This is a genomic window from Agrobacterium sp. B1(2019) (assembly GCF_008274755.1).
GTDB classification, from domain to species: domain Bacteria; phylum Pseudomonadota; class Alphaproteobacteria; order Rhizobiales; family Rhizobiaceae; genus Agrobacterium; species Agrobacterium salinitolerans.
The window spans coordinates 1,522,204-1,636,168 of sequence record NZ_VTPB01000001.1; the positions used below are offsets into that span (position 1 = coordinate 1,522,204).

107 protein-coding genes, 1 tRNA gene, 1 pseudogene and 1 other annotated feature (2 of these 110 running past the window's edge) are annotated in these 113,965 nt (G+C 59.4%); of the genes and pseudogenes, 41 read left to right on the top strand and 68 right to left on the bottom strand.

The genetic code is table 11. The features are described from left to right. From AGR1_RS07580 to ilvA, 3 genes are all read right to left on the bottom strand, one after another. Window positions 1–654, bottom strand: the 5' portion of a protein-coding gene (locus AGR1_RS07580; protein ID WP_149146606.1) for a GGDEF domain-containing protein. It extends 612 nt beyond the left edge of the window; 654 of the gene's 1,266 nt are visible here — the first part of the coding sequence; its start codon is at window positions 652–654; its stop codon lies beyond the left edge, outside the window. Window positions 655–771: 117 nt separating this feature from the next. Then, complete coding sequence (locus AGR1_RS07585) at window positions 772–1,083, bottom strand: HlyU family transcriptional regulator (protein ID WP_149146607.1); 312 nt, start codon at window positions 1,081–1,083, stop codon at window positions 772–774. 71 nt (window positions 1,084–1,154) lie between these two features. Further along, entirely contained in the window at window positions 1,155–2,429 is a 1,275-nt protein-coding gene (gene ilvA / locus AGR1_RS07590) for a threonine ammonia-lyase (protein ID WP_149146608.1), read from the bottom strand. A gap of 80 nt (window positions 2,430–2,509) precedes the next feature. Between ilvA and AGR1_RS07595 the strand changes: the two genes are divergently transcribed. Together AGR1_RS07595 and AGR1_RS07600 are read left to right on the top strand one after the other, a co-directional pair. Beyond that, window positions 2,510–3,967 (top strand): TrkH family potassium uptake protein, encoded by a 1,458-nt coding sequence (locus tag AGR1_RS07595; protein WP_162927378.1) that lies wholly within the window; start codon window positions 2,510–2,512, stop codon window positions 3,965–3,967. Between the two features lie 106 nt (window positions 3,968–4,073). Then, a complete protein-coding gene (locus AGR1_RS07600; RefSeq protein WP_003521591.1) occupies window positions 4,074–4,328 on the top strand; it encodes a heavy-metal-associated domain-containing protein in 255 nt (84 codons plus the stop codon). 245 nt (window positions 4,329–4,573) lie between these two features. Here AGR1_RS07600 and AGR1_RS07605 read toward each other — a convergent pair whose 3' ends face one another. The 16 genes from AGR1_RS07605 to AGR1_RS07680 form a co-directional block, all read right to left on the bottom strand. Next, window positions 4,574–6,067, bottom strand: a complete 1,494-nt coding sequence (locus AGR1_RS07605; RefSeq protein WP_149146609.1) for an ABC transporter substrate-binding protein — start codon at window positions 6,065–6,067, stop codon at window positions 4,574–4,576. Between the two features lie 230 nt (window positions 6,068–6,297). Beyond that, window positions 6,298–7,308, bottom strand: a complete 1,011-nt coding sequence (locus tag AGR1_RS07610; RefSeq protein WP_149146610.1) for an ABC transporter ATP-binding protein — start codon at window positions 7,306–7,308, stop codon at window positions 6,298–6,300. Between the two features lie 12 nt (window positions 7,309–7,320). Beyond that, a complete protein-coding gene (locus tag AGR1_RS07615) occupies window positions 7,321–8,388 on the bottom strand; it encodes an ABC transporter ATP-binding protein (RefSeq protein ID WP_080790933.1) in 1,068 nt (355 codons plus the stop codon). Between the two features lie 139 nt (window positions 8,389–8,527). Further along, window positions 8,528–9,433: an ABC transporter permease gene (locus tag AGR1_RS07620; protein ID WP_080790934.1), complete on the bottom strand. Its 906-nt coding sequence runs from the start codon at window positions 9,431–9,433 to the stop codon at window positions 8,528–8,530. Further along, a complete protein-coding gene (locus AGR1_RS07625; RefSeq protein ID WP_080790935.1) occupies window positions 9,423–10,367 on the bottom strand; it encodes an ABC transporter permease in 945 nt (314 codons plus the stop codon). The genes AGR1_RS07620 and AGR1_RS07625 overlap by 11 nt, the downstream gene beginning before the upstream one ends. 72 nt (window positions 10,368–10,439) lie before the next feature. Beyond that, window positions 10,440–10,928, bottom strand: a complete 489-nt coding sequence (gene cueR / locus AGR1_RS07630) for a Cu(I)-responsive transcriptional regulator (RefSeq protein WP_080790936.1) — start codon at window positions 10,926–10,928, stop codon at window positions 10,440–10,442. A gap of 11 nt (window positions 10,929–10,939) precedes the next feature. Then, on the bottom strand, window positions 10,940–11,950 hold the full coding sequence (locus AGR1_RS07635; RefSeq protein WP_149146611.1) for a 2Fe-2S iron-sulfur cluster-binding protein: 1,011 nt from the start codon (window positions 11,948–11,950) through the stop codon (window positions 10,940–10,942). A 12-nt stretch (window positions 11,951–11,962) separates the two neighbouring features. Beyond that, window positions 11,963–14,467, bottom strand: a complete 2,505-nt coding sequence (locus AGR1_RS07640) for a heavy metal translocating P-type ATPase (RefSeq protein ID WP_187772075.1) — start codon at window positions 14,465–14,467, stop codon at window positions 11,963–11,965. A gap of 225 nt (window positions 14,468–14,692) precedes the next feature. Continuing rightward, window positions 14,693–14,778, bottom strand: a tRNA-Leu gene (locus tag AGR1_RS07645). A 125-nt stretch (window positions 14,779–14,903) separates the two neighbouring features. Beyond that, on the bottom strand, window positions 14,904–15,632 hold the full coding sequence (locus AGR1_RS07650) for a nuclease (RefSeq protein ID WP_149146613.1): 729 nt from the start codon (window positions 15,630–15,632) through the stop codon (window positions 14,904–14,906). 163 nt (window positions 15,633–15,795) lie between these two features. Next, window positions 15,796–16,326, bottom strand: a complete 531-nt coding sequence (locus tag AGR1_RS07655) for a MerR family transcriptional regulator (protein ID WP_077982504.1) — start codon at window positions 16,324–16,326, stop codon at window positions 15,796–15,798. Window positions 16,327–16,600: 274 nt separating this feature from the next. Next, on the bottom strand, window positions 16,601–16,939 hold the full coding sequence (locus AGR1_RS07660; RefSeq protein WP_003502236.1) for an integration host factor subunit alpha: 339 nt from the start codon (window positions 16,937–16,939) through the stop codon (window positions 16,601–16,603). A gap of 244 nt (window positions 16,940–17,183) precedes the next feature. Continuing rightward, on the bottom strand, window positions 17,184–18,155 hold the full coding sequence (locus tag AGR1_RS07665) for a beta-ketoacyl-ACP synthase III (RefSeq protein WP_080790940.1): 972 nt from the start codon (window positions 18,153–18,155) through the stop codon (window positions 17,184–17,186). A gap of 4 nt (window positions 18,156–18,159) precedes the next feature. Continuing rightward, window positions 18,160–19,221 carry a phosphate acyltransferase PlsX gene (gene plsX / locus AGR1_RS07670; RefSeq protein ID WP_080790941.1) on the bottom strand — a complete coding sequence of 354 codons (1,062 nt, stop codon included), beginning with the start codon at window positions 19,219–19,221 and terminating at the stop codon, window positions 18,160–18,162. 101 nt (window positions 19,222–19,322) lie between these two features. After that, a complete protein-coding gene (locus AGR1_RS07675; protein ID WP_080793026.1) occupies window positions 19,323–19,886 on the bottom strand; it encodes a DUF177 domain-containing protein in 564 nt (187 codons plus the stop codon). An 8-nt stretch (window positions 19,887–19,894) separates the two neighbouring features. After that, window positions 19,895–20,434: a ubiquinol-cytochrome C chaperone family protein gene (locus AGR1_RS07680; protein WP_080790942.1), complete on the bottom strand. Its 540-nt coding sequence runs from the start codon at window positions 20,432–20,434 to the stop codon at window positions 19,895–19,897. 269 nt (window positions 20,435–20,703) lie between these two features. On the opposite strand from AGR1_RS07680, the gene AGR1_RS07685 reads away from it, so the two are divergent. Next, window positions 20,704–21,234, top strand: a complete 531-nt coding sequence (locus AGR1_RS07685) for an outer membrane protein assembly factor BamE (protein ID WP_080790943.1) — start codon at window positions 20,704–20,706, stop codon at window positions 21,232–21,234. A gap of 179 nt (window positions 21,235–21,413) precedes the next feature. Here the strand turns inward: AGR1_RS07685 and AGR1_RS07690 are convergent, their stop codons facing one another. The 12 genes and pseudogenes from AGR1_RS07690 to AGR1_RS07745 form a co-directional block, all read right to left on the bottom strand. Continuing rightward, window positions 21,414–23,552, bottom strand: coding sequence for a sodium-translocating pyrophosphatase (locus AGR1_RS07690; protein ID WP_149146614.1), 2,139 nt, complete (start codon window positions 23,550–23,552; stop codon window positions 21,414–21,416). A 217-nt stretch (window positions 23,553–23,769) separates the two neighbouring features. Continuing rightward, window positions 23,770–24,993 (bottom strand): MFS transporter, encoded by a 1,224-nt coding sequence (locus AGR1_RS07695; protein ID WP_149146615.1) that lies wholly within the window; start codon window positions 24,991–24,993, stop codon window positions 23,770–23,772. A 79-nt stretch (window positions 24,994–25,072) separates the two neighbouring features. Further along, entirely contained in the window at window positions 25,073–25,570 is a 498-nt protein-coding gene (gene nusB, locus AGR1_RS07700; RefSeq protein ID WP_010971444.1) for a transcription antitermination factor NusB, read from the bottom strand. Between the two features lie 4 nt (window positions 25,571–25,574). Next, window positions 25,575–26,021 carry a 6,7-dimethyl-8-ribityllumazine synthase gene (gene ribH / locus AGR1_RS07705; RefSeq protein WP_077982966.1) on the bottom strand — a complete coding sequence of 149 codons (447 nt, stop codon included), beginning with the start codon at window positions 26,019–26,021 and terminating at the stop codon, window positions 25,575–25,577. A gap of 164 nt (window positions 26,022–26,185) precedes the next feature. Beyond that, window positions 26,186–26,275: pseudogene (locus AGR1_RS07710) on the bottom strand (LysE family translocator); the annotation flags it as partial. Between the two features lie 136 nt (window positions 26,276–26,411). Continuing rightward, window positions 26,412–27,023: a riboflavin synthase gene (locus tag AGR1_RS07715; RefSeq protein WP_149146616.1), complete on the bottom strand. Its 612-nt coding sequence runs from the start codon at window positions 27,021–27,023 to the stop codon at window positions 26,412–26,414. Then, the gene (gene ribD / locus AGR1_RS07720; RefSeq protein ID WP_149146617.1) at window positions 27,023–28,267 is read right to left on the bottom strand and encodes a bifunctional diaminohydroxyphosphoribosylaminopyrimidine deaminase/5-amino-6-(5-phosphoribosylamino)uracil reductase RibD; all 1,245 of its coding nucleotides are present in this window, start codon (window positions 28,265–28,267) and stop codon (window positions 27,023–27,025) included. The genes AGR1_RS07715 and ribD overlap by 1 nt, the downstream gene beginning before the upstream one ends. A gap of 2 nt (window positions 28,268–28,269) precedes the next feature. Further along, complete coding sequence (gene nrdR / locus AGR1_RS07725) at window positions 28,270–28,749, bottom strand: transcriptional regulator NrdR (RefSeq protein WP_006312828.1); 480 nt, start codon at window positions 28,747–28,749, stop codon at window positions 28,270–28,272. A 12-nt stretch (window positions 28,750–28,761) separates the two neighbouring features. Further along, entirely contained in the window at window positions 28,762–30,051 is a 1,290-nt protein-coding gene (glyA, locus tag AGR1_RS07730) for a serine hydroxymethyltransferase (RefSeq protein WP_149146618.1), read from the bottom strand. Between the two features lie 353 nt (window positions 30,052–30,404). Then, window positions 30,405–31,736 (bottom strand): murein L,D-transpeptidase, encoded by a 1,332-nt coding sequence (locus tag AGR1_RS07735; RefSeq protein ID WP_080790949.1) that lies wholly within the window; start codon window positions 31,734–31,736, stop codon window positions 30,405–30,407. Between the two features lie 366 nt (window positions 31,737–32,102). Next, on the bottom strand, window positions 32,103–32,612 hold the full coding sequence (locus tag AGR1_RS07740; protein ID WP_026363448.1) for a MarR family winged helix-turn-helix transcriptional regulator: 510 nt from the start codon (window positions 32,610–32,612) through the stop codon (window positions 32,103–32,105). Between the two features lie 234 nt (window positions 32,613–32,846). Further along, complete coding sequence (locus AGR1_RS07745; protein ID WP_003502204.1) at window positions 32,847–33,284, bottom strand: DUF6163 family protein; 438 nt, start codon at window positions 33,282–33,284, stop codon at window positions 32,847–32,849. Window positions 33,285–33,458: 174 nt separating this feature from the next. On the opposite strand from AGR1_RS07745, the gene hemB reads away from it, so the two are divergent. The 3 genes from hemB to AGR1_RS07760 all read left to right on the top strand — a co-directional run bounded on the left by hemB (window position 33,459) and on the right by AGR1_RS07760 (window position 35,964). Next, a complete protein-coding gene (gene hemB, locus AGR1_RS07750) occupies window positions 33,459–34,472 on the top strand; it encodes a porphobilinogen synthase (protein ID WP_080793027.1) in 1,014 nt (337 codons plus the stop codon). Window positions 34,473–34,569: 97 nt separating this feature from the next. Beyond that, on the top strand, window positions 34,570–35,028 hold the full coding sequence (locus AGR1_RS07755; protein ID WP_077982519.1) for an RDD family protein: 459 nt from the start codon (window positions 34,570–34,572) through the stop codon (window positions 35,026–35,028). 177 nt (window positions 35,029–35,205) lie between these two features. Continuing rightward, a complete protein-coding gene (locus AGR1_RS07760) occupies window positions 35,206–35,964 on the top strand; it encodes an arginyltransferase (RefSeq protein WP_149146619.1) in 759 nt (252 codons plus the stop codon). Window positions 35,965–36,061: 97 nt separating this feature from the next. Here the strand turns inward: AGR1_RS07760 and parC are convergent, their stop codons facing one another. Next, on the bottom strand, window positions 36,062–38,314 hold the full coding sequence (gene parC, locus AGR1_RS07765; RefSeq protein WP_149146620.1) for a DNA topoisomerase IV subunit A: 2,253 nt from the start codon (window positions 38,312–38,314) through the stop codon (window positions 36,062–36,064). 229 nt (window positions 38,315–38,543) lie between these two features. Here parC and AGR1_RS07770 point away from each other — a divergent pair, with 229 nt between their 5' ends. Next, on the top strand, window positions 38,544–39,734 hold the full coding sequence (locus tag AGR1_RS07770) for a hypothetical protein (protein WP_149146621.1): 1,191 nt from the start codon (window positions 38,544–38,546) through the stop codon (window positions 39,732–39,734). A 43-nt stretch (window positions 39,735–39,777) separates the two neighbouring features. Here the strand turns inward: AGR1_RS07770 and AGR1_RS07775 are convergent, their stop codons facing one another. From AGR1_RS07775 to aspS, 4 genes are all read right to left on the bottom strand, one after another. Beyond that, window positions 39,778–41,259, bottom strand: coding sequence for a SulP family inorganic anion transporter (locus AGR1_RS07775; protein ID WP_080790955.1), 1,482 nt, complete (start codon window positions 41,257–41,259; stop codon window positions 39,778–39,780). A gap of 73 nt (window positions 41,260–41,332) precedes the next feature. After that, window positions 41,333–41,388: a sequence feature (sul1 is cis-regulatory element that is thought to sense ions involved in sulfur or methionine metabolism; They are found in Alphaproteobacteria), on the bottom strand. Window positions 41,389–41,465: 77 nt separating this feature from the next. Continuing rightward, complete coding sequence (gene creD, locus AGR1_RS07780; protein WP_187772076.1) at window positions 41,466–42,917, bottom strand: cell envelope integrity protein CreD; 1,452 nt, start codon at window positions 42,915–42,917, stop codon at window positions 41,466–41,468. 255 nt (window positions 42,918–43,172) lie between these two features. Next, window positions 43,173–43,649 carry an FUSC family protein gene (locus AGR1_RS07785; protein WP_149146622.1) on the bottom strand — a complete coding sequence of 159 codons (477 nt, stop codon included), beginning with the start codon at window positions 43,647–43,649 and terminating at the stop codon, window positions 43,173–43,175. A 2-nt stretch (window positions 43,650–43,651) separates the two neighbouring features. Beyond that, entirely contained in the window at window positions 43,652–45,439 is a 1,788-nt protein-coding gene (gene aspS, locus AGR1_RS07790) for an aspartate--tRNA ligase (RefSeq protein ID WP_149146623.1), read from the bottom strand. 191 nt (window positions 45,440–45,630) lie between these two features. On the opposite strand from aspS, the gene AGR1_RS07795 reads away from it, so the two are divergent. Next, window positions 45,631–46,902 (top strand): MFS transporter, encoded by a 1,272-nt coding sequence (locus tag AGR1_RS07795; protein ID WP_149146624.1) that lies wholly within the window; start codon window positions 45,631–45,633, stop codon window positions 46,900–46,902. 82 nt (window positions 46,903–46,984) lie between these two features. Then, window positions 46,985–48,145 carry a ribonuclease D gene (gene rnd, locus AGR1_RS07800; protein ID WP_149146625.1) on the top strand — a complete coding sequence of 387 codons (1,161 nt, stop codon included), beginning with the start codon at window positions 46,985–46,987 and terminating at the stop codon, window positions 48,143–48,145. Between the two features lie 68 nt (window positions 48,146–48,213). Here the strand turns inward: rnd and AGR1_RS29530 are convergent, their stop codons facing one another. Next, entirely contained in the window at window positions 48,214–48,420 is a 207-nt protein-coding gene (locus AGR1_RS29530; RefSeq protein WP_187772077.1) for a hypothetical protein, read from the bottom strand. 222 nt (window positions 48,421–48,642) lie between these two features. Between AGR1_RS29530 and AGR1_RS07810 the strand changes: the two genes are divergently transcribed. The 3 genes from AGR1_RS07810 to AGR1_RS07820 all read left to right on the top strand — a co-directional run bounded on the left by AGR1_RS07810 (window position 48,643) and on the right by AGR1_RS07820 (window position 51,770). Beyond that, window positions 48,643–49,671 carry an adenylate/guanylate cyclase domain-containing protein gene (locus tag AGR1_RS07810; protein ID WP_149147299.1) on the top strand — a complete coding sequence of 343 codons (1,029 nt, stop codon included), beginning with the start codon at window positions 48,643–48,645 and terminating at the stop codon, window positions 49,669–49,671. 153 nt (window positions 49,672–49,824) lie between these two features. After that, entirely contained in the window at window positions 49,825–51,183 is a 1,359-nt protein-coding gene (locus tag AGR1_RS07815) for an esterase-like activity of phytase family protein (RefSeq protein ID WP_149146626.1), read from the top strand. 239 nt (window positions 51,184–51,422) lie between these two features. Beyond that, complete coding sequence (locus AGR1_RS07820; RefSeq protein ID WP_149146627.1) at window positions 51,423–51,770, top strand: hypothetical protein; 348 nt, start codon at window positions 51,423–51,425, stop codon at window positions 51,768–51,770. Window positions 51,771–51,826: 56 nt separating this feature from the next. On the opposite strand, the gene AGR1_RS07825 is transcribed toward AGR1_RS07820, so the two are convergent. The 5 genes from AGR1_RS07825 to AGR1_RS07845 all read right to left on the bottom strand — a co-directional run bounded on the left by AGR1_RS07825 (window position 51,827) and on the right by AGR1_RS07845 (window position 58,193). After that, a complete protein-coding gene (locus AGR1_RS07825; protein WP_149146628.1) occupies window positions 51,827–52,399 on the bottom strand; it encodes a histidine phosphatase family protein in 573 nt (190 codons plus the stop codon). An 85-nt stretch (window positions 52,400–52,484) separates the two neighbouring features. Continuing rightward, window positions 52,485–54,008: an exopolyphosphatase gene (ppx, locus tag AGR1_RS07830; protein ID WP_149146629.1), complete on the bottom strand. Its 1,524-nt coding sequence runs from the start codon at window positions 54,006–54,008 to the stop codon at window positions 52,485–52,487. Next, window positions 54,005–56,308: an RNA degradosome polyphosphate kinase gene (locus AGR1_RS07835; protein WP_348640584.1), complete on the bottom strand. Its 2,304-nt coding sequence runs from the start codon at window positions 56,306–56,308 to the stop codon at window positions 54,005–54,007. Before AGR1_RS07835 ends, ppx begins: the two co-directional genes overlap by 4 nt. Next, window positions 56,305–57,033, bottom strand: coding sequence for a DnaA regulatory inactivator HdaA (hdaA, locus tag AGR1_RS07840; RefSeq protein WP_149146630.1), 729 nt, complete (start codon window positions 57,031–57,033; stop codon window positions 56,305–56,307). Before hdaA ends, AGR1_RS07835 begins: the two co-directional genes overlap by 4 nt. 2 nt (window positions 57,034–57,035) lie before the next feature. Continuing rightward, window positions 57,036–58,193, bottom strand: a complete 1,158-nt coding sequence (locus AGR1_RS07845) for an AI-2E family transporter (RefSeq protein ID WP_080793034.1) — start codon at window positions 58,191–58,193, stop codon at window positions 57,036–57,038. 243 nt (window positions 58,194–58,436) lie between these two features. Here AGR1_RS07845 and AGR1_RS07850 point away from each other — a divergent pair, with 243 nt between their 5' ends. From AGR1_RS07850 to AGR1_RS07865, 4 genes are all read left to right on the top strand, one after another. Further along, a complete protein-coding gene (locus tag AGR1_RS07850) occupies window positions 58,437–59,231 on the top strand; it encodes a class I SAM-dependent methyltransferase (RefSeq protein WP_149146631.1) in 795 nt (264 codons plus the stop codon). 123 nt (window positions 59,232–59,354) lie between these two features. Continuing rightward, entirely contained in the window at window positions 59,355–60,428 is a 1,074-nt protein-coding gene (gene purM, locus AGR1_RS07855; RefSeq protein WP_080790967.1) for a phosphoribosylformylglycinamidine cyclo-ligase, read from the top strand. Next, on the top strand, window positions 60,425–61,102 hold the full coding sequence (purN, locus tag AGR1_RS07860) for a phosphoribosylglycinamide formyltransferase (RefSeq protein WP_149146632.1): 678 nt from the start codon (window positions 60,425–60,427) through the stop codon (window positions 61,100–61,102). Before purM ends, purN begins: the two co-directional genes overlap by 4 nt. 133 nt (window positions 61,103–61,235) lie before the next feature. Next, window positions 61,236–62,171: an omptin family outer membrane protease gene (locus AGR1_RS07865; RefSeq protein ID WP_149146633.1), complete on the top strand. Its 936-nt coding sequence runs from the start codon at window positions 61,236–61,238 to the stop codon at window positions 62,169–62,171. A 57-nt stretch (window positions 62,172–62,228) separates the two neighbouring features. On the opposite strand, the gene AGR1_RS07870 is transcribed toward AGR1_RS07865, so the two are convergent. Together AGR1_RS07870 and AGR1_RS07875 are read right to left on the bottom strand one after the other, a co-directional pair. Then, window positions 62,229–62,846 (bottom strand): NUDIX domain-containing protein, encoded by a 618-nt coding sequence (locus AGR1_RS07870; RefSeq protein ID WP_149146634.1) that lies wholly within the window; start codon window positions 62,844–62,846, stop codon window positions 62,229–62,231. 55 nt (window positions 62,847–62,901) lie between these two features. After that, window positions 62,902–65,124 carry a molybdopterin oxidoreductase family protein gene (locus tag AGR1_RS07875; RefSeq protein ID WP_187772078.1) on the bottom strand — a complete coding sequence of 741 codons (2,223 nt, stop codon included), beginning with the start codon at window positions 65,122–65,124 and terminating at the stop codon, window positions 62,902–62,904. Between the two features lie 41 nt (window positions 65,125–65,165). On the opposite strand from AGR1_RS07875, the gene AGR1_RS07880 reads away from it, so the two are divergent. Next, the gene (locus AGR1_RS07880; RefSeq protein WP_149146635.1) at window positions 65,166–66,029 is read left to right on the top strand and encodes a 23S rRNA (adenine(2030)-N(6))-methyltransferase RlmJ; all 864 of its coding nucleotides are present in this window, start codon (window positions 65,166–65,168) and stop codon (window positions 66,027–66,029) included. Window positions 66,030–66,033: 4 nt separating this feature from the next. Here AGR1_RS07880 and AGR1_RS07885 read toward each other — a convergent pair whose 3' ends face one another. After that, window positions 66,034–66,981 (bottom strand): lysylphosphatidylglycerol synthase domain-containing protein, encoded by a 948-nt coding sequence (locus tag AGR1_RS07885; protein ID WP_080790972.1) that lies wholly within the window; start codon window positions 66,979–66,981, stop codon window positions 66,034–66,036. 206 nt (window positions 66,982–67,187) lie between these two features. Here AGR1_RS07885 and AGR1_RS07890 point away from each other — a divergent pair, with 206 nt between their 5' ends. Both AGR1_RS07890 and AGR1_RS07895 read left to right on the top strand, forming a co-directional pair. Continuing rightward, a complete protein-coding gene (locus tag AGR1_RS07890) occupies window positions 67,188–67,961 on the top strand; it encodes a ribonuclease (RefSeq protein WP_149146636.1) in 774 nt (257 codons plus the stop codon). Window positions 67,962–68,073: 112 nt separating this feature from the next. After that, on the top strand, window positions 68,074–68,670 hold the full coding sequence (locus AGR1_RS07895) for a glutathione S-transferase (protein ID WP_149146637.1): 597 nt from the start codon (window positions 68,074–68,076) through the stop codon (window positions 68,668–68,670). Between the two features lie 116 nt (window positions 68,671–68,786). Here the strand turns inward: AGR1_RS07895 and AGR1_RS07900 are convergent, their stop codons facing one another. Continuing rightward, window positions 68,787–69,443 carry an outer membrane protein gene (locus AGR1_RS07900; RefSeq protein WP_077982547.1) on the bottom strand — a complete coding sequence of 219 codons (657 nt, stop codon included), beginning with the start codon at window positions 69,441–69,443 and terminating at the stop codon, window positions 68,787–68,789. A 349-nt stretch (window positions 69,444–69,792) separates the two neighbouring features. On the opposite strand from AGR1_RS07900, the gene AGR1_RS07905 reads away from it, so the two are divergent. From AGR1_RS07905 to AGR1_RS07925, 5 genes are all read left to right on the top strand, one after another. Beyond that, on the top strand, window positions 69,793–70,581 hold the full coding sequence (locus AGR1_RS07905) for an SDR family oxidoreductase (RefSeq protein WP_149146638.1): 789 nt from the start codon (window positions 69,793–69,795) through the stop codon (window positions 70,579–70,581). Continuing rightward, window positions 70,578–72,623, top strand: a complete 2,046-nt coding sequence (gene uvrC / locus AGR1_RS07910; protein ID WP_187772079.1) for an excinuclease ABC subunit UvrC — start codon at window positions 70,578–70,580, stop codon at window positions 72,621–72,623. Before AGR1_RS07905 ends, uvrC begins: the two co-directional genes overlap by 4 nt. 103 nt (window positions 72,624–72,726) lie before the next feature. Beyond that, entirely contained in the window at window positions 72,727–73,314 is a 588-nt protein-coding gene (gene pgsA / locus AGR1_RS07915) for a CDP-diacylglycerol--glycerol-3-phosphate 3-phosphatidyltransferase (protein ID WP_077982549.1), read from the top strand. Beyond that, window positions 73,314–73,568, top strand: coding sequence for a molybdopterin converting factor subunit 1 (gene moaD, locus AGR1_RS07920; protein WP_080790977.1), 255 nt, complete (start codon window positions 73,314–73,316; stop codon window positions 73,566–73,568). Before pgsA ends, moaD begins: the two co-directional genes overlap by 1 nt. 4 nt (window positions 73,569–73,572) lie before the next feature. Further along, the gene (locus AGR1_RS07925; protein WP_080790978.1) at window positions 73,573–74,028 is read left to right on the top strand and encodes a molybdenum cofactor biosynthesis protein MoaE; all 456 of its coding nucleotides are present in this window, start codon (window positions 73,573–73,575) and stop codon (window positions 74,026–74,028) included. 9 nt (window positions 74,029–74,037) lie between these two features. Here AGR1_RS07925 and AGR1_RS07930 read toward each other — a convergent pair whose 3' ends face one another. After that, window positions 74,038–74,934, bottom strand: coding sequence for a branched-chain amino acid ABC transporter permease (locus AGR1_RS07930; protein ID WP_149146639.1), 897 nt, complete (start codon window positions 74,932–74,934; stop codon window positions 74,038–74,040). A gap of 52 nt (window positions 74,935–74,986) precedes the next feature. Here AGR1_RS07930 and AGR1_RS07935 point away from each other — a divergent pair, with 52 nt between their 5' ends. Next, complete coding sequence (locus tag AGR1_RS07935) at window positions 74,987–75,547, top strand: CGNR zinc finger domain-containing protein (protein WP_169538618.1); 561 nt, start codon at window positions 74,987–74,989, stop codon at window positions 75,545–75,547. After that, on the top strand, window positions 75,544–76,056 hold the full coding sequence (locus AGR1_RS07940; RefSeq protein WP_149146640.1) for a hypothetical protein: 513 nt from the start codon (window positions 75,544–75,546) through the stop codon (window positions 76,054–76,056). Before AGR1_RS07935 ends, AGR1_RS07940 begins: the two co-directional genes overlap by 4 nt. 97 nt (window positions 76,057–76,153) lie before the next feature. On the opposite strand, the gene ndk is transcribed toward AGR1_RS07940, so the two are convergent. Further along, window positions 76,154–76,576 carry a nucleoside-diphosphate kinase gene (ndk, locus tag AGR1_RS07945; RefSeq protein WP_003496769.1) on the bottom strand — a complete coding sequence of 141 codons (423 nt, stop codon included), beginning with the start codon at window positions 76,574–76,576 and terminating at the stop codon, window positions 76,154–76,156. A gap of 103 nt (window positions 76,577–76,679) precedes the next feature. Then, on the bottom strand, window positions 76,680–77,375 hold the full coding sequence (locus tag AGR1_RS07950) for a glutathione S-transferase family protein (RefSeq protein WP_149146641.1): 696 nt from the start codon (window positions 77,373–77,375) through the stop codon (window positions 76,680–76,682). Window positions 77,376–77,631: 256 nt separating this feature from the next. Here AGR1_RS07950 and AGR1_RS07955 point away from each other — a divergent pair, with 256 nt between their 5' ends. Next, window positions 77,632–78,678 carry a GGDEF domain-containing protein gene (locus AGR1_RS07955; RefSeq protein WP_187772080.1) on the top strand — a complete coding sequence of 349 codons (1,047 nt, stop codon included), beginning with the start codon at window positions 77,632–77,634 and terminating at the stop codon, window positions 78,676–78,678. 69 nt (window positions 78,679–78,747) lie between these two features. Continuing rightward, window positions 78,748–80,631, top strand: a complete 1,884-nt coding sequence (locus AGR1_RS07960) for an ABC-F family ATP-binding cassette domain-containing protein (protein WP_149146642.1) — start codon at window positions 78,748–78,750, stop codon at window positions 80,629–80,631. Window positions 80,632–80,704: 73 nt separating this feature from the next. Here the strand turns inward: AGR1_RS07960 and AGR1_RS07965 are convergent, their stop codons facing one another. The 5 genes from AGR1_RS07965 to AGR1_RS07985 all read right to left on the bottom strand — a co-directional run bounded on the left by AGR1_RS07965 (window position 80,705) and on the right by AGR1_RS07985 (window position 86,923). Then, window positions 80,705–81,187, bottom strand: a complete 483-nt coding sequence (locus AGR1_RS07965) for a heme-binding protein (protein WP_080790983.1) — start codon at window positions 81,185–81,187, stop codon at window positions 80,705–80,707. A gap of 89 nt (window positions 81,188–81,276) precedes the next feature. After that, on the bottom strand, window positions 81,277–81,885 hold the full coding sequence (locus AGR1_RS07970) for a response regulator transcription factor (RefSeq protein ID WP_149146643.1): 609 nt from the start codon (window positions 81,883–81,885) through the stop codon (window positions 81,277–81,279). Then, the gene (locus tag AGR1_RS07975) at window positions 81,882–83,585 is read right to left on the bottom strand and encodes an ATP-binding protein (protein WP_149146644.1); all 1,704 of its coding nucleotides are present in this window, start codon (window positions 83,583–83,585) and stop codon (window positions 81,882–81,884) included. The genes AGR1_RS07970 and AGR1_RS07975 overlap by 4 nt, the downstream gene beginning before the upstream one ends. 96 nt (window positions 83,586–83,681) lie before the next feature. Further along, window positions 83,682–85,622, bottom strand: coding sequence for a bifunctional diguanylate cyclase/phosphodiesterase (locus AGR1_RS07980; RefSeq protein WP_080790986.1), 1,941 nt, complete (start codon window positions 85,620–85,622; stop codon window positions 83,682–83,684). 113 nt (window positions 85,623–85,735) lie between these two features. Next, window positions 85,736–86,923: a GGDEF domain-containing protein gene (locus AGR1_RS07985; protein WP_149146645.1), complete on the bottom strand. Its 1,188-nt coding sequence runs from the start codon at window positions 86,921–86,923 to the stop codon at window positions 85,736–85,738. 334 nt (window positions 86,924–87,257) lie between these two features. Here AGR1_RS07985 and AGR1_RS07990 point away from each other — a divergent pair, with 334 nt between their 5' ends. Next, the gene (locus AGR1_RS07990) at window positions 87,258–88,184 is read left to right on the top strand and encodes a Gfo/Idh/MocA family oxidoreductase (RefSeq protein ID WP_080790988.1); all 927 of its coding nucleotides are present in this window, start codon (window positions 87,258–87,260) and stop codon (window positions 88,182–88,184) included. Between the two features lie 202 nt (window positions 88,185–88,386). On the opposite strand, the gene AGR1_RS07995 is transcribed toward AGR1_RS07990, so the two are convergent. Then, on the bottom strand, window positions 88,387–88,836 hold the full coding sequence (locus AGR1_RS07995; RefSeq protein WP_149146646.1) for a DNA polymerase III subunit chi: 450 nt from the start codon (window positions 88,834–88,836) through the stop codon (window positions 88,387–88,389). A gap of 25 nt (window positions 88,837–88,861) precedes the next feature. Beyond that, window positions 88,862–90,355 carry a leucyl aminopeptidase gene (locus AGR1_RS08000; RefSeq protein ID WP_080793044.1) on the bottom strand — a complete coding sequence of 498 codons (1,494 nt, stop codon included), beginning with the start codon at window positions 90,353–90,355 and terminating at the stop codon, window positions 88,862–88,864. Window positions 90,356–90,653: 298 nt separating this feature from the next. On the opposite strand from AGR1_RS08000, the gene AGR1_RS08005 reads away from it, so the two are divergent. The 6 genes from AGR1_RS08005 (at window position 90,654) to rsmA (ending at window position 98,414) form a co-directional block, all read left to right on the top strand. Next, window positions 90,654–91,823 (top strand): LptF/LptG family permease, encoded by a 1,170-nt coding sequence (locus tag AGR1_RS08005; RefSeq protein ID WP_080790990.1) that lies wholly within the window; start codon window positions 90,654–90,656, stop codon window positions 91,821–91,823. After that, on the top strand, window positions 91,820–92,908 hold the full coding sequence (gene lptG / locus AGR1_RS08010; RefSeq protein ID WP_149146647.1) for an LPS export ABC transporter permease LptG: 1,089 nt from the start codon (window positions 91,820–91,822) through the stop codon (window positions 92,906–92,908). The genes AGR1_RS08005 and lptG overlap by 4 nt, the downstream gene beginning before the upstream one ends. Next, entirely contained in the window at window positions 92,908–95,289 is a 2,382-nt protein-coding gene (locus AGR1_RS08015) for an LPS-assembly protein LptD (RefSeq protein ID WP_080790992.1), read from the top strand. Before lptG ends, AGR1_RS08015 begins: the two co-directional genes overlap by 1 nt. A 296-nt stretch (window positions 95,290–95,585) precedes the next feature. Beyond that, window positions 95,586–96,533: a peptidylprolyl isomerase gene (locus AGR1_RS08020; protein WP_080790993.1), complete on the top strand. Its 948-nt coding sequence runs from the start codon at window positions 95,586–95,588 to the stop codon at window positions 96,531–96,533. 25 nt (window positions 96,534–96,558) lie between these two features. Beyond that, window positions 96,559–97,581: a 4-hydroxythreonine-4-phosphate dehydrogenase PdxA gene (pdxA, locus tag AGR1_RS08025; protein WP_149146648.1), complete on the top strand. Its 1,023-nt coding sequence runs from the start codon at window positions 96,559–96,561 to the stop codon at window positions 97,579–97,581. Beyond that, window positions 97,581–98,414: a 16S rRNA (adenine(1518)-N(6)/adenine(1519)-N(6))-dimethyltransferase RsmA gene (gene rsmA / locus AGR1_RS08030; protein WP_080790995.1), complete on the top strand. Its 834-nt coding sequence runs from the start codon at window positions 97,581–97,583 to the stop codon at window positions 98,412–98,414. The genes pdxA and rsmA overlap by 1 nt, the downstream gene beginning before the upstream one ends. Before the next feature lie 16 nt (window positions 98,415–98,430). Here the strand turns inward: rsmA and AGR1_RS08035 are convergent, their stop codons facing one another. The 9 genes from AGR1_RS08035 to fabD form a co-directional block, all read right to left on the bottom strand. After that, window positions 98,431–98,829: a type II toxin-antitoxin system VapC family toxin gene (locus tag AGR1_RS08035; RefSeq protein WP_149146649.1), complete on the bottom strand. Its 399-nt coding sequence runs from the start codon at window positions 98,827–98,829 to the stop codon at window positions 98,431–98,433. After that, the gene (vapB, locus tag AGR1_RS08040; protein WP_031233980.1) at window positions 98,829–99,062 is read right to left on the bottom strand and encodes a type II toxin-antitoxin system VapB family antitoxin; all 234 of its coding nucleotides are present in this window, start codon (window positions 99,060–99,062) and stop codon (window positions 98,829–98,831) included. The genes AGR1_RS08035 and vapB overlap by 1 nt, the downstream gene beginning before the upstream one ends. A 93-nt stretch (window positions 99,063–99,155) precedes the next feature. Next, entirely contained in the window at window positions 99,156–99,818 is a 663-nt protein-coding gene (gene gmk, locus AGR1_RS08045) for a guanylate kinase (RefSeq protein WP_080790997.1), read from the bottom strand. A 4-nt stretch (window positions 99,819–99,822) separates the two neighbouring features. Continuing rightward, on the bottom strand, window positions 99,823–100,710 hold the full coding sequence (locus AGR1_RS08050; protein WP_149146650.1) for a YicC/YloC family endoribonuclease: 888 nt from the start codon (window positions 100,708–100,710) through the stop codon (window positions 99,823–99,825). A 67-nt stretch (window positions 100,711–100,777) separates the two neighbouring features. Further along, the gene (mltG, locus tag AGR1_RS08055) at window positions 100,778–101,998 is read right to left on the bottom strand and encodes an endolytic transglycosylase MltG (protein ID WP_080790999.1); all 1,221 of its coding nucleotides are present in this window, start codon (window positions 101,996–101,998) and stop codon (window positions 100,778–100,780) included. A gap of 308 nt (window positions 101,999–102,306) precedes the next feature. Next, window positions 102,307–103,569: a beta-ketoacyl-ACP synthase II gene (fabF, locus tag AGR1_RS08060; RefSeq protein WP_080791000.1), complete on the bottom strand. Its 1,263-nt coding sequence runs from the start codon at window positions 103,567–103,569 to the stop codon at window positions 102,307–102,309. Between the two features lie 250 nt (window positions 103,570–103,819). Further along, the gene (locus AGR1_RS08065; protein WP_003502080.1) at window positions 103,820–104,056 is read right to left on the bottom strand and encodes an acyl carrier protein; all 237 of its coding nucleotides are present in this window, start codon (window positions 104,054–104,056) and stop codon (window positions 103,820–103,822) included. Between the two features lie 350 nt (window positions 104,057–104,406). Next, window positions 104,407–105,144 (bottom strand): 3-oxoacyl-[acyl-carrier-protein] reductase, encoded by a 738-nt coding sequence (gene fabG / locus AGR1_RS08070; RefSeq protein ID WP_080791001.1) that lies wholly within the window; start codon window positions 105,142–105,144, stop codon window positions 104,407–104,409. An 83-nt stretch (window positions 105,145–105,227) separates the two neighbouring features. Further along, on the bottom strand, window positions 105,228–106,172 hold the full coding sequence (gene fabD / locus AGR1_RS08075) for an ACP S-malonyltransferase (RefSeq protein WP_121459723.1): 945 nt from the start codon (window positions 106,170–106,172) through the stop codon (window positions 105,228–105,230). A 224-nt stretch (window positions 106,173–106,396) separates the two neighbouring features. On the opposite strand from fabD, the gene AGR1_RS08080 reads away from it, so the two are divergent. The 5 genes from AGR1_RS08080 (at window position 106,397) to rplI (ending at window position 110,164) form a co-directional block, all read left to right on the top strand. Next, on the top strand, window positions 106,397–107,440 hold the full coding sequence (locus AGR1_RS08080; RefSeq protein WP_149146651.1) for an aldo/keto reductase: 1,044 nt from the start codon (window positions 106,397–106,399) through the stop codon (window positions 107,438–107,440). A 288-nt stretch (window positions 107,441–107,728) separates the two neighbouring features. Continuing rightward, on the top strand, window positions 107,729–108,190 hold the full coding sequence (gene rpsF / locus AGR1_RS08090) for a 30S ribosomal protein S6 (RefSeq protein ID WP_003502065.1): 462 nt from the start codon (window positions 107,729–107,731) through the stop codon (window positions 108,188–108,190). A 13-nt stretch (window positions 108,191–108,203) separates the two neighbouring features. After that, the gene (gene rpsR / locus AGR1_RS08095) at window positions 108,204–108,452 is read left to right on the top strand and encodes a 30S ribosomal protein S18 (protein ID WP_003496832.1); all 249 of its coding nucleotides are present in this window, start codon (window positions 108,204–108,206) and stop codon (window positions 108,450–108,452) included. A 147-nt stretch (window positions 108,453–108,599) separates the two neighbouring features. Next, entirely contained in the window at window positions 108,600–109,574 is a 975-nt protein-coding gene (locus tag AGR1_RS08100) for a DUF2232 domain-containing protein (RefSeq protein WP_080791004.1), read from the top strand. A 14-nt stretch (window positions 109,575–109,588) separates the two neighbouring features. Then, window positions 109,589–110,164 (top strand): 50S ribosomal protein L9, encoded by a 576-nt coding sequence (gene rplI / locus AGR1_RS08105; RefSeq protein ID WP_077982571.1) that lies wholly within the window; start codon window positions 109,589–109,591, stop codon window positions 110,162–110,164. A 102-nt stretch (window positions 110,165–110,266) separates the two neighbouring features. Here the strand turns inward: rplI and AGR1_RS08110 are convergent, their stop codons facing one another. From AGR1_RS08110 to AGR1_RS08120, 3 genes are read right to left on the bottom strand one after another with little or no spacing between them, the layout of a single operon-like run. Beyond that, window positions 110,267–111,334, bottom strand: coding sequence for an HlyD family secretion protein (locus AGR1_RS08110; RefSeq protein WP_077982572.1), 1,068 nt, complete (start codon window positions 111,332–111,334; stop codon window positions 110,267–110,269). Window positions 111,335–111,352: 18 nt separating this feature from the next. Then, window positions 111,353–113,080 (bottom strand): MFS transporter, encoded by a 1,728-nt coding sequence (locus tag AGR1_RS08115; protein WP_187772081.1) that lies wholly within the window; start codon window positions 113,078–113,080, stop codon window positions 111,353–111,355. Continuing rightward, window positions 113,077–113,532, bottom strand: a complete 456-nt coding sequence (locus tag AGR1_RS08120) for a MarR family transcriptional regulator (protein ID WP_080791005.1) — start codon at window positions 113,530–113,532, stop codon at window positions 113,077–113,079. Before AGR1_RS08120 ends, AGR1_RS08115 begins: the two co-directional genes overlap by 4 nt. Window positions 113,533–113,859: 327 nt before the next feature. On the opposite strand from AGR1_RS08120, the gene AGR1_RS08125 reads away from it, so the two are divergent. After that, window positions 113,860–113,965: the start of a replicative DNA helicase gene (locus AGR1_RS08125; protein WP_080791006.1), read on the top strand. It continues 1,391 nt past the right edge of the window; the window shows 106 of its 1,497 coding nt (coding positions 1–106); the start codon lies at window positions 113,860–113,862; its stop codon lies beyond the right edge, outside the window.

A 113,965-nucleotide genomic window follows, 5' to 3' on the forward strand; every position in this document is an offset into this window, starting at 1 on the left:
CGCGAAGAGCAACGAATAAACGGCAACGGCCGACATCTTCGCTTTCCAGCCATCGTAAAAGACATCGAGAGGTGCGTTGAACAATAATCGCAGCGCTCCATAAAAACCTGCCTGATCGAGGCTCAGGATAACGACGCCGCAAATCGCGAAGCGCAGCACGATATGGCGTTGCAGGTAACGACCCAGCTTTTCGTAAAACAGGATGATGGCGATGGCGTCGATATAAAGCAGGCTGGTTCCCCAAACCATCAGCACGCCCATCTCATCCAGAAATGCAGCGCTGACCGACTGCCCGGGAACAATCGCCACCGTTAGATGAAAACGGATGATCTGCGCTATGATGACGGTCAATATATTGCCGAGAAACAGGCCGTAGATCGGTTGCCGAACAACCGCCGCGTCCTCGCGCATATAGAGCATGAGGATCATCATCAGCTTGCCGGCGAAAAGGATCGAGGAGCCGGGCGACGCCACGCCAAAGGGCAGCTGCACATAAAAAACGGCGGCCAGATAGGTTTCCAGGAAGTGCATGACGCCCAGCGCGGTGAGAAAAACACCGATGCCGAGAATATGCCGGTAATGAAGGAATGCCGTCATTACCGAAAAATAGACGATGGCCTCCATCAGGAAGAGGGCCAGATTTGCCCATTGCATCGGCACACGCCCTATCGATCCACATCACGCCGGTCTATCGGCGCGACTCCATGCCCTTCACAGACGATAGGCCCAAGCAACCAACGGAATCTTAATTTAGAGAATAAGAAAACGTCATCATTTTCCTGGAAAAAGCGACGCGCCGTTCTGCTCAATGATGAGCTTCGCCTTGCGGATCGTGAACTCCACGGCATCGTCCATGCTCGTGAAGACGTCGGCGCGCACAAATTCATGCACCAGCACTTCGTCGCCGGCCTTTTTCTCGATACGGCCCGCCAGGCGGAACTGGCCGCCTTCCTTGATTGGCGTTGCATAGATCAGATAGTCGCCATGCGCATGCGGCTCGGCCTGCGCCACCTTCTGCGGCGCATCGGTGGACGGCTGGCCGGAGCCGAAGGCCGAGAGGATTTTGGAAAAAAACGATGCCATGGCTTTCACTCCCTCAATCAATCATGCGTGGAAAGGCGGCGGTAACCGCCCTTCCCTGTGCCTTGCCCGGATCAGATGATCAGGTTCGACAGGATGTCGTTTTCGGTGATGTCTTCATAACCGAGACCGGCGGCCTCGAAGCGCTCCAGCAAGCCGGCAAAGTTTTCCTGCGCATTGGTTTCGATGCCGATCAGGATCGAGCCGAAATTGCGGGCCGATTTCTTCAGATATTCGAAACGGGCGATATCATCGTCCGGGCCGAGCAGGTTGAGGAAATCGCGCAGCGCACCGGGGCGCTGCGGCAGGCGCAGGATGAAATACTTTTTCACGCCGGTGTAACGCATGGCGCGTTCCTTCACGTCCGGAAGGCGCTCGAAATCGAAATTGCCCCCGGAAACCACGGCAATCACCGTCTTGCCTTCCAGCCTTTCGCGGCCAAGCTTTTCCAGCGCGGCAATCGAAAGGGCACCAGCGGGCTCCAGCACCACGCCTTCGAGGTTCAACATCTCGATGATTGTCACGCAGATGGCGTTTTCGGGGATGAGCTGGACCTGATCGGCCGGAAAATCCTTCAGCGCCTTGAAATTCAGGTCGCCAATGCGGGCGACGGCGGCGCCGTCGACGAAATTGTCGATCTTGTTCAGCGTCACAGGCTCGCCGCGCTCCAGGCTCTTCTTCAGGCTCGGCGCGCCCTCGGGCTCGCAGAACACGAAGTTCTCCTTCGCGACGGTGCCGGCCAGAAAACCGGTGAGGCCAGCCGAAAGCCCACCGCCGCCAACGGGCATGACGACGATGTCAGGTTTCGTGCCTTCCGGAAGCTGATCCATGATCTCGGCGGCCACCGTTGCCTGTCCCTCGATGATATCCTCATGGTCGAAGGGCGGCACCATGTAGCCGTCATTATCCTGCACGTGCTGGCGTGCGGCGGCATAACACTGGTCAAATATATCGCCCACCAGACGGATCGAGATAAATTCGCCGCCGAAGATGCGGGTTTTTTCGATCTTCTGCTGCGGTGTGGTCACCGGCATGAAAACGACGCCGTGAACACCGAAATGGCGGCAGGCGAAGGCGAAGCCCTGCGCATGGTTGCCTGCCGAAGCGCAAACGAAGACCTTGCCCTTGCCGGCCTTGGCCACCGCCTTGCGCAGAAAGTTGAATGCGCCTCTAATCTTGTAGGAACGAACCGGGGACAGATCCTCACGCTTCAGCCAAATCGACGCGCCATACCGACGGCTGAGATGTTCATTCAACTGCAGCGGTGTTTCGGGGAATATTTCCCGCACTTCCCGCCGTGCTGCTTCCACAAGCTGCTTGTCCACGATAGTCAATCCATTGAAATTCATAATGGTACCCGCTATGCCATAGGAAGGCGTCCGAGACAAAGACTCATTTCAGCGCGGCAACAAACTCCGGGTTTCATTTCTTGAACAGCAACCTTCTGCGCTCGGTCATATATGTGGCTTCCATTTTCGGGCTTTACATGGCGACAGCCATGTTTCTGCCGGCACTCACCGATCTCTATTACGGCAATGACGACTGGATGGTGTTTGCGCTGTCGGGTTTCATGTGCGGGGGCTTTGCGCTTGCCTGCGCGCTGGCGACGCGCGGGCCGATTGCCGCCTTCAACAAACGTTTCGGCTTTCTGCTCGTCAACCTGCTCTGGCTGGTCTTTTCAGTTGTCGGCGCGGTTCCGCTTTACCTGTCCGAACTCGGCCTGACGCTCGGCCAGGCGTTTTTCGAATCCGTTTCCGCCATTACGACAACGGGATCCACCGTTGTTTCCGGGCTTGACCACGCCCCGCAGGGCATCCTTCTCTGGCGCTCGCTGCTGTGCTGGCTTGGCGGTATCGGTATCGTGGCGCTCGGCCTCTTCATCCTGCCGCTGCTGCGCGTCGGCGGCATGACCTTCTTTCGCATGGAATCCTCCGATACCGGCAATGACCGGCCTTTCGCGCGGCTCGCAAGCTTCACCCGGGCTTTCGTGGCCATTTACATCATCATGACGCTTGCCTGTACGATCGCTTACGATTTTGCCGGCATGTCGCACTTCGATGCGCTGAACCATGCCATGTCGACGGTCGCGACCGGTGGTTTCTCCACCCATGACGCCTCTTTCGCCTATTTCAACAATACGGCGCTGCTGTGGATCGCCACCATCTTCCTGATCTTCGGCAGTCTGCCCTTCTCGGTGATGATCCTGCTGGCCGTGCGCCGCCGGCTGGAAACGCTGCGCGACCCCCAGATCGTCGTCTTCCTGGGATATCTCTGCGCGATTTCCATCGCCGTCGGCGTTTATCATCATCTCAGGAACGGCGTGCCGCTGAACGACGCGCTCAGCCATTCCTTCTTCAACATGACCTCGATCCTTTCCACCGGCGGCTTTGCCAGCGACGACTACACGCTCTGGGGGCCTTTCGTCGTCGTTGTCGCCTTTTTTGCCACCTTCATGGGTGGTTGCTCCGGGTCCACGGCGGGCGGCATCAAGGCCTATCGTTTTCTCATCATGTTCAACGTGGCGCGGGCGGGCCTGAAGAAGCTGATCTATCCGAACGCCGTTTATTCGGTTCGTTATGGGCAGCAGGTGGTCGATCCCGATACGATCCGGACGATTTTCCTGTTCGTCAGCTGTTACGTCGCGCTTTGGATCGCCGGCAGCCTCGCCATGAGTCTGATGGGTTATGATTTTCTCACTTCCATATCTTCGGTGGCAACGGCGCTCGGCAATGTCGGACCGGGTATCGGCCCCGTCATCGGCCCCTCGGGCAACTTCGCCACCATCAGTGATCCGGCGCTTTACGTCCTGTCGATGATGATGCTGCTAGGGCGTCTGGAAATACTGACGGTCCTGGTGCTGCTGATGCCGATTTTCTGGCGCAGCTGATGTCATGGAACACTTGTTGAGCGCCGGCGAATAAAGCGCTTGACCTTCCCACGTTGGAATAGTCCAGGCTCCTCCCGTTAGAATTCCAAACCATGGAGAATCGCCTATGTGCACCGCTCACCAGCATCATGCCGAAACCACGACGGCGCCGGTTGATGCAGACCTTTCTTTTCACGTTGAGGACATGACCTGCGGTCATTGCGCCGGAGTGATCAAGGGCGCGATCGAAAAGACCGTTCCCGGCGCTGCCGTGCATGCCGATCCGGCAAGCCGCACGGTCGTGGTTGGCGGCGTCTCCGATGCGGCGCGTATTGCCGAAATCATCACCGCTGCAGGCTATACGCCCGAAGCACGCGCCTGATCCGAACAGATGCCGGCGGCGCTCCATTCCTGCAGCCGCCGGATCGCCCGCCTACCCGTTTCGCGCTGAACCCGCGTGACACCCTTTGGACGACATCGAATTTCGTCCTTTCAGATATTCCCTAAAAGATATTCCTGCAGAAGCATGTAGCGACAGCTTCACACCGAGGCACGACGGCACCCTATCAGCACTAAGGCCCGGCTCCTGCGAGCCGGGCCTTATCTTGTGAGCCAATCTAGATCAGCTTATTTCACGGCCAAATCTTTGGTCATGATAAAGTAATTGATCGGATGCGGCCTGAAGTTCTCAACCTTGTCCGAATAGGCATCAAAGGCGGTCTCATGGATGAGGTAGACGGTGACGGCCTCATCGTAAACCCTTTTTGCTGCTTCGGCGTAGATGGCGTAACGCTTGGCAGGCTCGGCCACCGCATAGGCCGATTTGATCAGCTTGTCCGTCTCCTCACTGCAATAATGCGAGATGTTGTAACCGCCTGTGCAGGTGTAATCGGCATTGAGGAAGCCGATCGGTTCTGCAACGTCGGTGGCATAACCGCGTGACAGGAGAACCATGTCGAAGTTGCCGGAGAGAAGATCGGGCTCGATCGCGGTGTAATCGGCAACGCGAACATCGACCTTGATACCGATTTCCTGCAATTGGGCCTGGATAACGGCGGCAACATCCTTGAGTTCGGTTCTTTCCGTGTAGGCGAGAAGCGTCAGCTTCAGGCTGCCGGGAGCAATTCCGGCCTCTTTCAGTAGAGCCTTTGCCTTCTCCACGTCATAAGCGGGTGTGACGTCTTTAGGCGCCCATGGCTCGCCCGGCGCGAAGGGCATCGTTGCGGGTTTTACCACGCCTTCATAGATGCTGTCGGCAATACCGGCGGTATCGATGGCGGCCCGGATCGCCTGCCGAACTTTGATATCCTTGAACGGCGCTTTTGAATTATTGAGCAGCATTTCGGTAATCCGGGGCACGGTAATCGGTGCAACCTTGACACCCTTGGCCGCTTCAACGGTCTTTACCGTCCAGGGTGGGATCACGCGCGAAATCTGCACTTCACCGCTTCTTATCTGGGTGGCGCGCGTATCGGCATCCGGAATAAAGTTCACGCGGCCGCCCGAAAGCTTCGGCATACCGGCCCAATAGTCATGGTTCGCGGTCAGCTCCATATACTGGTTGGCATCGACCTTGGTGATCTTGAAGGGTCCGGTGCAGGTTCCGATCGGATCGACTTTGCCATCCTTATAGGCTGACGGCGCGAGGATCGAAGTCGCAGGGCTTCCCATTTGCGCAGGCAGCAGCACCGATGGCTCGATGGTGGTGATCTTCACGATATCGTCGCCGCTTGCGTCAACGGCAGCGATCAGCTTCGGTGAAAAGGCCCGGGCCGGAACGGGCGCTTTCAGAAGATTGGTGAGTGCATTGACTGCGGCAGCGGCATTAAGCGGCTCGCCGTTCTGGAATTTCACGCCCTTGCGCAGCTTGAATTCCCAAACCTTCGGTGAGGTCTGCGTCCAGGATTCAGCCAGCCCCGGCTCCAGTTTCGTGTCATAACCGACGCGGACCAGGCTTTCGAAACAGCCGGCGCGCGAACCCAGATAGGCATCGTCGGAAGCCATCTGCCAGCCGGTTTTGACGCCGGTATAATCGTCATAGGTAATCGTGGCGACCTCTGCCGCAGGCGCTCCAAACGAAACCACAATGGCGCATGACGCCAGAAGTGCGTGCTTCATCATAGAATATTCCCCTTTTATTTTTGACTACAACGCTCACAATTCGTATATATTCACGAAACTTCACTCGATCATTACTAAATCAATAAGAATACCATATGGATATCTCTCGATAATCCATTTGAATATTATATATTTTACGTTTTGTACTCGGAATTTTATTCCGATATTAATCCGCAAACGCACAATTCATCTGTTTTTACGGCAACAGAAAACTGTAATTGCGCTGTCCGTCAGCCCCATTCCCGCCAGCGATGGCAGCGCGCGAAATGCTCGCCGGAAACGCCTTCCAGAACGGGTTCCACCTCGCCGCATATCTCGGTCGCATATTTGCAGCGGGTGTGGAATTTGCAGCCGTTCGGAGGATTGAGAGGGCTCGGCAGATCGCCGTCCAGAAGCATTTCCGGTGCATATAACCCCGTCTCGTCCAGCATCGACGATGCGATGAGAGCCTTGGTATAGGGGTGCTTCGGCGCCCGGAAAAGCTCCTCCCGGTCAGCGATTTCAACGACGCGTCCGAGATACATCACCGCGATGCGATCGCAGAGATAACGCACCACACGCAGGTCATGAGAAATCATCAGAACCGTCAGGCCGTGACGGCGCTTCATGTCCATCAGAAGGTTCAGGATCTGCGTCCGCATCGAGGCGTCGAGCGCCGATGTCGGCTCGTCGCAGACAAGGAAGCTCGGATTGAGAAGCAGCGCGCGGCCGATGACGACGCGCTGCAGCTGGCCGCCAGAACATTGGCTCGGATAACGGTCATAAAACGAACCGTCCAGACCGACCTCCTCCAGCATGTGGAAAACGCGCGACGCACGTTCCTCGCGGGTGCCGATGCCGTGCTGGGCAAGCGGCGCTTCCATGCTCTGGCCAATGCGCATGCGCGGATCGAGTGCGGAATAAGGGTCCTGAAACACCAGCTGCACGACCCGGCGCATACGCCGGAGCGCCTCGCCCTGCATGTGCAGCATATCGTTCTGTCCGATGCTGACCTCGCCTTTCGTTGCGTGGGTCAGCCGCGTGATCAGCCCGGCAACCGTGCTTTTGCCGCATCCGGATTCACCAACAAGGCCAAGCACTTCCCCCTCGCCGATCGTCAGGGAAACATCATCGACCGATTTCACCACACGGTGACCGAAGCCCGATATGGGATAATATTTGCAGAGGTTCTTCGCGACCACAAAGGGCCGCTTGCCGTTTTCCGCCGATGGCGGGGTCTGTGTCGTCGCTGTCGATAACATTGTCACCCTCCCTCAGCAGACTGTGTGGCCGGCATGGTCATGAGCGGCATGATCGTGACCGACAGCCCAGCACCGCGCCTTGCGCCCTTCGGGCAAGGCATTCAGATCCGGCTCCGAGGCCATGCAGCGGCCGCTCATGCCTGCCGAATTTGCAAGCGCGCAGCGCGGATGAAACCGGCAGCCGCAGGACATGTCATGGGCCTGCGCACTGGAGCCGGGGATCGTCAGCAACTGCCCCTCGCTGTCAGTGGTCAAAAGCGAACAGCTGATGAGCGCCTTGGTATAGGGGTGCTGCGGCGCCTTGAGGATCGCCTGGGTCGGCCCCTCCTCAACGATACGGCCGGCATACATGACTGCGATCCGGTCTGCGAAGGCGGCAACGACCGAGAGATCATGGGTGATCAGCAGCGTGGCAAGCCGGCGTTTGCGGCGTTCGTCATCGAGCAGGCGGAGTATCTGTGCCTGAACGGTGACATCAAGCGCCGTCGTCGGTTCGTCGGCGATCAGAAGCTGCGGATTGCCTGATAGTGCGGCAGCAATCATGACACGTTGCGCCATACCGCCGGAAAGTTCGTGCGCGAAACATTGTGCCCGCGCCGAGGGATCGGGAATGCCGACATCGGACAGGAGACCGACGACCCGGTTCAGCGCCGCATTCCGGCTCATCTTGCGATGGATCCAGAGCGGCTCGGCAACCTGCGTCCTCACCCTGCTTGTCGGGTCGAGCATGGCCTGCGGCTGCTGGAACAGCATGCTAATATCGGCGCCGCGCAGCGCATCGAGTTCGGAAGATGAAAGAGCGAGAATGTCGCGCCCGGCAAAGGAAATGCGGCCGGAATTGATTTCCGCACCCTGCGGCAGAAGCCGCATCAGCGACAGCGCCGTCATGCTCTTGCCTGACCCGGATTCGCCGACGAGAGCGACGACTTCGCCGGCGTTGACGGAAAGCGTCAGGCCCGAAATAACAAACTTGCGACCGTTTTGCGCCGGCACAGAAACGTGCAGGTCCTCGATCTCCAGAAGCGGTGCGCATTCGGGAGACATGGCCGTATTGGCAAGCGTTTGTCCTTCGATATTCATAAGAGTTCCCCTTATTTTTATTGAATCGGAGGCATTGCGTATTCTTCATGCGGCTTCAGACGATATTACTCTCCTTCCGGTTCCGTCGCGTCATCTATGTTTGGCAACCGTCAAATCTGTCGTCGCCAGTTTGCCGGCGTCAATGACCGTTGGTTTTCTTTGTTTCCAGATTGAGGCCATGGCCGATCCACGTTACGCTCAGCGCCGACAGGAATATCGCCAGACCCGGTGCGATGACGAGAACGGGCATCCGTTCCGCGTAAGCCTGCGCATCGGCCAGCATCAGCGCCCAGTCGGCGGCCGGTGGCTGTACGCCAAGGCCCAGAAACGACAACCCGCCAACCGTGATCAGCTTGTGGCCGAAGCGCAGGAACGCCACTGCCGCAATGGGCCAGATCGTGTTGGGAATGATATGCCGGAAGATAATGAAGCGCCGTGTGCAGCCGAGCACCTCGGCGGCGCGGATATATTCGCGCGAATTGATCGAGAGCGTCAGTCCCCGCGCCAGCCGCGCAAAAGGTGTCCAGCCGACGATCGTCAGCGACGCGATCAGCGTTCCATATCCCGGGCCGAAGATGGCGACGAGAAAAATCGCAATCACGACATCAGGTATGGCGATGAGCAGGTCCACGATGCGCATCAGCACCTCGTCGAGGATGCCGCGGCTGCGGCCGCTGATGATGCCGATGAAGGTCCCGATCACGACAGAGAGAATGACGGTGATGGCGGCAATGGTGACCGTGAAGCGGCCGCCGATCAGCAGCCGGCTGAGCACATCGCGGCCCAGGTGGTCCGTTCCCAGCCAGTAGAGGGCGCTCGGCGCGTTCAACCGCAGGCGAAGGTTCTGCTTTGCCGGATCATAGGGTGAGATCCACGGCGCGATGACCAGCAGCAGGATGATGACGAGAAAAATCGCTGCTCCCGCATAGAAGGTCCAGTGACGGCAGCAAATGAAATCCGTGAACCGGGCGAGGTTCGAGGGGCGCTTGGGCGCAGTCATCGGCATGGCGGCGGCAGGCGCGCTCGGGAAGTGACTAATGGTCATGGTGACCTCGCATTGCTGGATTGATCAGGACATAAAAGCTGTCGGCCAAGGTATTGATCAGGATGGAGAGCGCTACGATGCAGATGAAACCGCCCTGCAGCATCGGGATATCGCGATTGACCACGGCGTCGTAGAGAAGCCGGCCCATGCCGGGAATGGCGAAGATCACCTCCACGACCACCGATCCGCCAAGCAGGCCGGCAAGCCACAGGGCGAAGAAGGTGACAACCGGCAGCGAGCCGTTGCGGATGCCGTGGCGCATGACCGTGCCGTGCATGCCGAGACCGCGGCTGCGGGCCGCCGTGATATAGGGCGCGCGCAGTACCTCGGCCATTGCGGCGCGCGTCACCTGGGTGAAATAGGCGAGCGGTCGTAGCGTCAGGGTCAGCGCGGGAAGCACCAGCGAACGCCAGCTATCCCATCCGGCTGACGGCAACCAGCCGAGATAGAGCGCGAATACCAGCGCCGACATGGGCGCAAACCAATATTCGGGCGTCGCAACGAAGCTCTGGATCATCAGCGTCGCGAAATTGTCCAGCCGCCCGCCGGGACGCATCGCCGCCAGGGTGCCGAGCGGCAAGGCGACGGCGACCGCGACCGCCAGCGCCGTCAGCGCCAGTGTCACCGACACCCAGAGCGACCGCAAAAGCTCGGCGGCTACCGGCTGGCTGCTGGTGAAGGAAAATCCGAGATCGCCTCGCAGCGCGCCCGACAACCATGCGAAATATTGCACATAGAGCGGGCGGTCCAGTCCGAGACTGACCCTGAGCGCCTCGACCGCATGCGGATCGAGCGCCGTATCGCGCATGCGCGACATGAGAATGGTGCGGGCCGGATCGCCGCCCGCCATATAGGGCAAAAGAAACGCGATGACGGACACGATCGCCAGCATCAGGCACAGAATAAGGAAGCGCTGTATTATCTGTATCCACATGACTTGGTCTCCTTCACCACAATTGGCGTCTGCACTGCAATCCACGCCCGTTTCCCAAAGGAAAACAGCCGCTTATTTCACCGGGCGCTGTAGATCCATCACTGGACCTGAGGTGCCCTTCAGCATTCCGGTGCGCTTGGGAACGATGGCCGCGGTCGTAAACTCGATATCCTCGGCATGGGCCAGATCGTGAATGATCGGGCAATCCGGCTCACCGTTGTCAGGGCAATAGGTTGCGAGGTTTCGCAGCGTATCGGCCATCTCGCGGAGCGTATGCATCTTCGCTTCCAGATCGACGACATGTTCCATGACGATGCGTTTGACGTCGCAGGAGGCGCCGCCCGGATCGCGCCAGAGCGTCATGAGCTGCCTGATCTTTTCGATGGAAAAACCGAGATCGCGTCCGCGCCGGATGAAACGCAGCGTTTCCAGATCATTGGCCGTATAGACCCTGTATCCCGACTCCGTGCGGTTTGCCGATTTGATCAAACCGATTGTCTCGTAATGCCTGATCATCTTCGCAGAAACACCGGAGGCGGTGGCGGCTGTGCCAATATTCATCGATCCTGCTCCTATCTTTCCGGGGTGAAAAACACGTCTGCATGAATGTCGGCGGTGCGCATGCCGCGCGCCAGAAGCTGCGGAACAGTCGCCTCGATCATGGCCGGGGGGCCTGCAATATAGGCTTTCCAGCCATCGAGATCGTCGAAATCATCCGCCACGGCCGCACCGACATAACCGCACCGGATATCGGCATGGTCCTCATGCGAGAGAACCAGCACGAAGCTCAGATTGCCATGCCGTGCGGCAAGATCTCCGAAGCGGTCGAGCATATAGAGATCACGCTCGGCGCGAGCGCCGAAATAGACATGAACCGGGCGTTCGCGGCCTGTTGCGAGCGCCGCCTCGACAACCGCCTTGACCGGGGCAAGCCCCGAACCGCCGGCAATGCCGAGGATCGGCCCGCAATGTTTTTCCCGCAGGAACGAAGAGCCGAAAGGCCCGACAATGGTGACGGCGTCGCCCGCTTTGGCCTGAGTGACGATATGGCTGCTGGTAAGACCGCCGGGAACATGCCGGATGTGGAATTCGACAAGCTCCTCATCCACCCTGCTGGCAATGGAATAATCGCGCGGCGAACAATCAGGATAAAGCAGGCGCACATATTGTCCGGGTTTGAAGGTAAACCGCTCGCGATCGTCGAGCCGGATGCGGATGAGCTTGATATCGTGCGTGGCGTCCAGCGCTTCCGCAACCACGCCCTCAAAGCGGCCGGTCGGAATATCGGCGATCTCATCCGCCCCGTCGAGCCAGCTGATCGTCATGTCGCTTAACGGCACGGCCCGGCAGGCAAGTGTCAGGCCATCGGCCTTTTCCTCTTCGGTCAAGGAGAAGGGCGTGTGCTTGAGAAGATCGATCTCGCCGGAAATGAGATGCGATTTGCAGGCCCCGCAGCGGCCCATGCGACAGCCATGCGGATAAGTAACACCTGCGGCCAATGCGGCCTGAAGTACGGTCTCACCCTGCGCCGCCATGATGCTGCGTCCGATCTGCGGCAGATAGATTGTGTTGCCGGGCGTCATTATGTCCGCCTCCTATTCGGCCGCTGCGAGCTGCATGCCGGACGATCTGTCCACAAGCGGCGCGCGAAAGCTTTTCAGGCGCAGCGCGTTCGTCAAGACGAAGACGCTGGAAAGCGCCATGGCTCCGGCGGCAAGGACAGGCGACAGCAGAACGCCGTTGACAGGATACAATATTCCGGCCGCCACGGGAACGAGAGCAGCGTTGTAAGCGAAGGCCCAGAACAGATTCTGGCCGATATTGCGGATGGTCGCCTTGGAGAGCGCAATGGCGTTGGCGACGCCGCGAAGATCGCCCGACATCAGCACCACGTCGGCGCTTTCAATGGCGACATCCGTGCCCGTGCCGATGGCAAGACCGACATCGGCGGCGGCCAGCGCCGGCGCATCGTTGATGCCATCGCCGACGAAAGCGACACGTCGGCCACCGGCGGCAAGCCTTTTGACGGCCTCGACCTTGCCGTCGGGCAGCACTTCCGCCACCACCTCGTCAATGCCAAGCCGACGGGCGATGGCTTCAGCTGTGCGGCGATTGTCACCGGTGATCATCGTGACCTTGAGGCCCAGCGCGTGCAGCGCCGCAATCGCCTCCGGGGTCGTCTGCTTGATCGGATCGGCAACGGCGATGATCGCGGCCAGCCTGCCATCGACGGCGGCATAAAGCGGCGACTGCCCTTCCCTGCCCAGCCTTTCGGCTTCATCGGCAAACATCGCGACGTCATAACCGAGCTTCGTCATGAACCGGTCTGCGCCCGCTTCGACCCTGCGGCCGCCAACCATGGCTGCAACACCAAAACCGGGGGTCGCTTCGAAACCTTCCGCATTGGCAAGCGTCAGGCCGCCATGTTTCGCAGCCTCGACGATCGCTTCGGCAATCGGATGTTCGGAATGGTTCTCCAGCGAGGCGACGAGGCGCAGCACCTCATCCGCATCGAAGCCCTCTGTCGTGGTAAAATGCACCAGCTTCGGCTTGCCGAGCGTCAGCGTGCCTGTCTTGTCAACGGCGATCACGTCGGCATCGCGCAGCGTTTGAAGCGCATCGCCACGGCGGAACAGCACGCCCATTTCGGCGGCGCGGCCGGTGCCGACCATGATCGAGGTCGGCGTGGCAAGGCCCATGGCGCAGGGGCAGGCGATGATGAGAACCGCAACCGCGTTGACCAGCGCGAAGGTCAAGGCCGGATCAGGCCCAAAGACGAACCAGACGGCGAAGGTGAGAACTGCGGCCAGCATGACGGCCGGCACGAACCAGTTGGTCACCTTGTCCACCAGCGCCTGAATGGGCAGCTTGTCGGCCTGCGCCTCCTCCACCATGCGGATGATCTGGGCGATCAGCGTATCGGCGCCAACCTTGGTGGCGCGGAAGGTGAAGGAGCCATTACGGTTCACCGTGCCGCCAACCACCTCGGAACCCTCGGTTTTGGTAACCGGGACCGGCTCACCCGTGATCATCGATTCATCGACATAAGAAGAGCCGCTCAGAACCAGACCATCGACCGGCACTTTCTCACCGGGGCGAACGACGATCACATCACCCGTTCGCACATCCTGCAACGGCACATCGATGGTTTCGCCATCGCGCAGCACGCGGGCCGACTTGGCCTGCAGGCCGACGAGCCGCTTTATCGCCTCGCTGGTGCGGCCTTTTGCGCGCGCTTCGAGGAACCGTCCGAGAAGGATGAGCGTGACGATGACCGCCGCCGCTTCGTAATAGACATTGGCCGTGCCGCTCGGCAGGATTTTGGGCATGAAGGTTGCGACGACCGAAAATCCCCAGGCGGCGGCGGTGCCAAGTACGACGAGCGAATTCATGTCCGGCGCAAACCGCAGAAGCGCGGGGATGCCTTTTTTGAAGAAGCGCAGGCCGGGACCGAACAGAACCAGTGTCGTCAACACGAATTGCAGATACCAGCTTTCCTGCATGCCAACCGTTTCCATCACGAACTCGTGGATGGCGGGCACCAGATGCGAACCCATTTCCAAAACGAAGACCGGCAACGTCAGCGCAGCGGCGACGGCAAGGCTGATTTTCAGGCCGCGCAACTCCGTGGCGCGTCTATCCTCCTCCACATCACCGGCTTTATCGGCGATGATTTCCTTCGCCGTATAACCCGCCCGCTTGATCGCCTCCGCCAAGGTGGCGGCAGAGGCGGCATTGCCCGCCACACGAATCGTGGCGCGCTCGGTCGCGAGATTGACGCTCGCATCGGAAACACCGGAAACAGCCTTCAGCGCCTTTTCAACGCGTCCGACGCAGGAGGCGCAGGTCATGCCCTCAATATCGAGTTCGATGGTTTTTTCTTCGACGCTGTAACCGGCCTGCCGCACCGCCGAGATAACGGCCGGCACATCCGGCGGCCCGGAAAAGGAAATGTCGGCACGTTCCGTTGCCAGATTGACCGAGGCCTTCAAAACGCCCGGCACCTTGGCGATCGCCTTTTCCACGCGGCCGACGCAGGAGGCGCATGTCATGCCATCGATCGCAATCTGATGACTCGCCCGGATCTCCATTTGTGACATGCGTATGACCCCTCTTTTCTTGTGTTAAAAAAAAGATAGGGCTTCCCATCGTGGCAAGGTCAATAGGTTCTTTTTGATGATTTTCGGGGAAAAATGCCGCCCGCGTGATCAAGCTCATTTTTTAGGCGTGCGTGCGGGCATTCGCACGATTTACACCAAAAAGCCGGGAAGTTCCTTTAAATGCCCCGAAATCGCAGGAAAACGAAAAAATTAGTCAGAAGGATATGGTGCGGACGGCGGGACTTGAACCCGCAAGACCAATGGTCGGCAGATTTTAAGTCTGCTGCGTCTACCGATTTCGCCACGTCCGCATTGCCGCGCCTTGCGACCAAGGCATTGCAAAAGCCGTCATCGCGAGGGCGCCTAGTCAAATGGCCGATCCCGAACGCGACGGAGCCCCATCTACACAGGCTGCGCGGTTTCGGTCAACGGGGCGTTAGCCACACCAGGACTGATTTTTTGCCGATGCCGGATGCGCGAGCCCTTCCCGCACGAGTTGATCGGCGAAGGATACGCCCGAACGCGAAAGCCGTTTGCGTTCCGTGGCTTGCCCGCCCGCAGCACCGCCGGACGCCACATCGAAGGCCCCGGCATTCAACATGTCACGAAGCCTGACCTTCGCAACGAAACCGCGCTGGCGCTCTTCCATGCAGCGCGCCCGGTCGATCTGCGGCACTTCTATGCCGGCAAGCTGCATCTTCACGCCCTTCATCCAGAAGGTGTTGCCATCGGCCACGCAATTGTTGAGGCCGGAACGACCGCAGAAGGCAAAAGTACCGCTTTTTTCACCGAGCGAAATTTTTTCGACCGAAGGACGGGTTTCCGGCAAGATAGCGGCGACCTGACTCGGCTGCGAGGCGGACGGCATGGCGATCGGACGCGGTGGCACCGGGCCGTTGCCGGGCAGAGCCGGCGATGCGGGGCGAATGGATGCCACTTTTTCCCGCGTGACGGAATCGCGTTTGGCCGCCGTCGCGACTTTCGAAGAACTCGTGACTGACGATGTCGCCTTTGCAACATGCCGCTGCGGCAAAAGACTATCACGATGTTCGTAAGCCTGAATGCCGCCGGCGACGACGCCCAGCATCAGCACCCAGGGCCAAACACTACCGCCACCCGATTTCTTCGCCGCGCGGCGTCGTGCTGTCGATTTTCGATTGCTCACGATCGGACTCCTTTCAACGGAGCCGCATTATCGGCCAAAGGAGTTTCCGAAAGGTTGGCATTGCCGGGCGTTTTCGCTTTTCAGAGAATCGGGGAAACGCCCTAACCTCTTGTTTTCTCGAATTGCCGAATGGAAAGTACGCAAATGAGCTGTGGATAAACCGTCAGCGAACCTGATCGAGAAGGCGCTTGCATTCGAGGAGGTCGAACAGGGCTTCCTGCAAAAGCGCCTGATCGTCCTTGCCGATGCTCGACTTGCCCACCGATATTTCCGCATCGCCGCCACCGCCGAAGCCAAAAAAACGGCCGCTTGGTTTGGCCTTCGGACGGCCGACGACCTCGTCCCCATCGGTATCGACGACACGCGGTTCGGCAACTTCCTTTTCACCGCTCGCCGCCATGATGGCTTCCATGGTTGCGAGATCACCGGAGGCGATGGCCGCCACGAAGCGGTTGCCATTGGCTTTCAGCAGCTTCTGTACGCCCTTGATGGTGTAACCATGGTCATAAAGAAGGTGACGAATGCCCTTCAGGAGATCGATATCGTCAGGGCGGTAATAACGACGGCCCCCGCCCCGTTTCATCGGTTTGATCTGCGGAAAGCGTGTTTCCCAGAAACGCAGCACATGCTGCGGCAGATTCAGCTCATCCGCCACTTCACTGATCGTCCGAAACGCGTCGGGGCTTTTATCCAAATTTCCACTCCCATCCGAACCGGAGCGCCATGCATCCGGCCGGACACTGAACGAGAACGCTTTTCACACGCCGGTCAAACATCGCGCGACATCCGTTCTGAACCCGTGCAGACGCCATTGCGGCGAGATACAAATCACTAAAATTGATTATGATGTGAGTCGACCGGATTTCAACGGCTTGCACGTTGAAATTCAAGTATGTTCACAAGAAGAATGGGAAAAAAGGCTTACGATACGACAAAAAAGGCATGTCGCTTATAACTTTAGAGAAGGATTATGCTCCGGCCTTCTGGCCCTTCTGCTTGGCCTTGCGGGCCGTATGGGCCTTCAGAATGCGCTGTTTCAGCACATTCGAGGCCTTGAAGGTCATGACACGACGCGGAGAAATCGGAACTTCCTCGCCCGTCTTGGGGTTGCGGCCTATACGTTCGTTCTTTTCCCGGATCTGAAACGTCGCGAAGGAAGAAAGCTTGACGACTTCGCCGCGGGTGATCGCGTTGCAAATTTCGTCAATGATCGTCTCGACCAGTTCAGCGGATTCGGTGCGGGACAGCCCGACTTTACGAAACACAGATTCTGCAAGATCTGCGCGTGTCACTGTCTTCCCGGCCATTTTTCCCCGCAAACCGTGTCTGAACTCTTCTCTAGGAGCCGCCGAGATTATTTCCCTTGTGGCGACCGGTCAAGGGATTGTTCCAGATTCATTTGAGGCTTTCGGCAATCAGTGCAAGGGCTTAGAGCGAGTGATACGCTTTTGACACAGGCTCGGGCCGCTCCGGCGCATCCAATCGGGGCGTGAGCGCGAAAATCACAACCGATTTCGCGCCATCGCCCCGGCAAACGCGGAAATCAGGCCTTTACCAGCGCAGCAGCACCGCACCCCACGTGAAGCCGCCGCCCATGGCCTCCAGCATCACCAGATCGCCCTTCTTGATGCGTCCGTCACTGGCAGCAACGGCGAGCGCCAGCGGAATGGAGGCGGCCGAGGTATTGCCGTGCTGATCGACGGTGATCACGACTTTTTCCGGGTCGATGTTAAGCTTCTTTGCCGAACCGTCGATGATGCGCTTGTTGGCCTGGTGCGGAACCAGCCAGTCGAGATCGTCGGCCGTGGTGCCCGTCGCCTCGAAGGCCTGTTCGATGACGTCGGTGATCATGCCGACAGCGTGCTTGAACACTTCCCGGCCTTCCATACGCAGATGGCCGACCGTGCCAGTGGTGGAAGGCCCACCATCGACATAGAGCTTTTCCTTGTGCGAGCCATCGGAGCGCAGCTGTGCGGTCAGGATGCCGCGATCGGCGGAGGTGCCTTCACCTTCACCGGCCTCCAGAACCAGCGCGCCGGCGCCGTCGCCAAAGAGGACGCAGGTGGTGCGGTCCTTCCAGTCGAGGATGCGCGAGAAGGTCTCGGAACCGATCACCAGAACGCGCTTGGCCATGCCGCCGCGAATATAGAGATCGGCGGTCGATACGGCATAAACGAAGCCTGAGCAGACGGCCTGCATGTCGAAGGCGAAACCATGGGTCATGCCCAGACGGTTCTGGATGTTCACCGCGGTTGCCGGAAAGGTGTTATCCGGGGTCGAGGTGGCCAGAATGATAAGGTCGATATCATCGGGTGTGAGACCGGCATTGTCGAGCGCCGCACGCGCCGCAGCTTCGCCGAGAGACGCGGTGGTTTCACCCTCGCCGGCGATATAACGCTGTCTGATGCCCGTGCGCTGCACGATCCATTCGTCTGACGTCTCGACGACACCTTCGATTTCGCTGTTGGTCATGACACGCTTCGGAAGCGCTGCCCCGAAACCACGAACTATAGAGCGGATCATTCCCTTATTCCTCGTCAGCCACGAGAGCTTCGGGCGCCGGGGGCGGAAGCCGTCTTGCGTGGTAAATTTTCAGATCATTCTCAATCTTGGCCGTCAGGCCGTTGTGGACCATGTCGTAGCCGACATCAACGGCGGAGGCAAAACCGACGGCGTCGGTGCCGCCATGGCTCTTGATGACGATGCCGTTGAGGCCCAGAAACACGCCGCCATTGACCTTGCGCGGGTCCATCTTTTCCCTCAGCACATCAAAGGCGCTTTTTGCGAGGACGTAACCGATCTTGGCAAAAAAGCTGCGGGAGATCGCCTCGCGCAAAAGCGTGGTGATCTGGCGCGCGGTGCCTTCGGCGGCCTTGAGTGCGATATTGCCGGTGAAACCTTCGGTCACCACCACATCCACCGTTCCCTTGCCGATATCGTCACCTTCGACGAAACCGCGATAATCGATGGTGGCGAGATCGGCTTCACGGATCAGACGTCCGGCCTCACGCACCTCTTCCTGACCCTTGACCTCCTCGACGCCGACATTGAGCAGGCCGACGGTCGGACGGTCGATATCGAACAGCGCACGCGCCATGGCACCGCCCATCAGGGCGAAATCCAGCAATTGCTGGGAATCAGCGCCGATAGTCGCGCCGACATCGAGCACGATGCTTTCGCCTTTCAACGTCGGCCAGATGCCGGCGATCGCCGGGCGTTCCACCCGCGCCATGGTGCGCAAACAGAACTTGGCCATGGCCATCAGCGCGCCGGTATTGCCGGCGGAAACGGCGACATCGGCTTCACCGAGCTTCACGGCTTCAATGGCGCGCCACATGCTGGAGACGTAGCGGCCGCGGCGCAGCGCCTGGCTCGGTTTCTCGTCCATGCTGACCGAGACTTCACAATCGTGAAAGACCGACTTTTCCCGGAGAGCGGGATATTGTGCCAGAATGGGGTCGCATTTGCTCTTCTGCCCGTAGAGCAGAAAAGTTACATCGTTGTGCCGTTCAAGCGCCTTGGCGGCACCGGGTATGGCAACATCTGGGCCGAAATCGCCACCCATGACGTCAATTGCAATTCTGATCACTCGTCCCTTATCCTTACTTGCCGCCAATCAAGCGGATTTTGCGCGAAAATACCTTTTCCGGCTCTTGTTACAATAAAATTATTTCAGCCCGGCTGGGCCATTCAGTCTTTTTTCCAATCTTTCAGCACGGCAAAGGGCGATGGGCGCTTTTCTTCCCCGGGCTCTTTTTCGGCCGTTTCGGGAAATTCCGCATCCGGTTTGCGCGGATAGGGATCGATCGCAAGGGCGGCAAATTCGGCAACCACGGCACCGACATCGATGCTGTCTCCGGTGAACTGGTCGGGGATATCGGGGCCATCAGGATCAAGCACGATCTCGCCTTCCTCGTTGGTCACCATCCGCGCCAGCTTCGATCCTTCGGGAACGAAAATCTGCTCGATGGTCTCGTCGATCTTGCTCGAGACCGGCTCCAGCGTGACGATGCAGGATTGGGTCACAGCCGCATGCACCTCACCCTTGATCTTCACGCCATCCTTCTTCCAGCGGGAAACCTGCAACTCCGCCTTCAGATATTCGACGGAAACCACATCCCAGAATTTCGCCAGCGCCTTCAGTTCCTCGGCACTGGCTTCGAGACCAATCCTGACGGGATTGGCGGAAATATGGCCTACCTTTACGGGATAGGAAAAAGGCAGGTCGTCATTTGCGGCGTGTCGCGCATTCATCGTGAACCTCATCGTACAGGCAAGGGCAGCGTCAGGCTTCCGGTTGCTATTGTCTCTTCGGACTGGGCGGCGAGGGCTGCGGATGCTTCCATCATCCAGCCCGCCAGCCCCTCCATATCGGGGGCCTTGTCGTCTGCCTGCGGATATATATTGCGCCGGAGTGCTGCGGCAAGAGCTGTGCGGTCGGAAGCATCCAGCGCCGCCGCGTAGGATTCGAGCCGTCCATAGAACATGCCGGCGAATTTCTTCATGCGTTTCGGCACGCCCTGATCGCCGATTCCCAGTTCCCGAATGGAATGATCGAGGTCCTGAAAAAAGGCGTCGACGATCTCCTGGGCGATTTCCTGCCCGCTGACACCTGACGATTTGGTGCGGCGGAAATAGAGAATCATGATGGCCGAGAGCATCTCGAAGCGGCCCATGACTGTATCGGGAACACCGAGATCGAGATAAAACCCGGGCGTGCGGGCGGCAGCCGTCAAAGTCGCATATTGCCGATCGACAATGGCGCGATTGTTATTTTTCTGTCTGAACAGCCCGAATATCATCTTTTTTTCCGAACCGGACGGGTGAATTCGCTTACCGCCCATCGCACTTGTTGCATGATTGTCAAAGCTGGTTTACCGAAGCATCCACGAATTGCAATGCTGTCACGGTCACGTTCGTCTTTGGGCTGAAACAGTCGAAGAGAACCGGAGGAGTTCCAAAAGGTCGTGAAAGCATTGAATTTGGGGGGTGATCGGGATTTTCCGTCCCCGGATTGACACAATCATGTGCACAGACACTGTGCACCACGCAATGCCGGAAGGTGCCATTCATGATCGCAGTCGGGGAAAAGCAGTTGAGCAAGCAGAAATCCGCAAGTCACGGCAAAATTCTGAGCAAGACCGCCATCGCAATCGTGCTCGCATCCGGCCTGCTTTCCGCCTGCACCAGCACGACAGACGTATTTCACAACGGCTACGTCATGGACGAGCAGGCCCTCCAGCTGATCCCCGAAGGTTCCAGCCGCGAGCAGGTTCTGCTGACCATGGGTACACCTTCCACCACGGCGACCTTCGGCAACGAGGTGTTCTATTACATCTCGCAGAAGCGCGTACGCCGCGCGGCCTTCATGAAGCCGTCGCTGGTTGAGCAGAACATTCTCGCCATCTACTTCAACAAGGACGGCGTGATCGAGCGCAAGGCCAATTACACGCTGCAGGACGGCAAGGTCTTCGACACGATTTCGCGCACCACGCCGACGGGCGGCAAGGACCTCACCTTCCTGCAGCAGCTGCTTTCCGGCGGCACCTCGGGCGCCAATATCGCCAAAAGCATTCTCGGTCAGGGCAACAACACCCCCTGATCGGAAGAAAGACAATAAATTCAAAGGCCCGGGGAGCGCTCCCCGGGCCTCTTTCATTGCCCGGCGCATTTAGGGCATTTCCGCTTTTCTCCGAAACGCGAAAACGCTCTACCTGTTTGTTTTTACGCATTTTCCGAACGTAAAACCGCTAAGCACTTTTACTGGAAATGCTCTAGCCTTCAGTGGGCGAGAACCGCGAGCAGCAGCAGCGCCACAATATTAGTGATCTTGATCGCGGGGTTGACGGCGGGACCGGCGGTATCCTTGTAGGGATCGCCGACCGTATCGCCCGTCACCGACGCCTTGTGGGCATCCGACCCCTTGACGTGGCGCACGCCGTCTTTGTCGATGAAACCGTCTTCGAAGCTCTTCTTGGCATTGTCCCATGCGCCACCACCGGAGGTCATGGAAATCGCCACGAACAGGCCATTGATGATGACACCGAGCAGCGATGCGCCAAGCGCCGCGAAGGCCGACGCCTTGGAGCCGGAAATAGCCAGCACGCCGAAATAAACGACGAGCGGCGCCAGAACCGGCAGGAGCGACGGGATGACCATTTCCTTGATTGCCGCCCTGGTCAGCAGGTCCACGGCTTTGCCGTAATCAGGCTTTTCCGTTCCGGCCATGATGCCGGGCTTTTCGCGGAACTGGCGGCGTACTTCCTCAACGATCGAGCTTGCCGCCTTGCCCACCGCCGTCATGGCGATACCGCCAAAGAGATAGGGAATGAGGCCGCCGAACAGCAGGCCCGCAACCACGTAAGGATTGGCGAGGCTGAAGGAAATCTCGCCTATATCCTTGAAATAGGGATAGGTCTCGCCATTGGCGGCGAAATAGGAGAGGTCATTGGCATAAGCGGCGAACAGCACCAGCGCGCCGAGACCGGCGGAGCCGATGGCATACCCTTTGGTGACGGCCTTGGTAGTGTTGCCAACGGCGTCCAGCGCATCGGTCGCCTTGCGCACGTCAGGATCGAGACCGGCCATTTCAGCGATACCGCCGGCATTGTCCGTGACCGGGCCGAAGGCGTCGAGCGCCACGATCATGCCGGCGAGGCCGAGCATGGCGGTGACCGCGATGCCGGTGCCGAACAGGCCGCCAAGCTGATAGGTGCCGATGATGCCGCCGACGATGACGATGGCTGGCAGCGCCGTCGATTCCAGCGAGACCGCAAGGCCCTGGATGACGTTGGTGCCGTGGCCGGTGACCGAGGCCTGGGCGATTGAGTTGACCGGCCGCTTGTTGGTGCCGGTATAATATTCGGTGATAACGACGATCAGCGCCGTCACGACGAGGCCGACCAATCCGCAGAAGAAGAGGTTGGTGCCTGTGATTTCCATGCCGGCTACCGTGCCGACCGTTCCCCAGCCGACCGTCGCATGAGTGGCGACCGCAAGACCGGCGACTGAGAAGACACCGGTAGCGATGAGGCCCTTGTAGAGCGCCCCCATGATGGAATTGTTGGTACCAAGCTTGACGAAGAAGGTGCCGGCAATCGAGGTCAGGATGCAGGCGCCGCAGATCGCCAGCGGATAGACCATGGCGCTTTCCAAAATCGGCGTTCCGGCAAAAAAGATTGCGGCGAGAACCATGGTCGCGACCACCGAGACGGCATAGGTCTCGAAGAGGTCGGCCGCCATGCCGGCGCAATCGCCGACATTGTCGCCGACATTGTCTGCAATGGTTGCCGGGTTGCGCGGATCGTCCTCCGGAATGCCGGCTTCGACCTTGCCGACGAGATCGCCGCCGACATCCGCACCCTTGGTGAAGATGCCGCCGCCGAGACGGGCGAAGATGGAGATCAGCGATGCGCCAAAGCCGAGCGACACCAGCGCGTCGATCACCTCACGCGATCCTGCAGGGTGGCCCATCACCGAGGTCAGGACGAAATAATAGATCGAGACGCCGAGCAGCGCGAGGCCCGCCACCAGCATGCCGGTGATAGCGCCCGATTTGAAGGCGATGTCGAGGCCGGCGCCAAGGCTGTGCGAGGCGGCCTGCGCGGTGCGCAGATTGGCGCGCACGGAGACATGCATGCCGACAAAACCGGCGACACCAGACAGAACCGCGCCGATGATGAAACCGATGGCAGCCATGGATGACAGAAGATACCAGGCCAGAACGGCGACGATCAGCCCGACGATGGCGATGGTGAGATATTGACGGGTGAGATAAGCCTGCGCACCTTCACGGATAAAACCTGCTATTTCACGCATACGCTCGTTGCCCTGATCGGCGTCGAGAACGCTCTTGGTCGCCCATACCGCGTAAACCACGGACAGGACACCGCATAAAATTACTATGGGTATTACGGTCATGCGCACTTACCTCCCAAAAGGCCGGGTCTCACTCCCTCCCCGGCGTGGCGAAACCTTGTGCAGGGAGATGCGGACGGCCTGTCCCAAATCCCGTCTTGGGCATTTGTTCCCCTCCCAGGAAAAATGTCCTCGCAGCGGAGATTGCGTTGGCGCGAGGTGTCGCGTCAAGCCCACAAATTTGCCTGAAACTTGAAAGGGGTAGAGTGTGGCGCGAGACTCAGGCCGCTTTTTTGCGACTTGTCAGGACGAGCGACAGGACAAGCAGCAGGCAAAGCCCGGCAACCGGCCAGATGACGAGGTTCATCACCGACCAGCCCCAGGCCGTAAACACCTTGCCGGAAGAGAAGGATGACAGGGCCACGGTGCCAAACAGAACGATATCGTGGAAGCCCTGCACCTTGTCCGCCTCATGCGGGCGATAACTTGACGTGATGATTGCGGTTGCGCCGATGAAGCCGAAATTCCAACCGAGGCCGAGCAGGATGAGCGCCGCCCAGAAATTCCACAGTTCGATGCCCATATGCGCGACGATAGCGCAGGCCATCAACACGATGAGGCCCGCCGCGACGATTTTTTCCGATCCGAATCGGGAAATCAGCATGCCGGTGAAGAAGCTCGGGCCGAACATGGCGAGAACGTGCCACTGGATGCCGAGCGTGGCGAGTTCCGTCGGGAAGCCACAGCCGACCACCATGGCGAGCGGTGCGCCGGTCATCATGAAGGTCATCAAGGCGTAGGAGCCTATGCCGCAGATCATGCCCGTGATGAAACGCTGCGTTCGGACGATTTCCGACAGCGGCCTTGGCGCCTCGGCGTGCGTGGCGGCAGCCTGGGGATCGGGCAGTTTCAAGAACGCCAAAATGACAATGGATAAAAGCCCCAGCGGAACGAGCGCGATAAAGGCCCCCGCAAAGGTGACCGGCGCAAGCAGGTCCTTGCCGAAAATCGCAAGCTGTGGTCCGACGATGGCCGAGATGATGCCGCCAGCCAGAATCCAGGAGATCGCTTTCGGTTTGTAGAAGGATGGCGAGGCGTCAGCTGCGGCGAAGCGGATTTTTTGCGTAAAGCCGCCGGAAATGCCGATCAGCAGCAGGCCGAGGGCAAACAGCCAGAAATCGGAGCGGAAGAGCGCGACCGCAGCAATGCCGCCGCCGACAGAGCACATCAGCGCCCCGACCATGAAGCCTGCCTTGCGGCCGAGGAAGCGTGATGCGGCCGCCACGCAGATCGCGCCAAGCGCAACGCCGATATTGAAGCCGGTGAGAGGCGCGGTCGCCAGCGACTTGTCCGCGCCGAGCAACTGATAGCCGGCAAGCGCGCCGACCGAAAAGCTTAAGGGCGCGGCCGATCCCATGATCGCCTGCGCCATGGTCAGGAGGAAGACATTGCGCTTCGCCTCGTCCAGTTGAACTTCAAGTCCGGGGACGGAAACCGCGCTCATCTCTTCCTCATTTGTTTTAGAGAATTTTCGCATTTCCGGACGGAAAAGCGGATTCCGTTTTTCCTGGAAATGCTCTCATTCAGCGTTTTGCCTCGCCGCGAACCTGTTTGGCAATGCGATCCAGAACCGCATTCACCAGCTTGGGCTCGTCATGCTCGAAGAAAGCACGGGCGATTTCCACATATTCCGTGACGATGACGGCAACCGGCACGTCCTTGCGCTCGAGAATCTCGAAGGTGCCGGCACGCAGTATGGCGCGCACGGTGGCATCGAGGCGCGACAGCGGCCAATCTTCCAGAAGGGCGGAGCGCACCAAGGGGTCGATCTTCGTCTGATCGCGGACGACGCCGGAAACAATCGAACGGAACCATGAAGGATCGGCCTTCAGGTAGGTATCGCCATCGACTTCCTGGCCGAGACGGTGCGCCTCGTATTCGGCCACAACTTCCATCACGCCGGTTCCGCCGACATCCATCTGGTACAGCGCCTGCACGGCCGCAAGGCGGGCCGCGCCGCGCTGGTTGGCGGGCTTTACCGAAGGCTGGCGCGGTTCGCCGCCGTTTTCAACATCCGACATGCGTTCAGCCACCCAGTTTTTTCTTCAGCTCGATCATCGTCAGAGCCGCACGGGCAGCAAAACCGCCCTTGTCCTTGTCGGAACGGCGCACGCGCGCCCATGCCTGCTCGTCATTTTCGACGGTGAGGATGCCATTGCCGATCGGCAACGATTCGCTGACAGCGAGATCCATCAGGGCGCGGGAGGATTCATTGGCGACGATATCGAAGTGATAGGTCTCACCACGAATGACCATGCCGAGTGCAACGAAACCGTCATACTCCGTGCCGTCATTGTCTGCGCCATCGAGCGCCATCGCGATGGCCGCGGGGATTTCAAGCGCGCCGGGAACGGTGATGACGTCATAGGTAGCGCCGGCTTCATCAAGCGCGAACTTCGCGCCTTCGAGAAGCGCGTCCGCCATATCGTCGTAAAAACGTGCTTCCACGATAAGAAGATGGGGTTGGGACATGATATTTTCCTGAAAAGCTTAACGCCGGATCATACCGGCTTTTGCGGCGGTCAAACCACGGCTGGCCGTTTTTGGCAAGTAATTTCATGTGTCACCGGCGCAAGAGGCCGCGTTTACGGGGCATTTGGCCGGGTTTCACGTCTTCCGGCGCGGCTCCACGACAATCAGGTTTTCTGGAAGGCGAGATGGACGCCAAGCCCCATCAGCACCGTCCCGGCAACGCGGCGGGCAAGCACCTGCACCGCGCTGGTTTGCGCCGCCGCATAGAGCATGGCCGGACCGGGGATTGGGAGCCTGGACACGTCTTTATAACGTTTACGCTCCAATCGGAAGCAGGGTGTCGGACAAGAATTGATCTGCCGTGACGTCCGCTGACTCATCCTCCTCAGTTTAAGCCGACGGAAATTCCGCAAGCCTTGCGGCGTAACGCGCCATGGTGTCGACTTCGAAATTCACGAAATCGCCTGGCTGGCGTTCACCCCAGGTGGTGACGGTGAGCGTGTGGCGGATCAGCAGCACGTCGAAATCAGTGCCGTCTACGGCGTTGACGGTCAGCGAGGTGCCATCCAGCGCGATGGAGCCCTTGGGCGCCACGAATTTCGCCAGATGTTCCGGCGCGCGCAGGCGGATGCGCACCGCTTCGCCTTCCTGCTCCACGGACAGGATTTCCGCCTTGCCGTCGACATGGCCGGAGACGATGTGGCCGCCCAGCTCGTCGCCGATCTTCAGCGCCCGTTCCAGATTGACGTGGGTACCCTTTTGCCAGCCGGCAATCGTTGTCAGGCGCAGCGCCTCTTCCCAGGCCTCGACCTCGTACCAGCGCTCATTGCTGCCGTCCTCCGGCAGTTTCGTCACCGTCAGGCAGACGCCGCCATGGGAAATGGACGCGCCCATATCGATGGTCTTGGGATCGTAATTGGTCGCCACCCGCAGACGCACGCCTTCGGCAAGGGCTTCCAGCTCGGAAACGGTTCCGACGTCGGTGACAATTCCGGTAAACATCAAATCGGCCTTTCATAATCGAAGCAGCGATCCGGCCCGTAGGCGGTCTCGCTGACCAGAGCATAGTCGCCCGGAATATCGGCACGGTTGAGCGGCGTTTCAATGCCGCCCTCACCGATCATGACCGGGCTTTCGAACAGCATGATACGGTCCACCAGCCCCGCTTCAAGGAATGATTTTGCTGCAAAAGCGCCGCCTTCGACCAGAAGTTCCGACATGCTGCTTTCGGCGAGGATGTGGAGGAGGCTTTCGAGCGACGAAGCTTCGAGGATCTGGACGCCGGCATTGGTGAGAAGTTGGCGGCGGCGGTCGCGGCTACCCCCCTCTGCCCTGCCGGGCATCTCCCCCTCAAGGGGGGAGATCGATGGGGCGCTGCCTTGCCCGACCTTGAAGGTTGACGAATGAGAGGTGGAGTCGAAATTTAAGCGAGCGGCCAGCCCCTTGCCGATCTCCCCCCTTGAGGGGGAGATGCCCGGCAGGGCGGAGGGGGGTAACGCCGCAACGATCACCGGCACCTCCCGCACTGTCTTCACCAGCTTCGATGTCATCGGCAACTCAAACTGGCGATCCAGCACGATGCGAACCGGCGAACGATCCTCGAGACCAGCTATTCGGACCGTCAGTTCGGGATCATCCGCAATGGCGGTCCTGATACCAACGAGAATGCAATCGCAACGCGCGCGCAGTTGATGCACGGCATGGCGAGCCTCGGGACCGGTGATCGCCACCTGCCCCTCGCCTTTCCTGCCGATCATGCCATCGGCGGAAACGGCAAGCTTCAGAATCACATGCGGGCGTTTTTTCACCTGACGTGTGAGGTAACCGGCCAGCGCCCTCTTACCCTCATCCCGCAACAGGCCGGTTTCCACCACAATGCCGGCATCCCGTAAAATCGCATAACCACGGCCGGAAACACGCTCGTCCGGATCATCCACCGCCACCACGACGCGGGCGACGCCGTATTCCACCAGGGCATTGGCGCAGGGCGGCGTCTTGCCCCAGTGCGAGCAAGGTTCGAGCGTCACATAGGCGGTGGCGCCGCGCGCCGCCTCCCCGGCGATTTCCAGCGCCTGCCGTTCGGCATGCGGGCGGCCGCCTATGGCGGTCACGGCTTCGGCGATGATTTGCCCCTCTTTGACGAGCACGCAGCCGACGGAGGGATTGGTAAGCGTCTGGCCCTGATGGCGAAGCGAAACCTCGATTGCCCGGGCCATGAATCTTTCGTCATCGGCACGGGTGGTCACGGCTAGACTCCGGCGTCCGTATCGCGGGCGATCTTGGCGTTGATTTCGGCAATCACGTTTTCGAAATCCTCGGCATGGCTGAAATCGCGATAGACCGAGGCGTAACGCACGAAGGCCACGTCATCGAGGCTCTTCAGCGCTTCGAGAACCTGCAGGCCGATTTCTTCCGAGGGGATTTCCGTCTCGCCGGAACTTTCCAGACGGCGAGCAATGCCGGAGACGGCGCGCTCGATCCTGTCGCGGTCAACCGGGCGTTTGCGCAGCGCGATCTCGAAGGAGCGCACCAGCTTTTCCCGGTCGAAAGGCAGCTTGCGGCCGCTTTTCTTGATGACCATCAGCTCGCGCAGTTGCACGCGCTCATAGGTCGTAAAGCGGCCGCCGCAATCCGGGCAGATGCGCCGCCGGCGGATGGAGGTATTATCCTCCGCCGGACGCGAGTCCTTGACCTGTGTGTCTTCGGAACCGCAGAATGGGCAGCGCATCGTTTTTCTTCCTTACATGTACGGGTACATCGGGAAACGGTCGGTCAGGCCGACGACCTTTTCACGCACGGCAGCCTCGACGGCGGCGTTGCCCTCATCCGAATTGGCGACCTTCAGACCATCGAGAACCTCGACGATCAGCTTGCCGATTTCGCGGAACTCCGCTTCCTTGAAACCGCGCGTCGTGCCGGCCGGCGTGCCAAGACGGACACCTGAGGTGACGAAAGGCTTTTCAGGATCGAAAGGAATGCCGTTCTTGTTGCAGGTGATGTAGGCGCGGCCGAGAGCTGCTTCCGCGCGCTTACCCGTGGCGTTCTTCTTGCGAAGATCAACCAGCATCAGGTGGTTGTCCGTGCCGCCGGAAACGACATCCAGACCGCCTTCGACCAGCGTTTCGGCCAGCGCCTTGGCGTTCTTCACAACCTGTGCGGCATAGTCCTTGAATTCCGGCTGAAGCGCTTCACCGAAGGCAACAGCCTTGGCGGCGATGACGTGCATCAGCGGGCCACCCTGGAGGCCGGGGAAGACGGCGGAGTTGAACTTCTTGGCCAGATCCTCGTCATTGGTGAGGATCATGCCGCCGCGCGGGCCGCGCAGCGACTTGTGCGTGGTGGTCGTCGCAACATGGCAATGCGGGAATGGCGACGGATGCTGGCCGCCTGCGACGAGACCGGCGATGTGGGCCATATCGACCATCAGGTAAGCGCCGACTTCATCGGCGATCTCGCGGAAGCGCTTCCAGTCCCAGACGCGGGAATAAGCGGTGCCGCCAGCAAGAATGAGCTTCGGCTTATGTTCCTTGGCCTTGCGCTCCACCTCGTCCATGTCGAGCAGGTTATCGCCTTCGCGCACGCCGTAGGACACGACGTTGAACCATTTGCCGGACATGTTGACCGGCGAACCATGCGTCAGGTGGCCTCCCGAGTTCAGATCAAGGCCCATGAAGGTATCGCCCGGCTGCAACAGCGCGAGGAACACGGCCTGATTCATCTGCGAACCGGAGTTCGGCTGGACGTTGGCAAAGTTGACGCCGAACAGCTTCTTGGCGCGTTCGATTGCGAGTTCTTCAGCGATGTCGACGAACTGGCAGCCGCCGTAATAACGCTTGCCCGGATAACCTTCCGCATATTTGTTCGTCATGATCGAACCCTGCGCTTCGAGCACAGCGCGGGAAACGATATTTTCCGATGCGATCAGTTCGATCTCGTGGCGCTGGCGACCCAGTTCCTTCTCGATCGCGCCGAAAATATCCGGATCGGCTTCGGCAAGCGGGCGGGAGAAGAAAGCATCTGTGTTCGACATGATGAAGGCTCCTGAAACAGTAATGCGATGGCGTCTTAGCGCCCTGCCCGGACAAGAGCAATACGGGCAGCGAGATTTGCCCGTCAAACTGCGACGTTGGGGCGAAAAGTGACGGTTGTTCTGAGGAAAAACAGGCGGCGACGGAAAATACAGGCGGCGCTTCGATGATGCGCGGCCAAGCCACACACTCGCGTCATCCTCGGGCCTGTCCCGAGGATCTGCAACGCTTCTATTTTACGCTAGGTGATTGGATCCTCGGGACAAGCCCGAGGATGACGGCGGAGGGGTTGGCCGCTTCCCGGCGACCACCTCTCCCCTGGCTCACAATTCCAAGCTGACGGCGAAAAGGACGATCAGTTGCGCGGCAGGAGGTCGTCGTCCACCGCGCCGGCCGGCTGTTCCATGCCTGCCGTGGTGTTGAGCGCCAGTTCGGCATTGCCGTCCTTGCCATAGATGTCGTCGCGGAACTGAACAACGCCGTCCTTCGCCGACCATGCGGTGATGTAGACGAAATAAACCGGAACTTCCTGAGCGAGCTTTATCGGCGTGTTGACGCGGGTGGCGATGACACGTTCCATCTCCTGACGCGACCAGCCGGGCGTGTCGCGCAGCAGCCAGCTCGTCAGGTCGCGCACGTTCTGCACGCGCACACAGCCGGAGGATTCGAAACGCATCAGCTTGTTGAACAGGCCCTGCTGCGGCGTGTCGTGCATATATTCGTTATTGGGATTGTGGAAATTGATCTTCGTGGACGACATGGCGTTGATCTTGCCGGGGTCCTGACGGAACATCAGGTTCGGAGCCTTCGGCGCGAACCAGTCGACTGCGGTTGGCGAAACTTCCTGTCCCTTGCCGTCGATGAGGCGGATATTGTTCCGCTCCAGATAGGTCGGGTCCTTCTGCATCAGCGGCACGATGTCCTTTTCAACGATCGAGCGCGGTGCAGTCCAGTAAGGGTTCAGGATGACTTCGTAAATTTTGGAATTGATCACATGGGTCGGACGGCTGGCGCGACCGACGACGGCCGTGTTGCGCAACACGACGCGTTCATTCTCCACTGCCTCGATGGCGGCAGCCGGGATATTCACCATCAGGTGACGCTGGCCGAGATCGCCCGACATGGACTGGATGCGAACAAGGTTGGTCTGTAGCTGCGCCAGACGAACCTGCGCGGAAACATTGAGCGCCTTCGTGGTGTATTCGCCGATGACGCCATCAGCCGGAAGACCGTGACGGGCCTGGAAACGCTTCAGCGCGCCATCGACATAGGAATCGAAGGCGCTGGAAATGCCGGCTTCACGCGGCAGGTCGCCGGACACCATCAGTCGCTGACGCAGCGCCTGCACGGAAGGATCGGAGACGCCGATCTGGAGACGCTGCTGCGACGCGGGCACTTCCGGCCAGCCGCCATTCTGCACTATCTGCTGATATTGCATGATCGCCTGCTGCATATAGACAGGCGCTTCGCGTCCAAGAACCGGATTGTTGGAAACGACACCCACGGCCGAACGCGACGTATTGGCGTCAAACTGGTCATCCCAGTTGCCGCGGCGCGAGGAGCCCATGAGATCGTTGAACGCGTTCTGCGCAAAAGCCGGCGCGGCAAGCGCGGCGGCGCCAACGGAAACGGCCGAACGCAGAAGCGTGCGGCGCGATACGGAATCGGAAACGGGTTTTTTTGTCATTCTACCTACCAGCCACTCTCTTCGGCATTATCAATAATGCCTAAATCAATATGATTAACAAACACGTACAACGTGTCTGCCGGCTGGTAGTACTCAACACCCGTCTGTTGGGCGCTATTGTCTGGCAGAACAGTCGGCACTTGCCGCGACAGCAGGAGAAACAGCCGGCTCCTTCACCTTTGCCGGTCCCATATCAATATGGCCGATTCGTGTCACGGGCCTCACCTCACGAAGCTTTGTTCGCCTGAAAAACAGCGCGAAGGCTCGAACAGGGGTTATGCGTGACAGAGAAAACCGCGGAACGCGGAATCCGCAAGCCGGAAGCAAAATAATGCTCCCGGCTTAAACAGTGGAACCGTCTTGCGGTTACAGGCGGTAAGCGATCGAGTCGTTCCAGAAGCGATCGAGGCGCTGCAGCAGCTTGTTCATCTCGGAGAACTCGCCCGTGCCGATGCCGCCGACCTTTTCGATCGAGCCGACGTGGCGTTCATAAAGGCGGGCGACCGTTTCGGCGATTTCCTGGCCCTTTTCGGTCAGGCTGATGCGGACCGAGCGGCGGTCGACGCGAGAACGCTGGTGGTTGATGAGACCGAGATCGACCAGCTTCTTGACGTTGTAGGAGACATTCGAGCCGAGGTAATAACCACGCGAACGAAGCTCGCCGGCCGTCAGTTCGGAATTGCCGATGTTGAACAGCAGCAGGGCCTGAACGGCGTTGACGTCATCGCGACCCTGACGGTCGAACTCGTCCTTGATGACATCGAGGAGGCGGCGGTGGAGGCGTTCCACCAGGTGCAGCGACTCCATGTAGAGCGAGCGGATGGTATCTTCATGTGCATCGGCAACAACGGCCTGCGGCTTAACTTTGCTATTGATCATGACTGCCTCACTGTTTTGTTTGGCGGTGTGTTTGTTTGTCTCCCGCCTTGAGTGAGAACCTAATCAATGCGCATAAAATTCTACTTAAAAGCTACGATTAACAAATGGTTACCTGCATTTTCTCCAGAGAGCCCGACTTACGGCGAAGCGGGAATGCTTGGGGGCAGCCCTTTATAAATCAACAGCTTAGCGATGAAATGCGGCCCGAAATCAGGCCGAATTGCTTTATTCTTATGGTAAATCAATTCTTGCGCGCTCTTCATTCTGGCGCTGATCCAGCCAGAAAGCGACCAGGAATAGTATATAAATGGTTGCCACAAGGCCGTGCATGACGGGTACGAGCGTGTTGGCGCCGAAGATATGCGGCCACACCTTATACATGGCGATCTGCGCACCCGCGCCCATGACCCACATGACCGCGCCCCAGGAGGCTCCGAGCCATAGACCGAGTGCTGCAACGGGGAAAATAACGGCCAGCGCACTGCCAGCCACGCGCCAGGGCAGGTTCAGCATATCGAACCGCCCATGGCCGCCAAGCGAATAACCTGTCAGCATCGCCCAATATTGCAGGCCGAACCAGAAACAGGAAACCGCAACCAGCCTCATGAAGACCAGAAAGAGGATTTCCGCGAGCGGGCGTTTCGGCAGAGGTTGAGAATCAGGTTCCATGGCCGGAAGATACGGTCTCGACGAACGGGCGACCAGCCCATATTGAATCTCGCCGTCCACCTTGTCAAAGCATCATCGTCGTCGCAGGACGCTCATGAGGGAAGATTGTCGCATTCGCATGGGCCACGCTTCATGATATGCAGCTTTCGAAATTTGATCGAAGGACATTCTGACATGCAGGACAAAACGCATCTGGTCGACGAGATCACCGGCCATCGCCGCATGCGGCGCAATCGCAAGGCGGATTGGACGCGCCGTCTGGTGCAGGAAAGCCGCCTGACCGTCGACGATCTCATCTGGCCGGTCTTCGTCGTGCCTGGCAGCAATATTATCGAGCCTATCCCGGCTATGCCCGGCGTCAATCGTATGAGCGTCGACAAACTGGTCGAAGCAGCGAAAGAGGCCGCCGATCTCGGCATTCCCGCCATCGCCACCTTCCCGAATATCGAGATGGAGCTACGCGACGAGACCGGCTCGAACGCGCTCGAGGCAAACAATCTCATCAATCAGGCGACGATTGCGGTCAAAAAAGCCGTTCCCAATATCGGCATGATCACCGATGTCGCACTCGACCCTTTCACCAGCCATGGGCATGACGGTATTTTGCGGGGCGACGAGATCGTCAACGACGAGACTGTGGATCAGATCGTCAGGGCGGCCATCCTTCAGGCGGAGGCAGGCTCGGACATTATCTCCCCATCCGAGATGATGGATGGTCGCATCGGCGCCATTCGCCGTGGTCTCGACGCCGCCGGGCACCAGAATGTCGGAATCATGGCCTATGCCACGAAATTCTCGTCGGGCTATTACGGCCCCTATCGCGAGGCAATCTCGACGGCGGGCCTGCTGAAAGGCGACAAGAACAGCTATTACATCAGCCCCGCCAATGGCATGGAGGCTATCCGCGACGCAGCACTCGACGTGGAGGAAGGCGCCGATATGCTGATGGTCAAGCCTGGCCTGCCCTATCTCGATATCTGCTGGCGGCTGAAGGAGAATTTCGGCCTGCCGACATTCGCCTATCAGGTGTCCGGCGAATATACCCAGATCAAGGCGGCCGCCATGAATGGCTGGATCGACGGCGAGCGGGTGATGATGGAAACACTTCTCTGTTTCAAGCGTGCGGGCTGCGATGGCGTACTCACCTATTTCGCCATTGAGGCCGCACGCAAACTGGCAAAGGGCTAAAGCCCACGCTTATTGTATTCGGTCGTTTTCTTCCCATATTGTCTGCTGACACGGCACTCATGCCGCGCTGTCATGCCCTCTCAGGAGAAAACGACCGATGAGCCTCGACCAGAACCCCACCTATGCCGCACCGGATGACTGGCGCGCCTATAGCGGCGTCCTGAGCCGACGGGTCTTCGCGTTTCTGATCGATTACGCGATCGTGCTCCTCTTGTGTATCCCGGCTGCCGTGATTGTTTTCTTCCTCGGCATTATCACGCTGGGTCTCGGCTTCTTCCTTTATCCGGCGCTGTTCGTCATCGTTGCGGTGCTCTATTTCGGCATGACGCTCGGTGGCCCGTCGCAGGCCACTCCGGGGATGCGGGCAATGGGGATCGCGATGGCGCGCATGGACGGACGGCGAATCGATTTCCTGCTCTCGACCGTTCACATCGTGCTTTTCTGGGTCATCAACTCGGTTTTGACGCCGCTGATCCTGCTTGCAGGCCTGTTTACCGAGCGCTCGCGCCTCGTTCACGACTTCCTGCTTGGCACCGTTATCGTCAGAACGCGCTAATATGGCGGAAAGCCACGTAAACGCGGCTTTCAACCCTTACAATACCTCATCCCGCAGTTGACGTTTTCCGTCATTTTGCCATTCTGTGGCATTATGCATGTCGCTTGAAGCGCCGCCGCCAGCCCCGTGAAATCGCGGCGCGCTTTCATAACAGACGCAGGAGGCGATCACGGTTCGATGAACACGCAGGCGACGCCCTCTCCCCAATTCTATCTTACGGCGCCGGCCACCTGCCCCTATCTGCCGAACCAGATGGAGCGGAAGGTCTTCACCCATCTGGTCGGCCCGCGCGCCGCGGAAATGAACGATCTGCTGACTCAGGGCGGTTTCAGGCGTTCGCAGAACATCGCCTATCGCCCGGCCTGCGAAACCTGTCGCGCGTGCGTGTCCGTGCGTATCCTCTCCGAGCAGTTCCAGCCGACGAAATCGATGCGACGCGTTCTTGCCGCCAATAAGGATGTCGTCGCCACGGTTCATGCCGCCGAGCCCTCCACCGAACAATTCGCCCTGTTTCGCCGCTACCTCGACCACCGCCACCAGTCCGGCGGCATGTCCGACATGTCGGCGCTGGACTATGCGATCATGGTCGAAGACACGCATGTGAATACCCGCATCATCGAATACCGCGTGAGAGAACCCGGTTCCGGCATCGATTCCAGCAAGCGCGGCGAACTGCTGGCCGTGGCGCTGAGCGACGTGATGAGCGACGGCCTGTCTATGGTCTATTCCTTCTTCAACCCCGATCTCGAAAAACGCTCGCTCGGCACTTTCATGATCATCGACCACATCACCCGCACCCGCGCGCTCGGCCTGCCGCATGTCTATCTCGGCTATTGGGTCGATGGTTCGGAAAAGATGGGGTACAAGACCCGCTATCATCCGCAGGAGCATCTGACGCCGCGCGGGTGGGAGGTTTACCATCCCGAAGGAGAATAATGGGTTCGCCAAGTCCTGAAGCACATGTTCGGCTTGGACAGCGAAACAAAGGCGGGAAAGACGCCCCCAGACAATCTCCAAGGACGTCTTTCAGATATTACCCACCAAATTTCCCGCTACGCGGAAAGCCCTTCGGCACAGTGCGGCCAACGGTGGCGCGGTCGGCCAGCCATTCGCGCAGCTCTTCACCGACCTTGTTGAAGAGACGCCCGGCCGTGTCGGACCAGCTGAGGCCCTCGGCAAGCGCGAAACATTTCACGTCGACAACGCCGCCATCCTTGTAGCGCTGGAGGCGCACGCCCTTGCCACGCGACATTTCCGGCACCTGCGCCAGCGGGAAGGCGAGCAGCTTGCGGTTTTCGCCGACGACGGCGACGTGGTCGCCGGTGACCGGTACGGCGAGTTTGGCTTCGTCAGGCATGGAGACATTCATGATCTGCTTGCCCTTGCGGGTGTTGGCGATCATCTCGCTTTCCGCCACGATGAAACCGTTGCCGGCGGTGGAGACGAGCAGCAGCTTGCGCGCGGGATCGTGGACGAAGGCGGTCAGGATATCCTGATCGTTCTCCATGTCGACCATGATGCGGATCGGCTCGCCATGGCCGCGTCCGCCCGGCAGCTTGTCCGCACCCAGCGTATAGGCCTTGCCGCCTGTCGTCAGCAGCAAGAGCTTGTCGGTCGTCTGCGCCGGGAAGGCGAGCTTCGGGCCATCGCCCTCCTTGAAGGTGAGCGACGAGGTATCGGACATGTGCCCCTTCAGCGCCCGGATCCAGCCCTTCTGCGAGATGACAATGGTGACCGGCTCTTTCTCGATCATCGCCTGCTGAATGGCCTCGATATCGGCATCCGGCGCATCCGCGAACTGCGTGCGGCGGCGGCCGATCTCGGTCGCCTTGGCGTATTTCTTTTTGACCTCGCCGATTTCCCAGGCGACCGTCTGCCACTGCTTGTCGTCGGAGGCGATCAGCGCTTCGATTTCGGCCTTCTCATTGCTGAGGTCGTCGAACTCCTTGCGGATTTCGAATTCCTCGAGCTTGCGCAGATTGCGCAGTCGCATGTTGAGGATGGATTCGGCCTGCAGGTCCGTCAGCGACCATTTCGCCATCATCACCTGTTTCGGCTCATCCTCCTCGCGGATGATGCGGATGACTTCATCGATATTGAGATAGGCGACAAGCAGGCCGCCCAGAATTTCCAGCCTGCGGTCGATGGCCGCCAGACGGTGGCGGGAACGGCGGACAAGAACGTCCTTGCGGTGCGCCAGCCACTCGCTCAGCACCTCGTTCAGCGCCATCACCTTCGGCACCTTGCCGAGCGATAGCACATTCATGTTGAGCGGCAGTCGGCTTTCGAGGTCAGACAGGCGGAACAGCGATTCCATCAAGAGCGTCGCATCGACCGTTCGGCTCTTCGGCACCAGCACGATTCGCACGTCTTCGGCGGATTCGTCGCGAATATCCTCAAGAAGCGGCAGCTTGCGGGCAATCAGCAGCTCGGCGATCTTCTCGATCAGGCGCGATTTCTGCACCTGGAAGGGTATTTCGGTGATGACGATCTGGTAACCGCCGCGGCCGAGATCTTCCGTCTCCCATTTGGCGCGCACGCGGAAACCGCCACGACCGGTCTTATAGGCATCGAGAATATTCTCGCGGCTTTCGACAATCACGCCGCCCGTCGGAAGATCGGGGCCGGGAATGAATTCCACCAGCTTCTCCACCGACGCTTCGGGATGCTTGATAAGATAGAGCGCCGCATCGCATAATTCATGAGCATTGTGCGGCGGGATTGACGTGGCCATACCGACGGCGATGCCGGATGCTCCGTTCGCCAGCAGATTCGGGAACGCGCCCGGCAGAACAACCGGCTCTGAATTTGACTCGTCATAGGTGTCGCGGAAATCGACCGCGTCCTCGCCGATACCCTCGAGCAGAAGCTCGGCCACCGCCGTCATCTTACTTTCGGTGTAACGCATGGCGGCGGGGCTATCGCCATCGATATTGCCGAAATTGCCCTGGCCGTCCACCAACGGATAACGGAGCGAGAAATCCTGCGCCAGACGCGCCAGCGCATCGTAGATCGCCTGATCGCCATGGGGGTGGTAGTTACCCATCACCTCGCCGACAATCTTCGCGCATTTGCGGAAGGCGGAATTGGGCCGCAGACCCATTTCGCTCATGGCGTAGACAATACGCCGGTGAACCGGCTTCAGGCCGTCGCGTACATCCGGCAGCGCACGATGCATGATCGTGGACAAGGCGTAAGCGAGGTAGCGCTCTTCAAGCGCCGCCTTCAAATCGACCGGATGGATGTTATCGTCTCCGCCGGACGGAGGTACAAGATTTTTTCCCATGGTGCTTGACTAGCGGAAATGCCGATTCCCGGCAAGAAATTCAGGGGTCGCACCTGTGGATGAACGCAACCCTTTCATGCGATTTTTTGTTAACCGCGTTGCAAATGCCGCAATGCCGCCGTCATGGGAATCGATCTAAATCCTATAGACCTTTGAATAATCGCGAATATAAGTATCAGCATTCGAATTCGAACACGGTGCACAGCCGTACGTTGAGGGAAGAAACATCATGAGACTGAAATCCACCCGGCAGGTTCTTTTCGCGAGCGCCGCGCTTCTTACGCTTTCGGCGCCCGCTTTCGCGCTGGATGGCGGGGATGTTCTGAAGAAGATCAATGCGGCCTATGCCGCACAGGGCGGCGAGATCGCTGCCGGCTCCGTCGCCGTTAACGGCTCGACGGTGACCCTGAACAGCGTGACCTTCAACCCGGTCGCTGATCCGGCCAAGAAAATCCCGGTTGGCAATATCACGCTCGAAGGCGTCGAGGAAAACAACGGCGGCTACAAAATCAAGAACGCCCGTTTTGACGATATCGACTACCAGCAGGACAAGGTTGAGATCAAGGCGAGCGACATCTACATCTCCGGTCTCGTCATTCCCGCAGACTCCACCACCGGCACCATCGATGCGCTGATGTTTTATGACGAAGCGCATAGCGGCCCGATCTCCGTTTCTTTCGACGGCAAACAGGCTTTCTCGCTTGAGGAAACCAGCGCGACGATGTCGGTCAGCGATGACAAGAATTCCATCGGCTTCGACCTTGACGCTTCCGGTTTCAAGGCCGATCTCAGCGAAGTCACTGATCCCGCGACCAAGGACGCGATCGAAAAGCTGAAGCTGCAGGCGCTCTCCGGCGACATGACCATGAGCGGCAGCTGGGAAGTGGCCTCCGGTACCATCGATGTTGAAGAATACGCCATCGACCTCGATGATGTCGGCCGTCTCAACATGTCGTTCGGTTTTTCCGGCTACACGCTCGCCTTCATCAAGTCGATGCAGGAGACGGTGAAGGCGCAGGCCGCCAATCCGAACAAGGAGCAGGCGGATCAGGCAGCAAGCCTCGCCATGCTCGGCCTGATGCAGCAGTTGTCCTTCATCAACGCGGAGATCAGCTTCGAAGACGCCAGCATCACCAAGCGCGCCATCGACTATGCCGCAAGCCAGCAGGGCATGACGGGCGATCAGCTTGCCCAGACCATCAAGGGCATGGCCCCCATCATGATGGCTTCGCTCAACGTGCCGGAGTTGCAGAACATGGTGTCGGCGGCCGTCAACACCTATATCGATAATCCGAAAAACTTCTCGATTACGGCGGAGCCGGAAAAGCCGGTTCCCTTCCCGATGATCATGGGCGCTGCAATGGGCGCGCCGAACACCCTGCCGAAAATGCTCGGCGTGACGGTGACGGCAAACGAATAGGACGACAAAGCCCCGGTTTAAGACCGGGGCTTTTCATTTGCACTTAATGCATTGGGGCTGTGGCGCCTTCCTGCTTGTCATGCAGGGCGAAACGGTCGATCATATGGGCGCTCGCCTCATTGACGCCGATCACCTCCACCCGCTTGCCAGCCTTACGGAATTTCAGCACCACCTTGTCCAGCGCGCCGACCGCGGAAATATCCCACAGATGCGCTTGGCTGACATCGATCGTCACCGCCTCAGCCTCCTCGGCAAAATCGAAGGCGGCGATGAAACTTTCTGTCGAAGCGAAGAAAATCTGGCCATCCACGCGATAAATCCGCTCCCGGCCATCGGCCGAAAGCGCCGGCCGGACATGGAAAAGCTTTGAGACCTTGCCAGCGAAAAATACGCCCGAAAGAAGGACGCCGGCCAGCACACCCTTTGCGAGATCGTGGGTCGCGAGCACGGTGCCGACCGTCACCAGCATGACGATGCTGGAGGATGGCGGATTGCGGCGCAGATCAAGAATGGAGCGCCACGAGAATGTGCCGATGGAAACCATGATCATCACCGCCACCAGCGCGGCCATGGGAATGATGCGCACGAGATCATCCAGCACCAGGATGAGGAACAGCAGGAACGCGCCCGCGACGAAAGTGGACAAGCGGCCCCTGCCGCCGGAACTGACATTGATGACGGACTGGCCGATCATGGCGCAGCCGCCCATGCCGCCGATGAGGGCGGAGGCAATGTTGCTCGTCCCCTGCCCGATGCATTCCCGGCTCTTGTTGCTGCCCGTATCCGTCATGTCGTCGACGATCTGCGCCGTCAGCAGCGATTCCAGAAGACCGACAGCGGCGAGCGCGACGGAATAGGGAAAGATGATCTGCAGCGTCTCGAAGGTCAGCGGCACCTGCGGCAGGGCCAATATCGGCAGCGTCGAGGGCAACTCGCCGAGATCGCCGACCGTGCGGATATCCATGCCGGAGAAAACCGCAACGCAGGTCAGGGCGACGATGGCGACCAGCGGTGACGGGATGATCTTCGTGACCAGCGGAAAGAGATAGATGATCGCTAGACCGGCTGCGATCATAACATAGGTCTCAACTGGCACGCCGATCAGTTCGGGCAATTGCGCCATGAAGATGAGGATCGCCAGTGCGTTGACGAAACCGGTCATCACCGAGCGCGATACGAAACGCATGACCCGGCCGAGTTTCGCAAATCCCGCCGCGATTTGCAGTACACCCATGAGGATAGTGGCCGCGAAGAGATATTGCAGCCCGTGTTCCTTGACAAGCGTGACCATCAGGACGGCGGTGGCGGCGGTTGCCGCCGAGATCATCCCCGGCCTGCCGCCGGTGAAGGCGGAAACGCAGGCGATGGCGAAGGAGGCGAACAATCCCACCTTCGGATCGACACCAGCGATGACGGAAAAGCCTATGGCTTCGGGAATGAGCGCCAGTGCCACGACGATGCCGGAAAGGAGATCGCCGCGAATATTGGAAAACCACTCACGTCTGTAAGTCTGAAATCTGTTCATTTAATTTTTTTCGCAAAGAATGACGCACCGGCCGGAGCCATGTCCGGTAGATCGAAAAAATGTCGGTGCTTTGCGTTGTCTGGCGGATCGGCGGCCAGAAGAGCCACCCGGAATTTCACCGGGTCCGTGGTGAATGACCCATCTATAAACGGCAAAAAAGCGGGCCGCAAGTTGTGCGCCCGCTTTTAAGATCAAGCTATCCCACCTTAGGTGGCGTTGGTCCGTGTGTTGTTTGCGACGTCGATCGAAACAGCCGCTCCAGACCAGTCCACTCTGCGTGTTGCAAACATGGTCGCCGCGATGGCGATGAACGATATAACCGCGCCGGCAAGCAACGCATACTCGTCCTCATTCAAGACCAGATACATTACGCCATAGGCCACCGCCAGAACGCTGAAAAGCGAAAGACCGTTGCTGCGGCTGCGGGTGGCACTGCCAAGATAAAAGGCAATCAACGCCGCTGTGGAGAAGGAGGCCGCCGCATAGGCAACGGTGAAACCCGTATGTTCGGCGAGCGCGAGAAGCAGCACGTAGAAGACGATGAGTGCCAGACCCGTCAGCACATATTGTATCCAGTGCACCACGCTGCCGCCCTTGAGTTCCACAATGAAGACGGCGAGGAAGACAAGCGAGATGAAGCCGATGGAATATTTTAAAGTTCGGGCGATGACCTGATAGAACTTCACCGGCTCAACGAGATTGATCGTCATCAGGCTGTTGGAGAGCGGTAACCTCGGCCCCTCCACCACACGGTCTATGCCCCTTGCGAGATAGGGAATCGTCCAGCTGGCGTTGAAATCCGAAGCCGTGACCGTTTTGATTTCCGGCAGGAACAGGCCTTCGAAACCCGGATGCGGCCAATCGGCTTTTGCCGTAAAGCCCGTCGTCTGCCCGGCGGGTGCGACGGCGAAACTGCCCGACCCATTCAGCGAGAATGCGATATCGAAATCAAAGCCGCTCTCGATCAGGTTTCTGTCGATCGGCCTGTGCACGCCCGCATCTGATCTTATGGAGCTGTTTTCACCGGCGCGGCTTGAGATCACAGAAATATCGCGCATACCGGGATCGAACGGCAAAACTGCGCCGCCGTTTATCCGAACCCCGGCGCTCGACCTTATACCAGTAATATCCTCTATGCTGAGGACGAGAATGGCGTTGTCGAGGCGCGGTGTGCCGGCAAAACGGGCGAGATCTGTCAGGATTCCCTGCCCGAAGCGGCCCTTGAGCACGAGATCACCGTTATAGACGGGCAAGCTGTAGATCGAGAGCTTCTTTTCCTCGGTTTTGAGGTCCGCTGTCACCTGCAACGTTTCCGGCATGACCAGCGCCCACTCCGTCACGCGATCCACGATGGTTCGGCCATCAACCTCGCGGCGGCGCTCCACGTCGAAGGGCACAGCAAGATAAGGGCCGTTCACAACCTGATCGCCGCCCCACCCGTTCGCGATCCGTCCGGAAACCTCTCTTGCACGGGAGGCTCGCTCTTCCGTCAACCCCCAAACAAGCATGAGCGGGACCAGCAGAACCAACGAGATGAAACCTATCATCAGAAACTTTGCGCCCGGTGAACGCAGGCTGGCGACAAAATTGCCGCGTGGCATGGCTGAGGGAAGCGGTCCGACCGCCGGGGGCGGCTCTTTGTTCGTCTCGTGTACCATTCTAAAATCCTCATAAATATGATCGCGCCAGAACCGGATAAATTTCGGCTGGCGCCGTCCCAGTTTTAAAATCAGGCGGCTTGCATCCCCGAATCGGATACAGTTCCATACTGGGGTTGGATTTCGGCCGTTTATTCGCGGAATTCGGTAAATCTCGCGGAAAAATTGTGACAATGCCGGGATTGGTGTGCCAGCAATAGACCACACCCCGAGTGGTAGCTGGCTTTGGGGCGAAAGTGATGAGCGCAAGCGGAGCTAGAGCTTCAGCCGCTCGCGAAAGAAAACGAGCGCTACGGCCACACCGGTCGCCACGCCCACAATAACATCGACAAAACGGACAAGCCCGGCAACCTGCGGCCCCATCAGGAGCACCAGCATCGCTGAAGCGCCAGCCTGTATCGGCACGACCGGCGGCAGGCCGAACATGGAGGCGAGGATCATGGCGATGAAGGTCGCCGAGGCCAGCCGGATTTCAGCGAAATCATGTGGGACAAGGAGTGCGACCTCCCCGACGAGAATGCCGATGGTGACACCAACCATCAGGCCAAGGCCCTGACGGACATGGCTTGGAATTCCCGGAGCAAGGCAGATAAGCGCGCTGATCGCGGCAAAGACGGGTTGCGGATGGCCAAGCCACCGATGCGCCACCCAGAACGCAAAAGCGGCCGCAAGTGCGGCCGCCAATGCACGGGTGAAGGCTGCGCGAACCCGGTCGAGCAGCGTCTTCAACACGATCAGTCTTTCTTGGACGGAACGACGCGCAGCGCCAGTTCGCGAAGCTGCGTCGGCGTTGCCGGCGACGGCGCGTTCATCAGGAGATCCTGCGCCTGCTGGTTCATTGGGAACAGCGTGATTTCGCGCAGGTTCTTCGCGCCGACCAGCAGCATGACGACACGGTCGATGCCGAATGCGCAACCGCCATGCGGAGGCGCGCCGTACTGGAAGGCGCGGTAAAGACCGCCGAAGCGCTCTTCCACGTCGGCCTGGCTGAGGCCAACCTTTTCGAAGGCCTTGACCATCAACTCGGGCGACTGGTTACGGATCGAACCAGAGGCGATTTCGAAGCCGTTGCAGACCGCGTCATACTGGTAAGCCTTGATGGACAGCGGGTCCTGCCCTTCCAGCGCTTCCATTCCACCCTGTGGCATGGAGAAGGGGTTGTGGGCGAAATCGATCTTCTTTTCTTCCTCGTTATATTCGAAGAAGGGGAAGTCGACGATCCAGCACATTTCGAAACGGTCGCGGTCGATCAGGTTCAGTTCGTCGGCGGCGCGGGTGCGCGCTTCACCGGCAAACTTGTAGAACTTGGCGGGATCACCGGCGACGAAGAAGCAGGCATCGCCTGCCTCAAGGCCGAGCTGCTGGCGCAGCGCCTCGGTGCGTTCCTCGCCGATGTTCTTTGCGAGCGGGCCGGAGCCGCCAACCTTGCCGTCTTCTTCCTTCCAGAAGATGTAACCGAGGCCGGGCTGGCCCTGAGACTGCGCCCAGGCGTTCATGCGGTCGCAGAAAGCGCGTGAACCGCCGGTCTTGGCCGGGATGGCCCAGACCTGAACCTTGGGGTTGGAGGCGATCATGTTGGCGAAGACCTTGAAGCCCGAACCATCGAAGTGCTCGGTCACGGCCTCCATGACGATGGGGTTGCGCAGGTCCGGCTTGTCGGAACCGTATTTGCGGATTGCCTCGTCATAGGGAATACGCGGCCACTCTTTGGTGACAGGCTTGCCTTCGGCAAACTTTTCGAAGACGGCCGTCATCATCGGCTCCATCGTGGTCCAGACATCTTCCTGGGTCACGAAGCTCATTTCGACGTCAAGCTGGTAGAATTCGCCCGGCAGGCGGTCGGCGCGCGGATCTTCATCGCGGAAGCACGGCGCGATCTGGAAGTAGCGGTCGAAACCGGCCACCATCAGAAGCTGTTTGTACTGCTGCGGGGCCTGCGGCAGCGCGAAGAACTTGCCCTCATGAATACGCGAAGGCACGAGGAAGTCGCGCGCGCCTTCCGGCGAGGAGGCCGTGAGGATCGGCGTCGTATATTCGGCAAAGCCGGCATCGGCCATGCCGGTGCGCATGGCGGAGATGATCTGCGTGCGTTTGACGATGTTTTTGTGCAGCGTCTCGCGGCGAAGATCGAGGAAGCGGTATTTCAGGCGAACGTCTTCGGGGTAGTCGGGCTCGCCGAAGACCGGCAGCGGCAGTTCCTTGGCGACGCCGAGAACCTCGATCTCCTGGGCGTAAAGCTCGATCTCGCCGGTCGCCATGCCCTTGTTGACGGTGTCTTCCGAACGCGCCTTGACGAGGCCGTCGATGCGGATGACCCACTCGCCGCGCACGGTTTCCGCAACCTTGAAGGCCGGGCTGTCGGGATCGGCAACCACCTGGGTAATGCCGTAATGGTCGCGAAGGTCGATGAAGAGAACGCCGCCATGATCTCGCACGCGATGAACCCAACCGGAAAGGCGAACGGTTTCGCCGACGTCGGACTTGCGGAGAGCGGCACAGGTGTGGCTGCGGTAACGATGCATTTTTTTATCCTGGAACGTGTCGTGAGCCCGTTGGAGGCCAGATGGGCGGCACTGTCGAAATTTGCCGGAAAAGCGCATGGCCAGCCTGATTTGTCAAGGCAAAGCACAACAATGTCGCCTTCAGCCTGTCCTTTCCCCTGCCTTCGCTTTAGATAGGACTAATCCAGCCCGCCAAACCGAGTCGGCCCGCAATGAGCCAGATCAGACCTCTTATCCCGCTTCTCGTCACCGCCGGTATCCTGATCGGCGGCAACGGCCTGCAGGGAACCTATATAGCGTTGCGCGGTCTCTCCGAAGGTTTTTCCGCCAGCACCATCGGCCTCATCAGCGCCGCCTATAGCATTGGATTCGCGCTCGGCTGCATTTCGGTGACGCGGCTTCTGCGCAAGATCGGCCATATTCGCACCTTCGCCACCATGGCGGCCGTCGCATCCGCCGCAGCGATCGCCATGCCGCTCCTCATCCATCCCGTGTTCTGGATGCTGATGCGTTTCGTCATCGGCATTGCGGTTGCCTGTCTTTTCGCGGCCATCGAAAGCTGGATCAACGCGCAGGTCACCAACTCCAATCGGGCGCGCACGCTCTCCATCTATCGTTTCGTCGATCTCGGCTCCGTGACGCTGGCGCAATATGTCATTGCCGTGATGGGTGTCGAAGGTCCGGTGGTGTTTTCGTTAATTGCGATAGCGCTGGTGCTGTCGCTTGTGCCGATCTCGCTTGCCGACAAGTCCAACCCTGCCCCGCCGAAACAGATTCCCTTCGACCTTTTCGCCGTTTGGCGCATTTCCCCGCTTGCGGTCGTCGGTTGCGTGGCGGTCGGCCTCAGCATGGCGGCATTCCGCAATATCGGGCCGATCTATGCCGAGCAGATCGGCTTTTCCGTTACCGCCATCGCCACCTTCATGAGTGCGGGCATTATCGGCGGGGTCGTGCTGCAATATCCGCTCGGCGTTTATTCCGACCGTTACGACCGGCGCATCATCATTCTCGCCACCACCGCCGGCTCCGTCATTGTCGGCCTGTTTCTCGCTTTCTTTGCCGGCACCGATGAATGGAGTAATATCATCGGCGTCTTCATTTTCGGGGCTTTTGCCCTGCCGCTTTATTCATTGAGTTCCGCCCACGGCAACGACCACGCCAAGGAAGGCGAACATGCGATGATGTCGGCTGGACTGCTGTTCTTCTGGTCTGTCGGAGCGACAGTCGGGCCGCTTCTCGCCTCCGTCCTGATCGATCATTTCGGCCCGAAGGCGCTGTTCAGCTATACGGCCGCAATACAAATTGTTTTCATCGCTTACACGATTTACCGGCTGCAGGTGCGCGAAGGCGTACCACTTGAGGAGAGAAACTGGCGGTTCAGTTCGCTGTTGCGCACTTCGGCCTATTTCCAGAAGCTCGCCGCCCCCAACCCACCCAAAAAGGATGGGCCAGAGCCCGATCCGCCCGAGAAAAACGATGCATGAGCCTTGAAAAGCGGGCTTTGTATTGACATGCGCCCGGCAAAGGGAAAGTAAGACGGATAATTTTCACGAGTGGCCATTTGCAATGATTGAAACGACTGCCGCCCTCGCCGAAGCCTGCACGGAACTGGCGAAATCGGAATTCATCACCATCGACACCGAATTTTTGCGGGAAACAACCTTCTGGCCGGAGCTGTGCCTCGTGCAGATGGCAAGCCCGACGCTCGAGGTGCTGGTCGATCCGCTGGCCAAGGGCATCGATCTGACCCCGATGTTCGAACTGATGGCCAATCCAAATGTCGTGAAGGTTTTCCACGCCGCACGGCAGGATATCGAGATCATCTACCATCTCGGCGGCCTCATTCCGCATCCGATCTTCGATACGCAGGTCGCCGCCATGGTCTGCGGTTTCGGTGATTCGATTTCCTACGACCAGCTGGTCCAGAAGATCAAGAATGTGCAGATCGACAAATCTTCGCGCTTTACCGACTGGAGCCGTCGTCCGCTGACCGAAAAGCAGCTGGATTATGCGCTGGCCGACGTGACCCATCTGCGCGATGTCTATCTGGCGCTGAAGGCACAGCTGGAACGCGAAGGCCGCTCGCTGTGGCTGACCGAAGAGATGGATATTCTGGAATCGCGCGACACCTATGACATGCACCCCGACGATGCGTGGCTGCGGTTGAAATCGCGTCTGCGAAAGCCGACGGAACTTGCGATCCTCAAATTCATCGCCGCTTGGCGCGAGCGTGAGGCGCGGTCGCGCAACGTGCCGCGGTCGCGTGTGCTGAAGGACGATGGAATCTTCGAAATTGCCCAGCAGCAGCCGAAGGACGCCGAGGCGCTGTCGCGGCTTCGCACCATTCCCAAGGGCTGGGAACGCTCCGCCTCCGGCACCGCCATCATCGAAACGGTGAATGCGGCGCTGGCACTGCCGAAAGAAGAGATGCCGAAGGCGCCGCGTCACAGCCACGCACCGGAAGGCTCCGGCGCCGCGGTGGAACTTTTGAAAGTTCTGCTGAAGCTGACGGCGGACAAGCACGGCGTCGCCGCCAAGGTCATCGCCAATAGCGACGATCTGGACAAGATCGCCGCCGAGGGCGAGAAGGCGACCGTGGCGGCGCTGACCGGCTGGCGGCGGGAACTCTTCGGCGATGTGGCGCTGAAACTCATCAATGGCGAAGTCGCGCTGCGCTTTGCCGGCAAGAAGGTCGAGGCGGTGGAGGTTGCGGCAAGCGAGCCGTAACGGCCCGCCGCTCTCCACCCCGATGGCGACATCGTCGACCGCTATAATCGCGACCCGAAAGGCATGGGCTACGGCTTGAGCGGCTGAAGGAGAACATTTCCTTCACCATTGACGGCCCCACCTGCGCTGCCATCACCTTCGCCCGCACGGGAGAAACGCTGTTCGACCGGGCCTGGATCGACGGCAACCGGCTGCGTTTCGCCGCCTTCCCCGTCAAATGGTCGAAACGCTCGCCGGATGACTGGCCGCAATCCCCGCTTGAAACCGCCTATCATAGAACATCCTATCAGGCGTATAAGAGCGGCAACGCCGATTTTGCGGCAACGGCGCAACAGCCTTACCAATCCTTCATGCAACCTTACCGATTGCTCACTTTTTGCGGCGCTTTTTCCACATTAATGTCGCATATGACCTCAACAGAAGCTTCGCAAGAAGGGAGCGGCCTGCCCTTCTTTCCCAAGACCAAAGCCTTCCCTTCCCGAGACCCAAGAACCGACATGAGAAAATTGCTGCCCATTCTGGATTACGTGGTGCTCTTCGTTGCCGTGGCCGGCAGCGGTGTGGCCTACGCCTTTCTGGAATATGGCGGCGGTGCATTGATCGGCGCGACCTATGCGCTGTTTGCCTGTGCGCCGATTCTCGCCTTCGAGCGCGGTTACATCATGCCCGGCCTGTCGCGGCAGGTGAGCGCCCTGCCGACGCCGGCCTATATCGTCGTCGGCCTCGTCATTTATGCCATCCTCGTCTTTTGCGGCTTCGGGCTTGGCGGCACGATCCTGTGGTTGAGCGGGATATTTCCAGGTACCTGGAAACGCGCCGTCCATGCCGAACTGCAGACGCTGATCTTCACCCTCATTGTCTGCGGCATCATCGTCTTCATCATGCGGGTGCGAGAGCTTCTCGGCCGCGATATATTCATCGACCTTATCCTGGGGCGTTATCGCCGCCCGGTCAGCGAAGACCGCGTCTTCATCTTCATCGATCTCGTCGGCTCCACCTCCTTCGCCGAGACCCATGGCGACCTGAAGGCCCAGGAATTTCTCGGGGAAATCTTTGCAAGCTATGCCGCACCGGTCAGAAAACACGGCGGCGTCATCGACGACTATATCGGCGACGCCGCCATCATCACCTGGCCCTATCACATGGCGATAAGGCGGGCGGCATGCGTGCGCTGCGTCTTCGATATTCAGGCGACCATTGAAAATTCCCGCGACGTGTGGCTTTCCCGCTTCGGCGAGGTGCCGCGCCTGCGCTTCGCCATTCATGGCGGACCGGTCATTACAGCGGAAATCGGCGTCGACCATCACAAGATCACCTATTTCGGCGACACGGTGAACACGACCTCGCGGCTCGAATCGCTGAGCAAGATGCTCGGCCATCCGGTGCTGATTTCCGCTGACCTCGTCCATCAGCTGGTGCTTCCCAAGGGCGTGCGCAGCGAATATCTGGGCGAACATGCCGTCAAGGGCCGTGGCCAGACGCTGGGCGTTTGCACGCTCAGCCAATATCAGGCGCCCGTCGCATAAGGACCATCGACGGAAAAAAGCCGTGCGGCCCATCTGCCGATGATGGCCGTCATCAAAATTCATTAAAGCTTCAAACGGCAATCACCTGCCTGTCATGCGACACCCCTATCGCGTCAATCCTGTCTTCAACAGGTCTTGAGAGGGGTCTCCATCATGAAGCATATTCTTTTCGCACCTTTCGCGTTTTTCGCACTCGCCGCCGCGGCGCATGCGACGGAAAAGGAATTTCCGGCAAAGCTGGTCTCCCACGCCATCCTGCCGGCCAACACAATTATCGCAGCGCCCGCCGATGCGCCGCAGCACCTCAAGACCTCCGCCAAATTCACCACCGCCGACCGCAAGCGCGCGGAAGGTCTCGGCACTGTGCCCGGCAAGGACGGCGTGCGCCTGACCGGCCTTTCCATGCCGTTCAACGGCCAGCCGATGCAGGGTTTTTCCGGCATCAAGGCGATGCCGGACGGCAGCTTCTGGAGCCTTTCCGACAACGGTTTCGGTTCCAAGCTGAATTCCAGCGACGCCATGCTGATGCTTCACCACCTGAAGTTCGAGTGGGACGCCGGAAAGGTCAATGCGCTTGAAACCGTGTTCCTTTCCGATCCTGACATGAAGGCGCCCTTTCCCATCGTTCTGGAAGGCTCGAGCACGCGTTACCTGACGGGCGCGGATTTCGACGTCGAATCCATTCAGCCGGTTGCCGATGGTTTCTGGGTCGGCGAGGAATTCGGTCCCTACATCCTGAAATTCACCCGCGACGGTAAGCTGACCGACGTCATCTCTACCAAGGCCGGCGACATCGAGGTGAAGTCTCCCGACCATCCGGCTCTTGCCCTGCCCGGCAATCCCACGCAGAAAATGCCCGCCTTCAACCTGAAGCGTTCAGGCGGTTATGAGGGCATGGCGCTCTCCAAGGACGGCTCAAAGCTCTACGGCCTGCTGGAAGGCCCGCTTTACACAGCCGACGGCCAGGTGGAAAAAACCGAAGACGGCGCGACCGCGCTGCGGATCATTGAACTCGACACCGCCAAGAAGGAATGGACCGGCCGCAGTTGGCTTTATCCGCTGGCGGAAGGCGGCGAGGCAATCGGCGACTTCAACATGCTGGATGACGCGACCGCCCTCGTCATCGAGCGCGACAACGGCGCCGGCGCCGCCGACAAGGCCTGCGCCGACCCCAAGGCTCCAGCCGCGGACTGCTTCGCCCGCCCTGCCAAGCTGAAGCGCATCTACAAGATCGAATTCAACGACGCCAATATCGGCAAGGCCGCACGCAAGATCGGCTATATAGACCTGATGAAGATCTCCGACCCGGACAACAAGAAGCGTCAGGGCGGCGGCAACGGCTATTACGACATGCCTTTCGTCACCATCGAGAATGTCGACCGCGTTGATGCCACCCATATCATCGTCGGCAACGACAACAACCTGCCCTTCTCGGCCGGTCGATCCCTGGACAAGGCTGACGACAACGAATTCGTCCTGCTGGAGGTCAAGGACCTGCTGGACGCGAAGTAAGACCAAGACTGCTGTCACTTGCTTTGACGGCTGCGAATGATCCCGACGGAGCGCCTTGCAGACACAAATGTCTGCATGGTGCTCCGTTGCGATTTTCCCGAGCTAGAGCAACGCCGGTGAACACCGGCTCACCTCCATTGCTCTAACTCTTTGTTTTTATGCATTTTCAGACGTAAACCGAGCGCACTTCTGCTGAAAATGTTTTAACCGAAACATGCTTGTGGAAAAGAAGACGTTTCATGCAGGACAATGCAGAAAGACTTTATTACGCCCTGAAGAAAAGTTGGTCGGGCGAGACGAGCGGCCTCTGGTCGCGCGAAAACCCTGCCAAGGGGCAAGGCAGCGTCACCGCGCTGGTGGTGCAGGATATTTTTGGCGGCGAACTCGCCAAAACCGCCGTAAACGGCACCGAGCATTTTTACAATATCGTTGAAGGCGCCCGCTGGGATTTCACCTTCAGCCAGTTCGATATTCCGGTCGGCTATCAGGACAGGCTTGCCAGCCGGACCGAAGCCATGGCGACGATAACGCCGTTGCAATATGCCTATCTCAGCGCCTGCATCAGGAAGGCACTGGGGCACGGGTGAACCCCGGATTTACATATTTGAAGTAAAGAGGCAGTCGGGCAATGTTTCAGAGGTCTCTAACCGCAGACGGCCCGGACGCATCCATTATCGAGAATAAAAAATCCATCTTGAGGAACCTCGAGTTCAAGCATTTCCGGGATGGAGATATCGAGATATACACCCCGCAAAATTCTCCCGAAAAGACCGTGAGAGACGGCAATCGTCGGCTTGCGCACCGTTGCCAGCCATGCCCTTGCCCGATTGCAGACTTGATCGAGTTTCTCTCCATCCGGTGATTTGAAATACCAGTCGTAAGCAGTCGATCCGCAAAGCGCTCCCGGAAATTCATGTTCGATCTCAAATTTCGTCAAGCCGTCCCACGAACCCGCCGAAACCTCCATCAGCCGTTCGTCGTCATTTTTATGGAGCGGTAAGATCGACTGTAGAATAGCGACCGTCTGCTGCGTTCTGCCGAGCGGGCTGACACAGAATTCTAAGGATTGTTCGCTGCCGGCAATATCGCGTTTGAGCAACGTCGCGACGATATTCGCCTGCCTTACGCCATGGGAGGTCAGGGGTGAATCCTTGATCCCCTGATACCGACCGAGCGTATTCCACACGGTCTCACCGTGACGCACCAAATAGATCATGACGATCCGCTGCCGTTTCTTAGCGCTTTAATCATTCGTCGGGGCGACGAAAGCCACAATAAGCTTGCCGTACCGCTTTCTCGGTTCACTCGAACACAAACGCCAGCCGCTTGCCCGTCAGCTTCGCCAATTGCTGCAGGCGGCCATCCAGTCGCTCGCCGGCGAAATCGCAATAATCGTGCGGCACGACGAATTCCAGATCCAGTTCCGAATTATCGGATTTGCGAAATTTCAGGTGGTCGACAACGCCCGGCATCGAGGCCGAGAAAAGATAGACGACGCGCAGCAGGCCGCCCAGCAGCTTGCCGAGTTCCTGCAACCGGTCTCCCGCCATGGCGGCGAGCGGCTGCGTGGTGCCGTTGTCGTTCAGGCCTTCGAAGCGATAATAATTGGCGAGCGCAATATAGGCGCGGCCGGGATGGGTGATCGCCACGAAGGAGGAATGGGCGATGATGTTGAGCGCCTGCAACCCACGATAATCGGGATGGGCGCGCCAGCTGATATCGGCGAGAAGGCAGGCCGCCTGCCGGTAACGGCTTTCTTCTTCTGTCTCGTCGATGCCGAAGACCGGGAAGGTGCGGCCGCTCCAGTCCGCCAGTTCACGCGCATGTTCGGGCGAGCGGGCGCGCAGAATAGCAAGCTCATCCGCCGCGACCAGCAGCGGATCTGCTTCGCGCTCGGCTTCCGTCAGCAGCGAATAAAGATACCCCTCACGCACGCCCTGCGCGGAGAAGGCGATCTTGGCCGGTTTCATTGCCCTCAGAACCTCACGCATGGCGATGGCGCCGAAGGGCAGAAGCGAACGGCGGTTCTTGGAGACCGCCTGCCAGGCCGGATCCTTGCTATCCCGGGAGACGATGACCTCCTCGAGAAAATTCAGCATTTCCGCCAGCGGCAATTCGTAGCCCTGCATCATATGCAACGGATAGCCCGATATCTCCATATGCAGCTTGGCGATGTTTCGCCAGGTGCCGCCCACCGCGTAAAAGGTGCGCCCCTCACCCGCCGCCAGAAGTTTGGCGAAGGATTTGACGTGTTTTCTGGCAATCGTCGCCGCTTTTTCCAGCGAACCGTCCGACTGCTCCGACAGCCGCAGGCCGCCGAGCGGCAGGGTGATGCCCTCGCCGCAGCTCTTACCCTTAATGTCGATGAGTTCGAGCGAACCGCCACCGAGGTCGCCGGCGATACCGTCTGGATCATGGAAACCGCTGATCACGCCATAGGCGGAATAAAGCGCTTCCTTTTCACCCGACAGCACCTCAATCTCGCAGCCGAGGATGGCTTCAGCCTCACGGATAAAATCCGGACCGTTTTCCGCCTCACGCGCGGCCGCCGTCGCCAGTACATAAAGCTTCTGCGCCTGGGCCTGCTCGGAAAGCGCATGGAAGCGCCTCAGCGCCATCAAAGCGCGGGTAACGCCCTCCTCATGCATGCGCCCCGTCAGCGCCAGTCCTTTGCCAAGGCCGCACAGAACCTTTTCGTTGAACAGCACGGCGGGCGCGCGGGAAAGACCTTCATATACGACAAGCCGAACGGAGTTCGAACCAATATCTATGACGGAAACGGGGGCAAGGCCGGTCAGCCGCCCCTGTGCTTCTGATCGAGTCATTCAGCCTGTTTCTTGCGGGACGAAATCAACCCGGCAATCAATTTGGGCGCACTGGATTTCAAGGCTTCACCACGTCCGGAAAGGCTGGGATTGGTCATGAAATAGTGCTGCGCGTTGAACGGTTCTTCGCCTTTACGCACCTCGATGCGCCTCGACGTTCCGTCCGCAAGTATCTCGTAGCTCTGCTGGTTGTCAATGAGATTGCCCAGCATAATCTGTGAAAGAACCTGCTCATGCACGGTGGGATTGGTGAGCGGAACCAGCGTTTCCACACGGCGGTCAAGGTTGCGCGGCATCATGTCGGCCGAGCCGATATAGACCAGCGCCTTGTCGGACGGCAGGCCAAAACCATTGCCGAAGCAGAAAATGCGGCTGTGCTCGAGGAAGCGGCCGACGATGGATTTGACGCGGATATTGTCCGACAGGCCCGACACCTGCGGGCGCAGGCAGCAGATGCCGCGCACGACGAGGTCGATCTCCACGCCAGCGGCGCTGGCGCGGTAAAGCGCATCGATGATTTCAGGATCGACCAGCGAATTCATCTTCATCCAGATCGCCGCCGGCGCGCCGCGCTTGGCATGCTCGATCTCTTCGTTGATGTGCTTCACGATGCGGGCGCGCAGCGTGTAGGGCGAAACGGCCAGCTTCATGCCCTCTTCCGGTTCGCCGTAACCCGTGATGAAGTTGAAGATATTCGCCATGTCATGGGCGATCTTCGGGTTGCATGTGAAGAAGGACAGGTCGGTGTAGATCTTGGCGGTGATCGGGTGATAATTGCCGGTGCCGAGATGGCAATAGGTCCTCAGCTTGCCATCCTCACGGCGCACAACCATCGACATCTTGGCGTGGGTCTTCAGTTCAATGAAGCCGAAGACGACCTGCACACCGGCGCGCTCCAGGTCGCGCGCCCAGCGGATATTTGCTTCTTCGTCAAAACGCGCCTTCAGCTCGACCAGCGCGGTGACGGATTTGCCGGCTTCGGCCGCGTCGATCAGCGCGCGAACGATCGGGCTGTCGTTGGAGGTGCGGTAGAGCGTCTGCTTGATAGCCAGGACTTCCGGGTCGCGTGCCGCTTGCAGCAGAAACTGGACGACGACGTCGAAGCTTTCATAGGGGTGGTGAACCACCATGTCCTTTTCGCGGATGGCGGCAAGGCAATCGCCGGCATGTTCGCGCACGCGCTCCGGGAAACGGGCGTTGTAGGGTTCGAATTTCAGGTCGTCGCGCGGTGCGCGCACGATTTCCGAAATGGTGTTGAGCGCGAGCAGACCGGGCAGAACGGCGACGCGGTTATCCGGCACGCCAAGCTCATGCACCACGAATTGCCTGAGCGACTGCGGCATTTCGCTATCGGTCTCGATGCGGATGACCGAACCGCGGCGGCGGCGCTTCAGCGCGCTTTCGAAAAAGCGGACCAGATCTTCCGCCTCTTCCTCCACCTCGATATCGCTGTCGCGGATGATGCGGAACGTACCGGAACCGCGCACGGTATAACCGGGATAGAGCCGGTGGATGAAGAGGCCGACCACATCTTCAAGCGTGATGTAGCGGATGGCGTTCTTGTCGTCCGGCAGGCGCACGAAACGGTCGAGCGCGGGCGGCAGGCGCAGAAGCGCCGTCATCGGCTCGCGGCCGTTGACGCTGTCGAGCTGCAGGCCCATGGAAAAGCCGAGATTGGGAATGAAGGGGAACGGGTGCGCCGGGTCGATGGAGAGCGGCGTCAGAACGGGGAACATGCGTTCCTCGAACTCCGTTTCCAGCCAGATGCGGTCGGCATCCGAAAGTGCGGCGGGGCGCACGATGAAAATTTCTTCTTTGGCGAGATATTGCTGCAAAACGGCGAGCGATGCCTGCTGCTCCATCTGCAGATTATCGATTTCCTTCAGAATATCTTCGAGCTGCTCGGCCGGCGTCTTGCCGTCGGGCGTCCTGACGGTGATCTTCTGGCGCACCTGCCCTTCAAGGCCGGCGACGCGGACCATGAAAAATTCATCGAGGTTGGCGGCCGAGATGGACAGGAAACGCAGCCGCTCAAGCAACGGATGATCCGTGTTCAGCGTTTCCTCGAGAACGCGGCGGTTGAACTGGAGCCAGGAGAATTCGCGGTTGATGAAACGCGCCGGGCTGTCCCACAGGCTCTCGCCTTCGGCAACGGGCTGAACCTTGTTGAAGTCTTCCTGCGCGATAGCGTCCATTCCCTGTTCCATCCCCTGACCGATTTCCGTCCCGTGATCCTGCTGCATCGCGTGATCGTCCTTCTTGCCCGTATAACAGTTTGACGACGGAACTGTGACAGTCATTCGACGTCCAGTCCGCTGCCCGCCGTTGCGTTGTCCATCGCATTGAGGACCTCCGCCACCAGCGGACGGGTAATTCTCGTTCCACGCGCGAGCGCCAGACGGTCGATCCGATCCACGATCGTCTGCGCCGTATCGAGCGAACGCTCCATTCTATTGACGATGTAACCTATGAGTTTGTCATCCATGTAAAGCTGCCGGTCGGCGAAGAGTTTCACCAGCACCTGCGCCAGCAGCCCTTCGTCCGGCTCGCCGGTTTCCACCACCGTTACCGCTTTGAGGCGCGAGCGCAGATCGGGCAGCGTCACCGGCCATGCGGCCGGCCATTGCCGGCTCGTCATCAAAAGCGTCGTGCCGTGCTGGCGAACGCTGTTGATGACATGGAAAAGTTCGGTCTCGTCAAAACCGCGCCGGTCGGCGTCCTCGAAAAGAACCGGTCCCGTTTCGGCAGCACGCGCGGCATCGGAACCCGTCTGGGGGTGAATGTCACGCGCATCACTGATATTTTTCCAGATATTGGCGAGATGCGATTTGCCCGAACCCGGCGGCCCGGCCAGCACGACGACGGGTGAGCGCCAGTTCGGCCATTCATCGATGAGGCTGACGGCAGCCGCAAGCGAGGCGGAGACCAGGAGATCCTCCCTGCCGGAAGCGGACTGGTGCGAGAATGCGAGCGGCAGTTGCTCGGCCTTCGACCGGGCGTTGTCGGTTTTGATTTGGTCAGTCATCGTCAGCTCTGAGAGTCAACCTTGCCGGAGGACGTTTCCCCTTCTTCCAAAGCGGGGTTTGTGTCCCAGGGAAGGTTGGCGGCATGCCCGTGGTAAAGATCGCTTTCAAGATACCGCGACAGGGCGAAGCGGACAAGCACGCCGACCGCCGCCGCCGCCGGCACCGCCACGAGAAGCCCGACGAAACCGAAAAGCGCACCGAAGGCGAAAAGGGCGAACATGAGCCAGACCGGATGCAGGCCGACGCTTTTGCCGACAAGCTTCGGTTGCAGGATATTGCCTTCGATAAACTGCCCGGAAAAGAACACGACGAGCGTCAGAAACACATAGATGTAATCGGGCCAGAACTGCACGATGGCGACGCCGACGGCGAGGATGAGGCCGACCATGGAGCCGATATAGGGAATGAAGCTGATGAGGCCGGAGAAAAGGCCGATGAGCAGGCCAAAATTCAGGCCCACCAATGACAGGCCGACGGCATAATAGACCCCGAGGATAAGGCAGAGCGACCCCTGCCCACGCACGAAACCGGCAATGGTCTTGTCCATGTCGCGGGCGATCTGGCGAACGGTATGCACGTAATCGCGCGGTATCCAGCTGTCGACTTTGTCGATCATCCGGTCCCAGTCGAGCAGCAGATAGAAGGCGACCACGGGCGTGACGACCAGAAGCGACACGACATCGACCAGCGATTTGCCGGAATTCCATATCTGCGTCAGCAGCGTGCCGATGAAACCCGCGCCTTCGGTCAAAAGCTTTGAAAAATTCTCCTTCACGGCGTCAATCTGGCTGCTCACCCAATCCGGCAGGAGATTGGTGTCGGCGCCGGCAATCAGCTGCTGCAGCGACGAGATATATTGCGGGATGCGCGTGATGAATTCCGAGGCCTGGGCGACGATCAGGGGAATGATGATGATGAGCGACAGCGCGAAGATCAGCACGAAGGAGACGAGGATGACGACGGTGGCCATCAGCCGGCTCAAGCCGCGCCGCTCCAGCCAGTCGGCAACCGGGTCGAGGAAATAGGCGAGCGCCATGCCCGCCACAAAAGGCAGGAGAATGGAGCTGAAGACCATCAGGAAAAGGATAAAGACGGCAAGCACGCCGATCCAGAAAAACACCTGCCGGCGCAGGCTCGTCCCGCTTACATGTGGTTGCATCCGTTCATCCTTTATCGCCGCGCCGTCACCGCCCATGATGGAGATAGGATGCGCATATGCACGTGGTCAAGACCGGCGTTTTGACGCGCGAGCAGAAGGAGAGCGCCCGCAAGGCGACAAAATCCCTCATTTCCGGCCAACCCCTCGCAACGGCAGGTTGACCGGCGGTAAATATTGGACAACTATCGACTATTGCCGGGCGAGCCAGCAGCGCTCTTTCCTGTCCGGCGACCCGGGGGCACGATGCAGAGCACCAGTGAAAATGGCATCGCGGACTATAATGCCGGTCTCTTCGATAATCCCGAAGTTGCCGAATGGTATGACAACCAGCAGCTTTACCCGGCCGAACGCATCATTCTCGACCAGTTCCTCCATGCCTATGCGGGCAAGCGGCTGCTTGACCTCGGCGTCGGCACCGGCCGAACGACGAAGCCGCTTCTGCCGCTGGTGGGAGATTATATCGGCATTGACCGTTCGCAGCCGATGCTTGCGCTGGCGCGGCGCAATTTTCCCACCGCTACGTTTCTCGATATGGATGTGCGGGCGATCGGCCAATTCGGCGCGGAGCGTTTCGATTGCGTGCTCGGCGCGCTCGCAATTCTAAGCGCCTTCGACCATGAGGACCGGCTTGCCATCATCCATGCCGTGCGAAGCATTCTCGCACCCGGCGGATATTTCATCTTTTCGTTTCACAATCGCGAATGGAAGCGGGCGGGCGGCATGCCGCTGCACCGACGTTCCTGGCACCCGCGCGAGGTGGTGAACTCGCTGCATCCGCAAAGCTGGATCAACTATCTGCGCCTGCAACCTTCGACACGGCGCACACCGGAATACGCCATTCTCGCGGATCAGGCGCACCGCTGGAGCGGCCTGTTTTATTTTATCGATCTTGCCGCCCAGACCCGCCAGTTGCAGGATGCGGGCTTCGAGGTGGTCGCCCGTTATGGCGAGAACGGACGACGGATCGAGGAAAATTCCGATACGTCCAATGACGGCCTGCTCAATCTCGTCTGTCGCGTCGCGCCGCAGCCATCGTGAGCACCCAATCCGGCAAGCACCGCCAAAGCCGTTAAAAACCGGAGCTTTTGCCACTCAAACCCTTGCATCAGGCCCCGTCCCGTGCGAATGGCGACGCCAAAGGAACCAGCGGAGACGAGAGCCATGAGCCAGTCGGGCAAGAACGGTCTTACCTATAGTGATGCGGGTGTGGATATCGACGCCGGCAACCTGATGGTCGAGAAGATCAAACCGGCGGTGCGCTCGACGCGGCGTCCCGGCGCGGATGGCGAAATCGGCGGCTTCGGCGGCCTGTTCGATCTGAAGGCTGCAGGTTTCACCGATCCGGTTCTGGTGGCTGCCAATGACGGCGTCGGCACCAAGCTGAAGATCGCCATCGACGCTGACTATCACGACACCGTCGGCATCGACCTCGTCGCCATGTGCGTTAACGATCTCGTCGTGCAGGGCGCTGAACCGCTGTTCTTCCTCGATTATTTCGCCACCGGCAAGCTGGACCCCGACCAGGGTGCGGCCATCGTTTCCGGTATCGCTGCCGGCTGCCGCGAATCCGGCTGTGCGCTGATCGGCGGCGAAACCGCTGAAATGCCCGGCATGTATTCCGATGGCGACTATGATCTAGCCGGTTTTGCCGTGGGTGCGGCCGAACGCGGCCAGCTTCTGCCGGCCGGCGACATTTCCGAAGGCGACGTCATTCTCGGCCTTTCCTCTTCCGGCGTACACTCCAACGGCTTTTCTCTGGTGCGCAAGATCGTTTCGGTTTCCGGTCTGGACTGGAGCGCGCCTGCCCCCTTCGCGGACGGTAAGAAGCTTGGCGAAGCACTGCTGACGCCGACCCGCATCTATGTGAAGCCGCTTCTGAAGGCGATCCGCGAAACCGGCGCACTGAAGGCGCTGGCGCACATTACCGGCGGTGGTTTCCCGGAGAATATTCCGCGTGTTCTGCCCAAGCATCTCGCTGCCGAAATCGATCTCGACGCGATCAAGCTTCCCGCTGTCTTCTCCTGGCTTGCGAAAACCGGCGGTGTTGAAGCCAATGAAATGCTGCGCACCTTCAATTGCGGCGTCGGCATGATCGTCGTGGTTTCGGCTGAAAATGCCGAAAAGGTCACCGAGGTTCTGACCGCCGAAGGTGAGACCGTCTTCCCGCTCGGCCGCATGGTCGCCCGCGAAGAAGGCGCGCATGGTACGATCTATAAGGGTACTCTCGGCCTATGATGAGCGCCGCCTTTTCGTCGTCTGGCCGCAAACGCGTCGTCGTTTTCATCTCCGGCAGCGGCTCCAACATGGTGTCGCTGGCCAAGGCCTGTCAGGCGGCGGATTTTCCGGCGGAAATCGTCTGCGTGATCTCGGACAAGGCGTCTGCGGGCGGGCTGGAAAAGGCTCGGGGCATGGGCATTCCCACGCTGGTCTTCGAGCGCAAGACCTATGCCAGCAAGGCCGAGCATGAGGGCGCCATTCTCGCGGCTCTTGGCGAGATTGCGCCTGATATCATCTGTCTCGCAGGTTATATGCGGCTGATATCGGGGGATTTCATTGCCCCCTATGAAGGGCGCATCATCAATATCCACCCTTCCCTTCTGCCGCTTTTCCCCGGCCTGCACACCCATCAGCGCGCTATCGACAGCGGTATGAAAATTTCCGGCTGCACCGTGCATTTTGTCACCGAAGGCATGGATGAAGGCCCGACCATCGCGCAAGGCGCGGTGCCGGTCCTTTCCGACGACACGGCCGATACGCTTGCAGCGCGGATACTGACAGTCGAGCACCAGCTCTACCCGCTAACGTTGAAGCGGCTCGCGGAAGGCAAAGTGCGGATGGAGGGCGGCAAAGCCATCTCCACGGACTACGAAAGTAAATCAGAGTATTCTAGCCTGATTTCTGCTTTCTGATAAAGTTATTCCTAAAGTACAAAAATAAATCAGAGGTGGTATTTCCGGGAAAATAAACCGATCATTTACCATAATCACCTTTAATGCCCGCAACGGTCCCTATTTCAGGCCCTCCGGTCATTCAGGAGCGATTATGCCATTTTCAAGATTTTCCCTGCCGCTTTCGGCAATTGTACTGATGGGCACGAGCCTGCCGCTCGCCGCCGAAGAAAGCGGCATTACAGCCTCAGTGGATGCCGGCGTTCTCAATCTTCGAGCGACCGAAACCGTCCATATCGGTGGTCGCAAACTGAGCGAACTCCAATGGGAAACCAAAAACGCCGTGGCATTGCGCGGCTCACTCGGACTTGAACTTGCGCCCGGCTGGCGCGTCAAGGCGGAAGGCCGCGTCGGCTTCGAGGGCGACGGCTACATGACCGACTATGACTGGATTTGGCCTTTCTCCAGAGATAGCTCCAAGAACAATTGGAGCCACCGTTCCCAGCATGACGACACGCGGCTCGACCATTATTTTTCGGGAAGCCTCGAACTCAATCGCATGTTGCTGGACGATCCGCAGCAATATCTCAGCGCCGGTGTGGGTTTTCGTTATACGGATGTTCAATGGTCGGCTTATGGCGGCAACGCCGTTTACAGCGTTTTCTCCCCCCGCGATTTCTCCGGTAAATTCAAGGATGGCCTCAAGGGGATCACCTATCGCCAGCAAATCCCGGTTTTCTACGGCAACCTGACGGGCGGCCAGAGGTTCGGCAACTGGTCGCTCAATCTGGGCCTCGAAGGCGGCGCCATGGTCTACGGCAAGGCGACCGACGATCACTGGCTGCGTGACATGCGCTTCACCGACAAATTCGACGTCGCCGGCATGTTCGGGGTGAAGGCCGGCGTCGCCTATGACCTGACAGAAAACGCCTCGATCTATCTCGACGGCGCATATGACTATACCAGCCTCGGGCGCGGAGACACCCACTACAGCGGCGCAGGCGCCGGAAACCTGTCATCGGAAAAGAATGCCGGCGGCGGTGACTTGCAGTCGATTTTCGTGGGGATGGGTGTGAGAGGACGCTTCTGATTTCGACGGTTTTTCTCGAGGTACGAGTTTACCAGATGCGCTCGAATAACCCTGCCCTCAAAGTCGGGCGCGGTTCAACATCGCCCATTGCAGGAGAATGATCGTCTTGGAATCGGTGATTTCACCCGATGCGATCATCGCGAAGGCTTCGTCCAGCCCATAGGTCAGAACCTCCAGATCCTCGCCTTCGTCCTCCAGCCCGCCGCCGTTGCCGGCCTGCACATCGAGGTCGATGCGCGCGACGAAGAGGCTGACCTTTTCCGTCAGCGTGCCGGGGCTGGCATACATGTCGAAGAGATACTCGACCTTTTCGACCGCATAGCCGGATTCTTCCATCGCCTCGCGGCGAATGGCATCGGCGGCATCGTCGTCATCGAGAAGCCCCGCCGGCACCTCGATCATGAAGTTCGGATCGCCGTTCACGAAAGCGGCGGGGCGGAACTGGCGCACCATCACCACGCTGTCGCGCTTCGGGTCATAAAGGAGAATGGCAGCCGCGCTGCCGTGGTCGTGGACTTCCCGCACGATGCGGATGGTTTTGCCATCCGGCATGCGCTGGTCGAAAATGAGCTTCTGCATGTGCACGAAGCCCTTCCACACGGTTTCCTTTTCCACCAGCCGGATTCTGCCGGCATCCGCATCTACCGGAATGTTTTTCGCCTGCGTCTGTGTCACCGGGTATGTCCTTGCCTGTCGTTGGAGTTCAGCCTGCCCGTGTTGCGGCGCAATATCAAGCCTCGCGGCTCTCATCGTCGCGGTGGAGCCAGACCTTGTTGTCGTGGAATGCCGCGCCGCCATAAGGCGCAACGGCATCGGCGCCGGTCAGAACATTGATGCCCTCCCCGTCCAGATGCGCCTTGTTTGGCCACAGACCTTCGGCAATAAGCACGCCCGGCCTTGCACCCGCGACGATTTTCGCGTGGAGCCGCACTTCGCCGCGGTCATTGCCGATGCGGACGATGTCGCCATCGGCAATACCGTTGGTGGCGGCATCTTCGGGACAGATCATCAGTTCAGGGCGGCCTTCCTTCTGCACGGAAGTCTTCGTTTCCGCGAAGGTGGAGTTCAGGAAATTTCGTGCCGGCGATGTCGCCAGCCGGAAGGGATGCTCGCCATCCGCAACCTCGATGACATCGACCTGGTCGGGGAATTTCGGAAATTCCGACACCGGCCCCATGACACCGATGTTCTTCGGCGGCTTGTTCGGAGACGGCCCGGTTGCCCAGTCGGGGCTGAAGCGGAATTTTCCGTCGCCATAACCAAAGCCCTCGAGATAATGCGCCACCTCGAAGGGTGGCTGCGCATCGATCCACTTCTCTTCAGCCAGTGTGCCGAAATCACCCCAGCCGCTGACTTTGAGCATACGGTCGACATGATCGCGGGCCGAAAGGCCGAAGCCCGGCATATGGCCGACGCCGAGGCGTTTCGCCAGTTCCTCGATGACGAAGAGATTGGTGCGCACCGTTTCCGGCGGCTCCACCAGTTTGGGCCCAAGCAGAATGTGGTTCTGGCCGCCGGCGCGGTAGATGTCGTCATGTTCGAGAAACATGGTGGCGGGCAGCACGATATCGGCCACATCAGCCGTCTCCGTCATGAACTGCTCGTGCACCGCAACGAAGAGATCATTGCGCAGGAAGCCTTGCTTAACCAGCCGCTGCTCGGGCGCAACATTGACGGGATTGGTGTTCTGGATGAGCAGCGCCGTCACCGGGCCGCCATGGCGCAGCGCGTCCGCGTCGCCCGTCAGCACGCGGCCGATCTGCGACTGGTCGAGCTGGCGCACATCGGGGTCGGCATAGGCTGTCCCCATCAGCTCAGCCTTGTTGAGCCGGAAGATATCACCATTATTGTGGAATGCGCCGCCGCCCTCATATTGCCAGGAGCCGAGAACCGTGGCGATGGAAAGCGCCGCGTGCATGGCGACCGCGCCATTTCGCTGGCGGGCAAAACCATATCCCAGCCGGAAAAATGTCTTTTTCGTCGTGCCGACAAGCCGTGCGAAAGCCTCGATCTCATCAACGGAAAGACCGGTGATCTCGGATGCCCATTGCGGCGTCTTCGCCTTCAGATGTGCTTCAAGCCCGGCCGGATCGTCGGCGAAACGCGTCATGTAATCGCGGTCGGCATAACCGTCGCGGAAGGCAATGTGCATGACGGCGCAGGCCAGTGCGGCATCGGTGCCGGGGCGGACGACGAGGCGCATATCCGCCTGTTTCATGGTCGGATTGTCGTAGATATCGACCACGACGATCTTCGCGCCGCGCTCCTTGCGGGCTTTCACCGCATGGGTCATGACATTGACCTGCGTGGCGACCGCATTGGTGCCCCAGATGACGACGACATCGGCCTTGGCGATTTCTCGCGGATCGGGGCCGCGCAAGGCGCCGGTGCCCATCACGTAACCGGTCCAGGCCATGTTGGTGCAGATCGAACCGAAGAAGCCGGAATATTTCTTGGCGTGGCGCAGCCGCTCGATGGAATCCCGCTGCACCTGCCCCATGGTGCCGGCGTAGAAATAGGGCCAGATGGCCTCCGCACCATGGCGGGCTTCTGCCTTGACGAAAGCCTCGGCCACCTCGTCCAGCGCCGCTTCCCAGGAGATTTCCTGCCAGTCGCCCGCCCCCTTTTCGCCCTTGCGGCGCTTCGGCGTCAGCAACCGGCCGGGATGGTAGATGCGCTCGGAATAGCGCGCCACCTTGGCGCAGATGACGCCGGCGGTATATGTATTGGCATTGGCGCCGCGCACACGGCCGATGCGGCCATCGGCACTGATATCGACCTCCAGCGCGCAGGCGCTCGGACAGTCATGCGGGCAGACCGTGTGTCCGATACGGACTTCGGCCTTCGGGGCGGCTTTTTCAGCGGAAATCGGGGTCGCAACGTTCATGTCTTTTGTATATTGCATCAACGATGCGGCAAAAAGGCCGAAGTGACGTCCATCAAGAATATTCATCCTGGCCATCCGTCCGGGTAAACGGCAAGCGAGACACATCCATGAACTACCGCCACATCTATCACGCCGGCAATTTCGCGGATGTCCTCAAACATGCCGTTCTCGCCCGCCTCGTGCGTTATCTCCAGAACAAGGACAAGGCTTTTCGGGTGCTGGACACCCATGCCGGCATCGGCCTTTACGACCTGACGTCGGAAGAGGCGCAGAAAACCGGTGAATGGCAGACCGGCATCGGCAAGCTGATAGAGGCCGATCTGCCCGGCCCCATCGCCGAGCTGCTGGAGCCTTATCTTACGGCCGTGAAGGAACTCAATCCGGAAGGCGGCGTAAAATTCTACCCCGGTTCACCGAAACTCGCGCGCATGCTGTTTCGCCCGCAGGACCGGCTTTCGGCCATGGAACTGCACCCGGATGACAGCCGGGCGCTCGCGCGTCTGTTCGAGGGGGACTATCAGGTGCGTGTCACGGAGCTGGATGGCTGGTTATCGCTCGGCGCGCATCTGCCGCCGAAGGAAAAGCGCGGCCTCATCCTCGTTGATCCGCCTTTCGAGCTTGAGAATGAATATCAGCATCTGGCCGATGGTTTGAACAAGGCCTATCGGCGTTTTTCCACCGGCACCTATTGCCTGTGGTATCCCTTAAAGAAAGGCGCGCCGATCAAGGATTTCCATGAGCGACTGCAATCCTTCGATATTCCCAAGATGCTGTGCGCGGAACTTTCCGTCAAAAGCGACCGGCTGGATGGCCTCAGCGGCTCCGGCCTCATCATCGTCAACCCGCCCTATACGCTGAAGGAAGAGCTGCACACGCTGCTGCCCTACCTGAAGACGACGCTGGCGCAGGACAGGTTCGCTTCGCAGCGCGCCTTCTGGCTGCGCGGCGAAGAAAAAGCGGAAGATAATTGAGGGGCTACCTCAGCCCTTCCTGCTTCTGCGCCTGCGCAAGCTGTGACCGTTCGAAGAACAGGATCACAAACAGGGCCATGATGAAGGGAATAATGAGGTAGAACAGGCGGAAGACCAGAAGCGCCGCTATGACGTCCGCGGGGTTCATGTCCGGCAGGCCGGTGACGAAGACCAGTTCCAGCACCCCCAGCCCGCCCGGGGCGTGCGAGATGAGAGCCGCCGAGAAGGAAACCAGAAATATGCCGAGAATTACCATATAACCGGGATTTCCGGCTTCCGGCAGCGCGAAATAGATGATGCCGGCCGCGCCGATCAGTTCGATCGGGCCAATGACGAGCTGCTGCGCAACAAGCTTCGGTGCGGGGTAAGGCAGCACGAAGGAGCCGATTTTAAGGGGCTTCAGCCTGAGCAGGCTGCCGAGAACATAAAGGCTGACGAATAGCAGCAGCACGACGCCTGTCGTGGTGGAAGCTTCGACCGGCAAAATGCCGGTGAACCGTTCGGTGATGTCAGGCTCGTAAAGCAGCACCAGCCCGATCAGCATGATCGTGCCGATGAGAAAGGTGAACGAGCAGAGGCCGACGAGCACGCCCACTTCCGCCACACTCAGCCCCTTGGACGTATAGGCCCGATATCGCACCACGGCGCCCGAGAATACCGAGGCCCCGACATTGTGGGAAAGCGCATAGGTGGTGAAAGAGGTGAGCGTGATGAAGAACCAGTTCACTTTGCGGCCAAGATGCTGCAACGCAATGCGGTCATAACCGGCGAGCGCGGCATAGGCCAGCAGGGTTGCAAGGCCCGAACACAGCCAGTCCCGCACGCGAATGGCTTTCAGGCTGTCCCAGAGATCATCGAGCGACAGCCCGCGCAGTTCGTGAAAAAGCAACCATGCGGAAAAACCGATCGTCGCAAAGCCAACGACGGGCCAGATATATTTCTTGAATTTCATGCGGTCATGCCCGCCAATTTCCCCCAGCTTCACCCCGCCCCGTTCCGTCTTTGCGGAAGATTCGTTCGACTTTATTCGTTATGCGGCAAAGCTTTCAACCTTTTCATCAAAGATTGGCGGTTTGCCCCGTTCACAAGTTGATGTAAGACCGGATCGTCGCCCGCCAGCGATGTGAGGTCGTCCACTTTCCGGAGAACGTATACGGAATGAAGCGTTATGCCGGTTTCATCGCCCTCGGCCTTCTATCGCTCGCCGCGTTATGGTTCGCGCAGGGAAATCCGGTGCCGACCAGCCCCGCCAGCAATCGGCAGGCACAATCCCAATCGCAAACCGCCGGCAATTCCCGACCGGACGCTCCAGGGCGCGACGTTTTCCGACAGGCGGCAGGTAAAAACCCTGCGCCCCGCGGAGACGGGTTCGATTTTTACGTGCTGTCGCTCTCCTGGTCACCGGCATTCTGCGCCAGCTCCGAAGGCTCGGGCAACCGCCAGCAATGCGGCAGCGACAGGCGTTACGGTTTCGTGGTGCATGGGCTGTGGCCACAGAACGAAAACGGCTACCCTGAATTCTGTCGAAGCGGCGAGCCCGACCGTGTTCCGGACGCGATCGGCCGCCCCCTGTTCGACATCATGCCGTCCATGGGGCTGATCGGCCACCAGTGGCGCAAGCACGGTTCCTGCTCCGGCCTGTCGCAGCGAGACTATTTTTCGGCGACACGGGCCGCCTTCGAAGCCATCCGGCTGCCGGAAAAGATCGCCTCGGGCGCCGAGACCACCACTCTCTCCGCCGACGCCATAGAAACCGCCTTCACCGACGCCAATCCCGGCCTGTCGAAACGCGGCATCTCCATCAGTTGCGACGGCAGGCGCCTTGAGGAAGTGCGCATCTGCCTTAACAGAGACATGACATTCCGCGACTGCCCCGAGCTTGACCGCAAGGGCTGCCGCGCCAACACCACGGAAATCATCCCCATTCGCTAGCGCGCATCGGATATTCCCTGTTGCGTTCTTCTACATATTTTCCAGACATAAAACCGCTATGCAGTCTTATAGACTAATCCAGTCCACAGACGACAACCCACAGGACCCGACCATGGAACTGCTCTACTCGCCCGCCTCCCCCTACTCCGCCAAAGTACGTATGGCCGCGCGCCACCTTGGCATCGACATTACCCCCGTGCGTGTCGATACCAGTGCCGAGCCCGCAACGCTGATGGACAACAATCCGCTCGGCAAGATTCCGGTCCTGCTTCTGGATGAAGGCGGCTCGGTCTATGACAGCGTGGCGATCATGCATTATCTCGACCGTCTTTCGGGCGGCAAGCTCTACCCGAAAAAGAACGGCAAGCGTACGGATGTGGAAATTCTAGAAGCGCTGTGCGACGGCATCATGGATTGCCTGCTGGCCATCGTTTACGAGCGTCGTTTTCGCCCGGAAGACAAGATCCACCAGCCATGGATCGACAAGCAGTGGAGCAAGGTGGCCCGCGGACTTGATTATCTCAATGCGAACCTGCCGAAAACCGGCAAGAAGCTGCATGGCGGCCATTTCGCCCTTGCCGCGATGATCGGTTATCTCGACCTGCGTTTCGCTGGGGAATGGGCCGACGGACGCGATGCGCTGGCGGCTTGGCCTGAAACCTTCGGCAAGCGTTTCGAGGCCTATGCGGAAATGAAGGCCGCCGCTTGAGGCTTTGACTCGAACAGCGCCCGGCATGATCGCCGGGCGTTATTCTGGCCCTATTCCGAAAAACAAAAAAAGCCGGGGCGTAAACCCCGGCTTTTCTTTGACCGATCCGAAAAGGATCAGAATTTGACGCCGATACCGGCCTTGACGGAGTGATCGTCGAAACCACGCGAGAAGGCGCCGGAGTCGAGACCGTAGTCCTTCTTCTGGTAGTCGCTGTAGCGATATTCCAGACGGGCAGTGATGTTATCGGTCACCATGGCTTCCACACCGGCACCAACAGTGTAACCGAGAGCGGTGGCGCTGTCCTTGGAGGTCGCGTCACGCACCTTGTTATCGGAAACTGCCAGACCGGCCGTGCCGTAGAGCAGGAACGGGTTCATGTCGTAACCGACGCGGGCACGCAGCGAGCCGTTGACGCCCTGCTTGCCTTCGATGGCGTTACCGGCAACCGTACCGGCAGAGCCCTTCTCGTCACCGAGATTGATGTCGGCTTCACCACCGTAAACGATCTGGCCGTTCTGCATGTTGTAACCGCCGTACAGACCGCCGCCGAAGCCCTTGGCGTCACGGCCGTCATTGCTGGAGCTGAAACGGCCCCAGTCATAGTTGACCGTACCACCGAGGTAGGCGCCGGACCAATCCTTGACCGGTGCCGGCTGGTCGTAGGACACCGGTGCCTGCGGCACTTCATTTACGGCGTCAGCGGCGTGAGCAGCCGAAAAGCCGGCGACTGCCATGGTCGAAGCCATAAGGGTTGCTACGAAAATACGCATGCTATTCTCCTTTCAGGACCGCTCTGTACTCAAAACATTGTTCTCAGACGCGGTGTAAACTCGTCGGGTTAATCGCCCCTCTGGAAACTGAATTTGATAGGAGAATGCGGAGATCAAAGAGCCAAAATGTGAATTGTTTGGGGCAGCGGCGTGACTAGAATTAGACGTTGCCCAATTACCACAAGGGGTTTATTAACCCTAACAGAAACCTAACCAGCAATAGATCGCCTTTAAACTTAGTTATATTCAAATTAAACCGAAATTGCATTGCGAATAAAAAATCGCCCAATTCTTTTGGGGATGCGTGACAGCTTGCGATTTGCATCTATATCCAGCACATAGGGAATATATGAGCAAATGCAGGTCCGTCGTGAAAGAACATATACCGAAGACAGTCTTGATAACGGGGGCCGCCCGCCGGCTGGGGCGGGCAATCGCCACCGATCTCGCAGCCCACGGCTTTGCGATTGCCGTCCACGCCAATGAATCGATGGCACAGGCGGAGGAATTCGCTAACGAAATAAGGCAGAAAGGTGGCAAGGCCGTAGCCGTTCAGGCGGACCTGACACAATCTGCATCAACAATGACGCTTGTCGAAAAGGCCGCTCTAGCCCTCGGGCCGATTGGTGTCGTCGTCAACAATGCCTCGGTTTTTCTGAAGGATTCGGCGGAAACGCCCGATCCTGATGTCTTCGATGCGCATTTTGCGGTTCATGTGCGGGCCCCTTCCCTCATCGCCGCGGCCTTCGTCGAGCAATTGCCTGCGGAAAAATCCGGGCTGATCGTCAATATAATCGACCAGCGCGTGCTTGCGCTGACCCCACGTTTTTATTCATATACGCTTTCGAAATCGGCCCTTTGGACCGCAACACAAACCATGGCACAGAGCTTTGCGCCACGTGTGCGCGTTAACGCCATCGGGCCGGGCCCGACCTTCAAAAGCGAAAGACAGGCGCCCGAGGACTTTCAGGCGCAGATCGACGGCCTTATATTAAAGCGTGGTCCTGCGCCGGACGAGTTCGGGCGGACGATTCGCTTTCTTTACGACACGCCGTCGGTCACCGGACAAATGATCGCGCTCGACGGCGGCCAGCACCTCGGCTGGGAAACCCCTGACGTGGCGGAGATAAATGAATGAACGGAAAGAAGCTGCCTGACGGCGGTATTCTCTTCGATGAAACCGACGACGAAGACGACGATGCAAACCTTGCCGCGACCGATGCGGCCGAGGCGTCGAGCGACGTTGCCGGCATGGACTGGAATGCGGGCTGGAAGAATGAATCCGGCCTGAAGGGCATGGATCTGATTGGCGAATTCGTCAAACACCTGCCGAATGCGCCGGGCGTCTATCGCATGTTCAACGAGGCGAACGACGTTCTTTATGTCGGCAAGGCGCGCTCGCTGAAGAAGCGTGTCGGCAATTACGCGCAGGGCCGCGTGCATTCCAACCGCATTGCCCAGATGGTGCGGCTGACCGCCCATATGGAATTCGTCACCACCCGCACGGAAACAGAGGCGCTTCTTCTGGAAGCGAATCTCATCAAGCGCTTGCGGCCGCGCTTTAATGTGCTTTTGCGTGACGACAAGTCGTTTCCTTACATTCTCATCACCGCCGACAATCGTGCCCCGGCGATCTTCAAGCATCGCGGTGCGCGGGCGCGCAAGGGCGATTATTTCGGCCCCTTTGCGTCGGCCGGTGCGGTGGGCCGTACGATTAATTCGCTGCAACGCGCCTTCCTGATTCGAACCTGTACCGACAGCGTGTTCGAAACCCGCACGCGTCCCTGTCTTCTCTACCAGATCAAGCGCTGTTCCGGGCCCTGCACACATGAGGTGAGCGACGAGGGCTATGCGGAACTCGTCAAGGAAGCCAAGGATTTCCTGTCCGGCAAGAGCCAGAGCGTCAAGACCGCGATTGCGCGGCAGATGAACGAGGCAGCCGAGGATCTCGATTTCGAGCGCGCCGCCGTCTATCGCGACCGGCTGGCCGCACTTTCGCATGTCCAGAGCCATCAGGGCATCAATCCCGCCGGCATCGAAGAAGCGGATGTCTTCGCCATCCACCACGAAGGCGGCATCTCCTGCATTCAGGTGTTCTTTTTCCGCACCGGCCAAAACTGGGGCAACCGCGCCTATTTCCCCAAGGCCGACCCTTCCCTGCCCGGCTCGGAAATCCTCAACGCCTTTCTGGCGCAGTTCTACGACGACAAGCCTGTGCCGAAGCAGATCCTGCTGTCGGAGGCTGTCGAAGAACAGGAACTCCTGGCGGCTGCCCTCGGTGAAAAAGCCGGGCACAAGGTGACGATTAACGTGCCCCAGCGCGGCGAGAAGAAGGACATTACCGACCATGTTCTGGCCAATGCCCGTGAGGCGCATGGCCGCAAGCTGGCGGAAACCTCGTCTCAAGCGCGGCTGCTGAAAGGCATGGCGGAGACATTCAACCTTCCCTATGTGCCGCGCCGCATCGAGATTTACGATAACTCCCACATCATGGGCACCAATGCCGTGGGCGGCATGGTGGTGGCGGGGCCGGAAGGTTTCGTGAAGAATCAGTACCGCAAGTTCAACATCAAATCGACCGACATCACCCCCGGTGATGACTTCGGCATGATGCGCGAGGTGATGACCCGTCGCTTCTCGCGCCTGCTGAAAGAAGAGGGCAAGCCGGATCGCGAACGCGTCCCGACCCCGGAGGAAGCGGCCGACATGCCCTTCCCCGCCTGGCCGGATGTGATCCTGATCGACGGTGGCCAGGGCCAGATGACGGCGGTGCGCGCCATTCTCGATGAACTCGGCATTCGCGACTGCGTGACCGCCATCGGCGTCGCAAAGGGCGTGGACCGCGAGGCTGGTCGCGAGCGGTTCTTTGCGGATGGGCGCGCCGATTTCTCCCTGCCGCCGCGCGACCCGGTGCTTTATTTCATCCAGCGCATGCGCGACGAGGCGCACCGCTTCGCCATCGGCTCGCACCGGGCACGACGCAAGAAGGAAATGGTGCGCAATCCACTGGATGAAATTTCGGGAATCGGTCCGGGACGGAAGCGCTCCCTGCTGCAGCATTTCGGCACGGCAAAGGCGGTTTCCCGCGCCGGCCTCAACGATCTGATGGCTGTTACCGGCATTTCGGAGACGGTGGCGCGACAAATTTACAATCACTTCCACGAGAGCGGCAGCGATTGACGCAGAACGGTGGGACCGAACTGCTAAAAAAACATAATCACGTGTTGACGCTATGCCTTGGCGGCGGCATCAAGACAGTTGATCTCAGACTGACAGGTTTCCCATGGCTTCGCGCGCATACAGCATTCCCAACCTTCTCACCTATGGCCGCATCTTCGCGGTTCCTGTCATTGTTCTGTGCTTTTACGTCGAAGGGAAACTGGAAAGCTCGGATTTCGCGCGCTGGACGGCTCTGTGGCTGTTCATCATCGCCTCGCTGACCGATTTCCTCGATGGTTATCTGGCGCGTATCTGGAACCAGACCTCCAATATCGGCCGCATGCTGGACCCGATCGCCGACAAGCTTCTGGTCGCCTCCGTGCTGCTTTTGATGGCGGCGGATGGCACCATTGCGGGCTGGTCGCTCTGGGCGGCCATCACCATTCTCTGCCGCGAAATTCTGGTCTCGGGCCTGCGCGAATATCTGGCGGCGTTGAAGGTCAGCGTTCCCGTCACCCGCATCGCCAAATGGAAGACGACCATCCAGATGGTCGCCATCGCCTTTCTTCTTGCTGGTCCGGCCGGCGACAAGGTTCTGCCCTATACGACAGAGATGGGTATTACGCTTCTCTGGCTTGCGGCCGCGCTCACCATGTATACCGGCTATGATTACTTCAAGGCCGGTCTCAAGCACATCGTGGACGAAGACTGATGACGCGGATCGTTTATTTCGCCTGGGTTCGCGAGAGGATCGGCACGGATGAAGAAGAGCTGGACATCCCCTCCTCCATCACCACCGCGGGCGAGCTGATCGCATGGCTTGCGACGCGCGGCGAGAATTACGAAGCCGCCTTCGAGTTTCCCAATGTGATCCGCGTCGCCGTCAATCAGGAACATGTCGAGCATGATGAAAGCATCGTCGGCGCGCGCGAGATCGGCATCTTCCCGCCGATGACGGGGGGATGAGCGGATGCAGCCGACAATCCGCGTGCAGGCAAAGGATTTCGACGTTGCGGAAGAAACCCGCCGGCTGACGGAAGGGGACAGGAGCATCGGCGCGGTCGTGGCCTTCACCGGACTCTGCCGGGATGATGGCGGTACGCTTGCGGCGCTGGAACTGGAGCACTATCCCGGCATGGCGGAAGCGGAAATGATGCGCATCGCCAAGATTGCCATGGAGCGCTTCGGCCTTCTCGGCCTCACCGCCATCCACCGGCATGGCAAGATCGCGACCGGCGAAAATATCGTCCTCGTCATCGCAGCTTCATCGCATCGACAGGCCGCCTTCGATGGCGCCAATTTCGTGATGGACTACCTGAAGACATCCGCCCCGTTCTGGAAAAAGGAACATGGCAAGGATGGCTCGGCGGGCGAATGGGTAGCGGCAAAGACAACCGACGATGCGGCCAAGGACAAGTGGCGATAGGGGCCAGACTCAGGGCGCTTCCACCCTGCTGCGCATGACAATCAGCCAACCGACGAGCATCGCCAGAACCACCGCATCGCGCCAGACGGCCGGTCCGTAACCGACCCAGAAAGTTTCCGCAAAGCCGACGGCGGCGGCCCCAAGGCCGCAGATGAGCGGGCTGGCATAACCGCCCGCCGCTGAAATCAGCACCACCTTCAGCCCAAAAACCAGACCGGCCCCGAAATCCATGGTGCCGTAATAAAATGTGGCCAGCACACCGGCGATGGCGGCGACCAGACCCGCCGCGCAATAGGACACGAGAAATATCCGGCCCGCATTCACCCCGCATAAAGCGGCGGCAAAAGCATCGTCCGAGACCGCCTTCCAACGCCTGCCGAAAGCGGAACGGTCAAGATAAAGCGACCCTGCGAGAATGAGCAGGCAGAAAGCCGCCGTGTTCAGTATCTGCATCGGCGTCAGGGTCACAGCAAAGCCGCCATCGGCCCAGAACCGCACCGGCTGAGATAACAGCGGCGGTAGCCATAATTGCTTTGTATCGGCGGCGAGCCTCGCGCTCTCGGTCAGCGCGATAAGCACGCCGACGGAGGCGACGGTCACCGCATTGGGAGAGGCTTGCGCCAGCGGGCGCATCACCGCCCTGCCGACAAAACCCGCCGCCCACAGCCCACCGAACAGGCCCGCCCCTGCCCCGAGCGCCAATGTTGCAGGCAGAACCAGCCACAGCCGGTTCCAGCCGAAATCGGCAAATAACAGGCAGGTCTGGCCAGCAAAAGCGAATATGGCGCCATAGGTGACATCGGCGCGTTTGGTCACCGAAAAGGCGACGGCATAGCCGAAGGCCAGAACCGCATAAAGCAAGGCGACCGGCACGGCATTCAGCAATTGTTGCAGGAAATAGGCCAAGCGCGTCCTCCCTTTATTATTATAACTGTTAAAACTCATTTTAACAGTTATAATGCGCGGCATGACCTTTCGCTGGACAGAACATCGTTTCGCGGGCGGCGCATTGGCGCTGGATGTCGCCAACAGCGTGATCCTGCGCTCGGACGCGGCAAAAACAGTTGACCGTTTTGCCGTGCCGGCGCAGATCGCCGCCTTTGCCGAAGCGGCGACACGGCTCGGTGCGGAACGTGACAGGTTTCCTGCGCTCATCGCGCCCGAGGCGGAAAAGCAGACGGTTTTTATCGATCTTCGCGAGGCCGTCGACGATTATTTCCGCGCCTCCATTGCCGGCGACGACGATGGCGACGACAGGCTGGCCGGGCTTCTTTTCGCCTGCGGCACGGCGCTGCGGACGTTTCCGCTTGCCGAAAACCTCGGCAACGCCACTGCCCATTCCGCCCTCTCGTTGCTTGCCGGCAAGACGCAGGAACGGCTGCGCATCTGCGGCAATTGCGGCTGGCTTTTCATCGACCGGAGCAAGAACAGAAGCCGTATCTGGTGCGATATGGCGGTGTGCGGCAACCGGCGGAAAGCCAGCCGGCACTATCACCGGAAAAAGGAGGCGCAGACATGAAAGGAATCGCCCTTCCACTGCTGGCGATTGCAGGGATGCTCGCCCTATCCGGCTGCCAGCGGGAAGAACCGCGTGAGGTGGCGAAGATCTCCGGCCGGATGTTTGTGTTTAACTATCGCGTGGCCATCGCCACCTATCTGGTGACGCTTCAGCGCATCGCCCCCGTTCGCGATGGCAGCACGGTGGAAGCGACATTCGAAAACCCGCGCGGGGGGCCGGACCTCAACAGCCGCGAGAAGATTTTCCCGAAAGACGAAAAGATCACGGTTCAGAGCCCGCCGGTGGAATGTGTGAAGCAGGACCGGCCCTATAAGGTCACCATCCGCATCAAGGGGCCGGACGGCGACGTTCTGCAGACCATCGAGACCACGATCCGCTCCGACACTGACCAGTCGCTTCTTCCCGCCAAGCCGCTGGTGGTCGGCCCGCTTTATACGCCCAATCCGGAGGTGTTCAAACCGGATGGCACAGCGGATATGCGGCCGGTTCAGGGGTGCCCGACGTCGTGAAACAAAAAACGGAGCCTTTCAGCTCCGTTTCTTCGAGTCTTTTCAGCAGCTTCGTGCAATCGCCTGCAACGACGATTCAAGCCGTTGAGGTTTTGAATCAGCCGACGATTTCGGTTTCGGCGAACCAGTAGGCGATTTCCTGAGCGGCGGTTTCCGGAGCGTCGGAACCGTGAACGGAGTTTTCGCCGATAGAGAGCGCGAAGGTCTTGCGGATGGTGCCTTCAGCGGCCTGGGCCGGGTTGGTGGCGCCCATGATTTCGCGGTTCTTGAGGATGGCGTTTTCGCCTTCCAGAACCTGAACGATGGTCGGGCCGGAGGTCATGCCTTCAACGAGTTCGCCGAAGAAGGGACGCTCTTTGTGAACGGCGTAGAAGCCTTCGGCTTCGCGCTTGCTCATCCAGACGCGCTTGGAGGCGACGACGCGCAGGCCGTTGTCTTCAAATACCTTGGTGATCGCGCCCGTGAGGTTACGCTTGGTTGCGTCCGGCTTGATCATCGAAAATGTGCGTTCAATCGCCATGTGTCCGTTTCCTTTTCCTTCAGAGAAAGTGGGCGGTCTTTACCCGCCCAAAGGCCCGAAAACAAGGGGGATCAACGAGATTGCGACGATGACGGCAGACATTTCACGCCGGTGTCACACTGCGACCCCTTGCGTCGTAGAGATCAAGGCAGCCTTCGAACCAGTCGCGCACGGGGTCGTTATCCGCAAACAGATCGGCCTCGGTGGTGATGCGCGCCCATTGCAGGGCGCCGAACACGATATAATCCGCAAAGAGCGGCGATGCGCCGCCGATGAAAGGCTGGAAGCTCAGCATACGCCGGATCGGCGCAAGCAATGCCGGAAAGGCTGCGATTTCCGCCTCGCGGTTCGCAACCACATCCTCGAGCGGGCGGCCGAGGGCTTTCGTGCGGCTATCGCGGAAATAACGGCGGTCCGGCTCGTCCAGCATATTGTGGATATCGAGCACGGCAATGCGGACGATGGCCGGGTGAAGCATCGTCTGCGACCAGCTTTCGACGAAACGGGCCATGGCCTTGCCGCCCTCGCCGTTGAACAGCGACGGGCGCTCCGGGTAAGCCTCGTCCAGATAAAGCGCGATCTCAAAACTGTCGCTCACCAGCTCGTCACCGTCTCGCAGGATCGGCACGGTCTTCGAAAAACCATCCTCCACCGTCGGGATCACCGTGAAGGGTAAAGGCCGCTCCTCGAAATCCAGCCCCTTATGCGCCAGCGAAAGCACGGTTTTCCAGCAGTGGGGAGAAAATGGCCGGGAAGTATCGCTTCCGCATAGCGAATAAAGCGTTCTGGAAGTCGTCATGGGCTGCCCTCTTCTACAATATCAATGAAACGATATAAGAACGGCCGGGCGATGAAATCAAATCAGGATTTGTCATTCAATCGATCACAAACGCATGTGATCCGCGCGTCTGTGCGAAATGAAATTTTTCACTTCGCAGCGCAACAATTTTTTCCTGATTCAATCAATTTTAAACCGTTGCTTGTAAGAATAACACCATTCAACAATCGGTTATTGCCGGTCTATTCATAATAATCTCTCGGTATTGGGGCTGTCAGTGACGACATCGGCGGGCGATAAAAAACGTGATCAGGCGAGAAGTTCTCTTGTCGTTACCAAAATTACGCAGTTCATCGCCAAGATGAACATTGCGCCTCTGCCGCGCAATTATGAATTGATCTACGAAATATTGTCCGGACACAATCCTGCCATGGGCCGCGACATTCTTGCGCTCGGCAATGCGCCGCAGCAGCACGAAATCGACCTCATCGGTCAGCGGCACAATCTGCCCGGCTTTTCGCGCATCGAAGCCGGACAGATGGCAAGCGAGGCCTTCGATACACTGACGCAGATTTCCGCGCGGCTTGATGCAAGCCTTCGACGCACAGAGACTTTCCTGGCAAGCCTTGAGCAGGATGAGGATGGCGAGCCGCCCGCAACGGAGCGCTTGGTCGATTTGCTGGGCGATATCCACGAAGAACAGACGAGCCTTCGGCATTTCATCGCCATGGGACTGGTGAAAATACGCGAGGTTGAAAGAAACCGGGGCGAGCTTCAGGCCGCCTCGTTGCGCGACGCGCTGACGGCTCTACCAAACCGAGCCGCCTTTCTCGAAAAGCTTGACCTTCTTTTTTCAAAGGACCGGGCTGCATCCGCCACCTCGCTGGTGCTGCTGGATATCGATCATTTCCGGGAGATCAACGGCAAATATGGCTCGTCCGCCGGCAACAAGGCATTACGACGTCTCGCCGCCCTGTTTCGCAAGACCATCAAGAAGGATGATTTCGTCGCCCGTATCGGCGGCGATGAATTCGCCTTTCTGTTTGCCGGCGTATCCCAAAATACGGCCGAGGCCATTGCCGAGCGGCTGCGGCAGAGCGTGGAGGCGTTGCGCTTTGCGACCGCTGGCGGCGATGGCGAACATCTGACGGTGTCGATCGGCGTCGCAGAAGTGGATGGCGCCGCCACGCCCGCCGAATTTTTCGGCCATGCCGAACTCGCGCTGCTTTCGGCCCGCTGCGGCGCACGTAATTGCGTCGCCGGTTATTCGCGGGAGGTGGCGCAGCATACCCGCAACAGCTATCTGGTGCAGCTCGGCGATTGACCGTTTAATCTCGCGCGATGTGGCGCGCGCGCTCTTGCCTTGGCCAGACAGTTCGGCCAAAACGGCGCCATGATTACGATTACCGATCTTTCCGCCCGCATTGCCGGGCGTCTGCTTTTGGACCATGCCAGCGTGACGCTTCCCGCCGGTGTGAAGGCGGGCCTTGTCGGCCGCAACGGCGCCGGCAAATCCACCCTGTTCCGGGTTATCACCGGCGACTTCTCGGCGGAAAGCGGTTCGGTGACGATCCCGAAGCAGGCGCGCATCGGCCAGGTGGCGCAGGAAGCCCCAGGCACCGAAGACTCGCTGATTTCCATCGTGCTTTCCGCCGACAAGGAGCGCAGCGCGCTTCTGGCGGAGGCGGAAACCGCGACCGATCCGCACCGTATCGCGGAAATCCAGGTGCGGCTTGTCGACATCGACGCCCATTCGGCCGAAGCGCGCGCCTCCAGCATTCTTGCCGGCCTCGGTTTCGATCACGAGGCGCAGCTTCGACCGGCCTCCTCCTTCTCCGGCGGCTGGCGCATGCGCGTGGCGCTCGCCTCCGTGCTGTTCGCCGAACCCGACCTTTTGCTGCTCGATGAGCCGACCAACTATCTCGACCTCGAAGGCACGCTCTGGCTGGAGGATTATATCCGGCGGTATCCGCACACCGTCATCATCATCAGCCATGACCGCGATCTCCTCAACAATGCCGTCAATTCCATCGTGCATCTGGAGCAGAAGAAGCTGACCTTCTATCGCGGCGGTTACGACCAGTTCGAGCGGCAGAAGGCCGAGGCCGACGAATTGCAGATGAAAGCGAAGGCGAAGAACGACGCCGCCCGCAAACATCTGCAAAGCTTCATCGACCGTTTTCGCGCCAAGGCCACCAAGGCACGGCAGGCGCAGAGCCGCATCAAGGCGCTGGAGCGCATGGGCACGGTGGCCGCCGTGATCGAGGATCACGTCCAGCCGATCACATTCCCCGAGCCGGAAAAGCAGCCCGCCTCCCCCATCGTCGCCATCAATGGCGGCGCTGTGGGTTATGAACCGGGCAAATCCATCCTGAAGCAGCTCAATCTGCGGATCGACAACGACGACCGCATTGCGCTGCTCGGCTCGAACGGCAACGGTAAATCGACCTTTGCGAAATTCATCTCCGGTCGTCTTGCGCCGCAGGCGGGCGATCTTCGTGTTGCTCCCGGGCTCAAGATCGGCTTCTTCGCGCAGCACCAGCTCGATGACCTCGTGCCGGATGAAACGCCAGTCGAACATGTGCGCAAACTGATGCCGCTGGCGCCCGAAGCGCAGGTGCGCTCCCGCGTGGCGCAGATGGGGCTTGCAACGGAAAAGATGGCGACGGCGGCGAAGGATCTGTCCGGTGGCGAAAAAGCCCGCCTGCTGATGGGGCTTGCGGCCTTCCATGCGCCGAACCTGCTGATCCTCGACGAACCGACCAACCACCTCGACATCGACAGCCGCCGGGCGCTGATCGAGGCGCTGAACGATTATAGCGGTGCGGTCATCCTCATCTCGCATGACCGCCACCTGATCGAGGCGACGGTGGACCGGCTGTGGCTGGTGGCCGACGGCACGGTCAAGACCTTCGAAGGCGACATGGAGGAATATCGCGATCTCGTCGTTTCCTCAGGCCGGAAGAAGGAAGACAAGACCGAGGCCGCTCCCGATCAGGCTTCCAAGGCTGACCAGCGCAAGGCCAACGCGGAAAAGCGCGCCCAGCTGGCGCCGCTCAAGAAAAAGATCAATGAAATCGAATCCCTGACGGCAAAGCTTGAGAAAGTGATTCAGTCGCTCGACAAGGAGCTGGCGGACCCGGCCCTTTATGAAAAGGCCCCTGCGAAGGCTGCCCAGAAAGTGAAGGAACGTGGTGAGGCCGCTGCAAAGCTCTCCGATGCGGAAGAGCAATGGCTGCTGCTTTCCAGCGAATATGAGGATGCGATGGCGGGCTGACGGGGCCGGGTTTGCAGTGCATCCCCTCTGCGTCCGGCGACCTCCGGGGAAGCCGCCGAACCTATTGTCGATCTTACTTCGCGCCGATCGTATTGAGGCCTTCACGCGCGCATTCGGCATCGATTGCACCCGATGGCGCGCCGCCGACACCGATACCGCCGACCAAGGCGTCGCCGATCTTGATTGGCAGGCCACCGGCCTGGATGACCATGCGCTCATCCATGTTGCGAAGGCCGTCATTGGCGGGCTTGGAGGCGATGAATTCGGCAATCTCGGCGATGTCACGTCCGAGCGATGCCGCCGCGAAAGCCTTGCCGGTTGCGCTGGAGACGGTGTGCGGGCCGGAACCATCCGCCTTCAGCACCGTCTTGGTGGCGCCATCGCGGGTGACGATGGCGACGGTGACGGCGTTGCCCTTGGCGGAGCAAGCCTGCAGCGCAGCCTTGGCCGCTTTTTCCGCCATCTCAAGCGGCAGATAGGGCGCCGTCGGCAGCGTTTGCGCCATTGCGACCGAAGGAGCGATCAGAGCGGAGACGATGAGAAAGTTGCGGATCATGAAAAGGTCCTCTTGGCTGTTGAGGACTACAGCTTAGGCAGAAGGCGTTGCGCAGCGAATCCGTATGTCTTGCCGCTAGCTCGGTAGTTCTACTGATCCGCGCCGGCTTCCAGCCATAACCGCGTCATTTCCGCCTGCGACGTGGTGCCGAGTTTGAGGCCGATGGCGGCGCGGTGGCTATCTACCGTGCGCGGCGACAGGCCAAGCCCATCGGCGATCTGGCGCGAGGTGAAACCGCGGGCAATACGTTCAAGTATCTCACGCTCGCGCGCGGTCAGCAGCGATAAAAGCGCCCTCGTCTCGGCATGAAGGGCTTTCGCGTCGAGCGTGCGGGCCAATATCCGGTGCGCCTTCTGGATCGCATCGATAAGATCCTGTTCATCCACCGGCTTGGAAAGGAAATCCACCGCACCATTCCGGAAGGCACGGCGGCAGGCTTCAATATTGCCGTGGCCGGAAATGATGATGACAGGCCAGTCAATCCCCTCTTCCGTCAGCTTCTCCTGCAACTTCAATCCGGTGATCGCTGGCATGCGGATATCGAAGATGAGGCAGCCCGGTTCGAGCCCGGATAGCTGACCGAGAAATACCACCGGATCGGCAAAGCCCTTCGCCTTGATGCCAACGGTGGACAGGAGCAATATCAGCGCCTTGCGTACGGCGTCATCGTCATCGACGAGATAGACGGGCAGCGTCATGGGGTCTGTGCCTCCGCTGCAATCGGCAGGACAACGCGGAAAAGTGCGCCGTTCTCACTCTCGACGTAAAGGATTTCGCCGCCGACGCGCTCCACCAGCCGTTGGCTGAGGGCAAGCCCCAGACCCATGCCGTTCGTTTTCGTGGTGGCGAAAGGCGTAAATAGCCGGTCGCGCAGGCCCGGTGCGATGCCAGGGCCGTTATCGGCAATCTCGAGAACGGCGAAATCATCGCTCCGGCTCAATCTTGCGGTGATCGCGCGCCTGCCTTCGATGGCCGTGAGCGCATCAAGCCCGTTGCGCAGCAGATTGAACATGACCTGTTCTATTTCGACGGGGTCGACCCGCACCAAGAGCGGAGCATCGGGCATGGCGATGTCGATGCTGGCTTCGTGCCGGGCCGCTTCTCCGGCAAGCAGCGCATCGACATTGCGCAAAGCGGCGCGCAGATCATGCGCGGCCACCGGCTGGCGGTGCGGCAGCGACCAGTTGCGAAACCGGTCGAGCATATTGGCGGCGGATCGCGCCTGATCGATCATATCGTCGAGGGCGCCGGAAAGGGCCGCGACATCCTGACGGGCAAGCAGCCGGCGCCCGGCCTGAGCCTGCGCCAATATCGCTGTCAGAGGCTGGGTCAGTTCATGGGCAAGACCGCTTGCCATCTCTCCGAGTGCATTGACCCGAGAAGCATGGGTGAGCCGCGCCTCCATGCCGCTCAGCTCGGCCCGTCTTTCGGCGGCGCGCATGCGCGTTCTCTGTCTTGCCATGACAGTACCGAGCAGGAAAACGATGCTCGCCCCAGCCATGCCCGCCAACACGGCGCGGCCGGGCAAGAGATCGCGCCAGGTGATCGAGAGCGCGACCTCAAGCATGAGCGGCTGGGTGGCGCTGCTCAGCTGCCGGACATATTGCGGCGCCTCCGGCATCGAGGGCGGGCCGAACAGGACTGTACCGTCAGGCATTTTGAGGCGGATCACCGCCTGTTTCGCAGACCAGAACGGGGCATCGGACGCCAGAAGCCGCGCCGCATCGACGGCAAGCACCAGCGCTTTCGAGGCCGTCTCGCTATTGGGGCTGCGCTTGACGATCATGTAATGGCCGGGCCTGAGATCGCTCGCTACCAGGGCTGGCCGGCCAGTAAAGACAGACGCCGCCTTGCGGATCGCCTCTGCCAGCTCGTTTTCCAGCGGCCGGGTGCCGATAACAGGCCCCGCCTCGTTGAGGGGAACCAGCTGAACCTCGTCGATGCGCGGGTAAAATTGCAGAATGGGTGCTGCGACATCGAGCAGCAGGCCGTAATCCGCCCCCTGCTCCGCCTGCGCTACCGCCGAAAGCGCCGTCACATGGGCATCATGCTGATCGGCGCGGCGGGATGCCTCGGCCTGCAACGCGTCGCTCTCTCGCCCCAGTTCGCCGAGCAGGCTGACATATTGATAAGCCGCCAGAGCGGAAATGACTGCCGCCATGAGTAATGCCCAAGCCAGAAACAACCTGAGAACATTCCATCCTGTCAGTCGCCGCGGATTGTCCGACGTAGGCCGGTCGCCTGATACGGCATGGGCGGCCGAGCGAAGCGAGCGGGCGCCACCCTCGCCCTTGGCCGATTCATTCGGCAAGTGCTCGGCCGGCTTTCCGGGCATGTCGTTCCACGCATCGTTGTTTTCAAGCATCGGCCCGCCCGCATGACCCGCAAAAAGGGTCATAACATTCGCTCATCAAAGGAGTTTCTCAGCACAGACCGGGAAAACATTCAATGCAGCGGTCGCCGAATTTACCCCTGACCGCCATTGGCCTCCACGCTAAGCGCAAGCCCTGCGCGGCTGCAATCGCGCAAGCGGTACGGCCGGGGAATAAAGATAACCCTGCCCGAAGCGAATGCCCATCTGCATGAGGAGCCGGCTCTGTTCCTCGGTTTCTATGCCTTCCGTCACCAGCTTTGCACCATAGCGCTCGGCGCTCTCGAAAGCGAGCGCGATGGCCTCCCTGAACCGCGACTGGTCGAGCCTCGACGTCATCCAGTGGTCGATCTTGACTTCTTCGAATGGGAAGCGCGCCAGCAAAGTGAGTGCGGCATAACCGGTGCCGAAATCATCAAGCGCCAGCCGGACGCCTGCGGCAATCAGCGAGTCGAAATTCTGCTGTACGACGTCGGTGGTCGGTATTCTGCTCATCTCCGTCACTTCGATTGAGAGGCGATGCGCCGGCACCGCCATTTCGTGCAGCAGCGCCACGACCCGGTCTGCGAAATGCGCGCTCGCAAAAGACGACGCGGAGATATTCACCGCCAGATGAAAATCCGCCTCAAGGCCCTGCAGGTCTCGAAGGTCACGCACGACGGCTTCTATCGTCGACCATTCGAATTCCACCAGCAGCCGATGGCGTTCGGCGATCTCCAGCACATAATAAGGCGATAGCGCCTGCCCCCGCGCATCGACCGCGCGCAGGAGCGCTTCGGCGCCGATCATGCGGCGATCGCGTATTTCGAATTTCGGCTGGTAACAAATGGGCGGCGTGCCGGATTTGATCCAGTTGACCAGCATCTGCCGCACCGCCTCGTCCCGTGTCGCTTTCTCGGCAAAGGAGAAAGGGAAAATCTGCACCGGATGATCGCTTCCCTTCAGCGCGAGGCTGAGGTGCCTGAGGAACGAGGCCGTGTTCTGCCGGGAAAGCCTGTCGAGATTCGCCGCACCGATTTTGAGATGCGGCACCGGCCCCGCCTCCGCCAAGCGGCAAAACGTGCTCAACCCGTCATGCAGATGCATCATGAGTTTTGTGCTTTCGGACTTCTCCAGCGAAATCCCCCGCATGACGACCGCAAGCGTCGTGTCGCCGAACATGAAGCTGCACGGCGTATCGGAGCTGCATAGCAGGCCGTCCTCCCTGTCGCAGATTTCACGCGCCAGCCTCGGCCAGAAAAGATCGCTCCAGTCCTCGCCCTCGCAGGCGGCGACATCGGCAATATTGACGATCTCGATCAGAATGAGGGCATGCGAAACCGCCGGCTCCTGCCGCATCATCGCTTCTATATGGTCCCTTAGGGCGCGCCTGTTGGGCAGGCCGGTCAATGAATCCGTGCGTGCCGCCGTCTCGCGTTGCCTTGTCTCTTCCCGCGCCCGCGCCTCGTTGCGCAGAAGGATGAACAGGCAGAAGATCATCGGCAGGCCGACGGCGACGGCGCCCAAGGTTCGGCGGCCTATTGCACTTAAAAACAGCGACTGGTCGACCAGCCCAAGGACGAACGAGACCGAGACGGCAAGCAGCACGGCAATGAACCTGACCGCGAAGACGGTGAGGATATCCCGAATTCCCAGATCGGCGAGACGACGCTTGCGCATCCAGCCATACATGATGATGCCGCTGGCCGAAATGACAACCATGTCCTGCAGGGCCGCAAAAAACAGCACGGGACCACCGAACACGAAACGCCCGGCCGCCACGAGGGACAGGCTGATCAGCCCGCCCTGCCAGGAGCCAAGCACCCCAGCCAGAAACAGCAGGTCGGAGCGGATATAGGGTTTGGAGGGCAGCTTGATGAATTCGGACACCAGCAGCGTCAGCAGAAAGCCCGCCATTCCAAAGATGATGCCGTAATAGATTTTATAGCGCGGGTCCTCGAGGGCTATATTTCGCCGCACAAGCATAAGCACAGACACCATGCCAATCACGGCGGCAGCCTGAAGCAGCAGGAATGGAAGCTCGGCAGCCGATGCTGCCGCTTGTGCAGCGATCAATTCCATCATCTGCGTTCCCCGGTTATTATTTTGTTCTGGCGCCGGCATTCCGGCACATGGCCTTCACAAATCCTGCTTCTTGCAGGGCAGACTTTACAACACATCGCCAGACCTTCGCCGCCCTATGCCGACATCGCGGATTCGACGTCGTAAATCTCCGCTGGCTCGACAAACGCTCCCATATGCCCGGAGGCGAGTACCAGCCGATCGCGGCCTTGACGCTTCGCCTCGTAAAGCGCCACGTCGGCCCGGTTCACCATCTCGTATATGATTTCCCTGCCGTCACCGGAAACAGCAATGCCGAGGCTGACCGTGACGATTTCCCGTCCGTCGGGACGGTTAAGGTGGGGTATGGCCTCGTCGATCACGGCCAATCTGAGCCTTTCGCCAATGGCGAGCGCGGCGGAAAGAACGCAATTGTCGAGCAGAACCACAAATTCCTCTCCACCGTAACGCGCGACGAAACTTCTGTCGCCATCGTCCCTGCGAAGGGCGCTGCGCAGTCTGCCGGCGACCCTGCGCAGGCAGTCGTCGCCAGCCAGATGACCCTCCGAGTCATTATAGCTCTTGAAATAATCGACATCGAGAAGGATGAGCGCCCGGGGCCGGCCGCTGCCGCCCGAAGCGTGGCTCGCCGCTTCGTCAAAGCTGCGGCGGTTGCGAATGCCGGTGAGCTGGTCGGTATTGGAAAGCTGCTGAAGCTCGTGATTTGCCCTCTGGATCCTCTGCAGCAAAGTCTTTTCACGCAGCGAGGCCAGATAATCCCGCCTTTCCACCTGCTCGATACGAAAGGCCGCAAACAGCGACACGGCGCTGATGCCGACGGAACACATGATCGCCGGCAGCTTGGCCACCTCACTCGTCACGGTGACATATTCCATGCCGACGATGAAAACCGCCATGCAGCCGAACGTTCCCATGACCGCAACCGGAAACGGTTTTCGGTGTATCGTGTTCATATAGAGGACAACGGTGACGATACCCATGTAATATTCGCTCGCCGACGAGGTCCGCGCATTGGCGTAGATGAACATGATCGATGCGACGACCAACATGCAGCCCAGCCCGTGAAGGACCTCGTGCGCCACCGCATCCGCCCGCTCCCTGAGCGCATAGTATCGTGCCGGAAAATAAAGAAAAAGAAGCGGCGTGATGATAAGCAGGCGGACCGTCAAATCCAGCCAGATGATATCCGGCACCAGACTTATGTCCACAAACACGTAGAGATTGTAGAGAATGACGCCGAAAATCAATCCATATGTATTGAATTGCCGGCTGCTTTCGTTGACCTTCCGAAGGAAGCCAGACACGCGGTCATCTCTAAACAAAACCACCAAACACCTGTTGTGTAAAATATATTCAAGTGAAATCTAAAACTATTACGGATATTTTCACAATACATCGGATAAAATTAACATTATAACTATCGCCATTCAAAAACAACACTTCATAATCCAGAAAAATATTTGATATAATCGAATATTAATCGATCTGCGGATACACACACCGAAACTTGTTACGATATTACGGCTTGAAAAAAGACGCACCGCATGGAAACGATCACCTTGCTCCTTGGAGCGTTTCTGCTAGAAACTTGTAAAAATCACACTTTATCCCATGCAGCACTCAGACGGGTTCCACTTCATGTCAGCCACCAAGCTTGCCATCGTCGGCGTCGGCAAAATCGTTCGCGACCAGCATCTTCCCGCCATTGCAGGCAATCCGGATTTTGAGTTGATCTGCACCGCAAGCCGTCACGGCACCGTGGACGGCGTCTCTTCCTATGGCACCATCGAGGCCATGCTGGAGGCTGTGCCTTCTATCGATGCGGTATCGCTGTGCATGCCGCCACAATATCGCTACGAGGCGGCTTACGCGGCGCTGAATGCCGGCAAGCACGTCTTCCTTGAAAAGCCGCCGGGCGCCACCCTTTCGGAAGTGCAGGATCTCGCTCGGCTGGCGGATTCGAAGGGCCTTTCACTGTTTGCGAGCTGGCATTCGCGTTATGCGCCTGCGGTCGAGGCTGCGAAGGCGTTTTTGGCCTCGACGACAATCGACAGCGTGCATGTCATCTGGAAAGAGGATGTGCGTCACTGGCACCCGAACCAGGCCTGGATCTGGCAGGCGGGCGGTCTCGGCGTGTTTGACCCCGGCATCAATGCGCTTTCGATCATCACCCATATCCTGCCGCGCGCGCTGTTCCTGACCAAGGCGACACTCGAATTCCCGGAAAACCGCGACGCCCCGATCGCCGCCGACCTGCATTTTTCCGATGTGACGAAAATGCCCGTCCATGCCGAATTCGACTGGCGTCAGACCGGCAAGCAAAGCTGGGATATCGTTGCCGAGACGGCCGCGGGACAGATGGTGCTTTCGGAAGGCGGAGCAAAACTCTCGATTAACGGCGAAGAAAAGCTCTCCCAGCCGGAGCGGGAATATCCGGCTCTTTACGAGCGTTTCTCGGAAATCATCAAGGCAGGCCGTTCCGATGTCGACCTCGCGCCGTTGACCCACGTGGCCGACGCTTTCCTGCTCGGCCGCCACAAATTCGTGGATTCCTTCTACGACTGAGAAGCCGAAACGCTTGCCAAGAACGCTGATTCAAACGGCGCGACTGACGAAACGGTCGCGCCCTGAATTTCTGGCCTGATACAGCGCTCTTCAATGCTGTGCAGCGGTCCCATGCGGTCTGTGTCCACATGAAGGGGCAAGTGCACCACCAATGCTGAGACGGGCATCAACCGCCTGTCGGCGAGGCACGGTCCCTGGTGGATCAGGCTTTTTTCTGCCAGCGGCCTTCTGGCGATTGCTGCCAATAGGTCAGGGAGTGCCCCTCCGTTTTCAGCCTCTTCCAATGGTTACGTGCCATTTCCAGCTGGTAGGCATCGTATCCGTCGAACATGAAGACGACGCGTTCATAAGCCTCCACCGCCGGCGGCTCGGCGCCATCAATGAGAAAGCGGACACTTGCCGCGTTGGCGTTCTCGTCCGACGCCGTCAGGAGAATCGGCTGGTTTTGTGGTGCAGGCGAAGTATCGGTGGCGTGCGGCAGGAAACTGTCGTCCCGAAAGGTCCAAAGATGCGTGTCGAGAAAATCCCGCCGCTCCTCATCCACCGTCTGGACCGCGACCTTCCAGCCGCGTTCCAGCGATTTTTCGAGCAAGGGCGGCAGCGCGTCCTCCAGCTTCGATTCCGTCAGGTGATAGAACAGAATTTCAGTCATACGCCGGCGTGCCGCTCCGCTCGTTTCAATCTTCGTAATGGGCGCGAACGAGTTCGTTCAGAAGACGCACGCCGTAACCCGAGCCCCATGACTGGTTGATCTCGGTCAGCGGTGAACCCATGGCCGTGCCGGCGATGTCGAGATGCGCCCATGGCGTTTCGCCCACGAAACGCTTGAGGAACTGCGCGGCGGTGACGGAGCCCGCCAGGCGGCCCGAGCTGTTCTTCATGTCTGCGAATTTGGAATCGATGATCTTGTCGTAGTCCTTGCCGAGCGGCATGCGCCACAGTTTTTCCGCCGTCACATCGCCTGCCTGTGCAAGCCGCGTCGCCAGTTCGTCATCGTTGGAAAACAGGCCGGCCTGCAGATTACCGAGCGCCACCGTGATCGCACCGGTCAGCGTGGCGAGGTTGATCATGAATTTCGGGTTGAAGCGATCCTTGGTGTACCAGAGCGCATCGGCCAGAACCAGCCGGCCCTCCGCGTCCGTATTGATGATCTCGATGGTCTGACCCGACATGGAGGTGACGATATCGCCGGGACGCTGGGCGTTGCCATCGGGCATGTTCTCGACCAGGCCAATGACGCCAATCACGTTCGCCCTGGCCTTGCGGGCCGCCAGCGTGTGCATCAGGCCGGTAACGGCCGCAGCACCACCCATGTCGCCCTTCATATCTTCCATATTGAGGCCGGGCTTCAGCGAAATACCACCGGTATCGAATACGACGCCCTTGCCGACAAAGGCGATGGGCTCATCCTTCTTTGAACCGCCGTTCCATTGCATGACCGCCAGCCGCGGCGGACGGGCCGACCCCTGCGCCACGCCCAGAAGCGCGTTCATGCCGAGCTTTTTCAGTTCCTTCTCGCCGAGGACTTCCACCTCGACGCCGAGCTTGCGCAGCTCTTCGGCCTTCTCGGCAAATTCGACAGGTCCGAGAATATTCGGCGGGAGGTTGACGAGATCGCGCGCGAGAATCACACCGTCCGCAACCGCTTGCGACACGGCAAAGGCCTTCTCGGCCTCCTTGTGAGCGGCGGTGACAATGACAACCTCGACCTTCTTCGGCGCCTTCTCGTCGTCCGACTTCTTCTTGGTCTTGTAGGCATCGAAACTATAGGCGCGCAGCAGCAGACCAAGCGCGAAATCACCTGCCGCCCGTGCGCCAACCTCGACGTTCGGTGCGTCGAGGTAGATAACGACCTTTTCCGCCTTCTTGAAATGGGCGGCCGCGGTACCGCCAGCACGCAACCAGTCGTGCGCAACCAGCTTGGCTGGCTTGCCAAGACCGATGACAAGCAAACGATCGGCGGCGGAATCCTGCGGTGCGATCACATCGAGCGTCGTCATGGATTTTGCGGAAAAACCTGCGATCTTCGCCGCCCTTTCGATCACACCGCCCGGATCGGCCTCGGAGGCGCCGGCAACGGCCTGAGCCTCACCCGAGGCCTGCAGCACAACGGCGAGCGCATTTTCCAGCACGGCGGAATTGGCGAAAGAAATATCGAATTTGGCGGACATGTTTTCCTGCTCTTCTTCTACGACTTGCACGATGCGCATGATCATGGCCTTTTCGGCCCCGGGCGCAACCCCGCATTCTTTAAAGCCCCACAGTCGTTAAAGGAAAGGCATTTTTGTGGAATGCGAAATCACGTCATGAAACCGACAGCTTGTTTCACAAAAAGACACAGGCAGCGGAAAAATCGTCGCGCAAAACATATTTGTGAGCGCGCTGGAATAGCCAATTGCAAACGATGCGATTAGATAGACGAAAATTCGGCGAGCGATCGCACTCAAGAACAATGTCGAACAGGGCCGTATGAAGCTTCTCGAGAACTATATCCTGCGGCGGACAACGCAGATGTTTCTGGTCGCGCTGCTGCCGGTGCTGGCCATCATCTGGACCATCCAGGTTCTCCAGAGAATCAATCTCGTCACCGATACGGGCCAGTCGATGGGTTCCTTCATGGCGCTCGCGACCATGATCCTGCCGACGCTGATCCCCGTCGTCCTGCCTTTTGCGCTGGTGATCGGCATTACCCAGATTTTCACGACGATGAACAACGATTCCGAGCTTGCCATCATCGATGCGGCCGGTGCGCCGCGGTCGGTGATGTATCGCCCGGTTCTCATTCTGGCCGCCGTTCTGAGCGCTTTTTCCTTCACCATCACCAATTTCATCGAGCCGCCCGCCCGCAGTTCCGCCCGGCAGATGGTGGCCGCCGCCTATGCCGACCTTCTGTCCTCGGTGATCGAGGAAAAGACTTTCCGCACCATTCAGGACGGTCTTTACGTGCAGATCGCCCAGCGGCAGGGCCGTATTCTCAAAGGCCTGTTCGTCGCCGACCGCCGCGATCCGAATTTCGACCTCATTTATTACGCCAAGGAAGGCATGATCGATGAAAGCGGCGCCTCGCTCACCATGCGCGACGGTGAAGTGCAGCAGAAGACGCCGGACGGCAAGGTCTCGATCGTCAAGTTCCTGTCCTATGCCTTCGACCTTTCGACCATGTCGGAAAAGCAGGATTCCGAGCCGTCGCTCTCTCCGGGCGACGCCAGCCTCGGTTTCCTTCTCGCGCCCGACGAGAACAATGCGAGCTACAAACGTTCGCCGGAAAACTTCCGCAGCGAGTTGCACAAGCGTCTGTCCGACTGGATGTTCGCCTTCTCCTTCGCGCTTATTTCGCTGGTCATCGCCGCCGACGCCCGTTCGCACCGCGAGGCGCGCCTGCATCCGATGGTGGCCGCACTGGTGACGGCCTTCATGTTGCGGTGGCTTGGTTTTTACGTCACCAATCAGGTCAAGCAGAGCGCGGCCTTCATTCCTCTGGTTTACGCCGTGCCGGGCCTTAGCGGCGGCGCTGCCGCCTTCATTCTGCTGACCGGCCGAAAGCCGAAAATGCCGACAGTCATCGCCGATGCGATGGGTCGTCTGCGCCGTCTGTTCTCCAGCCGGATGGCGAAAAGCTCTGGGAGCGGCAACGCATGATTTTCAACACGCTCTCCCGGTATTTCCTGAAGCGATATCTGCTCACCGCCGTCTGGTTCGTGCTCGGCGTATGTTCGATCATTTACCTTGCCGATTTCAGCGAAACGGCACGGCGCATGTCCGGCCTGCCCGGCTATTCCGTTCCGGCCGCCCTTGGCCTGACGGCGCTTCGCCTGCCGCTGATCCTGCAACAGACCGTGCCCTTCATCGCGCTTTTCGTCGGCATGACGACGCTGATCTCGCTCAACCGGCGTTACGAACTGGTCGTGACGCGCGCCGCCGGCATTTCCGCCTGGCAATTCATCCTCCCCTTCGTGCTCGGCGCGGTTTTCATCGGCATCCTGTCCGTCATGGTCCTCAATCCCATCGCCGCGTGGGGCCAGAACAAGTCGCTGGCCATGGAAGCCGGCTTGCGCAACGAAGCGGGCGGCGGCCGCCAGCAGGAGATCGTTCCGTGGATGCGCCAGTCGAGCGGCGGCCTGGATACGATCATCGGCGCCAAGAGCTTCGAGGACAACGGAACGCTGCTTCTCGACGTGGTTCTGATCGACATCGACAAGGACGGAAACATCGTCTCGCGTAAGGATGCGAAGTCGGCTAAATTGGAAGATGGTTACTGGCTTCTTAACGGCGTTTCGGAAACGCGCGCCGGGCATGTGTCAGTTCGGCAAGAGAGCACGCGGATCAGTACCAATTTGAGACGGGAATTCGTCCAGGAGCGCATGACGCAGACGGAAACCGTTGCTTTCTTTGACCTTTCTCACAAGATCGAAGTTGCAAAGTCCTTTGGACTATCTTCAAAGGCGCTTGAGACGCAGTATCATTTCCTGCTATCGACGCCCCTGCTTCTGGTCGCGATGACCTTGATCGCCGCGACCGTTTCATTAAAGTTCAGCCGCTTCGCCCAATCGCGCTCCGTGATTCTGGGTGGAATCGTTTCCGGCTTCGTGCTTTATGTAGTAACCGTGCTCGTAAGGGCATTCGGGAGTGGTGGTGTTGTCCCTCCCACCGTCGCGGTCTGGGTTCCAGTCATCGTGGCGTTGGCTTTGGGGGCAACCATTCTGCTTCATCAGGAGGACGGCTAGTGGCGGTAATTGACCGCGGGAATATCAGGCGGCTTTGGACGGCCCTTCTGACAGGTGCCGCTGTGTGCGCGTATTTGGCATCCAGCCCGGTCGCTTTCGGCCAGGATGGTTTGCTTGCGTCGGCAAGCCAAGACGATTCGAAACTCCTGCTTACAGCAAATGAACTGACCTATAATCGCGATTCCCAGCGCGTGATTGCGAAGGGCGTCGTTCGCATGAAATATTCGGGCTACCGCATGGTGGCCCAGCAGGTGGAATACAACCAGCAGACCGGCCGCGTGATCGCCCATGGCAACATCGAGCTGATCGAGCCGGGCGGCAACAAGATTTATGCCGACGAGATGGACGTGACCGATGACTTCGGTCAGGGCTTCGTCAATGCCCTGCGCGTTGAGACAACGGATAACACCCGTATTGCGGGTGAAAGCGCCGAGCGTCTCGAAGGCGACCGGATGGTTCTCAACAACGGCGTCTACACCGCCTGTCTGCCCTGCGCCGAACGGCCCGAAAAGGCGCCGCTGTGGCAGGTCAAGGCCGAGCGCGTCATTCAGGACGGCAAGACCCATACGGTGCGGCTGGAAAAGGCCCGCCTTCAGCTTTTCGGCCACTCGATCGCCTATCTGCCGTTCCTTACGGTTCCGGACAACACAGTGAAGCGTAAATCCGGCTTCCTGTTCCCGCAGATGAGCCTGACCAACAAGCTTGGTTTTGGCCTTGGCGTTCCCTATTTCCAGGTTCTTTCCGACACGTCGGATTTGACCATCACGCCGACCTACTACACCAAGCAGGGTCTGTTGCTGCAGGGCGAATTGCGGAACCGTTTCGAAAGCGGCATGCATACATTGACGATTGCCGGCATCAGCCAGCAGTCGTCTGACACCTTCAACGCCGGAACGAGTGACGCGTTGAACGATCAGCGCGGCATGGTGGCAACCAAGGGTGATTTCAGCATCAACCCGCGCTGGGCTTTCGGCTGGGACGCCATGGTGCAGTCCGACAACAACTTCTCGCGCACCTATAACCTCAAGGGCTACAAGAACGACGTCCAGACCAACCAGATTTATCTGACGGGCACTGGCGAGCGTAACAGCTTTGACGCCCGTGGTTATTATTTCAACGTTCAGGACACGGATAATTCGGAGCTCAAGGAACGCAAGCAGGCGATCGTTCATCCGGTCGTAGACTATCGTTACTTCCTGCCGGATCCGATCTATGGCGGTGAACTGTCGCTGACCACGAACTTCACGAGCATCAGCCGTTCGACGCAGGATTCCTACGCGATGGGCGGCTTCCCCCGATTCAACGGTCTGGAAGGCTCTTATACGCGCTGGACCACGGAAGCGGAATGGAAGCGCACCATCACGATGGATAGCGGTCTTCAGATCACGCCGATCCTTGCGGCGCGCGGCGACGCGCTGTGGACCGACATGAATGCGGCAAGCTTCACCTCCGGCGGTACATCCTATGCCTATGAAGGCATGATCCATGACGATGCTGCCCTGCGTGGCATGGTCACCGGTGGCCTTGAGGTGCGTTATCCCTGGCTGTTCACGGCCCTCAACAGCAGCCACGTGATCGAGCCTATCGCGCAGATTTTCGTTCGGCCGAACGAGCAATATTCCGGTCGTTTCCCGAACGAGGACTCGCAAGCCTTTGTGTTCGACGCTACCAACCTGTTCGAGCGCGACAAGTTCTCCGGCTTCGACCGCATCGAAGGCGGTACGCGTGCCAATCTCGGCTTCCGCTATAACGGCACGTTCGACAATGGTTACGGCATTCGTGCCATTGCCGGCCAGTCCTTCCATCTGGCGGGCGACAATTCCTTCGCGTCTTACGATCTCGTCAATGCAGGCGCCAATTCGGGCCTCGAATCCGACCGTTCGGATTATGTCGCCATGGCCGCTTTCGACGCGCCGATCGGACTTTCGCTCTCCTCGAGCCTGCGTCTCGACAAGGACGATTTCGACATCAACCGCTCGGAAACCGGTATCAGCTATTCGGACCGCCGCATCAACGGTAAGCTCAGCTATACGCAGGTCAAGGCGCAGCCGAAATATGGCTATACCGAAGACCGCGACATCATTCAGGCGTCCGGCACGCTGCGCATGGACGACAACTGGTCGCTTTTCGGTTCGATCAATTACGATCTGAACGGGAAGTTTGCCGCTGAACGCCGTATCGGTATTGCCTATCAGGATGAGTGCACAATCCTGACGGTCAGCTATTCGGACGAAGGCAATATCAATTCCAGCCGTCAGGCCGCCAATGACTGGTCGATCAATGCGCGTCTGGCCTTCCGCACGCTCGGCGATATCAGCATCGGCTCAGCCAATGAGGACTGGAACGACATGGATATCGGCTGGAAGCCAAACAACTACTGAGTTTAGAGGCAGGTTACGCAGCATCGTGACCTGCCTTTTTACCATTTGGCCAGTAAAGCCACGGTTTCGCCGCAACAACACGCCAATGTCGGCCGCACATGGAACCTATCGGGTTTTCTTTCAACAAACCGACACATTGCCGTCTTGCGGATCGCGATGATATATACGTGGCAAATTCGCGGTGCGGACGCACAGGTGCAGGTCTGAAAGCGGGAAAGTTCAATATTCCCCCATCAGGCAGAACAAGATTGGCGGGACAGGGCAACAGGACCCTGCCCGACGAAAGGGAGAAGGATATGATGAATTTCGGAAAGACGGCTTTGCGTGGCGCTGCTTTCGCCTTTGCGATATTCGCCGTTCCCATGGCTGTTGTGCCCTATGCCGGCCAGGCCTTCGCCGATAGCACCGTCAAGATCGTCGTTAACAAGACACCCATCACCAATGACGATATTGCCAAGCGCGTCGCCTTCCTCAAGCTGCAGCGCCAGTCCGGTAATCTCAATGAAAAGGCGCGCGAGCAGCTTGTCGATGAAGCGCTGAAGCGCGAGGAAATCGCCCGCGTCAAGATGTCGGTCAGTACCGACGATGTCGATGCGGCCTTCGCGCGCTTTGCCGGCAACAACAAGATGAGCCCGCAGCAATTGACGAAGGTGCTTGCGCAGGCGGGGGTCGGCGCCGACCATTTCAAGGCCTTCATCGCCGTTCAGATGAGCTGGCCGCGCCTTGTCAACGCCCGTTACGGCGCACGCGGCAAGATGTCGACGCAGGATCTCGTTACCCGCCTGAAGGAACGCGGCGACAAGCCTGTCACCACGGAATATTTCCTGCAGCAGGTTATCTTCGTCATACCGGAATCAAAGCGCAAGGCCATTACCGGCAAGCGCAAGGCAGAGGCTGAAGCCTCGCGCAAGCGTTACCCCGGCTGCGACCAGGCCATGAGCTTCGCCGCGACCATGCGTGACGTGGCGATCAAGGACCTTGGCCGCATTCTGGCGCCGGAACTGCCGGAAGACTGGAAGGCTTTGGTGGAAAAGACCAAGGAAGGCGGCACCACCGGAACGCGCGTGACCGAAAAGGGCGTCGAATATCTTGCCATCTGCAAGCAGCGTCAGGTTTCCGACGACTATGCGGCGGAAATGGTGTTCAAGTCCGAAGACCTGATGAAGGCCAAGGACGGTGAAAACCCGAACGAAAAGAAATATATGGATGAGCTGCGCAAGAAGGCGCAGATCGTCAACACCTGATATTGATTAAAGAGCCGGGTCTTTCGTGACATATGCATCCCTGCCGCTTGCCCTGACACAGGGAGATCCAGCCGGTATCGGCCCTGATATCGCTATCACCGCCTGGGCTAAGCGCCGGGAGAACGGCGTGCCGCCCTTCATCTTCATCGGCGACCCCGATGTGGTGGCGAGCCGCGCGGCGTTGATCGGCGTGCCGGTCAATATCGAGACCTGCGGTGCGGAAAGCGCCGTCGGCCTGTTCGAACAGGCTTTCCCCATCCTTTCCCTTCCCGTCGGCTTCGAAGTGCAGGCGGGTCAGCCGCATGTCGGAGCGGCGCACGCGACGATCAAGGCCATTGAAGCCGCCGTTTCCCTCACGGTCGAGGGCAAGGCTGCGGCCGTCGTCACCAATCCGATCGCGAAATCGGTGCTATACGAGGCGGGTTTCGGCTTTCCCGGTCATACGGAATTTCTGGCCGATCTCGCCTTGCGCCAGACCGGCGAGCAAGTCATCCCGGTCATGATGATTGCCGGCCCCAAGGTCCGTGTGGTCCCGGTGACGATCCATATCCCCGTGAAAGACGTGCCGGCCGCTCTCACCGAGGAGCTGATCGTCACGACCTGCCGGATCATCGATGCCGATCTCCGGCAGAAATTCGGCATCGAGGCGCCGCGTCTGGCGGTTGCCGGCCTCAACCCGCATGCGGGTGAAGATGGCGCACTCGGCACGGAGGATCGCGATATCGTTCACCCGGCCACCATGCGGTTGCGGAAGGATGGGATCGATGCCTTTGGCCCCCTGCCCGCCGACACCATGTTCCACGATGCCGCCCGCAGGCGTTATGACGTTGCGGTGTGCATGTATCACGATCAGGCGCTCATTCCGGCCAAGGCGCTCGGCTTTGAAGATTCTGTCAACGTCACGCTTGGCCTGCCCTTCATCCGCACCTCGCCCGACCATGGCACCGCCTTCGGCATTGCCGGCCAGGGCATCGCCAATGAGGCGAGCCTGGTCGCGGCGCTGAAGATGGCTGCGGAGATTTCCGCCCGCAGCCGGGTTGGCGCATAATGGCGGCCATCGACGGACTACCGCCGCTGCGCGATGTCATCCAGCGTCATGGGCTCGACGCGAAGAAATCGCTCGGCCAGAACTTCCTGTTCGACCTCAACCTGACCCAGAAGATCGCCCGTACGGCCGGGCCGCTCGAAGGCGTGACGGTTATCGAAGTCGGCCCCGGTCCCGGCGGCCTCACCCGCGCGATTCTTTCCCTCGGGGCGAAAAAGGTCATCGCCGTCGAACGCGACAGCCGCTGCCTGCCGGCGCTGGCGGAAATCGAAGCGCATTATCCCGGACGGCTCGAAGTCATCGAAGGCGACGCGCTGAAGACGGATTTCGAGGCACTGGTTCCCGCTGGCGAGCCCGTGCGCATCATCGCCAACCTGCCCTATAATGTCGGCACCCAATTGCTGGTCAACTGGCTGCTGCCGAGGGAGTGGCCGCCCTTCTGGCTTTCGATGACGCTGATGTTCCAGAAGGAAGTAGGGCAGCGCATCGTGGCTGGAGAAGGTGACAACCATTATGGCCGGCTGGGCGTTCTCGCCGGCTGGCGCACGGTTTCCGAAATGGCCTTCGACGTCCCGCCGCAGGCTTTCAGCCCACCGCCAAAAGTCACCTCCTCCGTCGTGCACCTGTTGCCGAAGGACAAGCCGCTGCCCTGCGATGTCGCCAAGCTTGAAAAGGTCACCGAAGCCGCCTTCGGCCAGCGCCGCAAGATGCTGCGCCAGAGCGTGAAAAGCCTTGGCGGCGAAACGCTGCTGGAAAAAGCGGGGATCGACCCCACGCGGCGAGCGGAAACGCTGTCGGTGGAGGAATTCGTCACTTTGGCGAACGCGCTGGGATAAATGCGAAGCGCTGAGACTATACCCAGTTTTCGGCTCGCAAGCCCGGCATACGAATGAATTCGCGCATATTATTGGTTACGACGATCAGCCCCTCACTACGGGCGTGACCACCAATCTGCATATCATGAACGCCGCACGGCGTTCCAACCTTGGTAAGTTCGGCCCTGATCTGGCCGTAATGTGCGGCGCCTTTGTCGGCGAAAGGCAGAACCTCCAAACGCGCGGTAAAATTTTCAATGGCGCTGATGTTTTCCTGGCGCCGGACGGATTTTTCAGCACCATAATAAAGCTCGCCGAGTGTGATGCTCGAAATACACAGTTGATCTGCCAGAGCGTTGAACTTCTCCCGCAACTCGGGAGGATAAGTCTTCATCACATAGATACATATATTGGTATCGAGCATATATGTAAGCATCAGAAGGGCTCACGCTCATCCAATGCAGGCTCTTCCCGAACGGAAAGAAAATCATCCGTCGCACGTGGGCCGGTCAGAAAGAGGTCGTCCCAGCGCTTTCCCTGCGGCACTATAACACGCGCGAGACCAATCTTCAGAACATCGACCTTATGCACGTCATCAGGAAAAGCCACGGCCTTCGGTAGCCTTACAGCTTGACTGCGATTGCTTATAAAAACCGTTGACGTTGCCATTGTCAGAGCCTCGTATATCCTGCTGGGATATACATAACGTCTAACCGCTTCGATTTCAAGATTTTAGGGCCGGTAGCCATACACTACCTTCCATCAGAGCTTCGGCTCTTCCTCCAGCAACGCCCGCACGAAATCGAACATGCCGTGGCGGCGGTCGCGGCGGACGCGTTCGGCTTTCACGATTGCTTCGACGGCCTCGAAAGCGGCCTGCAGGTCGTCATTGAGAATGACGTAATCATAGTCGCGCCAGTGCTCGATCTCGGCACGGGAATTGAGAAGCCGGGTCTTGATGACCTCTTCGGTGTCTTCGGCGCGGCGATGCAGGCGCGATTGCAGTTCGGTCATGGTCGGCGGCAGGATGAAGATCGAAACGACGTCCGCCTTCATCTTGTCCTGAAGCTGCTCGGCGCCCTGCCAGTCGATATCGAACAGCATGTCGCGGCCTGCGGCCATGGCTTCTTCCACCGGCTCGCGCGGGGTGCCGTAGAAATTGCCGTGAACTTCGGCCCATTCCAGCAGCGCGTCGCTGTCGCGCAGGCGCTCGAAATCGCGCTTGGAAATGAAATGGTAGTGGATACCGTCAATCTCGCTCTGGCGGCGCGGACGTGTCGTGACGCTGACGGACAGGCCGATATTTTTGTCCTTGTCGAGCAGGTTGCGCGCAATCGTGGATTTGCCCGCGCCCGATGGCGAAGAAATCACCAGCATCAACCCTCTGCGGGCAATCGTGACGGGAGAATTATTCACCGGGGCCATGGGTCTACTCCAGATTTTGGACCTGCTCGCGGAACTGGTCGATCACCACTTTCAGCTCTATGCCTGCTGCGGTTACCGCACTGGCGTTCGATTTGGAACAGATTGTATTCGACTCGCGGTTAAATTCCTGTGCAAGAAAATCGAGCTTGCGGCCGACCGGCCCGCCATTGGCCAAAAGCTCCCGCGACGCCTGAACATGGGCGTGCAGCCGGTCGATCTCTTCGCGCAGATCCGCCTTGGTGGCGATCAGCGCCGCCTCTGCATGAAGCCGGTCACGGTCGAGCCCGTGCAAGCCGTCGCCGATGAGGGCGATCTGCTGGGCGAGCCGTGCCGCAATTTGCTCGGGCTGGCGGGAAGGATCGTTTTCAATGATGTCTGCGAGCTGCTCGATCCGGTTGATGTGACCGGACAGGATGGCAAATAGCGACGCCCCTTCGCGCTCGCGCATATCCTTCAGCTTCTCGACCGCGGCGGCGAAGCCGGCAAGCACATCACCGTTGCGCGCGGCCTGCACCTCCGCATCGTCTTCCGCCTCGCGAAAATCGACGAGCCCGCGCAGCGCCAGCAGCGTATCGAAGCTCAGCGGCTTGTCTTCCACGACATCGCCAAGCTCCTTCTTCAGCGCCAGAACAGCCGCCAGAGCATCGCGGTTGATCACCGCCTCCAGCCGGTTTTCCGCAATCGCCAGCGTCAGACCCGCCTGGATATTACCGCGGGAAAGATGCTCGCCTGCGATTTCGCGCAGGGCCGTTTCCAGCGCTTCAAGACCGGTCGGCAGACGTAGGCGCACATCGAGCCCCTTGCCATTCACGGACCGCAATTCCCACGCCCAGCGGTAACGGCCGGAGGTTCCTTCGCTGCGCGCAAAGCCGGTCATCGATTGCAATGTCATATCTGGAAGCCCCCCGTCATGCCTTACAGAACCGGGCCCTGTGGATCACAGGGCCCGGTCGAGATTATCAGTTGTTGGCGGGTTTTTCCGCCTCGGCCCCACCCGGCTGACCATCCACGACAACATCGGGATTGGCGCCGGAAGCAGCCTTCTCAGCCTCAATCTTGCGCCAGCGGCGAACATTGGCGTTGTGCTCTTCAAGCGTCTTGGCAAAGACGTGGCCGCCGGTGCCGTCGGCAACAAAATAAAGGTCATCCGTGCGCCATGGATTGGCGACCGCCTCAAGTGCCGCGCGGCCCGGATTGGCGATGGGAGACGGCGGCAGGCCCTTGATGACATAAGTGTTGAACGGCGTCTGCTTCTGCAGGTCCGACTGATAGATCGGGCGGTCCGACGGTTTGCCGTCGCCGCCGAACAGGCCGTAGATGATCGTCGGGTCGGATTGCAGGCGCATGCCCTTCTTCAGGCGGTTGTAGAACACGGAGGCGACATGGGCGCGTTCGTCGTCCTTGCCGGTTTCCTTCTCGACGATCGAGGCAAGCGTCACGAATTCCTCGACGGTCTTGATCGGCAGGTCGGGATCGCGCCGTTCCCAGATCATGTCGATCAGCTTGTCCTGCGCCGCACTCATCTGGTTGATGATTTCTTCGCGCTTGGTGCCGCGGGTGAAGCGATAGGTATCCGGGCGCAGGCTGCCTTCCGGCGGCAGCGTGGCGGGAAGCTCGCCGTCCAGCACTTCATCCGCAGCAAGACGTGCGAACATCTGCTTCACGGTCAGGCCTTCCGGCAGCGACACAGAATAAAGGATCGACTTGCCGGACTCCAGCAGCACCATGATGTCCTTCATCGATGCGCCAGCCTTGATCTCGTATTCACCCGTCTTCAGCGTCTGGTCCTTCTGCAGATAGCTGCCGGTCATCAGGCGGAAAACGCGGGCGTTGGAGATGATGTCATTGCGTTCGAGATTATTGGCGATCTCGATGATGCCTGCGCCGTTGCGCACTGTGAAATGGGTGTTTGTCTGGAGCGGACCGGGCTCCTGGAACGCATTGATCATGTAATAGAAAGCGGCAATGGCCAGCACACAGACGGCGACGGCCAGCGTCATCAGAAAGTTCAGGAAGATCACAAGCTGGCCGTGGGCCTTGCGGGAACGCTTGGGCGGAGCCGGCACTTTTTCCGGCCGCAGCGCCTCCGTCGGGGATTTCGGAATGATCGGGCCGCGATTGCCTTCGCCCGCGCCGGTTTGTCCGTATGGTCCCTGGCTGTTCTGGTTCGTGTCGCTCACCGTCGGTCCTTTTCAGTTCGGCGTTGTCAGCGCTTTTTGCGCAGGTAATGCGGCAAAAACAGGTTCGGAATGCCGTCCCGCACCACATAGAGGTGTCGTGAAGCCTGCTGTTCCGCTTCACGAACATCGTTTCGGACAAAGCCGATTGAGGGAGCAGCCCGCACCGGCAAATGCTTCCCATAAAACGACTACAATAGCGGCGTGAAAACCGGAATAGCTTTCACAAGCCGCAATGCGTTCTTCAAATGAAAGAACGTCCTTTGTCAGCACCCGGTGGGAGGGCGCCAGCGGCGGCAGAGCCGCCGCGATTATGCTTCGTAACGACGCAGCACGAGGGAGGCGTTGGTGCCGCCGAATCCGAAAGAGTTCGAGAGCGCCACGTCGACTTTACGCTTGCGCGCCTTGTGCGGCACAAGATCGATCTTCGTCTCTACATCGGGATTGTCGAGGTTCAGCGTCGGCGGAACGATGTTATCGCGGATCGCAAGCGTCGCGAAGATCGCCTCGATAGCGCCCGCCGCACCGAGAAGATGGCCGGTGGCCGACTTGGTGGAAGACATGGAAATCTTCGAGGCCGATTCGCCGACAAGCCGCTCGACCGCGCCAAGCTCGATCGTATCGGCCATGGTCGAGGTGCCGTGAGCGTTGATGTAGTCGATATCGTCAGGCGTGAGACCTGCGCGCTTCAGCGCCATCGACATGCAGCGATAGGCGCCTTCACCGTCCTCGGACGGTGCGGTGATGTGATAGGCATCGCCAGAGAGGCCGTAACCGACGACTTCCGCATAGATCTTCGCGCCGCGCGCCTTGGCATGTTCCAGCTCTTCCAGAACGACGATGCCCGCACCTTCACCCATGACGAAACCATCGCGGTCACGGTCATAGGGGCGCGAGGCCTTCTGCGGATCGTCATTGTGCTGTGTGGAAAGCGCCTTGCAGGCGGCGAAGCCGGCAAGCGCGATGCGGCAGACCGGCGATTCGGCGCCGCCGGCGACCATGACGTCGGCATCGCCAAGCGCGATCAGACGGGCGGCGTCGCCAATGGCGTGCGCGCCGGTCGAGCAGGCCGTCACCACGGCATGGTTCGGTCCACGCAGCTTGTGGCGGATGGAAACCTGGCCGGATACGAGATTGATCAGGCGGCCGGGAATGAAGAATGGGGAGATGCGCCGCGGGCCCTTGTCGCGCAGCGTATAGCCCGCCTCGACAATGCCCTCCAGGCCGCCAATGCCGGAGCCGATCAGAACGCCTGTCGCGATCTGGTCCTCGTCCGTTTCCGGATGCCAGTCCGCGTCGGCAAGCGCCATGTCGGCGGCAGCCATCCCGTACAGGATGAAAGGATCGATTTTGCGCTGTTCCTTGGGTTCCATCCAGTCATCGGCATTGAAGGTGCCATTGGAACCATCGCCGACGGGAATACGGCAGGCGATCTTTGCGGGCAAGTCTTCGACTTCGAATTCAGTCACGAGACGGGCGCCGTTCTGGCCGGCCAAAAGCCGTTCCCAGGTCACTTCCGTTCCGCATCCAAGAGGAGATACCATGCCGGTACCGGTGATAACGACACGCCTCATCGCCAACGCTCCGCCCTTATCCAAATCATCGGTCTCCCTGCAACACCGGGCACCATGAGATGGCACTCTCGGCAGGCTGCAGTATGTCTCAATCTTTGCTTGAAGGTTACAGGCAGCGTTATTGCAGCCCGTGACCTTTACGACAAAGGGAAAGCGTGCCTTTGCGGCACCCACCGTCTGCCTATAAAACATTGGCCCGGACAAGCCGGGCCAAGACGGGAAGATATGTCACCCTCCCGATGAAGGTCGATCAGGCCTGGGCCTTCTCGATGAACTTGACGGCGTCGCCGACCGTCAGGATCGAGTCAGCTGCGTCGTCGGGGATTTCAACGCCGAATTCTTCTTCGAAAGCCATGACCAGTTCAACGGTGTCGAGCGAATCAGCGCCCAGATCGTCAATGAAGCTGGCGCCTTCGACAACCTTGTCGGCGTCAACGCCAAGATGATCAATTACAATTTTCTTTACGCGTTCTGCGATATCGCTCATGTCGGTTTCCTCGACCTTTATTTTGAAGGGAATGCCTTGCGGCACCCTGCCCTGTTAGAAGCCCTCATGCGCCGTTCAAATCCGGCGCTGCTGGCAAACCCGTTCAACCCGTTCCAAGCTAGACATCGTCACGCAAAATCGCAACGGCTTCCTGTCTCTCCGGGACGACTGTTCACAGTCTTGGCCCGCTTAACATGGTTTCAATCGGTCGAAAAGCCTGAAAACGCGCTAAGCACAGCGTATGACAGGCAATTTCGCCGAAAACCAGTCGGCGGAGCCTTGCGGCGCCAGCTACCCAAGAAGGTGCTTAAATAGCGCCGCAATCCTTTTCATGACAGCCTTGGGCGCCGTCAGATCATAGCCATGCCGCCATTGACGTGCAGGGTCTGGCCGGTCATGTAGCCCGCCTCGTTGGAGGCGAGGTAAAGAACGGCCGAGGCGACCTCAGCACCGGTTCCCATGCGCTTCATGGGAATGGCGCCCATGATGGCGTCTTTCTGCTTGTCGTTCAGCTTGCCGGTCATGGCGCTTTCGATGAAGCCCGGCGCCACGCAGTTGACGGTGACGTTGCGGGTGGCGATTTCCTGTGCAAGCGACTTCGAAAAACCGATCATGCCGGCCTTGGAGGCGCAATAGTTCGCCTGACCGGGATTGCCGGTGACGCCGACGATGGAGGTGATGTTGATGATACGGCCGAAACGGCGGCGCATCATCGGATGTGTCAGTTCACGCGTCAGGCGGAACATCGCGGTCAGGTTCACCTCGATGACGTTGTCCCAGTCCTCGTCGCTCATGCGCACGAAGAGGCCGTCCTTGGTAATCCCGGCATTGTTGACGAGGATATCAACACCTTCCAGCTCGGCTTCGGCCTTTTCGCCGAGCGCCTTTACTTCTGAGCGATCGGCGAGGTTTGCCGGGAAAATCTTGACGCGCTCGCCAAGTTCCGCCGCCAGCGCCTCGAGCTTTTCAACGCGCGTGCCATGCAGGCCGACGGTTGCGCCCTGGCTGTGCAGAAGGCGGGCGATTTCTTCGCCGATGCCGCCGGTTGCGCCGGTTACGAGAGCCTTGCGGCCTGTCAGATCAAACATGTCCTATTCCTTCTTTAGAGCTTCGGACTGAAAATGTTGAGCGTTATAGCGCCCTGAGGAATGCGGCTGCGGAGGAAATCCCGTCAGCCGATAAGCGTGGCAAGAAGCTGATCGATATCGGCAGCGCCGTTGACGGCAACGCCATTCACCGTCTTGTCGATGCGGCGGGCAAGGCCCGTCAGTACCTTGCCGGAGCCGATCTCGTAAAGCTGCGTGACATTGTTGGCGGCGAACCATTCCACCGTCTCGCGCCAGCGCACCTGCCCCGTCACCTGTTCTACCAGCAGGGCGGCGATCTCATTGGCATCGGAAACGGGAGCGGCGCGCACATTGGCGATAACCGGTACGACCGGATTGTGCTTTTCAACGGCCGCCAGCGCCTCGCGCATCGCTTCTGCCGCCGGCGCCATCAGCGCGGAGTGGAAGGGGGCGGAAACCGGCAGCATAATGGCGCGCTTGGCGCCCTTGTCGGACGCGATCGCCGCAGCCTTCTCGACGGCGGCCTTGCCGCCGGAGATGACAAGCTGGCCCCCGCCATTGTCATTGGCGATCTGGCAGACGCCGAGAATGGCCGCTTCTTCGCAGATTGCCGAAACCGCGTCATGCTCAAGCCCGATGATCGCCGCCATCGCGCCCTCGCCCACCGGCACGGCGGCCTGCATGGCGTTGCCGCGGATGCGCAGAAGACGGGCGGTATCGGCAACCGAGAAGGTGCCGGCGGCACAGAGCGCCGAATATTCGCCGAGCGAGTGGCCGGCGACATAAGAAACCGTATCGGACAGCTTGAAACCGCGCGCTTCGAGAACCCGCATGACCGCCATGGACACCGCCATGAGGGCCGGCTGGGCGTTGGCGGTCAGCGTCAACGTCTCTTCCGGGCCGTTCCACATGATATCGGAAAGCTTCTGGTCGAGCGCCTCGTCGACTTCCTCAAACACCGCGCGCGCTTCCGGATAGGAATCCGCCAGCTCCTTGCCCATGCCGACGGCCTGGCTTCCCTGACCGGGAAAAGTGAATGCAATACCCATGGGATGTCGTCCTTCTTGTCTGGCCTTGCCTTTATTCTTGTCGACTTCCATTCACATTCCCGCCCGCGAAGTCAAGGCTTGAAGCCCCATGGCGGTCCCTCGCCAGGGGTTTTGCCGACCTGTTTTCCCCTTATCTTTCATCATATTTTTTCTTGCACTGCGGCAAATCCCCATTACTTTCACCCCACCTTCCAAACTATCTGGCCAAGCACCGGGACATTTCCATGAAACAGAGACTATTGGGCCGCACGGGTATTTCCGTGTCTGAAATCTGCCTCGGCACCATGACGTGGGGCACGCAGAACACCGAAGCCGACGCGCACGCGCAGATGGATTACGCCGTCGAAAACGGCGTCAATTTCTTCGATACGGCAGAACTATATCCCACCACCCCCGTTTCCGCCGAAACGCAGGGACGGACGGAAGACTATATCGGCACATGGTTTGAAAAGGCCGGCAAGCGCGATCAGGTCGTGCTCGCCACCAAGGTCGCAGGCTCTGGCCGTGACTACATTCGTGGCGGTCGCGATATCGACGCTGCCGCGATCCGCGAGGCTGTCGATACCAGCCTCCAGCGCCTGAAGACCGACTATATCGACCTCTATCAAATCCACTGGCCGAATCGCGGCACCTATCATTTCCGTGGCGCATGGAGCTTTGACGCTTCCGGCCAGGACACCAAGCGCACGCTCGCCGAAATCACCGAAAAGCTCGAAACGCTCGGCGAATTGGTGAAGGCCGGCAAGATCCGCGCCATTGGTCTCTCCAACGAAAGCGCCTGGGGCACGCAGAAATATATCGACATCGCCGAGGCCAACGGCCTGCCGCGCGTCGCCACGATCCAGAACGAATATAACCTGCTCTACCGCAGCTTCGATCTCGACATGGCGGAAGTCGCCCACCACGAGGATGTCGGCCTGCTCGCCTATTCGCCGCTGGCGGCCGGCCTTCTGACCGGCAAATACCAGAACGGCGCTCGTCCCGCCGGTTCACGCGGAACCATCAACAAGGATCTCGGTGGCCGTTTGCAGCCGCATCAGGAAGCGCCGGTCAAGGCGTATCTGGAGCTTGCTGCCGCTCATGGCATCGATCCAGCAAAACTCGCCATTGCCTTCTGCCTGACGCGCCCCTTCATGGCCTCCGTCATCATCGGCGCGACGACGATGGAACAGTTAAAGGTTGATATTGCGGCTGCGGATGTGACGCTGTCGGACGAGGTACTGAAGGGTGTAGCGGCGATCCACCGGCAATATCCGATGCCGATCTGACGATAGAACAGCGCGCTTTTTCGCGGTCGCCCTTGCATTCCGGGCAAAAATCCGTATAAGCGCGCTGTTCACAACACCCGGTCCAATTGGCTGGTGGCTGAACGGAGGGCTGGTTCCGTTAACGGAACAGCAGGAACCATAAGGTTTTTCCGGCCTCCCGTGTCTCCGCTCTCGACCGTCTCGAACAACGCTTTTCTTGCTTTAAGGCTCACGCCTTTTCAGGAGCAGTCGTTGAGGCTTAGCGCCGTTGCCGGGTGAAGGACGAAACGCAAGAAAGGCAAAGCTTAAATGGCTCTTTACGAACACATCTTCCTTGCCCGGCAGGATATTTCTGCCCAGCAGGTCGACGCACTTGTCGAGCAGTACAAGGGCGTTATCGAATCGTTCGGCGGTAAAGTCGGACGCGTCGAGAACTGGGGTCTGAAGTCCCTCACCTACCGCATCAAGAAGAACCGCAAGGCTCACTACGCTCTCATGGACATCGACGCTCCGGCGGCCGCCATCCATGAAGTCGAGCGCCAGATGCGCATCAACGAAGACGTTCTTCGCTACATGACCATCGCCGTCGAAGCCCACGAAGAAGGCCCGTCCGCGATGATGCAGAAGCGTGATCGCGACGACCGTCCGCGCCGTGACGGCGACCGTCCGGACCGTGGCCCGCGTGAAGATCGTGGTCCCCGCGCACCGCGCGAAGGTGGCTTCGGCGACCGCGAAGACCGTCCGCGCCGTCCGCGCGAAGACCGTGCATAAGGAGAATTGACCAATGGCTGATACATCCTCTTCCCAGGCACGCCGCCCGTTCCACCGCCGTCGCAAGACGTGCCCCTTCTCCGGCGCAAACGCTCCGAAGATCGACTACAAGGACGTTCGTCTCCTGCAGCGCTACATTTCCGAGCGTGGCAAGATCGTTCCTTCCCGCATCACGGCCGTTTCCCAGAAGAAGCAGCGCGAACTCGCCCAGGCGATCAAGCGCGCCCGTTTCCTCGGCCTGCTGCCCTACGTCGTAGCGTAATGAATTGGAGCGAGGCTGCGTTTGACGCGGCCTCGCTTCTCTAAATCCTTCCGCGTTGGGCGCGGATCGATACTCTAAAAACCCATGTTGGGGATGAGGCTCTCAGGAGCGATCCTCTAACTGCTTAAGTTTCAGCAGGACAGCGAAGTGCAGAAGTTGAACCAGACAGTGCTGATTTCCGGCGTTCTCGCCGGCATATGCGCCGCGTTTTTAACGCTTGGCGCAACGGCACAGTCGTCGCTTTCTTTCCTGCTGTATGCCGGTTCCGCCATGCCGATTTTCATCGCCGGCATGGGCTGGGGCAACCGCGCCGCCATTATCGCAATCATCACCACGGCCATCATCGGTGCTTTGGTCATGTCGCCGCTTTTCGCGCTGACGATTGCCATCTTCACGCTGATTCCGGCGGGCTGGCTTTCGCATCTCGCCAATCTGGCACGCCCGGCCTCCGAACTCGGCGGCCCGGATGATCTGCTTGCCTGGTATCCGCTGTCCGGCATCGTGCTACATCTGTGCATTCTGGTTACCGTCGCCGTCGTCATTCTCGGCTGGATGATCGGCTACGGTCCCGATCTCGTCGCGCGCATGGTCGATGTGATGATGACCTCGGTTCAGAGCCGCGAACCCCTGTTCGAGCCCAATGTCGAGGCGCTGGCGCAAACAAAGACCCTGTTGGTGCTGATGCTGCCAATCGTTCAGGGCGGCCTCTGGGTCATCCTTTTGTTTGCCGCCTATTATTTCGCGACGCGAGTGGTCGGCACCTTCGGCAAGGGTCTTCGCCCGCGCGAGGACATCGCTTCGGCACTGCGCATGCACCGCAACGCCATCTTCATTTTCCTCGCTGGCATTGTCGCCATGTTCCTTGGCGGCGTCGCGGCCATGGTCGGCGCGGTCATCTGCGGCACCTTCGGCGCGGGCTTCCTGATGGCGGGTTACGCCTCGCTGCACAAGCGCGCGCGAGGAAAGGACTGGCGTCTGCCGGTTCTCATTCTCGCATATCTCTCGGCGGTCTTTGTCTTTCCGCTGTTCATCATTCTCGTGTTCGGCCTGAGCGATGTGCGCAGCACGATCTCTCTTACTCCGACGCGGAAAACCGACAATACGAACGAAACCAACAACTAGAAAGGATCAAGAAGATGGACGTTATTCTTCTCGAACGCATCAACAAGCTCGGCCAGATGGGCGAAACCGTCAAGGTTCGCGACGGCTATGCCCGTAACTTCCTGCTGCCGCAGGGCAAGGCGCTGCGCGCCAACGCCGCCAACAAGACCCGTTTCGAAACCGAGCGCGCAACGCTTGAAGCCCGTAACCTCGAGCGCAAGTCGGAAGCCCAGAAGGTTGCCGAAGCCCTCGAAGGCAAGTCCTTCATCGTCGTCCGTTCGGCTGGTGAAACCGGCCAGCTCTACGGTTCTGTCGCTGCTCGCGACGTCGTTGAAATCCTCGGCGCCGAAGGCTTCAACATCGGCCGCAACCAGGTTGAGCTGAACACGCCGATCAAGACCATCGGTCTGCACAACGTTACCCTGCACCTGCACGCCGAAGTCGAGCTGCAGGTCGAGCTGAACGTTGCCCGTTCGGCTGAAGAAGCAGAGCGTCAGGCCAAGGGCGAAAGCCTCACCTCCGCTGACGCCATTTACGGCGTTGACGAAGACGCGCTGCGTCCGGAAGACTTCTTCGATCCGGAAGCTGACCGCGACGGCGACGACGAATAAGATCTGGCCTAACGGTCAAAGGAAAACCCCGGATGGCGACATCCGGGGTTTTTTGTTTGTTGTGTTTGTAGAGGGGGTATCCCTCCGCAAACTCAACGCCCACTACCTCGCCGCCGTCTCCGTGCGCTCAGGCGCCTTGCTCTTGTCCACATGCACCACCACCGACATGCCCGGAGAAAGCTCCGCCGTCAGGGGCTGATCGGCATCGATCGCGATCCGTACGCCGAGGCGCTGGGCGATCTTCACGAAATTACCCGTCGCATTGTCAGGCTTGATAACGGCGAATTCCGAACCCGTCGCGGGCGAGAACCGTTCCACATGGCCGGTAAGCTTGCGGCGATGCAGCGCGTCCACCGAGATCGTCACCGGCTGGCCCACCTGCATGCCGGCGAGCTGGGTTTCCTTGAAATTGGCGATAACCCAGACATCATGCGGCACAACGGCCATCAGCTGCGTGCCGGCGGTGACATATTGGCCAGTGCGCACGCCGATTTCGCCGAGCCTGCCATCCACCGGCGCGTGGATTTCGGTATTGGCAAGATCGATCCGGGCGAGTTCGACGGCGGCTTCGGCATTGGCGACGGCTGCCTGCAGCGAGCTGCGGTTGACGATGATCGTCTGCAAATCCTGTCGCGACACTTCCAGCGCCGCCTTTGCCTGCGACAGCGATGCCCTCGCCTTTTCCAGCGCGGCATGAGCTTCTTCCTGGAGGCTTGAGGTTCCTACCCCGCTTTTGATGAGATTGTCCTGCCGGTCGGAGGCGAGCTGCGCCTGTTTCAGCGAGGCCTGCGCGCTGTCAACCGCCGCCTCGCTGGAGCGAATATTGGCATTGGCCGCATTTTCCTGCTGGCGGGAATTGTCGAGTGCCGCCTTGTGCGTATCGAGCGTTGCTTCCGCCTGGGCCTGTTTCTGGCGATAGATGCGGTCGTCGATCTTCGCCAGCAGGGTGCCCTGCTTGACTTCCTGATAGTCCTTCACCGGAACATTCACCACATAGCCGCTCACCTGCGGGCTCATCGTCGTGACATAACCCCGCACGAAGGCATTGTCGGTCATTTCGACGGTGGAAAGGAACGGCGGCAGCCGCCAGGCGTAAAGCACCAGCGCCACACCGGCGATGCCGCCGAGCAGCACGAGAATGGAAACGGGAGTAAAAAACTTCTTCAGCATGATGTCACTCTTGGATGTTCAAGACTGTGTCGCTGGCGCGGCACCGGCATTTCCCGAAAGGAGTGGCCGGATGCGTCGCCAGGCAAGATGGATTAAAAGGAAGGCAAGCGCCAGCGCCGAGACAACGGCGATCAGCAGGAACGTATCGTTATAAGCAAGCACATAGGCTTCCCTGCTGACCTGCTGACCGAGCAGCGACAGCCCCTCGGCCTTCAGCAATGCCGGATCGGTGATGACATGACTGTAAGCGCCGGAAAGTTGCGAGACGCGCTGGGCGACTGCGGGATTGGTGAGCAGGATATTTTCCACCAGAATATTGGAGTGGAATTTTTCCCGCAGCGTCACGAAACTGCCGAGCAGGCCCGTCATCAGCATCGATCCGGTAATCTGCGTAAACAGGAAGATGGTGATGAAATTCACCAGATAGGGTGTGCCCCTTGCAATCGCTGCGCCAAAACCCTTCGCCATGACAGGCGGCAGGAACATGGCGGCGCCGAACGCAATCATCATCTGGCTGAGATACATTTGCTCCGGGCGGGTCAGATTGGTGGACTGACTGTCCATAAAGGACCCGGCGGCAATCAGCGTCAGCGCAATGACATGGGCCGTATCGACATATTTCGTCAACATCAACCAGGCGCAGGCCGCCCCACCCAGGAGGGTGGCCAGCAGCACCAGCGCATAAAGCGGGATTGTCTGATCATTGAGCAGGCCGAGCTGCTGGTAAAAGCTGACAGCCGTCGAGGATTGTTCAGACGATACCGCCCTATAGACCAGCAGGACCGCGATGGCGTGCAGGTTGGTTTTGGAGAAAATCCAGCGCAGGTCGAGAAGCGGGTTCTGGCGCGGCAATTCGATGAAAGCCATCAGTGTCAGAAGAGCAATGGATGTCGCCAGCAGCGCACCGAGCCACCAGGTTTCGAACCACCAATAGAACCGGCCGAGCGTCAGCATCACCGCGAGGCAACCGAGACCACCAGCAAACAGGAGATAGCTTAGAATATCCATGCGCTCGATGACTTTCGCGCGCGGCGGCGGCGTGACCTTGAGGACATAGATCATGGCAAGCGAGATCAGCGCAAAGCCGACTTCCATTGAATAGAGGGCGTTCCAGCCGTCAATCGCCAGCAGCGAGGGTGAGACCATGCGCGCAATCGGCGCGGACAGCAGGGTTCCCGTCAGCGCAATGCTGAAGCCGAGCGAGAATTTTCGCGCGGGCGGAAAAGCTTCCAGTATGTAGAGGAAGCCGAGCGAGGAAATCGGTGCGGCGGCCATGCCGCTGATGAAGCGGATGACGATCGCCGAATGCAAATCCGTGACGAAAAGATTGAGGCAGTTGGCGATGACAAAGGCGACGATCGAAAGCTCGGCGAAGGGTCGCAGGCCATATTGCGCCCTGACCTTGAACAAAGCGATGGAGAAGGTGGCATAGGGCGCCATATAGGCCGCCGAAAGCCAGGCCACCTCAGCCACGGTTGCAGAAAACTCGCCCTGCAGCTGATAGAGATTGGCCATGACGAGGTTCATGCCGAGACCCTGCGTGATGAAAAAACACAGCCCAGCGAAAATGAAGCAGAGCCGCAGCCACAGCGGCCGATCCGGCTGAACGGGCGCGGCAAGGGTTGGTTCCGGTTCCGCAGCTGTCGCAGAAACGACCGCAGGCGTCACATTCGCCTGCTTCTCCGCAGTATCCGGTTCCTGGTTAAGCCTCACATCGTGATCATTCTGCGATACCACGGTGCTCATGCCTGCCCCCTTCCCGAAGCGAGATTTTGCAGGTTGGCCGACAGGCGGCGCATGACATCCAATGCCATCGCCAAATCCTGCGAGGAAATATCGGCGGCAATCTCGGAGCGCAGCGACTTTGCCATCGCCTGCACCGTCTCGGAGGTTTTTTCCCCTTCCACCGTCATGTGGATGCGTTTGGCGCGGCGGTCGTTCTCATCGGAACGGCGTTCGATGAGGTTCTGCTTCTCCATGCCGTCGAGCACGCGCACCAGGGTCGGCGTCTCGATTTCCATTTCTTCGGCAAGTTCCGTCTGCGTCAGCGGACCTCGGCGAGAAAGGGCGAAAAGCGCCCGCGCGCGGGCCAGCGTCAGGCCGCTTTCCCCCACCCGCGCATCAAAAAACGCGCGCAGTTTGCGGGTAAAAGCGGAGACTTCATCCAGAAGCTGTTCCTTGTCGGTTTCGCGGGACATGTCAGTAAGCCTTATAATTAGCACACTACTTATTTTCTGCCTATTTATTCGTAAGACTGACGAATTTCAAGTTTCTTTCACGCCGGGTCTGCCATGCGGTAAACTCATGGCAGCGAATCACGTTGCCGCGAATTCCGGGCCGGTAATTTTTTCCCGCCCCTTGTCTCAGCCCCCCTGTGGATTGCTGGGGACAACTGAAGATGTGATCGAGCGCAACGGGGCAGACGTCACCCTGCCATGGAGTGTTGCAACAATATCATTGACTGCCATGCCCCAGGAAGCCAAAGCCTGAGGTGTAAGAAAAGGCAAAGGGAGATCGCGCAAACCATGAACGACGCTGTGAGAAAGATCACCCCCGCGCAGCAGGCGGAACCGCATTACCGCGAAGCGCCGAACAACATCGAAGCGGAACAGGCGCTGCTCGGCGCCATCC

What these genes read in the sequence shown, in the direction of transcription:
- AGR1_RS07585 (WP_149146607.1), bottom strand. Translation starts at nt 1,083, where the DNA reads ATGGCATCGTTTTTTTCCAAAATCCTCTCGGCCTTCGGCTCCGGCCAG.
- ilvA (WP_149146608.1), bottom strand. Translation starts at nt 2,429, where the DNA reads ATGAATTTCAATGGATTGACTATCGTGGACAAGCAGCTTGTGGAAGCA.
- AGR1_RS07600 (WP_003521591.1), top strand. Translation starts at nt 4,074, where the DNA reads ATGTGCACCGCTCACCAGCATCATGCCGAAACCACGACGGCGCCGGTT.
- AGR1_RS07605 (WP_149146609.1), bottom strand. Translation starts at nt 6,067, where the DNA reads ATGATGAAGCACGCACTTCTGGCGTCATGCGCCATTGTGGTTTCGTTT.
- AGR1_RS07610 (WP_149146610.1), bottom strand. Translation starts at nt 7,308, where the DNA reads ATGTTATCGACAGCGACGACACAGACCCCGCCATCGGCGGAAAACGGC.
- AGR1_RS07615 (WP_080790933.1), bottom strand. Translation starts at nt 8,388, where the DNA reads ATGAATATCGAAGGACAAACGCTTGCCAATACGGCCATGTCTCCCGAA.
- AGR1_RS07620 (WP_080790934.1), bottom strand. Translation starts at nt 9,433, where the DNA reads ATGACCATTAGTCACTTCCCGAGCGCGCCTGCCGCCGCCATGCCGATG.
- AGR1_RS07625 (WP_080790935.1), bottom strand. Translation starts at nt 10,367, where the DNA reads ATGTGGATACAGATAATACAGCGCTTCCTTATTCTGTGCCTGATGCTG.
- cueR (WP_080790936.1), bottom strand. Translation starts at nt 10,928, where the DNA reads ATGAATATTGGCACAGCCGCCACCGCCTCCGGTGTTTCTGCGAAGATG.
- AGR1_RS07635 (WP_149146611.1), bottom strand. Translation starts at nt 11,950, where the DNA reads ATGACGCCCGGCAACACAATCTATCTGCCGCAGATCGGACGCAGCATC.
- AGR1_RS07640 (WP_187772075.1), bottom strand. Translation starts at nt 14,467, where the DNA reads ATGTCACAAATGGAGATCCGGGCGAGTCATCAGATTGCGATCGATGGC.
- AGR1_RS07660 (WP_003502236.1), bottom strand. Translation starts at nt 16,939, where the DNA reads ATGGCCGGGAAGACAGTGACACGCGCAGATCTTGCAGAATCTGTGTTT.
- AGR1_RS07665 (WP_080790940.1), bottom strand. Translation starts at nt 18,155, where the DNA reads ATGATCCGCTCTATAGTTCGTGGTTTCGGGGCAGCGCTTCCGAAGCGT.
- AGR1_RS07675 (WP_080793026.1), bottom strand. Translation starts at nt 19,886, where the DNA reads ATGAATGCGCGACACGCCGCAAATGACGACCTGCCTTTTTCCTATCCC.
- AGR1_RS07680 (WP_080790942.1), bottom strand. Translation starts at nt 20,434, where the DNA reads ATGATATTCGGGCTGTTCAGACAGAAAAATAACAATCGCGCCATTGTC.
- AGR1_RS07685 (WP_080790943.1), top strand. Translation starts at nt 20,704, where the DNA reads ATGATCGCAGTCGGGGAAAAGCAGTTGAGCAAGCAGAAATCCGCAAGT.
- AGR1_RS07690 (WP_149146614.1), bottom strand. Translation starts at nt 23,552, where the DNA reads ATGACCGTAATACCCATAGTAATTTTATGCGGTGTCCTGTCCGTGGTT.
- AGR1_RS07695 (WP_149146615.1), bottom strand. Translation starts at nt 24,993, where the DNA reads ATGAGCGCGGTTTCCGTCCCCGGACTTGAAGTTCAACTGGACGAGGCG.
- nusB (WP_010971444.1), bottom strand. Translation starts at nt 25,570, where the DNA reads ATGTCGGATGTTGAAAACGGCGGCGAACCGCGCCAGCCTTCGGTAAAG.
- ribH (WP_077982966.1), bottom strand. Translation starts at nt 26,021, where the DNA reads ATGTCCCAACCCCATCTTCTTATCGTGGAAGCACGTTTTTACGACGAT.
- AGR1_RS07715 (WP_149146616.1), bottom strand. Translation starts at nt 27,023, where the DNA reads ATGTTTACCGGAATTGTCACCGACGTCGGAACCGTTTCCGAGCTGGAA.
- nrdR (WP_006312828.1), bottom strand. Translation starts at nt 28,749, where the DNA reads ATGCGCTGCCCATTCTGCGGTTCCGAAGACACACAGGTCAAGGACTCG.
- glyA (WP_149146618.1), bottom strand. Translation starts at nt 30,051, where the DNA reads ATGTCGAACACAGATGCTTTCTTCTCCCGCCCGCTTGCCGAAGCCGAT.
- AGR1_RS07735 (WP_080790949.1), bottom strand. Translation starts at nt 31,736, where the DNA reads ATGACAAAAAAACCCGTTTCCGATTCCGTATCGCGCCGCACGCTTCTG.
- AGR1_RS07745 (WP_003502204.1), bottom strand. Translation starts at nt 33,284, where the DNA reads ATGGAACCTGATTCTCAACCTCTGCCGAAACGCCCGCTCGCGGAAATC.
- hemB (WP_080793027.1), top strand. Translation starts at nt 33,459, where the DNA reads ATGCAGGACAAAACGCATCTGGTCGACGAGATCACCGGCCATCGCCGC.
- AGR1_RS07755 (WP_077982519.1), top strand. Translation starts at nt 34,570, where the DNA reads ATGAGCCTCGACCAGAACCCCACCTATGCCGCACCGGATGACTGGCGC.
- AGR1_RS07760 (WP_149146619.1), top strand. Translation starts at nt 35,206, where the DNA reads ATGAACACGCAGGCGACGCCCTCTCCCCAATTCTATCTTACGGCGCCG.
- parC (WP_149146620.1), bottom strand. Translation starts at nt 38,314, where the DNA reads ATGGGAAAAAATCTTGTACCTCCGTCCGGCGGAGACGATAACATCCAT.
- AGR1_RS07770 (WP_149146621.1), top strand. Translation starts at nt 38,544, where the DNA reads ATGAGACTGAAATCCACCCGGCAGGTTCTTTTCGCGAGCGCCGCGCTT.
- AGR1_RS07775 (WP_080790955.1), bottom strand. Translation starts at nt 41,259, where the DNA reads ATGAACAGATTTCAGACTTACAGACGTGAGTGGTTTTCCAATATTCGC.
- creD (WP_187772076.1), bottom strand. Translation starts at nt 42,917, where the DNA reads ATGGTACACGAGACGAACAAAGAGCCGCCCCCGGCGGTCGGACCGCTT.
- aspS (WP_149146623.1), bottom strand. Translation starts at nt 45,439, where the DNA reads ATGCATCGTTACCGCAGCCACACCTGTGCCGCTCTCCGCAAGTCCGAC.
- AGR1_RS07795 (WP_149146624.1), top strand. Translation starts at nt 45,631, where the DNA reads ATGAGCCAGATCAGACCTCTTATCCCGCTTCTCGTCACCGCCGGTATC.
- rnd (WP_149146625.1), top strand. Translation starts at nt 46,985, where the DNA reads ATGATTGAAACGACTGCCGCCCTCGCCGAAGCCTGCACGGAACTGGCG.
- AGR1_RS29530 (WP_187772077.1), bottom strand. Translation starts at nt 48,420, where the DNA reads ATGATAGGCGGTTTCAAGCGGGGATTGCGGCCAGTCATCCGGCGAGCG.
- AGR1_RS07810 (WP_149147299.1), top strand. Translation starts at nt 48,643, where the DNA reads ATGAGAAAATTGCTGCCCATTCTGGATTACGTGGTGCTCTTCGTTGCC.
- AGR1_RS07815 (WP_149146626.1), top strand. Translation starts at nt 49,825, where the DNA reads ATGAAGCATATTCTTTTCGCACCTTTCGCGTTTTTCGCACTCGCCGCC.
- AGR1_RS07820 (WP_149146627.1), top strand. Translation starts at nt 51,423, where the DNA reads ATGCAGGACAATGCAGAAAGACTTTATTACGCCCTGAAGAAAAGTTGG.
- AGR1_RS07825 (WP_149146628.1), bottom strand. Translation starts at nt 52,399, where the DNA reads ATGATCTATTTGGTGCGTCACGGTGAGACCGTGTGGAATACGCTCGGT.
- ppx (WP_149146629.1), bottom strand. Translation starts at nt 54,008, where the DNA reads ATGACTCGATCAGAAGCACAGGGGCGGCTGACCGGCCTTGCCCCCGTT.
- AGR1_RS07835 (WP_348640584.1), bottom strand. Translation starts at nt 56,308, where the DNA reads ATGACTGTCACAGTTCCGTCGTCAAACTGTTATACGGGCAAGAAGGAC.
- hdaA (WP_149146630.1), bottom strand. Translation starts at nt 57,033, where the DNA reads ATGACTGACCAAATCAAAACCGACAACGCCCGGTCGAAGGCCGAGCAA.
- AGR1_RS07845 (WP_080793034.1), bottom strand. Translation starts at nt 58,193, where the DNA reads ATGCAACCACATGTAAGCGGGACGAGCCTGCGCCGGCAGGTGTTTTTC.
- AGR1_RS07850 (WP_149146631.1), top strand. Translation starts at nt 58,437, where the DNA reads ATGCAGAGCACCAGTGAAAATGGCATCGCGGACTATAATGCCGGTCTC.
- purM (WP_080790967.1), top strand. Translation starts at nt 59,355, where the DNA reads ATGAGCCAGTCGGGCAAGAACGGTCTTACCTATAGTGATGCGGGTGTG.
- purN (WP_149146632.1), top strand. Translation starts at nt 60,425, where the DNA reads ATGATGAGCGCCGCCTTTTCGTCGTCTGGCCGCAAACGCGTCGTCGTT.
- AGR1_RS07865 (WP_149146633.1), top strand. Translation starts at nt 61,236, where the DNA reads ATGCCATTTTCAAGATTTTCCCTGCCGCTTTCGGCAATTGTACTGATG.
- AGR1_RS07875 (WP_187772078.1), bottom strand. Translation starts at nt 65,124, where the DNA reads ATGAATATTCTTGATGGACGTCACTTCGGCCTTTTTGCCGCATCGTTG.
- AGR1_RS07880 (WP_149146635.1), top strand. Translation starts at nt 65,166, where the DNA reads ATGAACTACCGCCACATCTATCACGCCGGCAATTTCGCGGATGTCCTC.
- AGR1_RS07885 (WP_080790972.1), bottom strand. Translation starts at nt 66,981, where the DNA reads ATGAAATTCAAGAAATATATCTGGCCCGTCGTTGGCTTTGCGACGATC.
- AGR1_RS07890 (WP_149146636.1), top strand. Translation starts at nt 67,188, where the DNA reads ATGAAGCGTTATGCCGGTTTCATCGCCCTCGGCCTTCTATCGCTCGCC.
- AGR1_RS07895 (WP_149146637.1), top strand. Translation starts at nt 68,074, where the DNA reads ATGGAACTGCTCTACTCGCCCGCCTCCCCCTACTCCGCCAAAGTACGT.
- AGR1_RS07900 (WP_077982547.1), bottom strand. Translation starts at nt 69,443, where the DNA reads ATGCGTATTTTCGTAGCAACCCTTATGGCTTCGACCATGGCAGTCGCC.
- AGR1_RS07905 (WP_149146638.1), top strand. Translation starts at nt 69,793, where the DNA reads ATGAGCAAATGCAGGTCCGTCGTGAAAGAACATATACCGAAGACAGTC.
- uvrC (WP_187772079.1), top strand. Translation starts at nt 70,578, where the DNA reads ATGAACGGAAAGAAGCTGCCTGACGGCGGTATTCTCTTCGATGAAACC.
- pgsA (WP_077982549.1), top strand. Translation starts at nt 72,727, where the DNA reads ATGGCTTCGCGCGCATACAGCATTCCCAACCTTCTCACCTATGGCCGC.
- moaD (WP_080790977.1), top strand. Translation starts at nt 73,314, where the DNA reads ATGACGCGGATCGTTTATTTCGCCTGGGTTCGCGAGAGGATCGGCACG.
- AGR1_RS07925 (WP_080790978.1), top strand. Translation starts at nt 73,573, where the DNA reads ATGCAGCCGACAATCCGCGTGCAGGCAAAGGATTTCGACGTTGCGGAA.
- AGR1_RS07935 (WP_169538618.1), top strand. Translation starts at nt 74,987, where the DNA reads ATGCGCGGCATGACCTTTCGCTGGACAGAACATCGTTTCGCGGGCGGC.
- AGR1_RS07940 (WP_149146640.1), top strand. Translation starts at nt 75,544, where the DNA reads ATGAAAGGAATCGCCCTTCCACTGCTGGCGATTGCAGGGATGCTCGCC.
- ndk (WP_003496769.1), bottom strand. Translation starts at nt 76,576, where the DNA reads ATGGCGATTGAACGCACATTTTCGATGATCAAGCCGGACGCAACCAAG.
- AGR1_RS07950 (WP_149146641.1), bottom strand. Translation starts at nt 77,375, where the DNA reads ATGACGACTTCCAGAACGCTTTATTCGCTATGCGGAAGCGATACTTCC.
- AGR1_RS07960 (WP_149146642.1), top strand. Translation starts at nt 78,748, where the DNA reads ATGATTACGATTACCGATCTTTCCGCCCGCATTGCCGGGCGTCTGCTT.
- AGR1_RS07965 (WP_080790983.1), bottom strand. Translation starts at nt 81,187, where the DNA reads ATGATCCGCAACTTTCTCATCGTCTCCGCTCTGATCGCTCCTTCGGTC.
- AGR1_RS07970 (WP_149146643.1), bottom strand. Translation starts at nt 81,885, where the DNA reads ATGACGCTGCCCGTCTATCTCGTCGATGACGATGACGCCGTACGCAAG.
- AGR1_RS07975 (WP_149146644.1), bottom strand. Translation starts at nt 83,585, where the DNA reads ATGACCCTTTTTGCGGGTCATGCGGGCGGGCCGATGCTTGAAAACAAC.
- AGR1_RS07980 (WP_080790986.1), bottom strand. Translation starts at nt 85,622, where the DNA reads ATGATGGAATTGATCGCTGCACAAGCGGCAGCATCGGCTGCCGAGCTT.
- AGR1_RS07990 (WP_080790988.1), top strand. Translation starts at nt 87,258, where the DNA reads ATGTCAGCCACCAAGCTTGCCATCGTCGGCGTCGGCAAAATCGTTCGC.
- AGR1_RS07995 (WP_149146646.1), bottom strand. Translation starts at nt 88,836, where the DNA reads ATGACTGAAATTCTGTTCTATCACCTGACGGAATCGAAGCTGGAGGAC.
- AGR1_RS08000 (WP_080793044.1), bottom strand. Translation starts at nt 90,355, where the DNA reads ATGTCCGCCAAATTCGATATTTCTTTCGCCAATTCCGCCGTGCTGGAA.
- AGR1_RS08005 (WP_080790990.1), top strand. Translation starts at nt 90,654, where the DNA reads ATGAAGCTTCTCGAGAACTATATCCTGCGGCGGACAACGCAGATGTTT.
- lptG (WP_149146647.1), top strand. Translation starts at nt 91,820, where the DNA reads ATGATTTTCAACACGCTCTCCCGGTATTTCCTGAAGCGATATCTGCTC.
- AGR1_RS08020 (WP_080790993.1), top strand. Translation starts at nt 95,586, where the DNA reads ATGATGAATTTCGGAAAGACGGCTTTGCGTGGCGCTGCTTTCGCCTTT.
- rsmA (WP_080790995.1), top strand. Translation starts at nt 97,581, where the DNA reads ATGGCGGCCATCGACGGACTACCGCCGCTGCGCGATGTCATCCAGCGT.
- AGR1_RS08035 (WP_149146649.1), bottom strand. Translation starts at nt 98,829, where the DNA reads ATGCTTACATATATGCTCGATACCAATATATGTATCTATGTGATGAAG.
- vapB (WP_031233980.1), bottom strand. Translation starts at nt 99,062, where the DNA reads ATGGCAACGTCAACGGTTTTTATAAGCAATCGCAGTCAAGCTGTAAGG.
- gmk (WP_080790997.1), bottom strand. Translation starts at nt 99,818, where the DNA reads ATGGCCCCGGTGAATAATTCTCCCGTCACGATTGCCCGCAGAGGGTTG.
- AGR1_RS08050 (WP_149146650.1), bottom strand. Translation starts at nt 100,710, where the DNA reads ATGACATTGCAATCGATGACCGGCTTTGCGCGCAGCGAAGGAACCTCC.
- fabF (WP_080791000.1), bottom strand. Translation starts at nt 103,569, where the DNA reads ATGAGGCGTGTCGTTATCACCGGTACCGGCATGGTATCTCCTCTTGGA.
- AGR1_RS08065 (WP_003502080.1), bottom strand. Translation starts at nt 104,056, where the DNA reads ATGAGCGATATCGCAGAACGCGTAAAGAAAATTGTAATTGATCATCTT.
- fabG (WP_080791001.1), bottom strand. Translation starts at nt 105,144, where the DNA reads ATGTTTGATCTGACAGGCCGCAAGGCTCTCGTAACCGGCGCAACCGGC.
- fabD (WP_121459723.1), bottom strand. Translation starts at nt 106,172, where the DNA reads ATGGGTATTGCATTCACTTTTCCCGGTCAGGGAAGCCAGGCCGTCGGC.
- AGR1_RS08080 (WP_149146651.1), top strand. Translation starts at nt 106,397, where the DNA reads ATGAAACAGAGACTATTGGGCCGCACGGGTATTTCCGTGTCTGAAATC.
- rpsF (WP_003502065.1), top strand. Translation starts at nt 107,729, where the DNA reads ATGGCTCTTTACGAACACATCTTCCTTGCCCGGCAGGATATTTCTGCC.
- rpsR (WP_003496832.1), top strand. Translation starts at nt 108,204, where the DNA reads ATGGCTGATACATCCTCTTCCCAGGCACGCCGCCCGTTCCACCGCCGT.
- rplI (WP_077982571.1), top strand. Translation starts at nt 109,589, where the DNA reads ATGGACGTTATTCTTCTCGAACGCATCAACAAGCTCGGCCAGATGGGC.
- AGR1_RS08110 (WP_077982572.1), bottom strand. Translation starts at nt 111,334, where the DNA reads ATGCTGAAGAAGTTTTTTACTCCCGTTTCCATTCTCGTGCTGCTCGGC.
- AGR1_RS08115 (WP_187772081.1), bottom strand. Translation starts at nt 113,080, where the DNA reads ATGAGCACCGTGGTATCGCAGAATGATCACGATGTGAGGCTTAACCAG.
- AGR1_RS08120 (WP_080791005.1), bottom strand. Translation starts at nt 113,532, where the DNA reads ATGTCCCGCGAAACCGACAAGGAACAGCTTCTGGATGAAGTCTCCGCT.